We start from the raw sequence: 115,343 nt of genomic DNA, 5'->3' as shown, positions 1-115,343 counted from the left end.
CCTCCGACTTCACCGTCGGCGAGATCATGTGGCTCTTCACCGTCGAAGAGCACCGCGACGGTGACGACCCGTTCGCCCTCCAGGACCGCAACGAGTCGGCCGACGATCCCCTGTCGCTGCCCGAGCCGGCGGGATCGACCGGGTGCGAAGAGGCGCAGACGCTCTGGGCGCTGCGGCGGTCCCTGCTGGCCGTGCGCGTTGGCGAGGAGGACGCCGAAGCCTGGACGTGGCCCCGGATGACCGCGGCCCTGCGGGACGAGTTCGGCTACGTGCCGGCGGAGAGCGGACCCGACGCCTGGCAGGTGCTCGGGGAACACTTCTTCCCGACCGTGCTGGAGCGGTGCGGTTGCCCGGTCGGGGTGCTGGGGCGCCAGTACCGTACGCCGCTGGCGGTGGCGGACACCTCTCCCCTGATGTGGCTGCGACCGGAGGAGGGGCCGTTCGGCTACGACAGCGCCACGCAGGAACTGTGGACCTCGCTGCCGGTCTCCGACACCGAGGTGATCGAGGAGCTGAGCCACCTGCGGCCGCTGCGGGAGGCCGAGCGGGTCGCCGTCCGCAACCTCTACTTCGCGCCCCGGGCCGCGCTCGCTCCGTTCGCAGCCATCTTCGACAACGCCGAGCGCGCCATCGACACCCTGGTCTCCGAACCCGACGAGCACGCGAGATTCGCCTTCTTCCAGGCCCAGTTCGCCAGGTTCCGGGCGCGCTGCACGGTGATCGTCGAGCATCTGGCGGCACACGTGGCCGCGGTGACCGGCTGCCCGGCCGACGCGGACGCGGCGGCAACGGTGCTGCGCAGCCTGTGGGCGGACGAGAACGTGGCGGCGACGCCGTGGGAGGCCGATGACGGCAGGCCCCCCGAGGTGACCTGGGCGCCACCACCCAGCGGTGGCGCGTTCGCCGCGCTGCTGGGCCTCGTCGGCACCGGCCTGCTCGGCGAACTGCACGACGGCGCGGGCAAGTTGCTCTGGAGGGAGACCCGCGGCCCGGCCACCGCATTCGGTACTGTGCGCGACCATTACAACGCTCCAGTGCCCACCGTGTTGCCGGCGATGGACCTGGCGCTGAGCCCGGCCCAGTCGCGCCTGGTCGGCGTGCGCAACGGCTTCGCCGTCAGGGAGGGCGACGCCGAGCCGCTCGGTGGCGCGAGTCCCTTCACCGTGTGCTGGAGCGGTGTGCTTCTGGTGGACGAGGCCGGGGAGTACCACTTCCATGCCGGCGCGCCCACCGAGGGCGACACCGCACCGGACTTCGCCCGCGCCCGCGAGCACCGCTGGCGGGTCACGCTGGGGCGCGGCCAGAAGACCTGGATCATGCTGGATCACAACTGGACCTCCGACGACGCGCCGGCGGCCGCGTCACGGGGCGTGCGGCTGCGCCGGGGCGCCTACCGGATCACGATCGAGTACGCCCAGTCCGATCCGGCCTTCGAGCGGGCCGAGGAGGTCTGTCCGGAGCACACCGGATTCCAGCTGAAGTACCGCGGCCCGGACAGCGACGGTGTGCTGACGGAGATCGGCTTCGACCGGCTGTTCCGGGACGCCAAGAACGGCACCCTGGGCGACGGCCTCGTGGGCTCCGAGGGCCGGTACGCCTCGGGCGAGGCCGCCGCGCAGTACCTGGAACGGCGCTACGGCGCCACCCTGCGCGACATCCGCCGCACCTACCAGCGGGCGGTGAAGGCGGCGCTGCTCGCCCGCCGGTTCGCGCTCTCGGCGACGATCGTGCCCGGCCACCGGCAGTCCGAACTGGGCCATCTGGTCACGCATCCGCAATCCTTCGCCGGCACGTCCTACCCCAGGACCGGGCCTTCGGCGTTCGGTGTGCACCACGCCTGGTTCGACTTCGACCTCCTGCCGGTGTCCGACCCCTGCCCACCGCAACCGGTGAGGGATCAGCGCACCGCGCCGAGTCCGCGCCGTCAGGCGGCACTCTTCGACTGGTGGGAACGGCTCTTCGACTACTGCCTGCTGCGGGCGGAGACCGAGTCCGCCCGGGAGCGGCCGGCCTGGCTGCTCTTCGCCGACGTGCTCGAACAGCAGCCCGACGACCCGGCGCAGCTGCTGCGACATCTGGGCGTCGATCTGGCGCACTCGCCACTGCTGCACACCTACTTCGCGACGCCTCCGTATGCACTCGACGCCGACGACCTCACCGATGAGCGGTGGGCGCTGCGGGTCTGGCAGGGCGAGAAATGGCTGACCCGGCTGCGCCGCCACTTCGCGTGCCGGTGGATCGGCGATGCCGTTCCGTGGAAGTGGGCCGCCGACGACCCCGGGGCGCAACCCGACTCGGGCAACGCGAACCTCACCCGGTTCGTACGGGACGGCTGTTTCGAGAACGGCGAGCCGCTGCGCTACGAGGACCTGCGCGGACTCAACGACGGTCTGCGGGAGCGGGCGAGGACGGCCCTGCTCGCGTACCTGTGCGGGATGGACCGGGTACCGCTGCCATGGGCGCCGGGCACCTTCGCGACCGCGCCGCAGGATCTCTCCGATCTCCTGGTCCAGGATGTCGAGGCGGGCGTCTGCCGGCGGATGAGCCGGATCGAGGAGGCCATCCGGGCCGTGCAGGCATTCGTCCAGCGGGCCCGGCTCGGGCTCGAACCCACACTGACGCCGGGGCCGGAGTTCGTCCGGCTGTGGGAGCGGCGGCTCGCCACCTACCGGGTGTGGGAGGCATGCCGGCGCCGCGAGGTCTACGGGGAGAACTGGATCGAGTGGGACGAGCTGGGCAGCGCCCGGGAGTCGGAGGCGTTCGCGTTCCTGGAGTCCGAGCTGCGCCGGTCGACGCTGACCGTGCCGGTACCCGGTGGACTGGAATGGTGGCCGGGGCAGCGGCCGCCGGAGCACCCGTCGCTGACCCTGCTCCAGGCCCGCGAACCGTCCGGAATCCAGCTGCTGCAACCGGCCCCGGAGGGTCTGGGGTTGCTGGGTACACCCGAGCGGGCCGCCCGTAACTCCTGGCTCGCGCCGGTGCTCGGCCTCACCCCCGCTCCCCCGGCGGATGACCGCCCCCGCCTTGAGCACGACCCGCGCGATCGCCGGGAGGAAGCCGAGGAGGACCCCTCCGGACTTCCGCTGTGGCTGGCCGCAGCGGTCCGCCTGGGCACCCGGTTCGTCCGGGTCGCCGCCGCCGGGCTCCCGCCCGCCGGTACGGAGTTCGATGCCCGGCACGAGGACACCGTCTGCTGCGCGCAGTGCGGCGAGGAACGGCACCACGTCGACGAGTACTACTTCTGGCTCGCCGATTCCGCGTTGTACTCGGCACAGGTCCAGCAGGCGGACGTCGGCGCTCAGCCGGACCAGGCGTACCGCGACACCTCCGACTGGCACCGGCCGGAGAAGCTGCCCGCCCTGCTGGACTGGGACGCACGACCCGTGGTGCAGCTGTGCTGGAGCCGGGTGCGGCACGGCGAGTTCGACCCGCCGCGCCGGTCGAGCCAGGGCATCGCGGTCACCGGAGACACGGCCACCCTGAAGTTCTCCGGGCGCACGGCGGATTCCCTGCGCTTCGAGGTGGTGGGCGCGATCACGCCGGTGATCGGCCATGCCGACCCGACGCCGCCGGGGTTCCGCTACGACCTGGCCGAGGACCACGCCGTACCGCTTCCGTTGGTGGTCGAGACGCCGGACCCGGCGCCGGGCTTCCCCGGCGGGCTCGCCGCCTACCCCTACTTCGTCCACGTCGCCCCGGGGGCTCCCCTGCTGCCGCCCTCGCCGTTCAGCGTGGCGATGACCGTGGCGGGCGCGCTGCGCACCCACTGCCGGTACGAGTCCGCGCTGAAGTGGTACGAGCTGGCGTACCGGCCCCAGGCCCGCGACAACACCTGGACCTCCTGCGCCACGGACGACCAGCGACGCCGACGACGGCAGGACGTGCCGTGCTGCCCGAGTTCGCCCGTCCGCGAGGACCGGGCCAGGAACCGGGCGGTGCTGCTGGCCCACCTGGAGACCATGGTGCAGTGGGCCGATGCCCACGCCTGCCGCAACACCGTGGAGGGCGCACAGCAAGCGGGCGTGCTCCTCGCCGCCGTCCAGCGGATCTTGGGCGAGCGCCCCACCCAAGTGCGGGCCCGGGACCATGTCGGCGAGACCATGACGGTCAACGGCCTCGTCGCCCGTCCCGCGCCGCTGAACCCGCGGCTGACCGCCCTGTACGACGACACCGCGGACCGTATCGCCCTCAATCACCAATGTCTCAACCGCTACCGGCTTCCCCAGCGCGGTGCCTTCGGTGAGAGCGGGCTGCGGGAAGGGTGGCAGGAGACCGTCGAGCCGTGCGCCGGTGACTGCGCGGAGGACTGCAAGTGCGGCGGCAGCCCGTACCGGTTCACCTTCCTGGTGGCCAAGGCCAACGAACTCTGCGCGGAGGTACGCCAACTGGGTGCGGCGCTGCTCGCGGCGTACGAGAAGGGCGATGCCGAAGCCCTGGCCGCGCTGCGCAACAACCACGAGCGGCAACTGCTGGAGCTGGCCCTGGACATCAGGAAGAACCAGTGGCGGGAGGCCGACTGGCAGGTGCAAGCGCTGGACAAGACCAAGGAGGGCGCGCTCGCCCGGCTGCGGTACTACCAGGAGCTGATCGCCGGTGGGCTCAACACCGGCGAGACCGGCTACGAGGCGCTGACCGGCGTCTCGATCGCGTCCCGGATCGCCGGCAACGTGCTGGAGGGCGTCGCGCAGGGAATCGGGATCAGCCCGGACATGTGGATCGGCATCGCGGGCATCGCAGGCACCCCGCTGGAGTTCAACCAGCTTCCGGTCGGCAACAAACTCGCGTCCGGATTCTCCACCGCGGCGCGGATCATGATGGCGATCGCCGACAACGCCAACACCGGCGCGGGTCTGAGCCTCACCGAGGGCGGCTGGGCTCGCAGAGAACGGGAATGGCACCATCAGGTCGAGGTCATCGGCATCGAGATCGAGCAGATCGAGCGGCAGATCCTGGCCGCCCACCGGCGACGTGACGTTGCGCTGCGCGAGCTGAACAACCACCAGCAGCAGATCGACAACAGCGCCGAGGTCTCCGACTTCCTGCGGGACAAGTTCACCGGCACGCAGCTGTACCTGCATCTGCAACGAGAGACCGCCGCGCTCTATCGCGGCCTGTACGAAGTGGCGATGCACACGGGCCGCCGGGCCCAACGCGCCTTCAACTACGAACGCGGCCACACCGCCCGTGCCTTCCTGCCCGAGGCCGGATGGGACGGCCTGCACGAGGGGCTGCTGGCGGGCGAACGACTGCAGTTGGCGCTGCGGCAGATGGAAGGGGCCTACCTCGACGCCAACTGCCGCGAGTACGAGCTGACCAGGCACATCTCGATGCGCCAGGAGTTCCCGCTCGCCTTCCTGCATCTGCAACACGCCGGCTGGGCCGAGATCGACATCCCCGAGTGGCTCTTCGACCTCGATCACCCAGGGCACTACCTGCGCCGCATCAAGAGCGTGACGGTGACGATCCCCTGCGTGGTGGGCCCCTACACCGGCGTACACGCCCGGTTGACCCTGCTCGGCAGCAGCACCCGCGTCGATCCCGCGCTCTTGGAACCACCGGCCGGTTGCTGCTCGGGCCCCGAGTCCGACGGCTACCAGACCGGCAGTGACGACCGGCGGGTGGTGCGCGCCTACGGGGCGACCGAGGCGATCGCCACCTCCAGCGGCCAGAACGACGCGGGCCTCTTCGAGCTGCGCTTCGCCGACGAGCGCTATCTGCCCTTCGAGTTCGCCGGAGCCGTGAGCCGCTGGCGGATCGAGCTTCCTCAGGAGAACAACCGGTTCGACTTCGACACGCTCGGGGATGTCGTCCTGCACCTCAACTACACGGCCAGGGAAGGCGGCGCCGTACTGCGCAGGGCCGCCGGCACCGCCGCACGGCGACACCTGCCGGGCGCGGGACTGCAGTTGTTCGACGTGCGGCACGACTTCCCCGACGACTGGCACCGTCTGACCACCGCCACGGGCCCGAGGCGGTTGCCGCTGCGCTTGACCCGCGCGCACTTCCCGTACCTGCCCCGTGATCAGGACCTGCGGGTCAACCGGCTCGGATTGTTCGTCGAGACCGCGGGCTGCGATGGCATCGGCCACGTCACCGTGCGGTTCAGGACTGGCCTCGGCCCCGACGAGGACGACGGGTGCGGCGGGCACGACATCACCTGTGTGGCCAGTGCCGAATACCCGGGTCTGTTCCACGGGGAGCTGAGCCTGCCGTTGGCGCCGCTGCGTCGCGCCCGAGACCACGAGCTGGGTGGCTTCATCTTCCCCACCGATGTCGGCCCGGTCACCCGGATGTACATCCTGTGCGGCTACGAACTGGTCCCGTGACCCGCTTCGTGGGGTGTCGGGTGGGACCGCCGACGCGGGAAGCGGAGGCGCGTAGGCGGCCGAACGCCTCGGCGGGGAAGTCCCCGCCGAGGCTCCGAACCGCCCACGTGCGGCAAGCGCGACCGTCCCTGCAGGGGGCCTTGGGCCGACAATGCACCGGACGCTCAGCCAGGGGTCTTCGCGGTGGTCAGTTGGCGATGCCGACCGGGTGGACCTGGATCTTCTCGTCGTAGGGACCGGCCAGCTTCAGCGCGTCCGCGGGCCACTTCAGGGAGACGCTGTGGGTCTCGTTCGGCGGCGTCACGATGATGTTGGTCGGGTGCGCGAGGCTGTTGCCACTGAAGTCGACCTTGTACGAGATGCTGAAAGTGGCGGTGTCACCGGGCTTCAGGTCGGTGATGCGGGGCTGCTCACCGCCGCGGTGGACAGGGGCGGAGGTACCGTCGATGTCCTTCAGGTCGACGCCCGCGAAGCCCGTCGCCGAGCAGGTCCTCGCGCCCTTGTTGGTCATCCGAACGGTGACGTCGCCCGTCTTCTGGTCGGGCGAGCTGTCCACCGCCACCATGGTCAGCTCGTTGGTGCGGCAGAACTTGCTCTTCGCCCCGCCCTTCGCCGCACCGTTCCCGGAGCCGGCACGAGACGAGGCGGCGCCGCCGGAACCGGCGCGGGAGGAAGAGCCGTCGCCGGAGCCCGACTTCGCATTGCCCTGGGCATCGGCGCCCTGCACTCCGGTAGAGGAACCCGCGCCACTGGGCTCGGCGGCCGCGCCCGTGCCCGACTGGCCCCCGGGCTTGGCGGCGGCGGCATCCGCACCGGAGCAGGCGGTCAGGGATAACGCGGCGGCTGCGGTCAGGGCCGCGGCGGCACCACGCAGAGTGCGGCGACGAGCAGTGCGGGCAGTGGTGCTGGAGCTCATTTCGGATCCCCCCGGGGAAGTCTGTGTCAGTCTCTGCTCTGTACGACACCCACCTTGATCGGGCCCACTATCGCCAGGCTGCCACCCCGCTAACGCCCGGCTAATGCGGGTGCGAGTGGGACAACACCGGTGTCGTGACGGCCGACCGCGCTTCCGAAGGCACCTGGCGAGCCCTGTCCTGGGCGTCTGCCCATCGGGCCCGCTGATGATCAGCCGCGGGACGGCGGGCTGGTCGACGCTACCGGCTGATCAGCGGCAGCACGGGGAAGGTGTGGCTCTGCCAGATCAGCCGGGAGGGCTCTTCCGGGTAGGCGGTGACAGCCGGCCGAGTGTCGAAGAGCTGAACGAGGCGTTGACCGGCGTCGTACGCGGGCCAGCCGGGGTCACCGTGCGCGGCGAACGAAGACCATGCGGCGCGCATCCGGGCGGACAGGGCCGCTGCCTCCGGGGAGGGCGTTTCGCCGATCAGCGCGGCAGGCTGGCCACGGTCCAGGTTGCCGAAGACGAGTGGTACGTCGAGACCGTGGCAGGCGCCGAAAGCGCCGCCCATGCCCGGGGCCGGCCAGGCCAGTTCGTAGACATGAGCACGGCCGCCGCCAGCCGTCTGGGCCTCGGCGAGGTGAAGCGACGGCATGCGGAACAGCCAGTCGGAATGGACCGTTTCATACAGCTCGTCCGGGCCCGCCGCCGGGAAGGCGTCGCGGTAGCGGCGTGCGCCGTCCGGGCCGGGTGCGAAAACCTGGAGGGCGTTCACCGCCTGCTCCTCGCTCACCTCACCCAGCAGACCGTTGATGGCACTGAACAGACGCTGCTCGTCGCGGGTGTGACCGACGAGGAGTTCGACATCGCGGCCGGTACCGTCGGCCAGGGCCTGCCACGGTGTGACGGCCAGGGCCTCGCCGTCGACGACGGGCGAGAAGGGGATCGTTCTGTGCGCGGGCCGGCCCCAGCGTTGCGCCCACTGGTCCATCTTGGCGCCGACCGCGTCACCGGCGGCCGACAGCTGGCGTGGGGCAACACTGGACAGGTCGGCCACCGTGGGTCGCAGCCCCAGCTCGGCGGCGCAGGCGGCAGCGACGTCCGCGGCGAGCTCTGGCGAGAAGAACGTGCCCTGCACACTCTGCGCGACGGCCCGGCGAAAGAGCCCGGCCGCACGGTCCATCGCCAGCAGCGCGGCAACCGATCCCCCACCCGCCGACTGGCCGAAGACCGCGACCCGCTCAGGGTCTCCGCCGAAGGCCCGGATGTTGTCGCGCACCCACTCGAGAGCGGCGACCTGGTCGAGTAGCCCCCGGTTGGCAGGAGCCCCCTCGATCTGCGCGAAGCCCTCAATTCCCACACGGTAGTTGAACGTCACCACGACGACGCCACCGTCCCGCGCGAGCCGACCACCGTCGTACTCGGGAAGGCCGGACATGCCGATCACGTAGGCACCGCCCTGGATCCACACCATCACCGGCAGCCCCGCGTCCGGGTCGGGTTCGGGCGACCAGACGTTGACCGACAGCCAGTCGTCGCCCGCCGCGTCCTGCGACAGCGCGTCCATGCCGAAATGCCCGCCCTGCGGGGGTGGCGGGCCGTACGAGAGGGCCTCCCGCACCCCGCTCCAGCCCCGCACCGGTCGCGGCGCGGCGAAGCGCAACTCGCCGACCGGGGGCTCGGCGAACGGGATACCGCGGAAGACCGCCACACCCGCCTCCCGGCTGCCACGCAGCCTTCCGGCCGTCGCGCGGACTTCGGGCCGGGATCCGGATGGCTTGGACTCGGCAGCGGTCATCACAACTTCCCCTCGGGCAGGAGGAGAGGGCTCGCGGGCCCCGGACCCTGCGGATCATCCACCGCGGTGGGATGCCGCACCAGCGATTTACGGATGACTCGGACTGCCGGAGCCGGACGTCCGCCGTCTTGATCATCTGCCTGGTCACTGGCGTCTTTGAATCGGCAGGCCCCGAAGCCGCGTCGTCTGCCGGTGGGGGGCGGCCGGGACAGGCGGCGGGACATGAGAGTGATCACCGCCAATGGGATGTGCTTCGGTGTGGGAGCTCGCGCACGGGTCGTGGTGGGCGTGTGGGCGTGTGAGGCAGCTCACGGCCACGGGCTGCATAGCGGGATGTGGGTCAGTGCCTTTGTAGGGGTGTAGGCGAGTAATCGAGACGAGGGACGGCGTTGATGGGGCAGTTGCGGGCCGATGCGTTCGACCGGTTCGTTGCGGATCGTTGGTCGGCACTGCTTCACCTGGCGCATCTGCTCACCGGTGGAGATCGGCATCGGGCCGAGGATCTGCTGCAGGAGGCGCTGGTCAAGCTGTGGTTTGCGTGGCCGAGAGTGGCCGAGCAGGCGCCGGAGGCGTATGTGCGTCGGGTGCTGGCACGTGCGGCGGCTCGCTCGGCGCGACGTCGCTGGTGGGGCGAGCGTCCGGTGGAACGGTTGCCGGAGCTTCCCGAGGCCGGCGATGTGGCCGCTGCCGTGGAGGATCGGACTCGGTTGGAGGCGGCGCTGGCATTGCTGCCGGTGCGGCAGCGCGCCGCGGTCGTGCTGCGCTACTACCAGGACCTGTCCGAGGTGCAGGTTGCCGAGGCGCTGGGGTGTCCGGTGGGCACCGTCCGGTCCCTCACGTCACGGGGCGTGACGCGGTTGCGGCAGCTCCTTGGCGACGCCATCGAGCCGGTGAAGTGAAGGGAGACATCATGGAAGACTTCGAACACGAACTCGCGCGGATGATGCGCGAGACCCAGGCAGACACCCCCTTTGAGGATCAGCACCGGCAGCGGCTGCACGCCGGAGTCCGTGCCCGTCGGCGTGCTCGGACGGTATGGATGGCCACCGGCTCGGCGCTGACGATCGCCGGGCTCGGCGTCGGGCTGGAAGTCCTGCCGAGCGCTTCCGCTCAAAACGGGCCCACCATTCCTCATCACCAGCCAACCTCCACGGCCAAGCCGGTCCCCAATCCGCCCCGCAGCTGCACGACCGTGCCGGTCCCGTTTCCGACCCACTCGTCAACGACCGTGCCGGTCCCCATCCCCACCCGCAAGTGCACGACTGCGCCAGCCCCGATCCCGACCCACGCCTCAACGACCAAGTAGCGCTGGCCAAGGTTGGGGCCATGGCGGTTGAGGAACGGACGGTGACGGCAGGAGTACCGGGACCAAAGCGCGGGGACCCCGGAGCGGCGGGCATCGACCCGCTGACGGAACAGAACAGCCTGACGCCGAACTGACAGTGCGCGCCCGGGATGGCGGAGATGGAGCAGGAGTGCCGTAAGTACGCTTCGAAACTCACCGCCTACCTGCACGGCTCCGTTCGGCAGCGGCACCGGGTCGAGGAGCACCTCATCACCCCAGAGGAGCACCTCACCACCCCATGCGAGCGCTCGCCGCACTGCTGCTGACGTTTCGAGCCGACCACCACCGACCGCCCGGCGCCCGCCCGGCGACCGGCAGATTGACCTCCAGAATCTCCACATCAGCAACGCCGCTGCTGCCACGGTGCCTATAGGCCCCGCCGCAATCGCGCAGGGCGCCGTTTAGTACCAAAGACGTGCCCAGCGCCACGAGTTCCATGACTTCACGTCAGTCCTGGCCTGCGCCCAGAAAGCTGCTCCTGGCCATCGATGACAGCTGCCTGCAACTGGAATGTTGAGACGCATCCAGATCGACACAGGTAATCGGTGATCAACCCGCGCCAACAACCACACTCACCCCAACTGTTACCCATTTGCCTTGCGTGACAGATTGCTTCAGAAACTGAATGACCACGCCTCGGCGAACCTCATCAACGGCTGCTGCGACACCGAGATGGCGCCAACTCGACGAGCAAGGGCAGTCAAGAAGCACTGCAAATGCCTATCAACTTGCGAGATTAAGGACGATTTGAAAAAGTGCCTACCGTATTCGTAAGGGTCTTCAAAACGCCCGGTCTTCGCAAAAAGATACTCTTCACGCTTGGAATCTTGCTTCTCTATCGGTTGGGGCAGAGCGTTCCGGCCCCCGGGGTGAATTACCGGAACGTTGCGCAGTGCGTCAAGGCGGTCGGCGGCAACGACGGCCTCTTCAGCCTGATCAACATGTTCAGCGGTGGTGCGCTGACGCAGCTCACCGTCTTCGCCCTGGGGATCATGCCGTACATCACGGCGAGCATCATTCTTCAGCTGCTGACGGTGGTCGTTCCGCGTCTGGAGGCCCTGAAGAAGGAGGGCCAAGCGGGCACCGCGAAGATCACCCAGTACACCCGGTATCTGACGCTGGGTCTGGCGGTACTCCAGGGCGCTGCTCTGGTGGCCAAGGCTCAGAGCGGTGGGCTCTTCCCCAACTGCCAGGTCCGCACCCAGATCATCCCGGACACCTCGGTCTTCCGGACCTGCGTCATGGTCATCACCATCACCGCCGGCACCGCCGTGGTGATGTGGCTCGGAGAGCTCATCACCGACCGCGGCATCGGCAACGGCATGTCGATCCTGATGTTCACCTCCCTCGCCGCCGGCTTCCCGGCCAACCTGTGGGGCATCAAGAAGTCGGGCAAAATCCTGAGCGGCTGGGGCGAGTTCGCCATCGTGATCGCGGTCGGCCTCTGCATGGTTTGCCTGGTGGTCTTCGTCGAGCAGGCGCAGCGCCGGATCCCGGTCCAGTACGCGAAACGAATGATCGGCCGCCGTTCCTACGGTGGCACTTCGACCTACATCCCCCTGAAGGTGAACCAGGCGGGTGTAGTTCCCGTCATCTTCGCCTCGTCACTTCTCACCATCCCCAGTTTGATCGATCTCGGCGGTAGCTCGGCGTCCGGATGGTCCCGGTGGATCGCTACCAATCTCGCCAGAGGTGACCAACCGATCTATTTGACGCTCTACTTCCTGCTGATCGTTTTCTTCGCATTCTTCTACGTCGCCATCTCCTTCACCCCCAAAGAAATTGCCGACAACATGAAGAAGCATGGCGGGTTCATCCCCGGAATCCGGGCTGGCCGACCCACGGCTGACTACCTGGGCTACGTACTCAATCGGATCACCTGGCCGGGAGCTCTCTACCTGGGGCTGATCGCCCTGGTGCCCACAGAGGCGCTGGTGTTGTTCAACGGCAGCAACTTCCCGTTCGGCGGCACGAGCATCCTCATCATCGTGAGCGTCGGATTGGACACCGTGAAACAGATCGAGAGCCAGCTCCAGCAGCACAATTACGAAGGGTTCCTGCGCTGACGCGAAATCCGCCATTCGATCTACCAGCGCTGTCGACCGAGCCGCTCGCTCGATGCGATCGCGAGCCAGCGGGATGCCCTGGGCCTCGGACAGCACGTGCAGTTTGCTGCCCTTCTTGCCACGATCGACCAGGTTCGGCCCTGTCAGTGTGCCCCCCTTTTTCGACGTGAGCGGGGACGGCGGTGTCCTTGGTGAGGGCGGACGCCGCCAGCAGGTCGGCCTGGGTGACGATCGCGGTGCGGTAATGCTCGTCACTCAGAGTGGAGTTGACGCCGTCACGGTAGAGGCCGCCACCGAGATTGAGCCGCTACCACGTGCGTTCGGCCCGCCTCAAGGCGGAAGCGCAGCCTGCAGACGACCGCCGGATGACCGCGCCTGCGTCCCGGCGGACCGCGTGGACGACGACCGCGTGTGGCTCGCCTCAGCTTCCGCTTCCGCCGACGCCGCCCGTGGCGTTGCCGCCGCCGGGCGTTGTGCCGCTGGTCTGGCCGCTCGTGGCATCACCCGAAGTAGCCGTGCCACCGGCCTGACCGCTCGTAGCGTCACCAGAGGTCGCCGTACCATCAGCCTGACCACCCGTGGCATCACCGGAGGTCGCCGTACCACCAGCCTGACCACCCGTGGCATCACCCGAAGTCGCCGTACCACCAGCCTGACCACCCGTGGCATCACCCGAAGTCGCCGTACCACCAGCCTGACCGGTCATGGCATCGCCTGAGGTGCCTCCGGAGCCACCGACAACGCCGCCGCTCGTGCCGGAGCCAACTCCACCGCCGCCGGCAGTGGGGGCCCCGGTCATGCTGGTACCGGTCGTGGTATCGCCGGTGGTGGCACCAGTCGTGGCGGCGCCCGTGGTTCGATCGCCTGGCAGCGTGCAGTTCGACGGGAAAGCGACGAGCTTTCCGGTCTGCTTGTCGACGTAGAACGTCGAGCAGCGCACATCCGGTGCCAGGTTCGACGATTGCGCCGTAGCCTTCGTGGGCGCCGTAGCCTTCGTGGGCGCTGCGTCAGTGGCCACCGCGTTGATCGCGCCCACCGTTCCGGTGAGCGTCACGGCCAGGAAAGACACACCGACCACCTGGGAAACGCGCTTCCGGATGTTCGTCGTCATGGTGCCTGCTCTTGGATGGATGCGCTCTGGTACCCCCTCCAGCGTGGCAGGTCGAGCGTGACGGCAGCGTTGATCCGGCGTGACCCGCGCGTGACGCCGACCAGCGCCAGGCCATCGACTTCTACTACCGCGAGGACCTGGAGGCGTACCAGGCATCCGGCCACCTCGACCGCCTCGACCTCGCCTTCTCGCGCGATCAGCGCAACAAGATCTGCGTCCAGGACCGCATGCTCGAACACGCCGCCCCCGCCTGTGGCAGTGGCTGCAGCACGGCGCCCACTTCTACGTCTGCGGCGACGCCTCCCGCATGACCAAAGACGTCGACCAGGCCCTCAAGGCAGCGCCACCACCCACGGCGGCATGAGCCCCGACGAAGCCGCCGCCTACGTCAGGCGCCTGTCCGCCGACAAACGCTACGTCCGCGACGTCTACTCACAGTGCTTGCGCCTCGCGGACCGTCCCCCTGCCGCCGCAGCCGAAGGGCAAGCGCCGGCTCCGCGCGGACCTGCCGAAGATTCGCGGCCGGTGCTGCTCAACTCATACATCGGTCCGGACAGCCACCTGGCCTGCGCTCCGACTCGCTCACGCCCACGTCTCGTGGGTGCGAACCTTCCTTCCATGCCGAAGGCCGCGCCCCGGTGCGGTGCGCGGCCCTCGGACGTGATGCGGGGAGGATCAGGCAGCGGCGAGGGAGACCTCGGTCGACTTCATCAGCGCGACGACGGAGGTCCCGGCGGCCGGGCCCAGTGCCTCGACGGCGTCCTTGGTGATCGCCGCGGTCAACTCGCCCCCCTCGACGGAGACCTTGACCGAGCCCATGGCGCCACCGGTCGAGACGTCGGTGACGGTGCCCGCCAGCTGGTTGCGGATGGAGATGCCCTCGACGGGGCCGGTCGCAAGGGCAACCTCGGTGGACTTCACCAGCACCTTGACGGCGGATCCCTCGGCCAACCCCAGGCCCTTGACGGCGTCGGTGGTGATCGCGGCCGTGATGTCCTGGCCGCCGGCCAAGCGCACCTTCACCGAGGCCATGGCCTCACCAGCAGTGACCGCGGTAACGGTGCCAGGGATCTGGTTACGGATGGACAGGCTCATCGAAAACACGCCTCACGAAGTCGGAATCAAAACAGGAAGCACGTCAGCACTTCAGCACTTCTGTGACCTGGGTCATAGCCGACAGTACCGGATGGAAAAACACCCCCAGAACGCTCCGGTCGCATTCGCCAGCCAAATGGCCGCAGCCTCCTGGCGTATTCCAGGAAGGGCCCAAGCCTCCGGATCCCGAGGACAGCGCACTCTCCTGAGCTGGACTTTTCTCCCAGCCGGCTGCCCTGTCCCCCTGTCGTGAACTCAGGTCGGGCGAATTGCAGATGAGGGGCGGTCAGCGTTTTGGTGATAGCAAATGCAGCACCGACCCCACGGCTCGTACCGAATGTGCGTGGAATGCGGACAGCCGGACTTGGGATACGGATAGCCGATCTGGAGAACACCCCGCCATGCGCTCCCTTCACCCCGCCCCACTACGCCGGGCCGCCGCCCGCTTCCTCGGCGGCACCGTTCCCGCCCCCGCCCTGGCCGCCTGCGGCGCCCTCCACCCACTGCTCAGCCGTCTACGGGACGCCCCGTAGCGCCCCGGCAGGCAATGTTTGCCCATGAAGGAACACCCGCCGCGGAGCGGCCGTGCCACCGCGATGCGCGCTCTCGGCGGACGGGCCGGAAGTCCTCGCACTGGACGTACTTGGGCTTTCGGTCGGTGTGGCGCAGGGGGTACCTCCCTGCTCGAGCCGAGCCGAGAGCTTGGGGGCGCGTGCCGGGCGTCGTCGCGACGAGGCGAACGTGCCTGGCGGGGCACCCCAGCCAGCCGCGTCACCAACCTCTCCGAACAACACACCTAGCGCGTGGCGAGCCGCTCCAGCAGGGCGGCGCTCCGTGCCAGCAACGCCCGCTCCTCATCCGTGAGTTCGGCCTCGATGGCCTGCGCGAGCCAACCGGCCCGGCGACCGCGCTCCGCTTCGAGCGCGGCCCGGCCCGCGTCCGACAGTTCGACCAGCGACTTGCGGCCGTCCGTGGGGTGCGCCCGGCGCGTGATCAGGTTCTGTTCCATGAGCAGCCCCACCGACCGGGCCATCGACTGGGGGCGTACGCGCTGATCGGCGGCGAGGTCGCTGGTGGTCATGGCGCCGTTGCGGTCGAGTGCACCGAGCACCGCGGCCTGGCCCAGCGGGATGCGGTCCTCATCTTTGACGCGTCGGGTGAGCTTGCCCATCGCGGTGCGCAGTTCGACGGCGATGGCGGCGGCTTCCGGGGTGGGCATAGGGCACTTTACCCCGTTGGCCAGCAAAGCTGTGCACCTGACCTGCACAGCAATGCTGCACAGCAAAACTGAGCAGGCAAACTGCGCAGCATTGCTGTATGGTTTTGCTTGTCGGGCTCAGCGCCAGCGTTGTCGCAGCCGGGGCCACGGCAACACGACAACGGGAAGGAACTCCCATGTCCACAAAGGCAGTCGGGACCGTCGACGCCACCATCGAGACCGTCACCGCCCGCCGGATCATCGACAGCCGGGGCAACCCCACGGTCGAGGTCGACGTCATCCTGGCGGACGGGTCCCTGGGGCGCGCGGCTGTCCCCTCCGGCGCCTCCACCGGTGCCCGGGAGGCCGTGGAACTGCGCGACGGCGACTCCGCGCGCTGGCACGGCAAGGGCGTCGACCGCGCGGTGGCCCACGTCAACGGGGAGATCGCGGCGTCCGTGCGCGGCCGGGACGCGGCGGACCAGGCGGGTCTCGACGCCGCGCTGGTCGCCCTCGACGGCACCGCCACGAAGTCCCGGCTCGGCGCCAACGCGATCCTCGGCGTCTCCCTCGCCGCCGCCAAGGCCGCCGCGGCGGCCCACCGCCAGCCCCTCTACCGCTACCTCGGCGGCGCCGACGCCCACCTCCTGCCGCTGCCGATGATGAACATCGTCAACGGCGGCGCCCACGCCGACAATCCGCTGGACTTCCAGGAGTTCATGATCGCCCCCGTGGGCGCGGAGACCTTCGCCGAAGCCGTCCGCATGGGCAGCGAGATCTTCCACACCCTGCGGCGCGACCTGCTGGCCGCCGGGCACTCCACGGGCGTCGGCGACGAGGGCGGCTTCGCGCCCGCGCTGCGTACCGCCGAGGAGGCGCTCGACTTCGTGATGACCGCCATCGAGCGCACCGGCTACCGCCCCGGCACGGACATCGGCCTGGTCATGGACCCGGCGTCGTCGGAGTTCTTCCGCGACGGGGTGTACGACTATGCGGGCGAAGGGGTGCGCCGCACACCCTCCGAGCACGCCGACTACCTGGCCAAGCTCATCGACGCCTACCCGGTCGTCTCCATCGAGGACCCGATGGCGGAGAACGACCTGGACGGCTGGCGCGAGCTGACCGTCCGCGTCGGCGACCGCTGCCAGCTCACCGGCGACGACGTGTTCTGCACCAACGAGACGCTGCTGCGCGAGGGCATCCGCACCGGCGTCGGCAACTCGGTCCTGGTCAAGGTCAATCAGATCGGGACCCTGACCGAGGCGCTGGCCGCGGTGGCCACGGCCCACCAGGCGGGCTGGACGGCTGTCATGTCGCACCGCTCGGGCGAGACGGAGGACACCACCATCGCGGATCTGGCGGTGGCCACCGGCTGCGGTCAGATCAAGACCGGCTCGCTCTCCCGCTCCGACCGCACGGCGAAGTACAACCAACTGATCCGGATCGAAGAGGAGTTGGGCGACTCGGCGCGCTACGCGGGCCGCTCCGCACTGCGTCGGGCGTGAACGGCAGGCAGAGGTAGAGGCCACGCGGGCCCCGGACGCGACCGGGGCCCGCTCGCCTGCCGGGGAGACGCGTCCTCCTGACTGTTCACCCCATGTGACCTGCGGCTTCCCGGGCCGAGGTGTCGTTCACCGGCGCGGACCTGGCCCGCGGTGTGATCCACGACTTCACCACGGACGGCCGCCTACGCGCCGTCGTCACAGGGCGGACGTTGCCTGACGCGGAACTGGCGGCCGCCAAACCCCCGCCGGTCGGACCCGCGTCAGCCTTCCAGCAGGGACTGGGCAACGTAGCTGCCCGGTCGGATTCCGCCGGGCACCGCGCGATCAGCCGCCGGCGCCGGAGGCCGTTCGGCATGACGCATCAGATCGATCGTGTGCCCGTCGCAACGGTGCGGGCAGGAACCCGCAAGTACGAGCCCAAAGCGCTGCCATATGTAACATCTGCCAGTCCGATCTGTGTGATTCACCGGTGGCTGCGGTTTCTCGCTTGCTGTTACATTCCGCGTCTGCGAGCCGGTTCGAGCACGGCTCGTACGGGTTCCACCTCCCACGTCGAAGGTCCCCCAGCCGTCCTCGGACCCGTGACGGCCGCTACCCGAATCGGCCGGTTCTTCTCCTGCACGGCTTTCGTCCGCGCTGCCATGCCCCCTGCGCAGCGCTGCAATCAGAGAGGGAGGGTCCGATGACGACCACATTCCTGCCACGCCTGGTGGCCGGCAAGGCACTGGTGATAGGCGCCGTGCTGGCCCTGGCTGTGCCCGGGGTCGCGTACGCCAACACCGTGAGCGTGACCGTGAAGACCCCCGGCGCCACCACCGGCCCGGCCAACACGTTCTCCGAGATCTCCACCCACGCGGACTGCGGCAGCGGTCTCGTCTCCGGTGGTGGCATCGACCAGGCCATCGGCACCGGTACGTCGTCCAACGGCAACCACGTGAACGGCACCGAGCCCAGCTCCGACGGCTCCACCGAGTACACCGGCTCGACCGGTGTCGTGGGCACCGACAACACCCACTGGCTCGGCATCGGCGGCAGCGGCGGCGCGGTGAACGGTTCGTTCTCCTCCACCCCGTACGCGGTGTGCTTCAGCAGCAACCTGATCAACCACACCCAGACCGTCATGAACAAGGCCGCCGGGCCGACCACCGCGTCGACGCCCCTCGCCGTCACGGCGACCTGCCCGGCCAACACCGTTCTGCTCGGCGGCGGCGCCCGGACCACCCCCGCCGACGTCGGCAGCCTCAAGCCGATCGCGAGCTTCCCCACCTTCAACAACTCCGCGCACGACTTCGGCCTGAAGGCCGCGGCCGACGGTGAGACCAACCCCGACTCCTGGACGGCGGTGGGCTTCAACGGCGGCGGTGGCGGCACCACCAACACCACGTACGCGTACGCGATCTGCAGCGGCAACGGCATCAACGTCAGCGGCGTCACCGTGAAGGTCCACTACAGCGAGGTGAGCGGCCCGACCTCGGCCACCGCGGGCCAGACCGTGACCGTGGGCTGCGGTGCCGACGGCAAGCTGGTCAGCGGCGGCGCGGCCATCAGCGGCGGCAGCGTCACGACCACCGACTTCACCGCGCCGGGCTCGGGCGGCGACCACCTCAACGGCAGCTTCCCCAGCGACAGCAGTGGCAATCCGGTCGGCGACGGGACCACCACGGCCGCGTACTGGACCGCCTACACCCACACCGGCGGAGCCAGCTCCCCCAACACCTACTCGGACGTCTGGGCGCTCTGCGCCAACGACGGCGTCTGAGCCACCGGTTGAACCCGAACCGCAGGCGGGCCCGGCCCGCCTGCGGAGCGCCCGTACCCCCACCTTGGCTGCCCACAGGGCCGGAGAAACAGTGTCAACACCCATGAGCGACCGCAGCCCGACCTCCCGTCGGACCAACTTCAGATCCAAGATGATGTCGGTGGCCGGCGCCACCGGCCTCGTCGCCGCCGCGATCGTGCCCCTCACCGCGGCTGACGCCGGCGCGGCGGGCGCGACCGAGCCCTGTGGCACCGGCGGCGTCTTCACCACGGCGCCGCAGCCCACCTGCACCTACAACTCCGTGGGCACGGACACCTTCACCGTCCCGGACGGCGTGACCGCGGTCGACGTCGACCTGTTCGGCGGCGAGGGCGGCAGCGCGGCGGGCTATATCGACCCGCACCCGGCGACCGCCGGCGCCCCCGGCGGCCTCGGCGGCGAGACCCGCGCCACCTTGCCGGTGACCCCGGGCCAGACCCTCCAGCTGACCACCGGCGCGGCCGGCATCCCCGGGTCGTCCCGGCACGGTGAGTTCGCCCGTCCCGGCGGCACCGGCCACGGGGGCGGCGGTGGCGGCGCGCACGGAGGCGGCGGTTCGGGCGGCGGCGGCTCGGACGTGCGGGTCGGCGCCTTCGGCAGCTCCGACCGCGTCCTGGTAGCCGGCGGCGGCGGTGGCGCGGGCAACGGCGGCCCCAAGTTGCGGGGCGGCGCCGGCGGCGGTCCGGTCGGCCAGGACGGCGGCCAGAGCAACGGACCGCTGGGCTCCGGCCTGGCCGGCGGCGGCGCCACCCAGACCGCGGCCGGTCACGGCAACCCCAACACCCTGAACGGCGGCCCCGGCACCCCGGGCATCGACCTCGACCCGATCACCAGCGAGCCCAACCCCGGCAGCGGCGGCACCGGCGGCAACGGCGGTGCGGGCGGCCCCGGCGGCGGTGGCGGTGGCGGCTGGCACGGCGGTGGCGGCGGCTCCGGCGGTGGGAACCCGGGCTACTTCCCGGGCGCGGGCGGTGGCGGCGGCAGCAGCCACGCGGAGCCGTCGGCGACCAACGTCTCGCTCCTCCAGGGCGTTCACCACGGCAACGGCAAGGCGATCGTCAGGTTCCAGTACGGGACGTCGGTCGCGCTCAGCACGGACACCGCCCGCCCGCTCTTCGGCCACGCCATCACCGTGACCGCCACCGTGGCCTCGGCCAACCCGGGCGCGGGCGCCCCGACCGGGTCGGTCACCTTCTCGGACGGGACGACCACGCTGGCGACCGTACCGCTGAACAACGGCCGGGCGACGTTCACCACCAGCAAGTTCCAGCCGGGCGACCACCCCATCACCGCCGTCTACAGCGGCGACCCGGTGTTCACGGCGAGCGCCACGGACGCGCCCACCGACGCCACCGTCGGCTTCAGCCAGCCGTGCATCACGGACCATGACGGCCCGCTGACCGTCGCCGCCGGCCAGTCGCTGTGCATCGCATCCGGCGGTACGCAGAACGGCCCGGTGGAGGTGCAGCCCGGCGGAGCGCTGGCGATCTCGGGTGCGGAGATCAACGGCCCGGTGACCTCGGACGGCGCCCTCGCCGTCGCCATCTGTCACTCGACCCTCGACGCGCCGGTAACCCTCACGGACACCAGCGGCTTCGTACTGCTGGGCGACGGTGAGGGGACGGACTGCGCGGGCAACGCCTTCAAGGCCTCACTGACCCTGGACCGCAACACCGGCGGACTTGAGGTTTCGTCCAACACGATGTCGGCGCCGGTGAGGATCAACGACAACAGTGGCAGCGGCCTGCTGCCTGAGGACCTCGTCCCGGGGCTCGAGGGCAACCAGGTCGGGGCACCGCTGCGCTGCGCGGGCAACGCACCCGCCCTGCAGCAGTCGGGCAACACCGTGACCGGGCCGCGCTTCGGCCAGTGCAAGTGAGCTGAGCCTCCGGGCGCGTGTGGTCGGCGATCGGCCAGCCCAGCAGGCGCCGGAGTACACATCGATGCCACGATCAAGGCGCCCGCCCGAGCTGCCGGGCGAGGACCTTCGCACGCTGCTAGCCTCCCGCCACGCACCACACCCGGGGGGATCATGGACGAGGGCCAGGCAACCCTCATCGTCGGCATCATGGCCGCCGCGAGCGCCGTTCTCGCCTTCATCGGTGGCAAGATGGGCGCCAGGATCGGCGCCGACGCACTCCGAAAACAGGTCGCAGACCAAGCCCAGCACGAATACGCCCACTGGGTCCGCCAAGAACGCCGACAGATCTTCGGCGAGACCATCCGCGCCTACAGCCAGTTCGCGCAAACACTCACCAAACTCAGGATCGCCATCCGCGACGACGAGCCCACCGACGAGCTGATCGAGGCGGCAGTAGAAGAGCGAGCCCTGCTGCACATCAGCTGCTACAACACCCGTCTGCTCGGCCCCGCATCAGTGCATGAAGCCGCGGTCCAACTGGCTTCGGCCGCGGAAGTGGGCGTTGAAGAGCACAAGCTGGTGGCATTCCACGCAGTGCACGGGAACGCGACCCAGCTCAGCGACGCCCGCCGCCGTTTGGCAGCCGCACGAAGTGACATGGGCGACAGACTCACGTCGTTCACCCGGGCCAGCCGGGAAGTCCTGCTCGAGCCCCCTACCAACGCACCGACAGCTCCGAGCTGACGCCCCGAGCAGCAACCAGGAATAGGGATCACGGACGGGGGAAAGGCGGCCCTCTACGCCAAAGCACTGGCCATACAGGCCGCTCTCACGTTCACCGATGAATGAAACCATCGCAGGTACCGAGCATCCGTAACTCACCTCCATGTCACGGAATTTTCTCGGGCAGGCGAGGAACGGTACGTTCCCTCCCTTATGGTGACGCTGACTCGATACTTACTGAGAGTGAGGAGCAACATCCATGGCGGTCTCGAGCGGATTGCATGTCAGCCCGGAATTTCCCGCGATGCTCCAGCGGATCGACGCGCTCGGCGGGGCGCTCGAGGCGAACGCGGACGCGGCCGAGGAGCTCGGCAGACTCACCGAGGGCATCGCGGGGGCGTTACTGGGTGCTGGTGTCGTGGCGGCCGCACTGCCGCAGAGCCTCGGCGGCTACGAGTTCTCCCCACGCCAATTGATAGAGACAGTCGAGCGGGTCAGCTACCACGATTCCTCGGCCGGTTGGACGATGATGGCGCTGCAGTTGATGACCGGCACCACTGCGGCCTATGTCGATGCCGTTGCGGCAGCCGACTTGTTCCCGGATGTCGCGGGTGGGGACCACGCATTGTTGGCCGGGCACGGCACCCGCCCCGGCCGGGCCGTCCCGGTGGAGGGTGGCTATCTGGTGAGCGGTAGTTGGCAGTTCGCCTCCGGTATGGCACACGCCACCCATATCCACAGTGCGATCCAGGTCGAGGGCACCGGGGAGCTGCGGGTGCTGGCGATGCCGAAGTCGCAGGTGGAACTCGTCGACAACTGGGATGTGCTCGGGCTGCGGGCGACGCACAGTATCGATTACCACTGCTCCGATGTGCTTGTCCCGGCGACGCACACGTATCTCGCCACAACGACGGACCCGGCCAGTGGCGGCGCGATCTACCGCCTCGGATTGGTCAACATGTCCGCAATTGGACACACCGGTTGGGCGTTCGGTGTCGGGCGGCGCCTGCTCGATGAGCTGAAGTCGGTGGCCGCGGCCAAATCCGGCACACGTAACGCCGCCGTCGACACCGCGCAGTTCCACGCGGAGTACGCGACCGCCGAAGCCAAGCTTCGCTCGGCACGGGCGTGGGCGATGGAGGTATGGCGAGGTATCGAAGAGACCTTGGATGCCGGCGAGTTGCTGAGTACCGAGCAGGACACTCTGCTCAGGCTGGCGCTCAACCACGCGACGTGGACCGTGCAGGACGTGGGTCAGACGGTGCACCGATGGGCGGGGACGGCGGCGATCCGACGCGGGCCGATCGACCGCTTTCTGCGTGATCTCGGCACAGGTACCCAGCACATCACCTCAAGCCCCACGGTCCTGCAGAACTGCGGGAAGTGGCTCAGTGGCGCACAACCCCAAGCGCACTGGGAATTCCTCGACTTGACGCAGTGACGGCCAGGTCGGCGAGTGCGCGCCGCCCCAAAGCGAGCCCGAAGATCCGGCGTTCGCCCGGCTCGCGGATTTCATGGTGAAGCGCGACCTCGCCGCCTGTGGGGGCTCTCAAACAGGGCGCACTCGCGCCGGATCAGGCGGTGATCGAGTGCCGGCGCCCAGTCGCGTTCACCGATGAGCGGCCAGCACCGCCGCGAGGCCCTCTCGCAGGTCCTTGACGAAATACTCGGGAACCTCCAGCGACGGGAAGTGTCCCCCGCTTTCGGGCGACCCCCATCGGACGATCTTTCGGTACCGCTCCTGTGCCCAGGGGCGCGGACACTTCTCGACGTCGCGGGGGTACATGGTGATTGCTGACGGGACGTCGACCCGAAGTTCGGGATCGAGCGCGTTGTGGCTCTCGTAGTAAATGCGGGCCGACGATGCGCCGGTCCGCGTCAGCCAATACAGGGTGACGTCGTCAAGAACGCGGTCTTTGGAAATCGTCTCGAAGGGGCTGTCCTCCGTGTCCGACCACTCGGCGAACTTGTCGAGGATCCAGGCAAGAAGCCCGACCGGTGAGTCGACGAGCGAGTAGCCGATGGTCTGCGGTCGGGTCGCCTGCTGCTTCGCGTACGCCGCGCGGTGGCGCCAGAAATCGCGGGTTTCCTCGGTCCACTTGCGCTCGACCGGCGTCAGCCCGTCCGTTGTCAACCCGGGCGGCCCCTCCGCGAACGTTGTGTGGATGCCGAGAACGTGCGCCGGGAACCTGCCGCCGAGAACCGTGGTGATATTGCCTCCCCAGTCACCACCGTGGGCTGCGAACTTGCCGTAGCCGAGCCTGCCCATCAGTTCCACCCATGCGGCCGCGATCTTTTCGGTTCCCCACCCGGTGGTGGCCGGCTTGTCGCTGTAACCAAAGCCAGGTAGCGACGGGACCACGACGTGGAACGCCGGCGCGTCTGCGTCTTCCGGATCTGCCAGCTCGTCCACTACATCGATGAACCGAACAATGCTGTCCGGCCAGCCGTGCGTCAAGAGCAGAGGAGTGGCGTCTGCGCGCACGGACCGGCGGTGCAGGAAGTGGATTCCCAGATCATCAATGGTCGTGCGGAACTGGCCGATCCGGTTGAGCCGCTCTTCGAACGACCGCCAGTTGTACCCGGTGCGCCAGTAGTTCACGAGATCGACGAGGTCGGCGAGCGGAACGCCCTGTTCCCATCGGCGAGGGTCGGGGGCGGCGCGATAGACCGTCTCGACCTCCGGTAGCCGCGCCGCGGCCAGTCGCGCGCGCAGATCGTCGAGGTCGGCGTCAGTTGCGTGGGCTTCAAATGCTTGCACGTCGCTGGTTGGACGGGGCATGAGACCTCCTGGCCATCATGGAACCGGCTATGACCTATCGGGAACCGTCTAAGGCGGTTCTAGCAGTCCTCCGAGCCGCGCTGCAACCAGCTAAGGTGGTTCCATGCGTGCTCGCTTCCCTGACTTCCGCCTCGGTAACGTGCTGGCGACCAGCTTCACGGGGACTCTGTCGGAGCGTCATGGCAACCCCGTGGAACGCATCCCCACGCCGGGCCGACTCGTCGACTGGCTGGCGGTGAACGGCCTCGCCGTGGACTCCTGCACCACCGCCCAGCTCGACCTCGCCCGGGAACTGAGGGAGTCGATTCACGCCGCCGCGACAGCGGCCGCTATCCAGGACGCTCTCCCCGCGTCTGCTGTCCAGGTCATCAATGACTGCAGCGCTCAGGGTCGGGCCGCGGCGATCCTGACGCCGGAGGGCAAGCGGCGATGGCGGCTCGGCTCGGCTTCCTGCGTGGAAGATGCCCTCAGCGTGATCGCCGCCGACGCGATCAGCATCATCGCAGGCGAACGAGACGGAGAATTGGCCTTGTGCGCATCACCAACCTGCCGAGCCGCCTTCTTCGACACCAGCCGAAGCCGCACTCGCAAGTGGTGTGACATGAACACCTGCGGGAATCGCCAGAAGAAGGCGCGCTTCCATGCCAATCAGCGCAAAAACCCCAGATCAGCGGAGTGATCGTTAACTCGGTGCATCCAAGTGGGCCCCAGCCCTCCGACACATCTGCGACACATCTGGCGGGGCGTTGGGTTCACCCCAGCGGCACCGACTCACTCACATGCGATGAGCCCCTTTCCTGCAGGGCCCTGGAAAGGCTCATCAGAGGGTGAGTTCGGGTCGATGGTGGTCCAGCCACAGGGCCAGGTCGACGATGCGTTCGAGGCGGAGGCGGTGGCCCCACTCCAGATGGTCGGGCGGGGTGTCGAGGCAGGGCTTGATGCGGGGCTCGTCGGCCAGGGCACGGACCTGCTCGGTGGACAGGGCCTCGCGGGCCAGGTTCTGCAGGCCGCGGTTGTAGTCGGGGTGGTGGGTGGCCGGATAGTGGTTCTTGGGGCGCCACAGGACCGACCCCGGCGCCAGGCCCCTACCGGCGGCGCGCAGCAGGCTCTTCTCCCGGCCGTCGAAGCTCTTCAGTGCCCAGGGCGTGGCGAAGGCGTACTCGACGAGGCGGTGGTCGCAGTAGGGGACGCGGACCTCCAGCCCCTGGGCCATGCTCAACCGGTCCTTGCGGTGCAGGAGTTGGCGCAGCCAGCGGGTCAGGGACAGGTGCTGCATCTCGCGTTGCCGGTGCTCGGCGGGGGTTTCGTCGTCCCGACGCGGTACGGCGGCCAGCGCGCTGCGGTAGGTGTCCTGACGGAACTCCCCCATGCGCAGGTCGAGCTCCGGGTTGAGCGGCATCGCGGCCTCGTCACCGGTGACGAGCAGCCACGGGAAGGTGGCCGCGGCCAGCGCCTTCGGGGTGTGGAACCAGGGGTAGCCGCCGAACACCTCGTCCGCCGCCTCGCCGGAGAGGGCCACGGTGGAGTGCCTGCGGATCTCGCCGAACAGCAGATACAGCGAGGTGTCCATGTCACCGACACCGATCGGCGAGTCCCGCGCCACGACGACCGCCTTGCGGTGCTCGGGGGCGAGCAGGGCACGCGGGTCGAGGACGACCGTGCTGTGATCGGTGCCGATGTGGGCGCCGGCCTCGGTGGCGTAGGGGGTGTCGTGGCCGGTGCGCAGTACGTCGCCGGTGAACCGCTCGGCCTGGTCGCTGTAGTCGACGGCGTAGGAGCGGATGCGGGCGGCCGGGCCTTCGCGCAGCCGGAGTTCGTCGGCGAGCAGTGCGGTCAGGACGGTGGAGTCGATGCCGCCGGAGAGCAGGCTGCACAGCGGGACGTCGGCCTCCAGTTGGCTGCGGGCGGCCGTACCGACCAGGTCGCGGACCCGTTCGACGGCCGTGTCCTGGTCGTCGTCGTGGACTTCGGCCTCCAGTTGCCAGTAGCGGCGTTCGCGGATGCCGTCCCGGTCCAGGACGAGCAGGCCGCCGGGCGTCACCTCACGTACGCCGGACCACACCGTCGGCCCGGTGTTGAACAGCAGGCTGTACGCCTCCCGCAGCCCGTCCGCGTCCACTCGGGGCCGTATCTCCGGGTGGGCGAACAGGGCCTTCGGCTCCGAGGCGAAGGCCACGCCACCGTCGACGGCCGCCCAGAACAGCGGTTTCACGCCGAGCCGGTCGCGGACCAGCAGCAGCCGCTGCGCACGGTCGTCCCAGACGGCGAGGGCGAACATCCCCTCCACGTGCTCGGCGAGGTCCTCGCCCCACTCGGCGTAGGCACGCAGTACCACCTCGGTGTCGCTGCGCGTGTGGAAGAGGTGTCCCCGGCCACGGAGTTCGGCCCGCAGCTCGTGATGGTTGTAGACCTCGCCGCTGTAGCTGAGCACGGTGGTCGGCCGGTCGGGCCGGTCGGTCATCGGCTGCGCACCGCCGGCCAGGTCGATGACGGCCAGGCGACGATGGCCGATCGCGGCGTGCTCGCCGAGCCAGACGCCGCCGTCGTCGGGTCCGCGCGGGGTGAGGGTGGCGGTCATGGCCTCGATGACCGGGGACTGGGTGCGGGCGTCGTGGTGGAAGGACGCCCAGCCGGTGATTCCGCACATGGGGGTGGCTCCTGGGTCAGGGACGGGCAGTGGGCGCCGCGTCGGCGGTCTTCTCGGGCACGGAGGTGGTCCGCCGAGTGGGCAGGGCGAGCAGGGGTACGGCGAGACAGGCGGCGGTGGCGGCCAGCGCGAGCCCAGCCCGTACGCCCTCGTCGGGCCCGGTCAGGCCCCAGACGGCGGTGGCCAGGGCGGGGCCGAGGGTGAAGCCGAGACTGCGGGCGAGCTGCATCGTGGACCCGACGGTCGCGGTCCGGCCCGGTGGGGCGGCGCCCATGACCAGGGCCTGGGTGGGGCCGCCGTTCAGGCCCATGCCGACGCCGGCCAGCGCCAGCCGCCAGGCCACGTCCAGCGGTGACCAGCCGTCGCCCAGCGGCACCAGCAGGAGCAGGCCGGCGGCGGTGACGGCGGCACCTGCGGCCGCGACCGGCCGGGCGCCGCACCTGTCGGCGAGGCGTCCACCGAGCTGCCCGGCCAGGCCCATGCCGAGCGGGAAGGCGAGGACGGTCAGCCCGGTCGTGGTGGCGCTGACGCCGTTGTCGCGCTGGAGATGCAGGGCGATCAGACAGTGCACGGCGGCGAATCCGACCGCGAGTGCCAGCACCGCGCCATGGGCCCGGAACAGCCCCGTCGCCCTCATGACACCGGTCAACGGCCGGCCGCCCGGACCGCGGAGCCACCACCAGAGCGTCGGGACCGCCGCGAGGGCGAGCACCAGCCACACCGGGTGGTCCGTTGCCAGGGTCAGCGCCAGCAGCAGGACCGCCACGCCCGAGGCCACCAGCAGTGCGTCCGCCGTCGACCGCCGGTCGGGACGGCGCAGCCCGCCGTCCCTCGGCATGGCCCGCCAGGCCACGGCCAGGGCGAGCACGCAGAAGGGGATCTTGAGCAGGAAGACCGAACGCCAGCCCAGGTGGTCGAGCACCAGCCCGCCCAGGGCCGGTCCGGTCACCGCGCCCAGCGGGCCCAGGGTGGCGGGCACGCTCATCGCCCGGCCGCGCAGCTCCGGTCGTACGGAGCGGATCGCGAGGACCGGCATCAGTACGAACAGCGCCGCCCCGAACGCACCCTGCATCAGCCGGGCGGCGATCAGCCAGGCCATCCAGGGCGCGGCGGCGGCCAGGACGCTGCACAGGCCGAAGCCGCAGGTCGCGACCAGCACGGCAGGACGCAGCCCCACACCGTCGAGCCACCGACCGACGGGCAGCAGCAGGGCCACGACGGGCAGTTGATAGCCCAGCACCGCCCACTGGGCCAGCGCGGTGGGCACGTGCAGACCATCGGCGAGGTCCGCCAGGGCCACGTTCACGATGTTCATGTCGAGCATCGCCACGAACGCCAGCACGCCCGCCACGGCGACCAGCGACCAGCGGTCCGCACCGTCGGACATGGGACCGGGCCGTTCCGGACCGGGACCGTGTGCCACTCTTCCCCCTCACCGTCGCGGTGGGCTGCCGGACGGCAACCGCACCTCATGAGTCGAGGAAGATCCGGGGCGAGTTCCCGGCCCATCCAGAAAGCGACCAGTGGACTTGCCTTCCACTCGTCTTCCGCTTGTCTTCCGCTCCGACCAGCAGGGGTAGCCGGTCCCGCGAGCGGAGTCCGGGCCCACGAACGGAGTCCGGACCCAGCGAGCGCAGTCCGGGCCGGCCCCCGTCCTCAGCCCCGAAACCGGCGCCCGCCCCAGCCGTGGAACTCCGTACTCCGCTCGGCCGACTCCTGAGGTGAGGGTGGCGGCCTGAACACCCCCGCCAGCGGATCCGTACACCACCGAAAGCCCCCCATGAAAACCCAGGAGTCCTCCATGGCCCAGAAGCAGTACGACGTCACCGGCATGAGCTGCGAGCACTGCGTCGCGAGCATCACGGAAGAGATCTCCGAGGTACCGGGGGTCAGCGAGGTCGTGGTCGACCTCGCCGCGAACACCGTCACGGTCCACGGCACGGACCTCGACGACGAGCGGCTGCGCGCTGCGGTCGTCGAGGCCGGTTACACCGTCGCCGCGCCGGCCGCCGCCTGAACCCGAAACCGCGAGCCGGGCGGGACGCACTGGCCGCCCTGCCCGGCTGCGTTCATCCGCCGGTGGCCGTCTCCACCGCCGCAGCCGTCTCCGTGCCGGCGGGCACCCGGTGATCGAAAGCGTTCAGCGGATCCCAGGGAACACTACGGAGTTGTTCAGCCCTGATGAGGCTTCCTGAAGTCGGTAGCTGCGGCGAGCGACCGTTGCGGTATCACTGCGCCGCCCCTTCACAGTGCACGCCGAGTTTGCTCAGGTCGGTCCATTCGTGGGTGCCGGACCCGTTGACGATGACCAGGCGGTCGAGGCGGTGTCCGCCGTTCTCCTTGCAGAGGTTCCGGCGCGCCTGGGCGTAGCTCTTGTGCCGTAGGACCCTCTCCAGGTCGGCTGTGCCGGCGTTGAAGTACCCCAGACCCACGGACGGCTCCAGGTTGATCTGAAGGACCCGGTCAAAGCCGGGCGGAGCCTCCTCGGGCCCCCGTTTCCCCTGCTTCGCCTTCCCCTTCTTGTTCTCCCCGTTGAGCTGTCTGGCGCCTTCGGCCATCCGTGGCCACAGCTTGCCCCAGGCTTCTATGGTCTTGACCTGCACGGCACGCCTGATCTCCTGGCCGCCTTGGTTGCTGATGAAGATGTAGTCGGTCTTGTACGTCTTGCCGTCTTCGGCCTTGTAGCCCCCGTCGAACCACACGCGCGCCTTCGGGTCGGTCTTCAGCAGGTACGCGACCTGCTGCAGTACACGGACACCACCGACCTTGTCGGTGGTGGAGAGGCTCTCGGCCAGGTCCTCGGGGTTCGCCAGGCGTCCGGAGGCAGCGATCACCATCAACAGGGGAAGCAGACCCCGGTCGTTGACGGCACGCAGGGCTTCGACCGCCTTCTCGTTCGTCTCCGTGTCGGTGCTGGCGGCGTCCTTCGTCATCAGGTCCAGTAGATTCGCGACGAGGGGCTTCAGCGGGGTGGCGACGTACACGTCATCCGGCTTCAGATTCCGTGCGTGCAGATGTTGGGCCACCTTGGGGTCGGGCCCGTACACGGCAGCTGAGTACACCCACGTGTAGTCGGTGTGCCGCACGGTCCTCCCCGTCCCAGTCGCCGCGTTGGGACGCGTGCCGCTGACCTCTTTGGACGCGTGGGGGGCCAGTGTGCCCAGCGGGTGGGCCCGGTCCGGGATGCCCGGGAAGCTCACATGGAGAGTTGCCTCCCCCGGCTCGTCCCCTTCGTTCCTGACCGTGAAGGAGTAGGAACACGGTTTGGTCGTGCACAGGTAGGGGTCGTTGCTGGTGACCGTGAAGTTCGGGCCCTGGGACGATGCTTCCTTGGCGGACGATGAGGGTGGAACGGCTGCGGCGGCTGCTTCGGCGGCGGACGTGCGGACGGCGGCCGCTTCCTTGTCCGTGGCGGGTTTCGGCTTCGCAGTGAGGTACGGGTTGTGGTAGTCGCCGTCGTCGACCGGCACCACCCGGTGGTCAGTGGCCTGGGCCGGGGTGTTTGCGGAGGTGCGCCAGGCGGCCGTCTCGATCGGTCTGGCGTCGGCGGGGTTGATCCCGACGGCGACGACCGTATAGGGAGCATCGGATGTGAGGACGACCGTTCGGCCCTGCGCGGTGTAGGACGTCGCTCTGCGCCCCTCAGGGCTCCCTGCGTCCTCCTGGACCACGGAGGGATCGGAGGTGACCTGGCGTACCACGGAGGCCAGCGACTTCGGCGTCAGGGAGCCCGCGTTCACGCCGAAGCTGTTGAGCATGTAGTAGCCGTCGCGCTTCTCCGGCGCTACCCAGCGGCCGCTGCTGGTCAGGTCCCTCCCGTAGTGCGGGCTCTGCTGCGCCCAGAAGTGGTCGTCGCCCTTGAGATAGAGCTGGTCGCCGGACCACGCCATGGCGGCCCTGCCGGTCACGGGTGCATCGAGGGTCCCCGTCGCCTTCCCCTTTGAGGTGACGGTCATCTCGGCACGGGTCGCGGGCTCGCCGCGGCCCGGTGCATAGACCGCCGACAGGTGCACACCCGGCAGCTTGTCCAGCGTGCGGGCAGCCGATGCGCCCCGGGCCGCCGCGGCGGCCGGTGATCCTCCACCCGACCCGTCCGAGCCTCCGTCCGCCTCGCCGGAACCCTCGGAACCGCCCGGCCAGAACACACCGGCCAGCACAACCGCCAGCGCGACGACCGCAGCGGCCAGCGACAAGAGCACCTTCCTGCGGCTGCCCGTGAACGTCTGCCCGGCAGGCCCGTGCGGCGGTACGGCGGGCGGACGGGGTGGCAGCGGAGGGACAGCCGGAGGAGCGGGCCACGGCGGCTGCGCCGGAGCCGGCGGGACGACAGACGGGGGCTGCTGCCCCTCCTGCGGTGCCGGCTTCCCGGACTCGTCCCCCGGCTGGTGATCGCCCACGCTGCCCCCTCGACCGTTTCCGCCAGTTGCTCGGTCTGATGACCTTACGACATCGGCGTGAGCCCCCGTAGTGCTGAACTCAGCTTGTTTTCAAGGGACTTGGGGACGCCCCGGGCGGCTCGGATCGAATCCCGAGCGACTCGGATCGAGTCCCGGGCGGCTCGCATGGATTCCCGGGCGGCTCGGATCAGGAAAGGCGAAGATCGATCCAAGGAATGGTTTCCCCGGGCAGCAGGTATCGCTCGATCTCGGCGAAGCCGTGCTTGTATGCGAACCGCAGGCCGTCCTCGTTGGAGGACAGGACCACCGTTTCGATCACCTTGGCGCCCAACTCCCGTGCGCGGTCGAGCCCGCGAGCGTAGAGATCCTCGCCGAACCCCTGCCCACGGTGCGGAGCGAGCACACGGGCGATCACCGTGGCCGTCAGCGTGTCGTCCGACGGAGGACGCACCGTGCTGCAGCCCACGAGTACGTCACCGAGGTAGGCCACCTCCAGGTGATGGCGCTGTGCGCGCTCGCGTACCTCGTCCATGGACAGGAGATGGGTGGGGATGATGGTGTTGTGGACGTGCTGCCAGTCCCTGAGCGCGACGTCGTCGTCCGGCTGCTGGATGCGAAGATCAGACATCGCAGCAGAAGACCCGAGTACACCTCGGACGTCAACTCCATTTTGCGGCGCCACCGGGAGGCAAACGGCCACCAAGGTGCACGCAGCCAATGAACGCGCTTCCAGAGCTGTCCCGTAACCGGCTGCTCGGCGCCTGGCATGATCAGTGCGTGACAAGCGAATCTGTGCAGTCCGGCCGTACGAGGTACGTCCTGTTCGATGTCGACGGCACGTTGGTCGACGCGGTGGGCAACCAGCGCCGGGTGTGGCGGGCGTGGGCGGAGCGCTACGAGCTGGACCCCGACGAGGTCTACCAGGTGGCTCTGCGGACCAGGCCCATGGAAACCTTCGCTCAGGTCGCCGCGGCCCACGATCCGCACGGTTGCCTGGCCGCGCTGCACGAGCTGGAGGACGAGGACGTCCGGTCCGGCGTCTACGCGGCCTTCGACGGTGCGGCAGAGGTGCTGCGCGGCCTGCCGTCGGGCTCCTGGGCTCTGGTGACCTCGAACTACGAACACCGGGTGCGCGGCCGTTTCCTGCGGACGGGCTTGCCGATGCCGGGCCTGATCGTGGACGCAGCCGCCGTTGAAGAGGGCAAGCCCTCGCCTGTTCCCTATCTGCGGGCGGCCGCGCGCCTGGGTGCCGAGCCGGGGGACTGTCTGGTCGTCGAAGATGCCCCGTCCGGAGTGCGGTCCGGGCTGCGTGCCGGTATGACGGTGTGGGGCGTGAACGCTGCTGCCCCGGTGGAGGGCGTGCACCGCCACTTCCAGAGCCTGCGCGAAGCAGTCCCGCACATCCTGGCCTTCGCGTCCGGATCCTCCGGCAATGCCGTGGCCTGAGCCCGTCCGCCGGCACCAGGCATGACTGTGGAGACGCCCCCGGTGCTGTTGAGCTCTTTGAACTACGAGGGAGCAGGGAGCACCAACAGCGCCTATAGGTAACGGCATTGAACAACGCCAGCCGCCGTCAGCAGATCGGCGCGCGCAGCCGAGGCCGAGCAGGGCTTCATGTTCGGGCACGATCTTCGCCGACGGCGCCCGATGGCTGCGGGCGCGCTCCTGACCGTGGCCGGGTCCGGCACACGGTGTGCCGGACCGGGCCGCCGTTCAGAAGTCCCAGCTCTGGCTCCGCGCGCCGTTGCAGCTCCAGCTGACTGGCAAAAAGGGCCCACTATTCGTCCACGACGCTCTCGGAGGCCGCGGGCGGGCGCACGTTCCCGAGCCTTGGCGTCACGCTGGCCTATGTCGAGGCGTGCCAGGGTGACTGCGGTGAATGGGAAGCCCGATGGCACGCGGTCGCCGCCGAGCTCGCCGCGGGCGCACCCTGCGACGAGCCCGGGGAGAGCAGCCCGCAGAGCGCACCTGCGGCTCTGGGACGTCAGCGATCCGCGCAGCCCCCGGAAGCTGCCGTCCCCGTTCCGGTCCGACACGCTGACCTACGGCGGGTTCAGCCCCGACAACCGGAGCCTGGCCGCCGTCCACCGAACGGACAGGACGGTCTGGCTGATCGACGTCAGCGACATGCGTCGCCCGGCGAAGGTGAGGCAGCTACCGACGTCCGGGGCCTGGCTGTACACGCTGGCCTTCTCCGCGGACGGCCGCCGGCTGGCCGTCGGCGCGGCGGACGGCAAGGCCCTGCTGTGGGATGTCCGCGGTCCAGCCGCTCCCGTCGTCCTGACCGGCCACTCGAACCCGGTACCGGCCGCGGCGTTCAGCCCGGACGGCCACACCCTGGCCACCGGCGGCAACGACTTCACGATCCGCCTGTGGGACACCGATCTGGACACGGTCGCCACCCTCATCTGCGACAGCGCGCACCCCCGGATCACCAGGGCCGAATGGGCACGGTACTTCCCGGCAGTCGACTTCAACCCGCCCTGCCCGGCTACCTGACATCCATGGCCAGGCAGCACCCCACGTCGCCGCAGCCTCCGCCGGCTCAAGCCGTGACCGTCAGACCGCGCCCTAGTTCGGCTGGCCGATCGGCCGGACGACCAGCGTGTTCACGTCCACGCCGGGTGGCTGGGAGATCGCCCACACGACGGTGTCCACCAGTTGCTCGGCGGAGATCATCGGGCCCGCCGCGTCGGCGCCGCCGGGGCGGGCGTCCCAGAACGGCGTCAGCACCCGGCCCGGCGCGATCAGCGTCGTGCCGACCCCGTACCCGGTCGTCAGCATGCGGACGTTCTCCGCCAGCCCGGTCACCGCGAATTTCGTCATCGAGTAGAGGTTGCCGGGCGTGTTCTTGAACCCCGCGACACTCCCGATCAGCACGATGCGGCCCTGCGACGCCTTCAGTGCCGGGAGCGCCGCCCGCACCAGCAGTGCGGGACCCAGGACGTTGGTGAGCACCATGCCCCGCCACTCCTCGGGGTCGCCGGTCTCGACGGTGCCGTTGGTCGCGTACCCGGCGTTGGCGATCGCGTAGTCCAGTCGCCCGAACACGCGCACGGTCTCCTCGACCGCCGACGACACCTGCACCCAGTCCGCCGCGTCCCCCTCGAATGTCAGCAGCCGGTCGCCCGCGCCCGCCTCCGCCGCGGCCTCGGCCAGCACGGCCAGCTTCTTCGCGCTGCGCCCGGTCGCCGCGACCCGGTGGCCGAGCCCCAGCAGGCGGCGCACGGTCTCCGCCCCGATCCCGCTCGACCCTCCGGTGATGAAAGCGACGGGCGCTTCGGTGCTCTCGATGGACACGTTCCCGTTGGACATGGTCTCCCCGTGTGCTGGTGCGCCGCGCGCGGAAGTGCGGCGCCGTCGCTGCCCGACGCTAGATCGTCCCGGCCCGCGCGTCCACGTCATTGCCGATCACGGACACCGGAGGCGTCTTCCAGCGCTCCCCCAGCAGGAAGTTGAATGCCTGGAGCGAGCGGTGGGAACAGGCGACGACGCACGACGGGAGCCAGGACGCAACAGAGTGACGCAGCCGGGCGACGCCGAGCGCGCCGTGGCCGGGCCTGCCTTGTGGACGGCTATCCGGTGATGCTCGGGCTCCCGGTTTCGATGTGCCCGGTGAAGCGCCGCGACCAGTCGGCATCGGTGTTGAGGGTGACCGTGAAGTCGTACCACCCGTCCGCGCGGGAGACGGCGTTGAAGTAGTCCTCCGCTTCGGCGCCTCCGGCGACCTGATAGGTCCAGGGACCGTCGGAGCGGTAGTGGTGGGAGGTGACGGTGAAGGTGACGGGCTGGGCAGCGGAGTTGGTCATACGGAACCAGATGGCGGGCCTGCCGGTGTCAGGGGCTGCTGCGTAGCGGCTGTGCACCTCGGCGGTCCTACCCGCGGTCGTGGCGTTCCCGGCGAACCGGCGCAGGAAGCGGTTGGGGCCGATCAGGGACAGGTCGTACTTGCCGTCGCCGTAGCCGGCACCGATGTTGAAGTAGTCGGTGGCGGTGCCGCCCGCGTCGACGGTGTACTGCCACGGGACACGGCTGCGGTAGGCGTTCGGGTGGACCGAGAAGTGCACCGCGTTCTTCGCCGCTGTGCCTTCGTTGGCCATCTTGATCCAGGCCAGGATCTGGCCGCTGGTGCCGAATTCGAGCCGGTCGAGGTATCCGTCCGGCTGGTAGGGCAGGGCCCTCGCCGGCTTGGTGCCGGGCTCCTGAGCCGGCAGCGCGTTGGTCGTCGGGGTCGGGTTCGGCAGCGGGCCGCAGGTCGTCTGGCCGATGACCTTGGCGGTGCCGGGGAGCGAGGGCAGGCCGTACACCGGAGAGCCGAAGTCGAAGACGCCGGTGAGGTCGCCGGTCACCTTGCGGCGCCAGGCGCTGATGTGGGGGCCGGCCGCGGGCTTGCCGAGGGCCGCGGTCCACTTCTCCAGAAAGCGGAGTACGGAGGTGTGGTCGAACACCTCGGAGCTCACCCAGCCACCGCGGGTCCACGGGGATATCACGATCATGGGGACACGGAAGCCGAGCCCGTACGGCACACCGTTCAGGAATTCGCCGCCGGTTCCCGCGGGCGGGGCCGGCGGCGGGACGTGGTCGAAGAAGCCGTCGTTCTCGTCGTAGTTGAGGAACAGCACGGTGCTGTCGAAGACGGCCGGGTCGGCGGCGAGCGCCCGGATCACCAGGTCCACGAAGTGCGCTCCGTCGCCCGGCGGGGCATAGGGGTGCTCGGAGAATGCCTCATTGGCCACCACCCAGGAGACCTGCGGCAGCGTCCCGCCCGTGACGTCCGCTTTGATCGCGGCGGCGATGTCGTCCGGGGTCGAACCGGTGACGCAGGGCACCGATGTCATGCCGCGGTCGTGCAGCGGGTCGCCGGACTTGGCGTCCACGAACTTCTTGAAATACGCCAGTCCGTTGTCGCCGAAGTTGTCGTTCGCGTTCTGGTAGACCTTCCAGCTCACTCCCGCGCTCTGCAGCGCCTCCGCGTAGGTCTCCCAGGTCAGGCCGGACTCCTCGCCGCCGTCGTAGCTGGTCGAGTCGACCTTGCCGCTCCACAGGTACGTGCGGTTCGGACCCGTCGCGCTCAGCGTCGAGCAGAAGTAGGAGTCGCAGATGGTGTAGTTGTCGGCGAGGGCATAGTGGAACGGGATGTCGTTACGGTCGAGGTAGCCCATCGTGCGGACGTTGCCGACACCCGACACCCACCTGTCCAGCTGCCCCTTGTTCCATGCGGCGTGCTGCGAGGTCCAGCCGTGCGGGAGGTCTCCGTTGCACTGGGCGAGGGTCTCCGGGTCCGCGCCGCCGGCCGGAGGCGTGGCGCTCAGCTTCCACGGGTACTGCCGACCGGTGCCGTTGACCTGGTTGAACACGGAGTAGCCGCCGGGCAGCGTGATACCACTGCGGTCGGAGAATCCGCGTACGCCCTTGAGCGTGCCGAAGTAGTGATCGAAGCTGCGGTTCTCCTGCATCAGCACGACGACGTGCTTCACATCGGCGATCGTGCCCGTCGCGGCGGATGCCGCATACGTCCGCGTACTGGCCTGCGCGGCCGTCACTCCGACCGCTCCGGCTGCAGCGCCGGCCGACAGTGCCACGAAATTCCGACGACTTATCCCCGCCACGCGCTCGCTCCTCATCAGTCCGATGCGGCCTGTCACTCGGCCGACGAGAAGAGTGCCGGGGATCGGCGAGGTTCAACAGACAGTCGACGACGACAGTGGATGAATCGGGGATGAACGGAGGCCCGTCGCCGGCCGTGGGCCAACTCCCTCCTCCGCATGGCCCCGAAGCGCAATCGTGCTCGACGCCTGCCGCAGCCGAGGATCACCGGCGCATCACCCACTGATCCCGTCCTCGGCGAGTACGCGTGCGAGGTTGCGCTCGGCGAGGGCGGTGATGGTGACGAAGGGATTCACGCCGATCGAGCCGGGGATCAGCGAGCCGTCCATGACGTAGAGCCCCCGGTAGCCGGGAAGCCGACCGTAGGCGTCGGTGGCCCGGCCCACGACGCAGCCGCCTAGGGGGTGGTAGGTGAAGTCGTCGGCGAAGGGCCGGTTGCCGCCGAACAGGTCGTAGCGGTAGATCGTGGTGTTCGCCTGGTTGATGCGGTCGAAGAGGGACTTGGCGGCGTCGACGGACGGCTGATTCTGGTCGTGGGTCCACCGGAGCTTCACCGCGTCGGTCGCCCGGTCGTAGGCGAAGCTGCCGCGCTCGGGGTTCCGGGTGATGGCCAGGTAGAGGCTGATCCAGTGTTCCAGGCCCATCGGCAGCGGGGCGATCTCGGCGAACACGGGCGTGGTCGGGTTCGCGGTGTCGTCGATGGCCATGACGGGAATCGTGGACTGACACTCGCCGGTGGTGTCCCATAAATGGTTCGCGCGCGCGGTCATGACGTTGCCGTTGGTGCCCCAGCCCAGGCCCACCTCGGCGGAGAGGTCGGGGAGCGCACCCGTCTCCCGGGCGCGCAGCAGGAGTTCCGTGGTGCCGAGGCTGCCCGCGCCGAGGAAGAGGTGACGGCAGCCGATCTCCCGAGTGGCGATGACCCGGCCCGTCTCGTCGGTCCGGTCCACGATGAGGACGTAGCCGCCGTCCGGTTCCCGCCGGATCTCGCGGACGTGGTGGAGGGTCTCGATGGTGACCTGGCCGGTGCCGAGGGCGGCAGCCAGGTAAGTGCGGTCCAGGGTCCGCTTGCCGTGGTTGTTGCCGTAGATCACCTCACCGGCAAGCGCCGACTTGGTGACCTCCCCCGCTTCTTCGCGCCGCATGTACGAGAAGTCGTAGACGCCCGGCACGAAGGTCGTGCGCAGGCCGGCACGGTGGGCGTGGGTACGGGAGACCCGGGCGAACCGGTACCACTTGGTGCTCTCGAACCAGTCCGGGGCGACGGTGTTGACGCCCAGCATCCGGTGGGCGAGCGGGAAGTACCGGTCATACATCTCGGCCGCGTCGACCTGCGGAAGTACCGTGGAGAAGTACGCGCGGGACGGGGTGACGGCCATACCGCCGTTGACCAGCGATCCGCCGCCGACGCCGCGTCCGACGTACACGGACATGGCGTCGAAGCGGACCCGGTCGAGGACCCCGGGGTACGGGGTGATGTCGCGGTTGACGACGTCCAGCCACAGGAATGTCGCAAGCGGTGCCTCTGTCCGGGTCCGGAACCACATGGACCGGCGGTCGGGGACACGCATCGGGCAGAACACCTTGCCGTCCTCGGCGGGCTGCTTCCACAGGCGGCCCCTCTCCAGGACGAGGGTCCGCACCCCCGCCTCCCCCAGCCGGAGTGCGGCCACGGCCGCGCCGTAGCCGGAGCCGACGACAACGGCCGGAGCGTAGTCCTCGGCGCTCCCGGTCGCCGCCCCGGCCGACGTCAGGCCGATCCGAGTCAGTCCGAGCACGGCCGCGGCCTCCAAGGCAGCAATCCCGATGAACTGACGGTGCGTCAGATTCGAAGTCATGTGCGCATCATGTGCGGAGCATTCCCCTCCGCCTAGAGTCCTCGCACACCTTTCTCGACGCGGTCGGCTGCGAAGGCGACATGCCCCGCCGGTGCAGGGAGGGTGCGCGGGCCGCCGCTCGTCGCCGGGGAAGACCTGCCCGGCGTTGCCCCGTGCGGCGTGGGGCATCGTCGCCGATCGCTTCAGCCGGTGTCGCGGTCGGTGGAGTCCGGCCGTCGCTTGTGTCCGGCCGTGGTGGCGATGTCCTTCATGAATGTCTGGTAGGCAGCTGCCCGCTCTCGCGCCGATACGGAAAGGACGCGCGTGGTGGCACGGTGGGCGTCGGCTTCCTTCTGCCAGGTCATACGAGCCCGTAGCCGTGCCTGATGCTCGTCGTCCCAGTCGCGGAGAGCCGACGGTGTGGGGCTCTGGTAGCCGTGGGCGGCGTACAGGTACACCGCGAGGTACAGGCACACGAAGAAGACGGTCGTCAGGATCTGGCCGACGTCGTGCAGCAGAACCCCGGCGACCAGGACCGCACCGAACACGAAGCCCGCCTTCTGCAGGCTTCCTCGGATACTCGTGAGGTCGGCCGGGAGCCACTTGCGCGGGTACCGGAGGGGAGGTTGATAGGCCGCACCCAGCCGTACGGCTCTCGGCAACCGGGCAACGTAGGCCGACAGGGCCAGCCAGGGCAGGTGCCAGGAAATGGTTCCGGCCAGGGACGGCCAGGTCCAGCCCCACACGAGCCAGGCCGCCGGGACCATCACCACGCCCCAGGCCCCCAGCCACAGCGTCACGCGGACGGCTGCCCCCCACCGGGCGGCGGGTGAGCACCGAGCGGCCTCGTAGGCGGCCCACTGACGCTCATGCTCGGCATCGGCTGCCGCAAGCGCGCGGGCTTCCTCCGCACGTGTCGCCAGTTCGGCCTGCCGTTTCGCGTCGTCCGCCGCCTGCTGCGCCAGCCGCTCCGCATCGAGCGCGGCGTACGCGGCGAAGTCGGTGCGCACGAGCCGTCCGATGGGCGAGTCCGGATCGCCGCCCTGCTCACACAAGCGGTCGTACCATGCGACCCTTCCGGCGGCGGGCGGCGTCACGCGCCCGTAGGCGGTGCGGATCCATTCCTCGGTACGGGGATCTGGGAGGAGCGTGGCCAGTAGTACACCGCGGGCGTCGCCGTCGGCCCACTCCCGGGCCGGGCCCGGCAGGTGGAGCGACCCGGCCGCCTGCCGCCATGACTCCCAGGCGTCGTCCCATGCCTCCTGCCTCCCGCGCAGGCCGCGCAGTTCGGTGAAGGCGCCCAGCGCATCGAGCAACCCGCCCGCACAGAGGTCCCGGTAGACGCCCGCCGCCGGACCGTCCGTGTCCAGGCGGCCCTGCAAGCACGCCGTGGTCAGCGATTCCATCGTCACACGAGTGCCCTTCCAGACCGCCTCCCCGTCCGGGTCGAGCCAGCACAGCAGGCGCAGGACCTTCAGATCGGGCGTCACCTCCGGGTTCGTCAGCCAGCGGTCGATCAGAGCGCGCCGGCCTTCGACGTCCTCGGTGAAGGGGTCGTCGAACTGCTGCAGCCACGCCAGCAGGTCGCGGCGGCCGTCGGTGGGCTCGGACGGTGTGCCCGTGCGGTCGAAGAACTGCTGCCGGGCGGTTGTCCAGTGCGCGCGGATCGTGGCCGCCAGATCCCGCGGTGTCGAGTGCGGTGCGCCGGCCAGGGCGAGCGGCTTCCTCCTCCGCGTGGCCGACGACAGTTCGGTGACGGACGGCGCGACCCCGGCATGGCGGGTGAAGGCGTCGACGAAGGACACGTCGTCGAGCAGGGTCCTGCCCTTGACCGCTTCCAGCCGCTGATGTCTCCAGTTGCGGGGAGCTTCCGCCACCACTCCCAGCAACAGCCCTTCGGCGAAGAGCGCAGCCCCCGACATGCCCTCCCACGGTGAATTGCCGCTCGCCAGTTCCGGCGAGACGTCCTTGACGTCCAGGACGTACCTGTTGCGGACGATGCCCGAGCCGGGGCGCAGTGCGCACTCGATGTGCTCGATGTCCACGCCGCGTGTCCTGTCGTGCTGGGCACGGGGGAAGCCCATGGCCTGGCAGCCGCCGAGGGGGGAGTCGTCCGTCAGCCTCGCCCAGCGCACCGGGGACAACCGTGCGGCGGTCTCCGGCCGGACGAGGTCCTCGGCGGAGACGAGCAGGGCGGCATCGCACGTCTCCTGTCCCCTCCACACCACCCGGGTGCGGTGGCTGCCCGTTCCGCCCACCACCGTCACCCGTGCTTCGGGCTCGTCCTTGACGACATGGGCCGCGGTGAGGAGCAGTCGCGGGGTCAGCAGATAGCCACTGCCCCTGCTGCCGGTGATCTGCACGGCGGCGACGCGGTCGTGCTCGGGGCCCACCGGCCGGCCGGCGCGTAAGGTGCCGCTCACCGCGTGCCGGCACCGGCGAGACCGGACACGTCACCCTCATCGTCGGCGGCGATGAGCACGGGCTCTCCGTCGGCCTGGACGGGCTCAAGGGTGAGCGACACGCGGTGCGTGCGCGTCCGGCTCATGCCGGCGTCGGTCTCCCCGGAGACGACGAACGCGCGTATGCCGCCCCGCGCACGGGCGTCCTTCCGCAGCTCGACGGTGAACTCCAGCGCGATCGGTCCCACCTTGAAGGTGATGTCGCTCCCGACACCCTGAGCGGCGGCGCTCATCAACTCGTCGCGCACCGCCTGAACCGCCTCGGCGAGTTCCATGTCCCCGGCCCCCAACACATCCCCCTCGTACTGTCGTTCGCCTCGAAAGTCTGCTGACTCAGAGTAAAGCAAGGGCAACGGCTGGGCGGCAGGGCGAGGCGCGGGCGTCCGCCACATCGTCGGACACCGCCTGGACGATTGCGTCCGACGTCTGGGCCGGCCGCGGCCATGGCGGCTTGACCCTCACGTGGCGTCATGCCGCATTGTCGGTGGCGTGGAGGAACACCTGACGGTGGGACGCGTGGCCGCGCTGGCCGGCGTGAGCGTTCGCACACTGCACCACTACGACGAGATCGGCCTCGTGCAGCCATCCGCACGGACCTCGGCCGGATACCGGGCCTACGCGGCGGACGACGTGGAGCGACTGCGGGAGGTGCTCGCCTACCGGCGGCTGGGCTTCGGGTTGCGTGAGATCGCGGATCTGGTCGACGACCCGACCACCGACGCGGTCGCGCACCTGCACCGGCTGCGCGGCCTGCTGCTGGACCAGCGCGACCGCGCCGCCGCCATGGTGGCGGCGATAGACAGCGAACTGGAGGCACGGGCGATGGGGCACAGGACGACACCGGAGGAACAACTGACGGTGTTCGGCGCGCAGTTGTACGAAGCCATCGGGTCCGCTTACCCGGCGACGCGACGCACCGAGCCGCGGATCGCCGCGAGGGTCTGGGATGCGCTCGGGGACGCACACACGGTACTGAACGTGGGCGCCGGCACCGGCTCCTACGAACCTCCGGACCGCGACGTGACCGCGGTGGAACCGTCGGCGGTCATGCGGGCGCAGCGTCCGGCGAGCGCGGCGCCGTGTGTGGCCGCCGCCGCGGAGAGCCTGCCGTTCGAGGACCAGTCCTTCGACGCCGCGATGGCCTTCAGCACCGTGCACCACTGGCAGGACCCGATCGCCGGGCTGCGCGAGATGCGGCGAGTGGCCCGGCGCGTGGTGGTGTTCACGCACGACGCCAGTGACACCGGCTGGCGTCACCGGTTCTGGCTCACCCGCGACTACCTGCCCGAGGTCGCCCGCCTGGTCGCCGGCCGGCCCTCGGTGGACCAGCTGGCCGGCGCGATCGGGGCCCGCCTGGAACCGGTGCTCATCCCGTGGGACTGCGCCGACGGCTTCCTCGAGGCCTACTGGCGCCGGCCGGAGGCTTACCTGGACGACCATGTGCGCCGCGCGGTATCGGTATGGACCAGAGTCGGGCCGGAGGCCGAGCAGCGGGCGGTAAACGGGCTCCGCGACGACCTTTCCTCAGGCCGGTGGGCCGAGCGCAACCGCGACCTCGTCGATCTCGACGCGGCAGAGCTCGGCCTCCGCCTGCTCGTGGCCTGAACTGTCCCGTTCCGGTTGGTGCCGCAGCGAGAGCCGGTCATCGCGTTCCCACCGGCCTGGGACGTCGTCGTGACACTGACAGCGAGCCGGCCGAAGGTCTTCTCCTCCGACCCCAGGGTCGGCTTCTTCGCCCAACGTGAGCACCACGCTGACGCGTTGGACGAGGAGCAGCTGCGATCGCGGAGATCAGCCGATCGCGGTCCTGGTCCGTGGCTTCGGTCGCATGCGTGCTGTCGGGGTGGGCGGCCGTCCCCGCCGGCGGCTTCGGGCGCGCCCTCGCCCCCCTGTGCGTGACGGTTCACGGCGTATCGAGGGAAGGTCCCGCATGGGTGGAGCGCCGCCCGGACACCGCTGTCGTCGCAGCGGACAAAACCCCGGCCGGCGCCACCGCCCCGAACGCCTGGGCCACCGCGTCCCGCACGGCGGTCTCCGTCGGAACCGGCCTGCCCTGCTCCGCGGCCATCGCCGTCAGCGACACCATCGCCACCTCGGGCAGCCCGCACGCCGTGAACCGTGTGAACTCGTCCAGGTCCGATGCGATGTTGAGCGCGAATCCGTGGCTCGTCACCTTGTTCCGGATGCGCATACCGATCGACGCGAGCTTGTCATGGCGCGGCGTCCACACACCGACCAGGCTCTGCGCGCCCGGTGGCGTCTCGCGCCGCACGGTCTCGAAGCCGAGCGAGTCCAGTGCGCGGATCAACCCGTTTTCCACCCAGCGCACGACATCACCGGGGCCGCGCTCCCCCAGGTGCATCACCAGATAGCCGATGAGCTGTCCAGGACCGTGATAGGTCGCCTGCCCGCCCCTGTCGACCTCGACCAGCGGGATCGGGGAATCGGCACGTGGCAGTTCGTCCGGAGGCGTTCGGGAGCCGTAGGTGATGACCGGGGGATGTGTCAGCAGGACCAGCCGGTCACGGATCTCGCTCGCGCGCCGCAGCTCGACCCACCCCTTCATCGCCTCGGTCGCCTCGGTGTACGGCACCTCACCCAGGTCGATGCGCTCGAGCGTCTGCTCGTTCACCTCGCGCCTCCCCAACTCCCCGTGGTCATCGGCGTCGTTCGCGCCCGACGCCGACTCTAAGGAACACATCAGCCAGACCGGCCACCACCTGCCCAATTTCGACCTGGCCCGCCTGGCTGATGCCGCTCCTTTCCTTGACGGCGACCGGCAGCGGGTCACTCGCCACCAAACACCGCTCCTACTCGCTCCCTTGACCGGCACCGCTGGATGGCTCAGTCGTCGATCGCCCCGTAGGCAGCCGTCCAGAAGTCGACGAGGGCCGGCAGCTCGAGCCCCTCCGCCCGCTGGATCATGAGGATCGTCGTCATGTCCTCGGCAGGGTCGTTGCACCAGGCGGTGCCGTATTTGCCGTACCAGCCGTAGCTCCCGACCGAGGGCCCGAGGTTTGTTCGCCGGGTGCGGACCTCCATCCCAAAGCCCCAGCCGAAGTCCGCGAAGTGCTCCAGCGGCCAGAACCACCGGGAGGCCGCCTTCTGCGTCGGTGTCAGGTGGTCGCTGGTCATCAACGTCACCGACGGCCGAGAGAGGACCCGCTCGCCGCGGTGGGTACCACCGGCAAGCAGGGCCGAGGCGAAGGCGAGGCAATCATCGGCGGTCGAGACGAGTCCGCTGGCAGGCGCCTTGAACGTTGGCGGTCGCCTCCGGAGCCCGTCGGGGCTGTCTTCGACGAGCTCGCCGGTGGCGTCGTCGTGCACGTACGCGGTCGCCAGCCGGCCGGCGCTCTCATCGCCCAGGCCGAGGGTGGTGTCCTTCATCCCGAGCGGCTCACAGATCCGCTCGCGCAGCGCATCCTCGAGGGACATGCCCGTGGCGCGAGCGATGAGCACGCCCGTCGCGGTGGGGCCGATGTTGTACATCCAGCGCTCACCAGGCTGGTGGACGAGCGGGAGCGTGCCGAGTCGGCGGAGCCACTCGTCCGGCGACGGATCAGGTTCGCCCGGGCCGCCCCCTCGCTCGAGCGCATTCAGCGCGTCGCAGATCGGGACCGTTCCCGGCTCGGCCATGATCGTGCCGGTGCCGAGGCGGCAGGTGAGCAGATCCCGCAGCGTGATCGGACGTTCCATCGGGACGGTGTCGTCCAGTGGCCCGTTCGGGTCGGCGAGCACGGCCATGTCCGCCAGTTCCGGCAGGAATGCGTCGACCGGGTCGTTGAGGCGGAGCGTGCAATCCTCGACGAGCGTCATCGCGCAGGCGGCAACGACCGACTTCGTCATCGATGCGATACGGCAGATCGAGTCGGCTGTCATCGGCGTCCTCGAGCCCGCGCCCTCGAAGGCGAGATTGCCGACAGCCTCGATGTGGACCTCGCCATGACGGGCGACGACGGCGACCGCACCCGGGCTGTGGCCGGCGTCGACGCGACGCTCGAGCATGTCTCGTACGCGGGTCAGCCGTTTCGCCGAGAAACCACTCTTGATCACCTTGTCCCCTTACTCATCCATGTTTGTACGTAACCGGCACCTGGTGAACTCAAAACGCCCAGCCCTCACCAATGGAATGTCCCGGCGATTGCTTTATCAATCAGACCGGAAAGGTGATCCGTTACTTCAGTGGCGAATGCAATGTCGAGACGAGTGCGATCGTACTCGAATACGCCGGCGAGACTCTCGTCCTCCATGAACCCAATAGACAACGCCGTTGGAAACAGGCCGGACACGGGGCTGTCGAATTCCAAAATCGGATCAGTGAGAGGAAATCCTGATGGCGTGGGCATCGACCGTTGGACTCCAGCGAGGTCACAGGTTCCCACTGAGAAGTTCTGCAGCGCAAACAGGGCACTCGCCGCAGGAAGGTCAGGAAGGATTTCGATCAGGTCGTTGCGCGGCACGTCTTGGCGGTCGAATGCCTCGATACACCCCTGCCGCAGCGCTGCGATCGGCGTCTCACCTCCGGATGAGCCTCCGATTGACCCAAAGACCGGGACAAGGTTCATAAACAGGCCTACACTCCGGCTGAAAGAACTCGATAGCCGGCCGGACATCGGGGTCCAGACAGGGGCTTCGGGCGACAGCAGATCCTTTGCTTCAAGGGCGGAGCGATAGGCCGCAAGAAACACCATATACAAGGTCAGGCCCTGTTCATCCGCACGAGCCGCCAGCGCCCTGCTTTCGTCACTACCCCAGCGAAGCGTGATTCCACCGAGATCCACGTTGTGAGGACGTGAATGCGCGACGGCGGCGGTGTCCAGAGCTTTCGGATACCGCGAGCGAATGGTGAGGGCAACCTCCTTTGCCCGCTCGATTCTGTAGGTCGACTGACGTTGGGCAAATTCTCCCTGCTGGAGAGGTTCGGGCGCGGCTCCGGGGTCATTGTATGCCTGACATAGATCGTCCCACAGAACTCCAAGCGAGTATCCGTCGACGACAGCGTGGTGCCACGAAAGGACGAGAATGTGCGTGTTTTCGCGGCCGAGTACGAGCTCAGCACGGGCCAGGGGGCCACCCACGAGGTCAAAGCCTTCGGCTCGATGCCGGCCGACAGCCTCGATCATCGTCTGTTCATCTATGGTGGCGCCACGAATGGCTAATTCACTCGTACGCTCAGTTACTTTCTGGCACCACTGATCACCCCGCTCGCTGAAGGTTGTGCGGAGAGCGTCATGCCTGTCCTGCAGCTTGCGCCATGCGGTGCGCAATCTCGCCGCATCCACTAGCCCCTTGAGCACGAAGAGTTGATGGATTCCTGCGCATCGGCTGTGGGGGTGGGCACTCGCCACCTCAAGGATTTCTTCCTGAAACGCGATGGTCGGGAGCAGCACGTTCTGGTCGAACTCGCCGCCCTGCGCCAAGACTTCCAACAATTGATGCCCTTCTTGCGAAGAGAGTTCGTTGAGAAGATCCTGAACATCTTCGTCGGAATCGCGGTCAATATCGCGGGCATCCTGCGGTCCGGTCACGATTCTCCTCCTGGTCAGGACGAGGAGTCGACATCGGATGACGAGATCATCGAGTCCACCTTTGCTGCGAGGCCGCGAATCGTCGAATTCTCAAAGAAGTCGACGATCGCCAGCCGCACGCCAAACTCCTCAAGAATTCCGCCGACGATTTGTGTGACCTGCAGGGAGTTGCCTCCGAACTCGAAGAATCCGACATCAGGGTCGGGGTTACGTATACCGAGGACGGGTCCGATCAGCTTTTCGGCAAGCCGGCGCTCGGTGGCTGACAAGACATACTCAGGCTCACCGAAGTTGCCGGCTTCCTGGCTGACGAGGGTTTCCTCCAGAGCCGATCGGTCGACCTTTCCGTTCGGCGTGAGAGGCACATCGGGAACAAGAACGAACTTACGCGGAACTGAGTACTCAGGAAGTCGGCTCACGGCTTCCTGTCGCAATGCCGCCGCATCTGGCGCCGTCCCTTCTGCGACCGGGACGATGAAGGCGACCAGGCTCTTACCGAGAGCGGGGTGGTCGAGGAACTCCACTCGCACCCGTTCGACGCCGTTCATGACGCTCAGGACTTGTTCGATTTCGGACAGCTCAACACGAAACCCGTTGACCTGGACTTGGCGATCGTTTCGACCGTAAAAGTCGAGATTCCCGTCCGGGCGCCACCGTACAAGATCACCCGTCTTGTATATGCGTTCGCCAACGGCAGGTACGGAGCAAAAACTGCGGGCAGTAAGAGACGGGTCTCCGAGATAGCCGTCAGCGAGGCTGGGGCCCGCGATGCACAGTTCGCCGATTGCTGCTGGTGGCAGCAGTTGGCCGTGCGTATCCAGGATGTGGGCGCGCAGGCCAGGTATGGGCCGTCCGATGGGCGGCGAGGTGAACCATTGGCCTTCGCAACGCATCAGGGTGACTCCGACAGCCGTCTCGGTCGGACCGTAGCCGTTCCAGAACTCCCGGCCGTTTCGTGTCCACTCCTCGACGAGGGAGCCGGGAAATGATTCCCCTCCGACTGAGACGAGGCGCAGGTCGGGATAGTCTCCCCCGAGCCGCGGCATGAGGGCAGGAGGCAGCTCCGCGACCGAAACTTGTTCGTGCCGAATAAAGTCAGCCAGGAGTTCAGGATCTCGTCGCTGTTCAGCGGTGGCGATACAGATCACGGCGCCGGCGTAAAGACTCGCGAGAACCTCGAACACTGAGACGTCGAAGCTCGGCCGGGCGAAGGCCAGGACCCGGTCGTCTGGCAGCATGTTGAAGGCGGTGACAAACTCGTGGCAGAAGTGCAAGACCGCGCGCTGACTGACGACCACCCCCTTCGGTGCTCCTGTGCTGCCAGAGGTGAAAATGACGTATGCGGTGTCATCGGGTGTGGGCAGCGACTGCGGAGCCCAGCCCGCGCCTGCACGCGGAGCATGTTCTTCTGCTCGGGGGTCAATGATCGGGATGGCATCACCGACCAGCTCGCGAGCTTGCTCACGGCGCGCGCCCGTGCCGATCAACAGGACAGCGGCGTTGGTCCTCTCAACGATCGAGGAGAGGCGCGCCGCCGGCGCCTCGATATCAAGCGGAACGTAGGCGGCACCCACCATGGACGTCGCGAGTACCGCACTCACGGCGACCGGACTTTGACTACTCAGGAGCAGCACACGTGCACCCGGGCCCACGTCGTGTGCCACCAGGGCGTCGGCGATCGCTCGCGCGTCTGTCAGGACCTCTTCGTAGGTGTAGCTGCGACCGCCGTAGCGGACTGCCTCGCTGCCCGGCCTACTCGCGGCGTGCTTGTACACCGCCTCGAGGACTGTCTCGCCGGCGGCGGTGGTCGAGCTTCCGCCGCTTGCGAGGTGGGCCAGCGCATCGCTCTGACGGTCGGTCACGATGCTGAGCCGGCCGAGAGGCGTTCCGTCCTCCCGGGCCGCAGAGCGGAGCAGTTCACGAAGCGACTCGACGAAGTTCTCCACGCTCGCTCGGTCAAACAGATCATCGCGGAAGGACGCAATGAGGTCCAAGCCACCATGGCGTTCTCGAACAACGAAGGACACATCTACATCTGTAGCGCTCGGGTGCACCTCTCCCAAGGTCATCTGACATCCGTCAAGATCGATACCGGGAACGGCCACCCTGCTGTTCTCGAATCCGTACTGGAGCTTGATGACGGGGTTACGCCCTGGCTCACTGGGGTTCATGGCACTTGCGATCTGTGCGAACGGAAGGTCGCCATGTTCAACAGCGCGAGAGACACAATTGCTCACGGTCGAGAGAAACGCTGGCACATCCAGCGCAAGATCGATGCTGATCGAGACGGGGAGAACATTCGAGAAGGGACCGATCACATCGTTGAACTGCTCCCCCGGCCGAGTATCGTGGGTCCAGCCAATGGTGACGTCGTCTTGCTGGTTCCAGCGGGATACCAGTAGCGCGAGCAGCCCGAAGACAACGGTCGACACGTCGGCACCCGCCGAACGCCCGAGTTCGGCGAGTGCCGACGTAACGCCGCTGCCGGCCACTTCAGCGTTTATCTGGATCGGGGTCGGACTGCGGCGCCGACCATCGTTGTCTCGTCGAGGATGGTCCGTCGGCAGTGACACGCCGCTGTGGTGGGTCGTCGACCACCACTGCCTGAGCTCATCACCGCGCCGGCTGAGCATCTCGTACTGCCAGTAGCTGAAGTCCGAGTAGGAGAGTTCAAGATCTGTCTCCGCCCTCGTCGACTGATAGGCAGCTTCTACCTCGCGCATAAAAATGGGGACGGAGGGGACGTCCCAGGCAGCTTGGTGCACTGTCCAAACAAGTAGATGCTCGCCTTGCGAGCAGTGCACAAGTGTCGCGCGTGCAAGGACCCGGTTCTCCAACGACAGAGGGTTTGCGGCTTCAGTTCGCAGTAGCTCGCTCAGTGCCCTGTCCGGTGTCGAGCCGGTGGCGTCGACAACGCGCACCTCGAGATCGGCGGCCGGCTCGGTTTCATTCCAACCGTGCGGCGCAGAGAGCGCGGACTGCCTCCTGACCGTTGCCCGTAGCGCAGCCACCAGCCTGTCGTCGTCGACTCGTCCGTACAGGCCGAACCGGTAAATAAGGTTGTGCTCGGACGGATCGCGTCCGGCCTGCTCCAAGAACCACATCTGTTCTTGCTGTGCAGACCATCGCAGCTGTCCAGGAGGGGCAGCCGTAACTGGTGGTACCTCGGAGGCCTTGCCGCGGAGTTGCATAGCGAGGAGCTTCCGCTTTTCAGGGGACAAATTGGCCAGTTTGTCGGACAGATTCGACAACCTACTCCTCCTGAATGCGATTGGCTGGAGAATCTCTTTGACCTCAAGAGGGTGCGTTTCGACGGACCGGCGATGACGGTCGGATGCACGGCCGGGCTCAGTGCCGCTACGGGCGATCCGTGGGGTGATCTTGCGGTGGCGCAGCCGGTGACGGTGACTTAGGGCCGCCGAAGTCGCGCAGCCGTTGCCGGCGTGGAACTCGCTGGGTTCGGCACCCCGCGGCCCGTACCGGGAGCGGATCCATGGGACGGCTCAGACCGGGGGTCTCATGCTGTTGCTGTCATCGGCGTTGGCCGCGGAGACGGCCAGGGCCAGCGGTAGGCCGCGGTGGGACAAGAAGTGGACCTACGAGCCTGGCTTGCCCCGATCAACCGGATTGGGACCGCGCCTCGTCCTCCCTTTTCGCCCGCATGATCGCGGCATCGGCCACGGCCCGAGACCAGTCGACCTGAACCTGTGTGTCCAGCTCGTCGAGTACCCCGCCATGCAGCCGGGGCCACATGCCGGCATCGGTCCACTGCCCAAAGCGGCGTTGTGCGACCTGAAAGGCCACCCCGAACGACGATGGCAAGTCCCGCCAAGCACAACCGCTGGTCACGACATACACAATCGCGGTGAACACCGCCCGATCCTCGGCTGGAGCCGTCCCCCCTGCCTGCGGACGATCCCGGGACCGTGGAATCATCGGCTCCACCAGCATCCATAACTCATCCGGCACTAACCGCTGAGATAACCGATCCATCTCCCCGTCCTGCCACCCCACGTGACCAGCTGAGGCGCCCTCAAACCGCCATTTGGTGGCGATGACGGCTATTTCGACCCGGGAACCCACTCCGAACTTGAGCATGATTCGCGCAACGTGCTCTCTCGCCGTCCTTTCGGAGATTCCCAGCTCCATGCCGATGCTGCAATTGGTCTTGCCAGTAGCGACCAGATGGAGAACCTCCAGCTCCCGCGCGCTCAAAGAGGATATCCCGCGGTGAAGCTCAACGATCTCGCCACTCGGTTCGACATCACGTGCCGTGGCAGTTCGATACATTCTTTCCCCTCCCGGTATGGATAAGCGCCGACCACTTCTCACATCGTGGCCAATCCCGTCCGTAATTACTGCAACCTACTGTCACGGGGCTTCGAATCCGGCCGGGGAGGGAGCCTCGCTGGCCGCACCGCTGATTGCGGAGTGTGACTACCGAGCCGATCGCGCCGTGGCCGCTGGCGGGCGCACAGTCGTCCCGGCCGACTGCGACCTCGTCACCACCTGACCGGCCGTAATACGTGATCCTCTGCACGCAGATCGGGCACTGCAGACGAGGGCAACACCCGCATCATCAAGCGCAACAGGCGATGCATCTTCGGTTACCGCGACCGCGCCGACCCACACCTACGGTCACTCTTCGCAACAACGGGGCGCTCCCGACCCGAGGTGCTCCCCCACTAAATTCGAAGACCCGTGATGACAACCGCGCCACCGGAGCCACGATCGAGGGCTCCTTCCGAGGATTCTCCCACCGCCGCGACAGCTGGGGGCTCGAAGGCCTCATTCAGAGTTTCCTTGGCTCACGGAATCTACTCTCTTGGCGATTCACCGACTTGACGTTGATCGACTCTACGAAGTCATATGCCCTTGGGCAACCCGTCTATGTCCATCAGGATGACGGATGGCAAAATTTCAGTCATGGCTCGGCGGGCACCATGGTGCAGTTTATGGAGCTCGAAGTACGAGGTGATCGGTGCCGCAGGACACCACCGCGGCAGGGGCATGGCCCTCCGCTCCCGCTGGTCATGGATGTGCCATGCATGCATTGGCTTGAGCCGGCGTCCGCGTAGTTGGCCACCGACTATGCACTTGCTGGAGCAACAATGGCTTGACGGTGGAGTGTGATCACGCCGCTACGACAGCGAAGGTCTGGCTGAATCGGACCCAGGGGGTTTTTGTCAACTTGTGGTGCTAAAGGAAGAGTTGGGGCCCACCAATCCGCCGGGCCGGTTTTCTTCAGGTCGTGACTCCAGTCGGTGACCTAGCGTCAGGTAGTGAACCAGGGTGCCTTTCGGGGGCGGTTGTGACGGGCAGTGAAAAGGTGGCGTGGGGGGAAGTCGGGTGAGATATCGCCGAAGGCGGAGAGGGATCTCTGCGCGTGTCCGGGTGAGGTGAAGGGTCACATGACCCGTTCGCGTTACCGGGTCGGCTGATGGCTTTTCTCGAGCCGGTCGCTCCCCTCGTAGCGCAGAGATGCCTGCTGTGGGGAATCTTGACGGTAGAGATACGTATAGATGCCTCGGCGTGGGCGGGCCCTCCGGCCATCAGCCCACATGTCGGGCACGATGCCTGAGGGGCGCTCGACGGCCTGTCCGGCCCACCGAACGCCCACCGCGAGGCCGCACCGAGCTGACCGAACGCCACACCACCTGGCGCACCGTCACCGGCGCCGACCCCATAACAGCGGCTACCTCAAACCGGCACACCAGCACCACCGGCATACCTCAACTCGCCTACCCCGTGGATCAGGCGACATCGACGGCACTGGCACCCTGGCGGAAGTCCCGCGCGGTGCACGATCCGGGCAAGACGGTGCTGAATATCGCGTTCGCGATCATGCTCGGCGACTGTCTCACCGAGGTCGCCATACAGCCGGCCGAGCCCGGCGTGTACGGGCGGCCGGTGGCCTCAGACCCGATGGTCTCCCGGCTCATCGCCACCCTCGCCGCCGGCGGGAACCGTGCGCTGACCGCAATCCGCAAGGCCGGCGCTCAGGTCCACGAACACGTCCGGCAACTGGCCGATGACACGGGCGCCGCACGCCGGCGGGCAGGTGACCTGGGACCTGGACGGCCTCCATCGCTCCGCGCCGACCGATGCGGGCATTGAGTCAAGTACGGAGCCCGAGGCGCTGGTCGAGCCGGCCGCGCAGACGAGCAGAAGCTCCGCGGAGAGCCCCGAGTTGTAGAACTTCTGCTGCCGCAAGTTCCGTCCGTCCTGCCAGCGCAAGCACGGCGGCGTAGGGTCGTGCCCCCTCGGCGAGCTTTGCCGCCACGGCATCACGGACGGCCCGCAGCACTGTGTGGTCCGCGCGGGGATGCTCCGCCAGCAGGCGAAGGAGCCTGTTGTCGTTCCAGGCACTGTCCTGCGCCGTGCTCAGCTCCAACAGCGTGCCGGGCGCCGTGGCGGGGTTGGCGGCCAACGCATGCCAGACGAAGGGGTACGGACAACGCGCGAGTTGATGCAGGACGGCGCTGTTGCGCTCGGCGCGCGCCAGTTCGAGGTAGTCGGCAGGCGTATGCACGGACATGGCCCCTCAGGATCGTCGGGGCGATCATCCTGCCATCAGGGCTTGGTCATCTAGGGTGTGTCCGATGGGTCGGGCTGCCGAGTGAGACGCAGTGCCAGTTGAATCTGGCAGGACGACGGTCGGTGCTGCCACGGCGTCGGCGATTGGCCCACTGGTCCGGTACGGCCTCATCCGTGCTCAGTCCGCGTTTGAAAGATCACCCCGCGCCACACGAGCCAGAACGACTCGGCTCTTCCGGAATCCCGCGACCCATCGGACAGTCTCCAGATCACCTGTTCGGCCCCTCCCGGTGGCGGCTCGGCGCGGGATGGCAAAAGCATGGAGGCGAACGCGGCAATGCCGGAGGCACTTGCCGGCGCGCACCCATCATCGGTGGCCATGCCATGCACGGAGGATCGCCCATGCCCATCACCCCCGTACGATCCGTACCCCCCGCAGACTCCCCGCAAGTGATCGTGCACTCGGCCAGCGGGCTGTACATCACGCCGAACGGTCATAACCACAATCCCGATGAGGTCCGGCTGTGGCGGGGAGGACTGAGAACCGGCAATAAGCAGGACATGTGGGAGTTTCTGGCCGCAGACGAACAAGGGCTGTGGCGGATCAAGAACGGACAGGACGACCTGTACCTGACGGTCAGGGAGAAGCACCCGAAAGCGGTCGTCTACCAGGATCACTGGAGCGACGGCAGCCAAGGACAGCTCTGGCGGTTGATCCAAGGCGACCCAGCTCAGGCCGATGTGCTCATCGCTTCGGCGCTGGACGAGCGGCTGGTGATCTCGCCGGTCGAGAGCTGCCAGTTGGCGGAGACCACCTTGGAGGTCGACCAGGTCGGACCGTACACGGACCAGTTCTGGCGCTGGCGGAGCCCCCGCGGCTGACGTCGGTCACGGGCCATGGCAACTCCGGCCGGAAGCTACCCGCTTCACCGATTTGATGCGGCCTGCCCAGGACGCGCTGAGGCGCCATCCCTTCCCCTGCAGGGGTGAGGATGGCGCCTTTGACCGGTGCGCCGCACGGTCTGTTCGTCGTCGGCAGCCTCCAAGGCCCGCTGGGAAGTGTCCGACGAACGATGCTGAGCGGGCTGGCCGCGTCGTCCAGGGAGCTCTTCCAACGTCCGCCTAGTCCCACGTTCTTCGGCAAGTGTGGCTCCAGCCGAGCCCATTCCTGATCCGACAGATCGCCCCGCCCCACGCCGGCCGAACGATGCGAACGCTGGCATGGTCACACGACCCATCGGACAGTGCCCAGGCGCAGGTGCCTCTGATCCCAGCCGGTTCGACGATCGCTCACGGGACACGCCTTGGCCACTTGACGGCGCCCTGTGTAATCGTCGAGCAAGCCGAAGGCGTGAATGCCCGCGGGGCGGCTGGGATTGCGTGAGGCTGTCAGGTGGTTAGGAGGTCTCCCATACAAGATCCAGGGAGTTTGATGGTGCGGGGGCCGGGGTGACCGGTGCCAGTGGTGTGGCCGTCGCGAAGTAGTGCGCTCCGGTCTCGTGGTTGTCGAGGTGGAGGTAGAAGCCACTACGGGAGTGGAATTCGTACGCCGTGGGGTCCGGCTCGGGAGGCGTCAACACACCTGCGGCGAGCCGCTCATAGGCAGCGATGACGTCGAACGGAAATGTCGCCGGGTCCTGGCTCACATAGGTGTCGCCGCCCTCGTCCATGCGCCAGCCGTCAGGCGCGCTCGCCCCCGGCGGCTGGTAGATGGGGCGGGAGAGGCGTTCGAAGCGATACAGGTGAGGCCCGAATTCGACCCAGGCGGGAGGAAAGCGCGGGACAACCCGTTCGTTCCACCAGCGCTCGACCTCGGCGTCGAGTTCCGGATCGGAGTACAGCATCCGATGTCCGGCGGCGACGGCCGGCGACTCGGCAAGCACGGGGAACGCTTCACGGAGCGCCACAACGGATGGATGGTCGGAGGCGTCGATCCACTCCAGCAGCGAGTGGATGACCTGGGACTGAGTCATCCCGGCGAGCAGCCTGGCCGGGTGCCACAGTCGCTTGAAGTACTGGTTCTCACCCAGGATGCGGGCCAGGAACATGAAGCGCTGCATCGCGAAGTTCTCGGCGAGGGTGGCACTGCGGCTGGCGAGCACGTACTCGAAGTCGTCCGACTCCCCGCGCACGGTGACGAAGCCGTGGAGCTCCCGCTTTTCGCTGTAGTCCGTGTTGGGCAGCAGGAGCAGCGGATACACGGCGATGCGGGGCACCTTCTCAGCGATGCGATCGTAACCGTCGAGGAATGACTCGACGGTTTCACCGGGGGCGCCCCAGATCAACTCGACGAAGGACTCCATGCCCTCGGCGGCCAGCCATTCGGCGAGGTCCTGCCACTGGTTGAGCTTCATGTTGCGCCGCCGCATGTCGGTGAGCGCCTCGTCGGAAAGGGTCTGCAGGGCAAGCGTGAAGGAACTCTTGAAGCCGTACTGCTTCAGGGTGCGCACGATGCGGTGGAAGCGCTGGGACTTGTTCTTGGCCCAGTTGGCCTCGAGTGAGGTGGGAAACCCATATTTCTCGTGGATCTTCAGTAAGTCCTCGGTGAACTCCTCGTCGGCTTCGAGCATCCCGAAGTTCGCATCGCACAAGAACACCGTGGGGACCTGATGGTATCCGAACAGGTCCAGTTCAGCGGCCAGCCGATCCCGGGAGAAGGAGCGCACCCGCTGGCCGGTCGCCCCACCCCAGTAGCAGAAGGAACAGCGGTATGGGCAGCCGCGATTGGTTTCCATCAGGGCGAACTCGTATGGGAATTTGCCCTTCTGGTCGAGCAGGGGTATCGCTCCGGTGAGGAACGGCGACGGTATGATGTCGAGGTCATCGATCCTGGGTCGGTCGGCCGTGGTGGAGAAATCCTGGCCGGAAGTGCGGAATGAGATTCCGGATACGGCCCCGAGAGCGGGGGCGCGCCGATCGGCGAGGATGGCAGCGATCAGTTCGCGGAACGTCAGCTCACCCTCGCCGTTCACCACGATGTCCACGTCAGGGCATTCCCGGAACACCTTCTGGGCCTGGTGGCTCACGTGATTTCCGCCGAAGACGGTGAATCCATCGGGTTTCAACTGCTTGTGCACGTCCGCCAGAAGGGAGAAGTTCCGATAGTTCCAGCCCACCACGGAGAACGCCAGCACGTCCGGGACTTCCTCGCTGAAGATGGCTCGCGTCATCTGGTTCACGGGCCATCCACCGCGCATGTTGTGTATGCGTACGTCGACTTCACGGCTTATGTCGGGATCGGCATCGAGCACTGCTTTGAGATAGCCGGCCGCGAGGGGCATCGAATCGACGGGAAGGTCCCAGGCGCTCTGCTGCACCAAGGCAATCTTGAGCATGTGCAGTTGCCTCCATAGCTGAAGTCCATGAGATGTTCCGCGGTCAGCCGCCGGCCACTCAGGTGACCTCTGTGTTTGCACTGCGCGCGAAGTCGTACAAGGCCACGCTGCCGGTGTGCGGGATCACCCGGTCCGCGAGTTCGCGCCGCGCCCGGGCCAACACATCCGGGCCGGATAGCGGGCAGCGATGTCGGGGGCCACGCTCAAGCGCAAGATGCGGACCGCTTCGGCGCGGGGGCGCTGCTACCGGAACTCTGCCGCTCAGGCATTCTTCGTGGCGCGCAGGCACCGACACGCCACCGGCAGATCGATCGTCTGGTCGCCAGACAGACCCAGTTCGTCGCGTACGTACGCGGTCACCTGCTCGTCCACGACGCTACGGGCATCGACCGGCAACGCAATCGCGCTGGCGTCGGTGCCCAGGAGCCCGACAAGCTCTCCCGCGGTGACCGGCATCGACCAGGTCATGCGCATTTCGGTAAGTACGGAGAACAGCGAGCCGGTCGGCGGATCCATGGCCTTCCTGGTCGGCGCCGCATCGGACCTCGCCGGCTCTCCAGTAACGGCGCCGGCACGCAGTGCACGGGTGAAGCTGTCGAGTTCGGCCACCCAGGGAACGGAGAGGTCCCGGTGGTTCCACGCCACACCGAACGTCCCACGGTTGCGGAGCACTCGCGCGATCTCCGCGACAGCCCGTTGCGGATCCATCCAGTGCCAGGCCATGGAGATCAGCACCGCGTCAGCCTGCCCGTCGGGCAACGGAATCTGCTCGCCGGTTCCGGACAGGACCCTCGCCTCGGGGCAATTGCGGCCGAGGGTCTCCCGCATCCGTGGGTCGGGTTCAACGGCGACAACGTGGGCTACGCGATCGACCAGGCTTCGGGTCAGCGCGCCAGTGCCGGCAGCGAGGTCGACCACCGTCTCGCAGCCGTCCGGGACGAGCCAGTCCACAGCCGCCTTGGGCAGGCCAGGTCGAAAACGGTCGTAGCGATCGACGATCTCGCCGAACGACAATCCTCTGGTCGCGTGTTCAAGAGGCACGTTTCACTCCTCATTCCAGACGCGCAGCATTCTCGGCGGTCTTGTGACATCAACCTCACGTCGACGGCCGAGGCCGGCCATCTCAGCGAGGTCCATCAGGTAGGGCACGGCGTCCGCTGCCCCCTCTCCGATTTCCTCACTCGCTTTTCGACATGCGTCGAGGACCACCATCACCTTTCCTTGGGGCGCGCAGAGCAGCAGCGGCACATCACTACCATTGGACCGTTTCGCCGCCTTGTCATCCCAGAAGCCAATTTGCTTGTTCAGTATCATCTAGGGCGACAGGGAACGGTCTCGGCGGCCCGCTCAATGCCCAAGAGTTGGCCGATAACACCAGATCAATACTCCACGTTGCGGCGTTGTCCTGCCTATTGGCTCTTCAGCCACGGGGAACTCGCCGCGGTCAGTCGACCGACCCAACTCTTACTGATCACCTCAAGAATGAGCGCATGTCACTTATTAATGGGAAACTCAAGTGGGTCCGGCCGGCTGGGGTGCGTCGCTGCAGGTCAGTGCCCCGCAGGAGGGAACGCCAGGAGTTTCGAGGCAATAACTGCCGGGCCGGTATCTTCAATTGCGGTCACAACTCCGAGCCCGATCGGGCAAGGCTGTCCTACACTGAGGCGAACTGCCGGCGGCTGACCGATCTGAAGGCACGTCCGCCCCGAACCAGCTGTTCCGTAGCAACCCCAACACCCCACACTTCGACGACGGTGAGCGCACAGTCTTTTGAGCGGCGCGGGGAGCAGGGTGCCGCCGTCGCGGTGCCGGACGCCGCGTTCCAGTATTCCGATCCCGAACACGCGTCAGCGGTGTCGAAGACCGTGACCGGCCGAGGCGGCTGGTCGCCATGCCAGTGCGGGACCACACCTTCGAGGACGCCCGAAACTCCCTCGGTACGCGCGGCGTGGGCCCGGACCATCGGCCGGTGCCGAACTGGGCGTCAGCCGGCGAAAGCGGAAAGGGAGAGATGAAGTGAAAGCTTTGGTCCTCGCCGGAGGTTCCGGAACCCGGCTACGGCCGATCACGCACACGTCGGCCAAGCAACTGGTGCCGGTGGCGAACAAACCCGTCCTCTTCTACGGCCTGGAGGCGATCGCCGAGGCCGGGATCACCGACGTCGGCATCGTGGTGGGTGACACCGCGCAGGAGATCCAGCGCGCCGTCGGAGACGGATCGGCCTTCGGCCTGGACGTCACCTACCTGCCCCAGGCAGCTCCGCTCGGCCTGGCGCACGCGGTGCTGATCGCCCACGAGTACCTGGGCGACGAGGACTTCGTCATGTACCTCGGGGACAACTTCCTGATCGGCGGCATCTCGGAGCTGGTCGAGCGGTTCCGCAGGGAGCGCCCCGCGGCCCAGATCATGCTGACCAAGGTCACCGATCCACGTGCGTTCGGCGTCGCGGAGCTGGACACCGAGGGGCGGCTGATCGGCCTCGAGGAGAAGCCCGCGGAGCCCAAGAGCGATCTGGCGCTGGTCGGGGTCTTCCTGTTCACCGCCGCGGTGCACCCGATCGTGGCGGAGCTGACCCCGTCGGACCGGGGCGAGCTGGAGATCAGCCAGGCCATCTCCGGGCTGATCGACGCCGGCCATCCGGTGGCGACGACGATCACCGAGGGCTACTGGAAGGACACCGGCAACGTCGCCGACATGCTAGAGGTGAACCGACTCGTCCTGGAGGCGATGGAGCCCGACCTCGCTGGTGTGGTGCGTGACTCGGAGGTGATCGGCCGGGTGACGGTGGCGCCCGGCGCCGTGGTGCACAATTCGCGCATCGTGGGTCCGGCCGTCGTCGGACCCCGCAGCGTGGTGAAGGACTCCTACCTGGGGCCGTTCACCTCGGTTGCCGAGGACTGCCAGATCATCGACAGCGAACTGGAGTACTCCGTCGTCCTGCGCGGGGCCGCCATCCGCGGAGTGCGGCGCATCGAGGCATCCCTCATCGGCCACGAGGTGGAGGTGACCCCGGCGCCGCGGACGCCACGGGCACATCGTCTGGTCCTCGGCGATCACAGCAAGGTGCAGATATGCGCGTACTCGTAACCGGCGGCGCCGGCTTCATCGGATCGGCCTACGTGCGCGAGCTGCTCTCCGGTGCCTACTCGGCCTGGCAGAGCGCCGAGGTGACCGTACTCGACCTGCTCACGTACGCGGGCAACCTCGCGAACCTGGCGCCGGTGGACGGGCGGTTCACCTTCGTGCACGGCGACATCGGCGATCGCGCTCTGCTGGAGCGGGTGGTGCCAGGGCACGACGTGGTGGTGAGCTTCGCGGCCGAATCCCATGTGGACCGCTCGATCGCGGGAGCCGCCGACTTCGTGCGTACCAACGTGCTCGGTGTGCAGAGGCTCTTCGACGCCTGTCTGGACGCCGGGGTCGGACGCGTCGTGCACGTCTCCACCGACGAAGTCTACGGCTCCATCGGCTCGGGATCCTGGGACGAGACCGCGCCCCTGGCCCCCAACTCGCCGTACGCCGCGTCGAAGGCCAGCAGCGACCTGCTCGCGCGCGCCTATCACGTCACCCACGGGTTGCCCGTGGTCATCACCCGGTGCGGCAACAACTACGGCCCCTACCAACACCCGGAGAAGGTCATACCTCGGTTCGTGACCCGGCTGCTCACCGGGGGCACGGTGCCGCTCTACGGGGACGGCGGGAACGTGCGGGACTGGATCCACGTCACCGACCACTGCTGGGGCATCCAGGTCGCCGCCGAGCGGGGATCGGCCGGCGAGGTGTACCACGTCGCCGGTACCCACGAGCTGACCAACGTCGAGCTCACGGATCGGCTCCTGGCCGCCTGCGGGGCGGGCTGGGACAAGGTGGAGAAGGTGCCGGACCGCCCCGGTCACGATCGACGGTATTCCCTGACCGACGGGAAACTGCGGGCACTTGGCTATGCGCCCCGGGTCTCGTTCGAGGAAGGGCTGGCCGAGACCGTCCGTTGGTACGCCGAGAATGTCACGTGGTGGCAGAAGACCGGTCCGTGCTGAGTATCCCGCCACTGCCGGGCAAGTGGACAGTTCACGCTCTTACGCAACAGCACTATAGTTGCTTCTGTGACGGAAACTGAAAATGAGATCAATGCGGATCTGATTGCAGAGTTACTCCGCGAACAGCACCCCGACCTGGCCGACTTGCCGCTGACGTTCGGTGCTCGTGGCTGGGACAACCAGTTGTGGAGGCTTGGTGACGAGCTCGCGGTCCGGCTGCCCTGGGCCACTGAGGACGCAGACGAGCTGCTCCTGAAGGAGCACACCTTCCTGCCTGCCCTGGCGCCGCGTCTTCCCTTGAAGGTGCCTGTTCCGCAGCGTCTGGGGCAGCCTTCCGGGCGGTTCCCGCGCCATTGGATAGTTACCACCTGGGTCGCCGGTGAACCTGCTGACCGCGCCCCTGCGACTCGCGGAGTCGAGGCAGCCGACACCTTGGCGGCTTTCCTGACAGCCCTGCATCAGCCCGCGCCCGACGACGCGCCTCGTGGCCGGAACCGAGGTGGTCCGCTGGCTGACGCCGACGAAGGCTTTGCGCATTTCCTGAAGGAGACGATAAACCTCGGGTTGATTTCCAACCCGGATGCCGTTCGCGAGGTCTGGAATGACGCGCTGGCTGCGCCTGACTGGACAGGTCCGTTGGTGTGGCTGCACGGAGACTTGCATCCGGCCAACATTCTGACAAAAGACGGCAACTTCTGCGGCGTGGTCGACTTTGGCGACTTGTGCGCGGGAGACCCGGCCTGTGACCTGGCCGCCGGCTGGCTGCTTCTGCCGGATGGGGCAATCGACCGATTCCACCAGAGCTACTCGCCGGCCGCTGACGCCGCGACCCTGCGCCGCGCTCGCGGCTGGGCACTGCTCAAAGCACTCGCATGCCTACTCATTGGCGACAACGGAGTCCATGGCCGCCCGGGCGGAAAGGCCACTTGGGGACCGCCGGCGGACGCAGCCCTGCAACGCCTCACCGCGACTCGCCCCTGAGGGTTCCTCACACGACGTGTTGAGCCGTCTCCCTTCGGGTGGGGGGGCCGGCTAGCCGGGTGTGAGTAACTGGAACAACGCAGGGCGCTCAAGGACGGACTAAAACTGGCCGGAGTCCGGTCGGCCGAGGACGACCGGACTCCAAGCACCACGTGATCCGCGAGGCCACCGGCATCCCCCGGGCCGTCACACTGTCGGGCGGCAACCATCACCCGGCTCAACCCCTGCTGGAAGCCGTCCCGCCGATCCGTGGCAGGTGCGCCCAACCACGCCGCTGCCCAGCCCAGTTGTACGCAGACCGCGGCTATGACCATGACTGCCGGCGCCGCCTGCTCGTGCACGAAGCCTTCCTGGGACTTGCATGCGCACTCATCTGCCGGCGCCGCCTGCGACCCACGTGGCGTCAGGAACTCTAAGAGGCCGCATCTCCCGTTGGCCTTGATCCAGCCGACCCGTCGACTCGCGGGTCCCAGACCCGCCCCCGTCAGGCCAGGCTGTCCCGCCACGCCTGGTGCAGCTCGGCGAAGCGGCCACGCCCGGCTACGAGTTCGGCAGGAGTGCCGTCCTCGACGATACGGCCGTCGGCCATCACCAACACCCGGTCGGCGATCTCCACCGTGGACAGACGGTGCGCGATGACCACCGCCGTACGCCCGTGCAGCACGGTCCGCATGGCGTGCTGCACGGCCCGCTCGCCGGGGATGTCGAGCGAGCTCGTCGCCTCGTCCAGGATCAGCACGCCGGGGTCGGCCAGCAGGGCGCGCGCGAGGCTGACCAACTGGCGCTGGCCCGCCGAGATCCGGCCGCCCCGTTTGCGTACGTCGGTGTCGTACCCGGCCGGCAGTGCCGTGATGAAGTCGTGTGCGCCGATCGCCTTCGCGGCGTGCTCGATCTCTTCCCGGGTGGCGTCCGGCCGGCCGATCGCGATGTTCTCCGCGACCGTGCCGGAGAACAGAAACGCCTCCTGGGTGACCATGACCACGCCACGGCGCAGATCCGCGCCGGACAGCTCACGCAGGTCGACGCCGTCGAGGAGGACCCGACCGCTGGTGGGGTCGTAGAAGCGGGCCAGCAGCTTGGCGAGGGTGGACTTCCCCGCGCCAGTGGGGCCGACGACGGCCACCGTGCGGCCCGCCGCGAGCGTCAGGCTGAAGCGCGGCAGAACCTCGCCGCCAGTGCGGTAGGCGAAACGTACGGAGTCGAGGACCAACGCGCGGCCGGGGCCCGCGCCACGTGGCCGGGGCAGGGGGACGGGCGCCTCCGCCTCGGGGACCCCAGGGCGCTGGGCGAGCAGTCCAGCGACCTTCTCCAGGGAGGCGGCCGCCGCCTGGTAGGTGTTGAGCAACATCCCTAGCCGGTCGATGGGGTCGTACAGCCGCCGCAGATACAGCGCCGCCCCGACCAACCCCCCCAGTGCCAGGGCGTCGGTGGCCACCCGGTAGGCGCTCCACAGCATCAGCACGGCCACCGCGGTGTTGGCGACCAGACGGGAGGAGGCCACATAGCGTGCCATCTCCAAGGTCGCGTCACCGCTGACACGTTCGTGCCGCTTGTTGAGCGCGGCGAACGCCTCGTCGTTGGCCGGTTCGCGGCGGAATGCTCGCACCGGGCGGATGCCGTTGAGGGTTTCGGCGAACTTCACGACGACGGCAGCGGTGGCCGTGGACTTTCTGCGGTAGGCACGCATCGAGCGCCGTTGGAGGGAGCGCACGAAGTAGGCGAGCAGTGGGGTGGAGACGAGCGCGGCGGCGCCCAGGCCCCAGTCCAGGTACAGCAGCATCGCCCCGATGTAGACCGTGGACAGGGCTATGGCGATCAGCTCCTGCAGGCCGTTGCCGTTGTTGAGCAGCGCGCGCAGGTTCTCGACGTCGGCGGTGGCCCGGGCGATCAGGCGGCCCGAGGTGTAGCGCTCGTGGAAGTCCAGGCTGAGGGCCTGCGAGTGCCGGAAGATGCGGGTACGCAGCTCCAGCAGCACGTCCTGGCCGAGGCGCCCGGAAAGCTGGATGAAGCCGTACTGCAGGCCACCGGCGGCCGCCGCGCACAGCAGATACGCCGTCGCCACGGCCAGCAGCGGTCCCGTGTCGTGGCGCCGGAGGGCGGGCACGGCGCGGTCGATGGCGAACGCGACCAGCAGCGGACCCGCCTGCACGGCCGCCTGCTGTAACAGGACCAGCAGGGCCGCCACCCACACTGGGCGGGAGTGTGGGCGCAGCAGGGAGCCCAACAGGGTTCGAGAGGCGCCCTTGGGCGCGGGGAGCGCGTCCTGGTCGAAGGGGTCGTCGGGCCCGGAGTTCGGGGCGGCGGTGTCAAGGGGGTTGGCGTCGGTGGAGGCTGGGTCGGTAGCGGCGTCAGCGGCGGCTTCGGTGTCGGCCGGCCCGGTGCCCGTGCCACACCCCTGCGGGCCGTCCCGCCCGTCCGCCTGTCCTGTGGTCGCGCTCGTGGTCATCCGATGCCGTCCCTCTCCTCGCCTCGCGTGCCGGTACGGGCCTCAGGGCCGGCTGTCACGGCCGCGGTGCCGACGGCCGGGGAAGGTGCAGGACCCTCTGGACCGCCCGACATCAGGGCCGCGTACTCGGCGCTGCCCCGCAGCAGTTCGTGATGGGTGCCGACCGCGGCGATCCGCCCCCCGGAGAGCAGGGCCACCCGGTCGGCGAGCAGGACCGTGGACGGGCGGTGCGCCACGATCAGGGCGGTGGTCTGCGCCAGCACGCGTCGCAGCGCCTCTTCGACCATGGCCTCGGTCCGGATGTCCAGCGCGGAGAGGGGATCGTCCAGGATCAGATAGCGCGGCCGTGCGACGACGGCGCGGGCCAGCGCCAGCCGCTGCCGCTGGCCGCCCGACAGGCTCAGCCCCTGCTCGCCGACCTGGGTCCGCAGTCCGTGCGGAAGCGCGGACACGAACTCCTCGGCCTGGGCGACCTCCAGGGCGCGCAGCAGATCGGTGTCCGTGAGCCCCTCCCCGCCCATCAGGATGTTCTCGGCCACCGTCGCGGAGAACAGCGTCGCTTCCTCGAAGGCGACGCTGACCTGCGTCCGCAGCTCCTCCCGTGTCAGCGAGGCGATGTTCCGGCCGTCGAGCAGAATCCGGCCGCCGGTGGGCTCATAGAGCCGCGGGACCAGTGCGGTGAGGGTGGTCTTGCCGCTGCCCGTGACGCCGACCAGGGCCATGGTCTCACCGGGCCGGACCCGCAGATCGACGCCGCGCAGGGTGGCCGGGGCGTCCTGCGATGCGTCCGGGTAGCGGAACTCCACGCCCTCGAAGGCCAGCTCGCCGGGCCTCGTTCCGCCGCCCGCCCCGGGCGCCTTCCCCTCGACCGCCGCGCCGCGTGCCTCGCCCGCGCCGCGCGTCGCCCGGTCCGTTGCCACTCCTGCCTCTGCTGCCGTCGCCGGCGCTCCGGCAGCCGCCTGCGGCGCCCCGGGCACGGCTCTTGCCGCCGTGACCGCCGCCGCTCCTTCCCGCTCCGTGCGCTCGTCCATCACCTCGAAGTAGCGCTCGGTGGCCGTGGCCGCTTCGTTGCTCATCGCCAGCAGGAAGCCGATCGACTCCGTCGGCCAGCGCAGCGTCAGCACCGTGGACAAAAAAGCGACCAGCGTGCCCGGCGAGAGCCCGCCCTCGGCCACCTGCACCGTGCCGAGCACCAGCGCCGCGCCAATGGCGAGCTCCGGGAGCACGGTCATGACCGCCCAGATCGCGGCCATCAGCCGCGCTTTGCGCAGCTCGCTCGTACGCACCTGCCGGGCCAGCGAGGCGAAGGCGCGGGCCTGGCTGCGGTGGCGGCCGAAGCCCTTGACGATCCGTATTCCGAGGACCGACTCCTCCACCACCGTGGTCAGATCGCCCACTTGGTCCTGGGCCCGGCGCGAGGCGACGAGATACCGCGTCTCGAAGACGGAACACAGCACCACCAGCGGCAGCACCGGAGTGAGCAGCACCAGCCCCAGTGTCCAGCGCTGCTCCAGCAGGATCACAAAGCCGATGAGGATGGTCATGCCGTTCACCGCCAGGTACGCCAGCGGGAAGGTCAGGAACATCCGGATCAGGTTGAGGTCGGTCGTGCCTCGGGAGAGCAGCTGGCCCGATGACCAGTGGTCGTGGAAGGACATCGGAAGCCGCTGTACGCGCTGGTACAGGGCGTCGCGCAGCGACGCCTCGACCCCGGCCAGCGGGCGCGCCACCAGCCAGCGCCGCAGCCCGGACAGCCCGGCCTCGGCAACCCCGAGCACCAGCAGGTAGGCGCCGCCCAGCCAGACACCGTCCGGATCGCCCTCCGCGACGGGTCCGTCCACCATCCATTTGAGCACCAGGGGGATGACCAGCCCGGTGCAGGAGGCGAGCAACGCGACGAACACCGAGGTGAACAGCCGCCCACGCACCGGCCGGACGAACGGCCACAGCCTCAACAGGGCCCGGATGGCGGATCGTTGGGACGAGGAGGGCTCGGGAGGCGCCGCCGCGCCGGGCGTATCGATCATCAGTAGCACTCCGTTCCGGCTGCGGCGAGGACGGCGCGGCGCGTCAACACCCTGGCAAGGTGGGCCCGGTACTCGGGCGAGCGGTCCGGGTCCGACGACGTCGGCGAGGTGCCCTCAGTCACCGCCTCGACGGCCCGCCCCACGGCCTCCGCAGTGGCGTCCGCACCGACCAGGGCCGCCTCGGCGGTGGACGCCCGCAGCGGAGTGACGCCCATGTTGGTCAGCGCGATACGCGCCTCGGCGATGCCGGCGCTCTCGCGGCGTACCGCCACGGCCACCCCGACCAGCGTGGGGGCCTGCGCGGAGAGGTGGAACTTCTCATAGCGGAAGCCCCAGCCCCCCTCCCCCAGCTTGGGCACCCGGACCTCGACGAGCAGTTCGTCGGGCTCCAGCGCGGTCGTCAGGTCATCGACGAAGAACTCGGCGGCCGAGATGGTGCGCCGCCCGCGCGGGCCCTCCGCCACCAGCTCGCCGTTCAGCGCCAGTACCACCGGCGGCAGGTCGCCGGCCGGGTCGGCGTGGGTGACGGAGCCACCAAGGGTGCCACGGTGGCGAACGGCGGGGTCGCCGACCGTCTCCGTCGCGGTGGCCAGCAGCGGGGCGTGGCGTTGCACCAGCTCGTCGTGGATGACGTCGTGGTGGGTGGTCATGGCGCCGATGACGAGCGAGTCTCCCTCCTCCTGGACGCCGCGAAGCTGCGGCACCCGGTTGATGTCGACCAGCAACTTCGGAGAGGCACGTCGCAGTCGCAGCATCGGCAGCAGACTCTGACCGCCGGCCAGCACCTTCGCCTCCTCGCCGCTCTGGGCCAGCATACGGACGGCCTGCCCAACGCTCTCCGGGCATGCGTAGTCGAATGCCGCGGGGATCATGCTGCCCTACCTTTCAACTGGGCCTCCGGTCGTGCGGAAGGTCCGGGGGACGCGAACGGGGCGATGACGGTCCTCATCCCTGCTGCTCGTGACGGCTCGGGGTGCAGTGGGGACGCCCGACTGCTTCAGCGCCGGGGCGACGTCGATGTGGTCGCTCCTGGCGTGCGCCCGGCGGAACCGTGCCGTGCCGATCTCGCCCGGGATGGTGGGCTCCATGGTGGTCATGCCCACGCCTCGTCACCACGCGTGGTCGGCTCCTCCGCGGCTCCCTGCCCGGCAGCCGCAGCGAGTACGGCCTTGACGATGTTCTGGTAGCCGGTGCAACGGCAGAGGTTGCCCTTCAGCGCGCGCCGGACCTCCTCGGGGCTGGGATCGGGGTTGTGCCGCAGCAGATCGCGGGCCGCCATGATCATTCCGGGAGTGCAGTAGCCGCACTGCAGGGCATGCTGCTCGTGGAACGTCCGCTGCAGCGGATGCCACTCGCCGTCCCGCGCGAGCCCTTGGATGGTGGTCACCTGACCGCCGTCCGCCTGCACCGCCAGGACCGAGCAGCTCTTGACGCTCACCCCGTCGAGGTCGACGGTGCATGCCCCGCAGTTTCCGGTGTCGCAGCCGGCCGAGGTTCCGGTCAGGCCCAGCCTGTCCCGCAGGTAGTGGACAAGGAGGAGCCTGGGTTCCACCTCGTGCTCGTATGTCGTGCCGTCCACGTGCACCGAGATGCGGTTCATGTGATCTCCCTCGAGGTAGGACGAGTACCGCCGACGAGGTTTGACGTGCACGGAACGACCACTCCCCATTCTCGGAGCGCTACGGCATCGACTCCCGTGGCGGCACCGATGCCGGCCCCGGATTTCCGACTCCCCGTCCCGGCGGCTCCCGCTGCCGACCTCGCCCTGCACGTCAAGGTCACCGCGCCGTGCACATACCCACCGCCGCCGGCCCCGTCACCGCCGGTCCGACCTGTCGCCGTGGGGTCCGGCGCTCGGAGCCCGAAAGATGCCGTCGATCATCAGCATCTGACCGGTCGCGTTGTCGCCGCTGTGGTTCTGCTCCAGGGCGACCGCCGAGAAGCCCCGTTCGCTCAGGAAGTTCAACACCTCGCGGAACGTCGGCGCGTCATGGTGCATGTCGACCAACGACAGTTCGAGTTCGAGCAGTGCGATGCGGTCGAGGACCGGACCCGCACCCTCCAGGACGGACAGTTCGGCGCCCTCCACATCCAGTTTCAGGTACACCCGGCGCCCGTCGCAGCCCAGTTCATCCCAGAGCGAGCGGAGCGATCGCATCGGGACCAGCTCCGTACCGGCCTCGACGTCGTCGGGCCACACCCGGGAGTGCAGCTCAGTCCGCCGGAAGAGGGACGAGCCGAGCGACGTACGCGTTAGGTGCAACAGGACTTCGCCGTCCTCCGGCCCGAGTGCCACGTTGTGGCAGTGCCAGTCGTCGTCCGACCGGGCGGCTTCGGACAGTACGCCGAAAGTCGCGGACGCCGGCTCGAACGAGAATATCTCCCCGCGAAAACCACATTGGCGCGTCCACTTCGCGTACTGGCCGCCATTCGCACCGCCGTCGATGACCACATCGATGTCCTGGAGAAGAATGCGTCGCCTTTCCTGAGAAGTCATCAAGTTCTCGGTGTGCGGGGGGAGATCCTGTACACCGCGTGGTGCTGGACGTATCACGACAGCCTCGCTCTCGGCAGGCGGATTGGTGGGGTTCGGTACTGCCCGTGGGGCTGCCGGGCGGGAAGCCGACCTCGCGGCCGACGGGCCGGGCCACGCTGCGGCGCCTCCTGCCCGCCAGTGATCTGGTCGCCGTTCAACGCTGAGACCGGCGCTCATCGCCCGCTTCCCTGATCGCAGCCCAGACGCGACTCGGCGTCATCGGCATGTCGATGTGTCGGACACCGAGGTGAGCGAGCGCGTCGACGACCGCGTTCTGCACCGCGGGAGTGGAACCGATCGTCCCCGCTTCACCGATTCCCTTGACGCCTAGGAGATTCACGTCCGTGGGGGTCTCGCCGGCTTCCAGTTCGAAGTCAGGCAGATCGGAGGCGGCGACGGCCCCGTAGTCCGCGAGCGTCGCGTTGAGCGGGTTGCCGTCTTCGGCGTAGCGCACTTCCTCGAACAACGCCTGGCCGATCCCTTGCGCGATGCCGCCGTGGCGCTGGCCTTCGGCGAGGACCGGGGCGAGGACCGGTCCCGCGTCGTCCACGGTGACGTGGCGGAGCAGCGAGGTCATCCCCGTCTCGGTGTCGACCTCGACGACCGAGAGGTGCGCACCGAACGGAAACGTCGGCTGATCCGAGTCGAACTCGACGTCGGCGCTGATCTCCATCTCGGCGTGCTCGACCAGCTGGGCCCAGGTCAGGGATCGGCCGGGGCTGCCTGCCGTGTGCCAAGTACCCGTACCGGTGTCGAGAGTGACGTCGGACATACGGGCCTCGAGGAGGTCGGCGGCGTGTCGCCGGGCCTGGTTCCTGACCTCGGAGGCGGCCTTGACGACCGCGGACCCGCCGAGCTGCAGCGACCGGCTCGAGTAGGTGCCGACGGCCTTCGGGATGAGGTCGGTGTCGCCGTGCACAACGGTGATCAGGTCCATCGGGATACCAAGCTCGGCCTCGACCAGCAACGCCCAGGCGGTGTGGTGCCCCTGCCCCTGCGCCGAGCTACCGGTCAGGACCGTGGCCCGTCCCTTGCCGTCCACGATCACCTTGGCGGTCTCACCACCGCCACCGGTCATCTCCACGTAGACGCAGATACCGATGCCGAGCACGTTCACGCACCCGTTGTCCCTGCGGGCGGCCTGCTCGGCCCTGAGCCGGGGGTAGTCGGCGGCACGGAGGACCTTGTCGAGGGCCGCCTCGTACGCACCGGAGTCATAGCGGGCCCCCGTCCTGGTGCGGAACGGGAACGCGTCCGCGGCGATGACGTTGCGGCGGCGGACCTCGGCCGGATCCATGCCGATCTCGGCGGCGAACAGGTCCACCGCTCGCTCGACGGCGGCCGTGGCCTCCGGCCGGCCCGCACCGCGGTACTTGTTGACGGGGGTCGCGTTCGTGACGACGACGCGGAAACCGGTCTGCACGTGCGGGATGTCGTACACACCGGGCGCCATCGTGCAGGTCACGGGGGCGAGGGTGCTGGTGCGCGGGTAGGCACCCGCGTCCTGGACGACGTCGAGGCGGTACGCCGTGATCGTGCCGTCACGAGTGCCGCCGAGCTTGACACGGTTCAGCTGGGCACGGCCCTGAGTCATGGCGACGAGGTTCTCGGCGCGGCTCTCCGCCCACCGCACCGCGGTTCTCGACTTCCACGCGGCCCAGGCGACGACGATGGCGTCCCGGTCGATGCCGATCTTCGCGCCGAAACCACCGCCAACATCAGGGACGATCACCCGGATCGCGTCGGGCGAGATGCCCAGGGACGCGGCCAGGGTGCTCCGGCAGCGCTGGGCGTTCTGGCTGCTGTGCCAGACGGTGAGCCGCGTGCCGTCGAAGGCCGCCGCAGTGGCACGGCACTCCATCGGGACACAGGCCACGCGGTGGTTCACGATCTCTCGCTCGACGACCACGTCCGCATCGGCGAAGACGGCGTCGTCATAGGTATCGCGGTCCCGCTGGTCGGCGACGTTGGTCCCGGCCTCCTCGAACAGGAGGGTGTCGTCGAGCATCGCCTGAGCGTGGCCCACGACGGCGGGGAGCTGCTCGTAGTGCACGTCGACGAGCTCCGCGACATCCTGCCCGTCGTACTGCGCGGCGGTGAGCACGACCGCGACCGGCTCGCCCACGAACCGGACCTTCTCCCCGGCGAGCAGAGGCTCGGCGAAGCACCCGCCGCCGTACTCCGACTGCCGGAAGGGCTGCGGTGCGGGGAGGTCGGTCAAATCCGCGGCCGTGTAGACGGCCACCACGCCAGGGTGGGCTTCCGCCCGGGAGGTGTCGATGCCGGTGATGAGCGCATGCGCGACCGGGGAACGTACAAAGGTCACGTACGCCGCCCCCATGAGCTCGGGTACCCGCAGGTCGTCGACGTAGACGCCGCCCGAGGTGAGCAGCCGCGGGTCCTCCACCCGGTTCACCCGGGTGCCGAATACGCTCATGCGGCGGCGCCCGGGGTCGTGGTGGTGACCAGACAGCGGCACGCCATCGGCGACTCGATGGTCCACTCCCCCGACAGGTCCAGCTCGGCGTGCACATACCCGGCCACCTGCTCGTCCACGGCGCGCCCGGCCTCGGGCGGCAGCGCGAACGCACCGGTGCCGGCGGCGAGGTCGACCACCGTCTCGCAGCCGTCCGGGAGGAGCCGGTCCAGGGCCGCTGTCGGCACGCCAGGCCGACAGCCTTCGTAACGATCGGCTGTCTCGCCGAAGGACAGTAGGCGCGTTGCGCTACCGGCCATGCCCCTCCCTTCTCAGCTCCCACGGCTCTCAGTCGGGACGTGCCGCGTTCTTGTCGACCTTCTCCTTGACCTCGTGCTGCAGGTCGAGACCGGTCATCTCGGCGATGCTCGTCACGTAGAGCACGACATCGGCCAGTTCCTCCCCAAGGGTCCCTTTCCCCTTCCGCCACGCGGTGAAGGCCGCGGACGCCTTTTCCTGGAGCATGCAGAACTCCAGTGGCACGTCGGTGGTGTTGTAGCCCTTCAGTACCTTGTTGTCCCAGACGAGTCGTTGCAGCGAACTTAGGTCCATGCATTTCTCCCAGAGGACGAGCGCGCTCCACTCATTGGAATTCGATCCAATAGTCCCGTTCAGCCGTCGCCGTGCCTAGTTGGCCCTTCGGCCACGGGACATCAGCCGGGTCGCTGAAGTCGTCTCGGCAACGTGCCGGTTGCGGGAGGCGAGGGCCCGACCCCGTCGACCGGGGCGGGCCGGGCCGATCCGCCAATGACGAAGAGTCGGTAGACGTGTGGTCATGCACCCCAGCAGACTGCGGATTGCACGAAAAACGCCCGTCCGTCAAATGCGGCGTACACAATCAGGCGCTCACGAGTCGCCCCGGTAAATGGGCGGGTCTGCAATCCCGCGCGGCCGGACCGCCCTGGCCGTCCGCCGTACACACCTGGGCCCCGAGCGCTCCACGCTCTGCCGCCCACCACCGCCTCACCACGCACACAGCCGACCACGCCCACCCGCCCGCGGGCAGCACCTCCTCATCGAACTCGAAGCGCGTGACGCCTTCGACTTCCGCAACCGAGTCAACCAAGGCCTCCGGAACGCTGTACCAACACTTGCCGGAGCCGACGAGAGGCGTACCCCCCAATTGACTTCGAAGACCCAAATAGGCGCACTTTCGGGAACCATGGGATGACTGACATCAGGGAGCTCCGCAAGGTCGTCGATCGATTCCGTACTCACGAGAGGAAGGCAGCCGCCGCCGTCAATCTCGTGCCGAGCGAGAACAAGCTGTCGCCGCTGGCCCAAATGCCGCTCAGCAGCGACTACTACAACCGATACTTCTTCAACGACGCTTTGGATCCGGGTTTCTGGCAGTTCCGGGGCGGCCAGGAGGTCGCCGAGATCGAGACGGAACTGGCCCGCGGCCACCTGAGCCGGCTCGGTCGCGCTCCGTACGTCAACGAGCGACCCATATCAGGGCTGTCGGCCATGATGATGGCCATGGCGGGCCTCGGCGGGAAGCCGGGCGGAACGGTCGTATCCATCGACGCCGCATCCGGCGGGCATTACGCCACCGCCGACATGGCGCGCCGGCTCGGCTTCGAGTCGGCCACCGTTCCCGTCGTTCGCGGCCGGGTCGACGAGCAACGGCTCGGGCAGGTCCTCCGCGAGCGCGAACCCGAACTGGTCTATCTGGACCTCCAGAACAGCCGCCACGAGCTGGAGGTGTCCCACGTCGCGGGCCTCATCAAGGCGCACTCCCCGCGAACGCTCCTGCACGTCGACTGCAGCCACACGATGGGGCTGATCCTCGGCGCCGCCCTGGGCAACCCGCTCGACGCCGGCGCCGACACCATGGGCGGCTCCACGCACAAGAGCTTTCCTGGGCCGCACAAGGGAGTGCTGTTCACCCGGAGCCCCGAGCTCCACCAGCGGCTGAAGGACGCGCAGTTCACGATGCTCAGCAGTCACCACTTCGCCGAGACGCTCGCACTGGGGCTCGCCGCCGCGGAGTTCCGCCACTTCGGTCAGGCCTACGCGGAACAGGTGATCGCAAACGCGCGGCTCTTCAGCAAGCTGCTCGCAGCGGACGGGTTCGACGTCGCCGCGGACGAGAACGGCCACGCTACAAGCACCCACCAGGTCTGGGTGAAGATCGGGGACGCGGAACAGACCGACCGCTTCTCCGAGTCCCTCTACGACCACGGGATCCGGGTCAACGTCCAGGTGGACCTCCCCGGCCTGCCCGGCCCGGTGCTCCGCCTGGGGGTCAACGAGCTCACCTTCATGGGGGGACGAGAGGCCGCCGTCCATTCGCTGGCCGAGGAGTTCGGCAACGCGCGGGCCGGCGTCCGCCGCGACGGCGGCGGCTACCGGCGAGTCCGCGAACAGTGCGGCCCTCCCTTCTATTTCGTCGAGTTCTCCTGACTGGATGGTGCTCGCAGAGCAATGACCGACCAACCAATCGTCGTCGTCGACGCAGGTGCGTACTCCCTGTCCGAGACCTCCATCGCCGGCGCCGGCCAGCGCCTCGCCGAGATCGCCCAAGCCCTCAGCGAGCGGTACACGGTGCGAGTGATCACACGATCTGCCGCCGATACCGTCGACCTCGGTGCGGCGGAGGAGGTGGCGCTGGGCGAGGAGGCGGCACGGGCCATCGCGGCGGCCGACGCCGTCATGTTCTTCGACACCCCGGACCGGGGCCGGATCGAGCTCGCCGTCGCCCACCGCAAGCTGATCATCGGCGAATGCCGGGCGCCCATCGAGCACATGAGCTTTCCGTCGGTGCTCGCCTGTGCCGACCCGACGGGCGAGCACCAGCGATTCCTTGGCACCTACCGACGCCTGCTGCAGGTGACGCACCACTTCCTCTGCCGCTCCCAGGTCGAGCGGGCGGCGCTCCTGTCGACGCTGTGCGCGTTCGGCCGGACAACGCCCGACGACATCGCGCGGTCCTCGACTCTGGACCATCTGATCAGCACCGTGCCGGTCGGGTTCAGCCGGCGCGGTCTGGAGTCGGCGGACGCCACGGAGCCGGTCCACATGGCCGACTTCCTGTGGACCGGCGGCATCTGGGCCTTCTTCGAGCCGCTCATGTTGGTGGAGGCCATGGCGATACTCCGTGACCGTGACGTGGACGCCAGCGCCGCCTTTCTGCACGCGGCGCCGAGCGAGGACACCCGATCCACCATCGCCGAGGTCCGCGGGGCGATCGACGACCTCCATCTCGGCGACCGCGTCCATCTGCACACGGAGCCTCTCGCACTGTCCGAACGCGACCAGTACGTGAAGGCCGCCCAGGCGTACGTATGCATCGCAAGACCGGGCGCCGAGAACGAGACCGGCACACGGTTGCGCCTGCGCGACACCTTGTTGCACGGCATACCCACGATCATCGACCCCCACGGGATCTCCGGCGACCTGGTCGCTCGCGAGAACCTGGGAGTCGTCCTGCACGAGCCCAGTGCCAAGAGCCTGGCCGACGCGCTGCAGCAGGTGAAGTCCGGCGCGGTGGGCAGACCCACACGGCGAATGGAGCGGCTCTACGAGAACAGCATGGCCGCCTTCATGACCTGGCTGGACAAGGAATTGCGCGGTGAGTGAGTTGGAATCCCACCCGAATGTCGACAAGCGAACGGGGAGCCACGTTATGGAGTACCGGGACCTCAGCGTTTCACCCATCGTCAGCGCACAGGCCAACTCCACCCCGCTGGGCGGCTGCACGCTCAGCGACGGCGTCATCATGGCAATGGGGAACGCCGCACGGTCCCACGTCGACATGGACCAGTTCTGGCGGGCGGCGGGCAGTTTCCTCGCCGAGGTCACCGGCAGCGAGGACGCATGCCCGGTCATCGGGGCGGCCGCCGGCATGGCGATCGCGGTGGCCGCCTGTGTCGCGGGGACGGACACCGTACGCGTCCAGCGTCTGCCCGACCCCGGTGACCGGCCCAACGAGATCGTTCTGCAGAAGGGCCACTCCATCAGCTACGGGGGTGCGCCCATCACACAGATGATCGCGCTGGGCGGTGGCCGGGCCGTCGAGGTGGGTGCCGTGAACGAGACACTGCGTAGCCACGTCGCCGGCGCCGTCACTCGGAGGACCGCGGCACTGGTGTACGTCACCTCCCGCACCCATGCGGTCCACCGCAAGGGAGTCCCGCTCGACGAGCTGGTCGCCATCGGCCGCGAGCACGGTGTTCCCGTGATCGTGGACGCCGCGGGCGAAGGGGATCTGCGGCGCTGGGTGGCGAGCGGGGCCGACCTGGTGATCTACAGCGGGCCCAAGATGCTGGGCGCGCCCACCTCCGGGTTCATCTGCGGGCGCAGCGAGCTGGTCGCGGCATGCCGGGCGCAGTACTCCGGCATCGCCCGGCCCATGAAGGTCGGCAAGGAGAACCTGCTGGGGCTGCTCCAGGCCGTCCGCGAGTACACAGCCGTCCCGGAGGAACAGCGTGCCGCGGAGCAACTCGAGCGGATGACCAAGCTTGCGGCCCGGCTGGACAGACTCCCCGGGATCTCCGCCCGCACCGCCCAAGATGACTCGGGGCGCACGATCCACCGCGTCCTGCTGACGGTCGACCCCGCCGCTGCCGGGCGGAGCGCCGCCACCCTCGCCGCGGAGATGACGGCAGGCACTCCGTCCATCTATCTCCGGGACTTCAAGCTGCACCTTGGCCAACTCGAGGTCGACCCGCGGGCGCTCAGCGCCGACGGCGAGGAATCGGTCGTGCGGCGGCTGGAGGAACTGCTGTTGGACCGCGGTGGCGCACGGACCGACATGGAGGCCGCACGATGACACGGATCACGCTGATAGGTGCGGGGTTCCTGGGCAACGCACTGGCCGTGGGCGCGGCGCGCCGTGGCTGGAGCGCCACCGTGATCAGTCGTTCCGACCCCTTCGCCACCCGGGACGCGGATCCCGGGCCGGGCGAGATCCGTGTGCTCTCCGGCGAGGGCGCCGACTGTCTGCCGCAGACCCTGGACCAGAGCGTGGACGCGATCGTCATCGCCGCTGGCGGCCGGTTTCCGTTGCCCTCGAAGTCGGCACCCGCGGCCGACGCCATCGGGACGCTCTCGCTGGTGATCGAGCTCTGCGAGACGGTTCGCTCGCTCAGCCCCAGCACAAGGATCGTCTTCCTGTCGTCCGCCGGTGCCGTGTACTCGCCCGCCGACGAGCTGAAGCGCGAGTCGGACCCCGGGGAACCCACCTCTCCCTATGGGATGTCGCGACGGATGGGCGAAGAGTACATGGAGTACTACCGAAGAGTGCACGGCTTATCCACCCATTCTCTGCGCTGCGTGAATGTGTACGGCCGTCTCCTGCCGCAGTCGCGAGGGCAAGGTGTGGTGTCGGCGGCATTCTGGAGTGCCCTGACCAGGAGTCCTTTCACGCTCCACGGCGACGGGCGGCAGACCAGAGACTTCATCCACGTCGACGATTTCGTTACGGCGACGCTCGACCTTCTCGCATCCGGCCGAGACTTCCCCGGAACGGTCAACGTCGGCACCGGCACGGGCAGAGCCATCGTCGATGTGCTCGACGCGGTCAGCACTGCCACGGGTTGCCCGATCGTGACCACTCCGGGTCCCGACGCGCACACCGACACCGGCAACCTCGCAGTCGATCTGTCGGTGCTCCGGACCCTCATCGATTTCGAACCGCGCAGCCTCGATGCCGGCATCGATCTGATGGCCCGCGAAATCGCGGCCGACGGCGCCCTCCAAACTCTGTGACATTTCGTCGCACTCCATCGACGTGACCGGAGGAGAGCTGCTTCATGTCAACCAAGGTGAGTCGTTCCGGTGGATTCCTGGCATCGTCCATGACCTTGAGCACCGCGGAGACCCCGGACTCCGACGCCTTCCTCGAGAAGCGATCGGCGTCCTCCACCTTCGGCGTCGAACACGTTCCGTTGACCGCGCTGCCCGACTGGCGGATCGACGACCGCCTCCGGCACGCGTCCGGCCGGTTCTTCTCGGTGGAGGGACTGTCGATACGCACGGACTTCGGGCCGACTCCGCAATGGTGTCAGCCGATCATCGTGCAACCGGAGATCGGAATCCTCGGAATTCTCGTCAAACGCATCAACGGCGTCCACCACTTCCTGATGCAGGCGAAGATGGAGCCGGGGAACAGCAATCTGGTTCAGTACGCCGCGACTGTGCAGGCGACTCCCAGCAACTACCAGCGCGTCCACGGCGGCCGGCCCACCCCGTACCTGGAGTACTTCCAGGAGCACGCCGGACGACGCATCGTCTTCGACCAACTCCTTTCGGAGCACGCGTCCTGGTACCTGCACAAGCGGAACCGCAACATGATCGTCGAGATTCCCGAGGACGAGGACATCCCGGTGGCCGACGACTTCGCGTGGTTGACGCTCGGGCAACTGCGGCACCAGCTCGAACAAGGCAACCGCGTCAACATGAACGCGCGCACGGTGCTGTCCGGCATCTCGTACGCCGCGGAGGACGACCCGGACTCCTACGGCGACATCCGGGACGCGTTTCGCCGCCAAACGGTCGAGTCGCACGGCGCAGGTCGCTCGAACGCCGACGTGATGGCCGCGATGACCTGGCTCATCGACCAGAAGTCGAAGTTCAGCCTGGACGTCAGGCGGATCAGCCTGCGCGACATGGACGAGTGGGTGTGCGGCAAGGACAGCATCCGCCACCGCGAGGGGCGCTACTTCCAGATCATCGGGCTGTCGGTCGCGGCGACGAGCCGGGAGGTCGGCACGTGGTGGCAACCGATGCTCGAGCCGACCGGCGGCAACGTCGTGGCCCTGATCTGCCAGCGCCGGTCGGGAGTGCTTCACTTCCTCGTCCAGGCCATGATCCAGCCCGGCCTCACGGACCGGATGGAGCTCGCCGCAACGGTGCAACTGACTCCAGGAAGCTACCGGGGTCCGCAGGAGTTCCCACCGCTCGCGGAGTACCTCGACGCACCGGAGTCCTGGATCCGCCTGAAGACCGTGCAGTCGGAGGACGGTGGGCGGTTCTCCCGCGCGGACACGACACACGTCGTCATCAACGTCCCGGACGGACACCCGGTCGACGCACCCGACAACTACCGGTGGATGCCCCTGGGCCTGCTCAACCGCCTGATCCAGTCCGGCTACTACGTCAACGTCGAGGCTCGCAGCCTCCTCGCCTGCCTGCTCTGACCCGCACCCCACCGAAAGGAGAACCGCCCGTGTCTTCCTCGACCATCGACTGTGCTCCGTACCGGGAAGAACTACTCGACCTCGCCTCAACGCTGCCGAAAGTGCCGCGGGCCGACCTGTACGCGTTCTTCGAGGACGCGATGCGGTTGGCGAAGCGCCTGCCGCAGGAGCTGCGCGACGGTCTGGACGAGTTCAACGCCAACGGCAACCGGGACGGGTACCTGCTCCTGCGAGGTCTTCCCGTCGAGCCGGACGACGAGCTGCCGGCCACTCCTACGTCGAGCCCGCCGCCGGAGGACCGCCGACTGCTGAACATGGAGGCCATGCTCTGCGTCGTCGGCGGCAGGCTGGGGCTGCTCACCGCCTACGACCAGGGCTACGGGAACCGCCGCTCCATCACGGTCCTCCACGAGCTGTACCCGACACCCGAGGCGCACCACCTGTCGGGGGGAACCTCCAAGACCCAGCTCGAGTTCCACACGGACCTCTCCCACCACGCTCACCAGCCGAACTACATCCTCCTCTCCTGTTCGCGTGGCGACCACGAAGGCAAGGCCGCAACCCTCGTCGGCTCGATCCGCAAGGCGCTGCCGCTCCTCAGCGACGAGGTGCGGAACCACCTGTTCGACCGGGTGTTCACGCGGCGGTTCGACGCCGCGGACCCGGAAGCCACGGCCCACGTCAGGCCGTTGTACGGCGACAAGGACGACCCGTACGTCAGCTTCAACCGGTCGTTCCTCACCGCCGAGACCCCACAGGACATCGCCGCCCTCGACGCGCTGTCAGCGGCCCTGACAGAGGTCACCGAGGCGGTTCTGCTGACCCGGGGCGACCTGCTGATCATCGACAACTTCCGGATCGCCCACGGGCGGGCCCCGTTCGCCGCGCGCTGGGACGGCAAGGACCGCTGGCTGCACCGGGCGTACGTCCGCACCGATCGCAACGGCCAGCTGTCGGGCGGCGAACGGGCGGGCGACATCGTCCCCTTCACCGCCCGCCGCTGACCCCTTTGAGACCATGGAACTACTGCTGATCGGCATGTCGCGGTTCGCACAGCGGCGTGTACTGCCGGCCGCCGCGGCCATCCCCGAGATCGAGACGATCAACGTCGTCAGCTCGCACGCCGACGCCGAAGCACTCGGGCGCGTGGCGAAGCTCGGCACGGTGTACACCGACTGGAACGAGGCGCTGACCAACGCCCGCCCCAGCCTGGTCTATGTCTCGTTGGTCAACAGCGACCACACGCGGGTGGTTCGCTGCGCACTCGAACACGGGCACCACGTGGTGGTCGACAAGCCGGCCCTGCCGGCCCCGGACACAGCCGAGGAGATGGTGTCGCTGGCCCGGTCGTCATCGCTCGTCATCGCGGAGGCCACCGCCTACTCGTTCCACCCGGTGTTCGCGGCGGTCGAATCGGTCCTCGCGGACCTCGACGCGGAGGTCACCAAGGCGCTGGCCGTGTTCACTCCCCCCGTTCCAGCCACCGACTGGCGGTACGACCGGGCCAAGGGCGGCGGGGCCTTGCTGGACACCGGTCCCTACGCGGTGTCCCTGGGCCGGGTGCTGTGGGGCGTCGAACCTGAGCGGATCGACGTCATCGTGGGCGATCGCACCGCCGACGGGCTCGAGACGTCGTACAGCATGCTCGCGGGCTACCCCGGCGGCCGGACCGTCGTCGGCCAGTTCGGTTTCACGACCCCCTACCAGAACCTGGTCCGGCTGATGGGGAAGGGGGTCACGATCGAGGTCGAGCGGCCCTTCTCCGCACTGCCGGGGGCGGCCGTCGACCTGCGGGTCCAGGCCGGGGACCAGAGGTACGTGCACAGCGTGGAGCCCGCCGACAGCATGCGGCTGTTCCTGTGCGAAGTCCTCGCGGCGGCGGAGAAGGGTTCACAGGACTTCGCTGGCTCCCTGCTCAGCGATGCCCGGGGACTCGCCCGTCTCACGCGAGCGGCATCGGCCTCCTAGCCCGGATTCTCTCGCCGGCCAGAACATCGGCATGACTGACGTCAACATGACTAGAGGGGCGTTAATGATCATCTGTGGTATCAAGTTGACGCACGACGGTGCGGTTGCGGTCATTGAGGATGGTCGTCTCCGATTCAGCATTGAGGCGGAGAAGATAGCCAACGGCGCCCGCTACAGCACGCTGGGAAACCTGCGGCGGGTGCTCGACATCCTTGCCCTCGAGGGAATGTCACCGAGCGATGTCGACCAGTTCGTGATCGATGGCTGGTACACGACCGGCGCGAGCGGCAATCACGCCATCACGCTCCAGAGCGGTGACCTGCCGGTGGAGCTCGCCGTTGCGCCCTACTTGGAGGGCTCCGACGATGAAGGGCCACTACTGCGGCACCATTTCGACGGCGACGGCTTCGACGGTGGCTTTGGCTATGCCAGCTTCAACCACGTGACCAACCACCTTCTCGGCGCCTACAGTTCGAGCCCCTGCGCCGCACGCGGCGAGGACGCCCTCGCCCTGGTGTGGGACGGAGGCATCGAGCCGCGGCTTTACGAAGTGCGGGCCGCCACCCGCGAGGTGACGTTGGTCTCCGTTCTGCTGCCCATTACCGGAAACAGCTTCGCGAACTTCAGCGGACAGTTCAGTCCGTACGCGGCCGACCTCAGCGGTCTGACGAAGGATGAGGTGCTCCGTCATCGTCTGTCGATCGCGGGGAAGGCGATGGCGTACGCCGCGCTGGGCAAAGCAGAGCCGAACGCCTTCCCCGTCCTCGATGACCTCATCGCTGGTTTCCCCAGCGCCCAGATGGAGAACGCCCGGATCATGGGGGCGAAGGTCGCTTCGAATCGGGACGAGTTGATGCCGGGCATGTCCGATGCGGACATCATCGCCACGTTTCAGGAATACCTGGGCAAGCGTCTGCTGGACCGGCTCGCCGCGGTCGTAAAACGCAGGTTCCCCAACCAGCGCCCCAACCTGGTACTCGGCGGCGGCTGCGCGCTCAATATCAAGTGGAACACGTTGATGCGCGCGAGTGGGCTCTTCCGGTCCGTGTTCGCACCGCCGTTCCCGAACGACGCCGGAGCCGCCATCGGCACGGCGGTATGCGAGTCGTTCCACCGTGGGAACCTCGCGCTGGAATGGGACGTCTACAGCGGGCCCTCGCTGGTTGCCGGCCCGGTCCCCGACGGGTGGCAGGCTCGGCCCTGCGACGAAGTGCAGCTGGCGCAACTGCTGCACACCGAGGGCGAACCGGTGGTCGTCCTGTCCGGCCGTGCCGAGCTGGGCCCGCGCGCCTTGGGTAATCGAAGCATCCTGGCCCCTGCCGTCGATCCCGGGATGAAGGCACGGCTCAACGCGATCAAGAATCGGGCGGACTACCGGCCGGTTGCTCCGATCTGCCTGGAAGCCCGCGCACCCGAGGTGTTCACCCCCGGCACCCCGGACCCCTACATGCTGTTCGAGCACCGTATGCGGCCTGGATGGGCCGAGCGCGTCCCGGCAGTCGTCCACCTGGACGGTACCGCCAGGCTGCAGACCATCGACGAGCACAGCCGCTCGGCCACCTCCCGCATTCTTGCCGCGTACGAGGAAATCAGCGGCGTGCCCGTGCTGTGCAACACCAGTGCGAACTTCGAGGGACGAGGCTTCTTTCCCGACGTGGCATCAGCCGCCCGATGGGGAGGGACGCGCCACATCTGGTCGGAAGGCACGCTGTACACCAATTCGGTGGCCAACTGACGGACGCGGAGACACTGGGTCATTTGTTGATGCGAGGCCGACCTGCGCATTCGGGGCCTCGCCGCTCCAGGAGACGAATTCCCTTGACCGTCCCGATCAACCACGCAGTGAACAGTCAGAGGCATGCACCGGAACGAGCCCGCGGAAGGTGACAGCGTGCAACAGTTGCAAGCCGACTTCAGCGATCCACGGTGCGCACAGCACGTGGACTTCGCGGAGCGCGACGCCCCGAACCAACTCGTGGACATTCTCGAAGAACGCGGTTTCGCCGTGGTCACGATGGCGGATCCAGGGCCGCCCGACGCCAAACTCGCATCACTGGCCGCGGCACTGCGACTTGGAAATCCCTACATCCCGGCCCTCTACCGCTACGCGGAGACGAAGGACTACTCCGCGGCCTACAGCGACATCCGCAGCGACACCCAGGACCGACACCCCGGCTTCAGCACCACGGCAGGTCAAGCCTGGCACGTAGACGGTCTCCTCGACGGCATCGGCGACATCAGGACCACCATCCTTTACTGCGTTCGCGCCGCCCACCGGGGTGGTGAGACCCTCCTCTTCAACTCGCTGGCCGCGTTCGCCGAACTCCGCGAAACGGACCCGGCCGCGGCGGAAGCACTCCTGTCTCCCCAAGCACTCAAGCGCCGCTCCACTCTTCCCTCCATCGACGTGAGCAGCACAGGACCAGTTTTCGCAGTGGACGAAGCGGGTAATCTCCTCGCCCGCTACACGGACAACGACACCTGCACGTGGAACTTTTCAGTCGGCCCACCTGGCGGCCTGCACAGAGCACTGGCCTTCCTCCGCGCGGCATCCGACAACCCGCGATACCGACTGGCAGTAAGCCTGACCCCCGGCGAAGCCCTGATCTTCCGCAACGACCGCCTCTCCCACGGCCGGCATCCCTACGAGGACAAACCAAACGCCCGCCGCCACCTGGTCAGAGCGCTGTATGCCAAGGTCCCCACCTGCCGGCCCAAGGAGCTTGGCGCGGAATTCCCAACATCGAACACTGAACTCTAGGATTCCATCAGCACTCCCCTTGGAGTTCCCTTTTTCCGCTGCACAGGGACGTCTTCGCATCCTGGCGTGTGCGCCGGCTCAGTCTCGTCAGCACAGGGCCCCGGCCGTACATGGCGGCGGCCGGGTCCCTCGGGCTCCCGTCCCGGGAACAGGCCGTCAGCGCAAGGCGGGTGCCCCGAGCACCCGCAGCTCTCATCGCCGCACGGGCGTTATTGAGGCTCCGCCATCCTGATTTCTCCTGGTCAGCGGCGCTCGGGTGACGTCCTATCGTCATCGTGGACGTGCTGACGTGGACTGTCGGTCTGCGAACGCGCCTGGCCGAGCGAGCTGCACGGCACCATCGAGCCGGATGGGCAAAGGTTCGGCTTGCGCTCCTCGCTGTCGATTGGCCGAGTGCCCTATTGCACCCTGTGGGTATCGGCGCCTTCAACCAGTGGCGGGGATTGCGAGTCAGGCACATTCATAGGGCGGTCGGGAAGCCGGGTGGCTATGACAACAGCGACCACGAAGACCGCGAGCAGGGCATGGAAGACGGCGGGCAGCCCACTTGAATCGGCGAGCCATCCGAACATGGGGGAGCACAGGCCGCCGACCGCCATGGCCAGTCCCAGGGTCAGCCCACTGGCCGTCCCCGGACGATTGGGCAAGTAGTCCTGACCAAGGGTCACTTGCGCGGTGAACGGCAGGAACATCGCCACGCCGAACACTCCTGCGCTCAGCACCAGAACCGGGAACGCCGGAGCCCAGGCGATACCCAACAGGGCCGGAAGCGCCACGAGATAGCCGACCCGCACCGAGGCCATCCGGCCGTACCGGTCACCCACCCAGCCACCGAGCAACGTACCGACAGCACCGGCCGCGGTGTACGTACTGAGAACGGCGGCGCCCCCCGCCGCAGACGCGCCCAGATCACGCTGCGCGTGAAGCGACACCATCGACGTGACCGTGACGAACGGAATGGACCATCCGACGATGAGGGCCACCAGACGGGCAAAGGACCGCCAGTCATCCGCCCGTCCCTCACCACCTGCCCCTGCCTTGGCCGATGCGCCGCCGACCAGCGGAGCCGCCGCCGTGTGGCCCCGCGATCGCATCCAGGGCCCCTTGAGGGCCCACAGGATGATCATGACCAGAGCAGGGATCGCCAGCAGATAGCTTCCGGCGAATCCCGCTGCCCCGATCACAAGGGTGACCAGCGTTGGAGCGACGGCGCCGCCGATGGTTCCGCCGACGGAGAAAATGCTCATGGCCTTCTGTGAGGATCCGCCCGCTGCACGGGCCTGACTGGTCGCGGGCGGGTGGTACGCCGCAATGCCGATCCCTGCCAGCGCAACACACAACCAGGTGACCAGGTAGTTCCCGGACAGCCCTGCCGCCATCACGCCGAAGGCCGCGGTTCCGAAGCCGGTCGGCACCAGCCAGGGCCGTGGCTTGCTGTCGGAGAGCGCGCCGAACAGTGGCTGGAACAGGCTGGATATGCCACTCGCTGCGAACGCCAGGCCGGAGACCGCCGCGTAGCTGTAGTGCCGCTGGGACATCAGGAACGGCAGCATCGCGGGGATCGCGCCCTGATAGAGGTCATTGACCATGTGCGTCCCGGCCAGGAAGCCGAGTTGACCTTTTTTCATGTGGAAACGTCCGCTCTCTTTCTGCGCGATGTGAGCCAAGGACCTCAGCTACTCAGGTCCTCAGAGGAGTCACCTTAACGAGCACCTCCGGGACGAGTAAAACCCTTATGCGGCAGGCGGGTTGGACCACCTGCCCGTACCGCCGGCATCGAACTGGCAGCACACTCCGGCCGTCCATTGCGACGATGCCCTCGAGCCAGAGCCAGGCACAGGACGCCGTGACCGTGGCCTTCGCGCTCTCCAGCAACCTCGCGAGGTGGCGCTCTCCCTTTCGCCCGGCCTCAGCGCCAGGCCAAGTAGACTCAACGCAACCCAGTCATCAGACAAGCTGAGAGGTGAATGCGGTATGCCGCTCGGCGCTCTCCGCCCAAGCCCTCTGGTCGAACAGGCCACCCAGCACCTGCGCGACCAGATCACTGGAGGGCAGTGGCCGGTCGGGACCAAGCTCCCTGCCGAAACCGCCCTGGCCAAGACCCTCGGCGTGGGCCGCTCCACCGTGCGCGAAGCCCTGCGCGCCTTGGCCGGAGCCGGCCTGCTGCAGGCGCGCCAAGGTGCCGGCGTCTTCGTCATCGCCGACGAGCCCGAGAAGGACTGGGCCACCCGGCTGCGTCAGGCCGCGGTCACCGACATCTACGAGGTCCGCATGCTCGTCGAGGTGCAAGCCGCGCGCCTGGCCGCACAGCGCCGCACCGAAGCCGATCTCACCGCCATGCAGACGGCCCTGGACACCCGCCGAGCCGCCGCGGACGGCGATGACGCGGCCTTCGTCGACGCGGACATCGCCCTGCATGCGGCGGTCGTCGCCGGAGCCCACAACCCCGTCCTCACCGACCTGTTCGTCGAATTCGTCCCCGCGCTGCGACAGGGGCTGATCGATCTGCTGGACATCCTCGACCTACGGGCCCACGAGCCGAATCACGGTGACGTAGCCCATGACGCTCTGGTGCGGGCCATCGAGCGCCGTGACGCCGATGGCGCCGGCAGCACACTCCAGGCTGAGCTGGAGCAGACCCTCGCACGCCTCCACCGCCTCTGAATGTCACTCACCACGGCGCTGTCGCACAACAGCGGTCGATCTCCGATGCACAGCCCGGGCATCCTCGTCGTCGCGATGCTCGTGCTCGCCGCGGGGACATACGGCTTCCGGCTCGCGGGCTCGCTGTTGCGCTCCCGCCTGACCTTCCCACCGCGCACCGAACGGTTGATGGAGACGTCCGCGATCGTGCTGCTGGCCGCACTGGTGGCCACGACCGCACTCACGGAAGGGCACGGGGCGGCCGGGATTGCCCGGCCGGTCGGGGTCGCGGTGGCGGGTGTGCTCGCCTGGCGCAATGTGCCGTTCCTGGCCGTGGTGCTGGCCGCCGCCGCGGCCACCGCGGTGCTGCGCCTGGTCGGGGTCGAGTGAGCGGTACGACTACCCGTCCTCGGCACGTGGCTCGGCGAGGACCTTCTGCGCCTCGTACTTGACCAGGCTCATTGCGGTTGCCGGACCTACGGGCGCTTGTCCGACCCGGCTGCCGGCCGGATTCGCTGGTTGACGCACCTGGCAGCATGGCCGTCATGCCTGCTTACGTGATTTCTGAGGTTGAGGTACTGGACGAGCAACTCGCTGACGCCTACCGGACATTGGCGGAGGCTTCCATCCATCGCTACGGCGGTCGCTATATCGTCCGCGGTGCTTTGCCCGAAGCCGTGGAGGGTACCTGGCCCTCTTCTCAGCGGGTGGTCGTCGTTGAGTTCCCGGATACGGATCGGGTCAAGGAATGGTACGCGTCTTCCGAGTACGCGGAGGCGCTTGAGGTCCGGAAGTCAGCCCTGGAACGGCGGCTCCTTCTCGTCGAGGGGGTATCTGAGTAGCGGTCACTGTCGTCCGGTGTCGAACGCGCATCGAACTTGATCAGTGTGTTCGCAGTTCAACGGACACGAATCCGGCCTTCGTCTGATCCTTTGCATCGCCACGAGGCACAGGAACAGCACGAAGGCCTTGGTCGTGAGTCTGGTACGTCAGGGCGTCCTGCGGGAAGCGTTCACGGAAGTGTCGTGCTTCCGGACGGAGTTAACGGAGTGATACGCGTGCCTCACCGCGCGGGCGACGCACTGTTCGAGCCGTGCGACGCGCTGTTGTGCATGGACGGACCGGTTCGGACGCCAGTCGATCTCGCGCTCGCGCTGGAACATCTCTGTGGCCACGGGGCCTCGCCAGGTCGAGTCGGAGGCCGACGGGCGCGCGGTTGCAGAATGCCGTGATCAGGCAGGTCACGGCATTCTGCACCACACATCAGTCGGCGCGGCCCGTCGCAGCCACCGTCACGCCCAGGCCGATCATCGCGAAGCCGCCCGCCCCGCCGATCATCGACAGGCGTCGGTCCGAGCGGGCGAACCAGGCACGGGCCGCTGAGGCACCCAGGCCCCACAGCGTGTCCGTGATCAGGCCGATCGTGACCGGGACCAGGCCCAACAGCATCATCTGAGCAGGGACATGGCCCGCAGAGTGATCAACGAACTGTGGCAGCACGGCCGCGAAGAAGACAATGCCCTTCGGGTTGGTGACGCCCACGAAGATCCCGTCCAGGATCGTGCGTAGATCGCCATGCCGCTCACCCGCCGGGGCCGCCATGTCCGCCGCGCGCATGTGCTTGCGGCGTCGGAACGCCTGAATGCCCAGGTACACGAGGTACGCCGCGCCGGCCAGCTTCACGCCCATGAACACTGCCGCCGAGCTCTCCACCAGCGCGCCGAGGCCCCAGGCCACAGCGATCACCAGGACGTAAGAACCGACCAAGTTGCCGGCGACCGTCGCAAGCGCCGTGCGCCGACCGTGGGCGAGAGCTCTACCGATCACGAACAGCACACTCGGCCCCGGAATGACGATCACCAACAGCGACATCGCCGCGAACGCGAGAATGCTCTCCAAGGACACCACGTGTCCGTCACCTCCTGAACTGCGCACCTAGGGGCCATACAAACAGACGTCGCACCGTCCCCTCCAGGCTCATCCACATGCCGATATCAGCGGTTGGTGACGAAGGGCACACCGCCTGGCTGACCAGCGCAGAACCGAGGTCTTCCGTCCCGGCACCAACCGCCTTGAGGTCCTTGCTGGGTGCGTACGTGGTCAGGCGCGCCCACACCGGCTATTTCCGCAAGTGCGTCGATCAGGTCCCGATCGCTCCTGTCCGAACACTTACTGGTTCGGATTCCATGTGGATCGGAGTCTGTACGCATGTCTGCCGGACCTCGTGCGACCGCCGTGGTCGAGATCGACGGCACCCTCACACCATCGTCGTCGGGCCTTGAACTCCTGCAAACCCTGAACCGGCAAGGCGCATGCCAGGCAGCCGACGTGCACGCGTTGCCCCCGCTCGTGGAGCGGAGTCGGCCGGCACCGGGGACGTCAACGCGCGCACTATCACCGAGACCGACTCCGGGTTCGCCGCCGTACTCGCCGGGCTGTCCACGGCACGTGTCGGATCGCCGCGGCAGTGAACACATGGTGGCTCCCGGTGTTCGAGTGCCGCGGGATATTCGCCAGTGCGAGCTTTCAACACGTTCAACATCTAGGCGGTCGAACCCTCTTGCACACAGGCTCACTACGGGGGCGTACTGGAAGCACCCCTCGACGAGGAGTTCGTCGCCGGGAACTTTGACGCGATGCATGTGCGGCAAAGTGGTGGTGTGCGCTTCACGGACTTGAGAGCACTCGCATTCTCAGCGCGGAAGAGGCACGGTGCGCATGTTTCTACTGCGCGCACGAGGCGGGTGCCTGCCTTCAGTGAGCCGATGTACGGCCCTGGGCTGTTCCTCTATGAAAGAGACCCGCGATGTCCACTATTACAGCAAAGCAATCGGACCAGCTATTGCTGGACTCTCATATCAGCCCTGAGGCGATAAGGCACCTTCCAGCAGGCGAAGTCCCACCGCTGGCCGCGCGGATACGAGCCTTCTTGGTGGAGAAGGTATGCGCAACCGGTGGGCATTTGGGACCGAACCTGGGTGTGGTGGAGCTGAGTATCGCACTGCACCGGGTGTTCGACTCTCCACGGGACACAGTGTTGTTTGACATCGGTCATCAGGGCTATGTCCACAAGCTCCTGACTGGCCGGGCCAGGGGGTTCGACCACTTGCGGCAGGCGGGTGGTCTGTCCGGCTACCTTTCCCAGGCCGAGTCGCCACACGATGTGATCGAGAACTCTCACGCCTCCACAGTGCTGTCCTACACCGACGGCCTGACCAAGGCCCGTCATCTGGCGGGTGAGAGCGACCGCGCGGTAGTCGCCGTCGTCGGCGACGGTGCGTTGACGGGCGGAATGTGCTGGGAGGCGCTCAACAACCTCGGCGCCGCGCCGGAACGCCCGGTCGTCATCGTCCTCAACGACAATGTGCGCTCCTACGCCCCCACGATCGGGGCCCTTGCCGCGTACCTCCAGCAGCTGCGGGAAGCGGGCCCCGACAGCATCGACTGGCTCATTGATGCCGAAGAGGGGAACAACAAGCCACACACAGGTCGTGGTCCTGACTCGGACGACCATGCGGACCACCTGGGTAGGGGCGGCTGCCACGGCGCCGATGACGCCATGCCGCCCCCTTCACTTCCGGCGGCCCGGAATCTGTTCCGACTGCTCGGCTTCGCCTATCTCGGCCCGGTCGACGGCCACGACGTGCCCTCGTTGGAAGAGGCCCTGTCAATGGCGCGGAGGCTGCGCCGTCCGGTGGTAGTGCACGCGGTGACAGTCAAGGGCCGTGGCTACGCCCCGGCTGAGGGCGATGCGGCGGACTGCATGCACGCGGTCGGTGCCCTGGACCCCGCCACCGGCCGGCCGCCTGAAGCCGGTGCCGCGCCGTCGTGGACGAGTGTGTTCGCCGACGAGCTGTGTGCGCTGGGCGAACGGCACGAGGACTTGGTGGCCATCACGGCGGCGATGCCCGGTCCAACTGGTCTGGACCGGTTCGGCGCACGATTCCCTCGCCGCTTCTTCGACGTCGGAATTGCCGAGCAGCATGCGGTGACATCTGCTGCGGGCCTGGCACTGGGCGGATTTCACCCGGTCGTCGCGGTCTATGCCACGTTCCTCGGGCGGGCCTTCGACCAGATGCTGATGGACGTGGCGCTGCATCGGCTGCCGGTGACATTCATCCTGGACCGGGCGGGGGTGACGGGGCCTGATGGGCCGTCGCATCACGGAATGTGGGACCTGACGCTGCTTGGCGCGGTGCCGGGCATGCGGGTGGGGGTCCCCCGGGATGCCGTCCGGCTGCGGGAACTCCTGGGTGAAGCCGTCGCTCACTCTGGTGGGCCGACCGCGCTGCGGTTCCCCAAGGCCTCCGTTTCCACGGACATCCCGGCCCTGGAGCGCCACGGCCCCTTGGAGGTCCTCCACCGGTCCACAGCACGGGATGTGCTGCTGGTGGCGGTGGGCCCGCTGGCGGGTCCGGCGATGGAGGCCGCCCGCTACCTGCAGGAGCAGGGCATCGGGGTAACCGTGGCGGACCCGCGCTGGGTACTGCCCGTACCGCCCGCACTCATGGAGCTCTCCGTGCGCCACCGACTGGTGGTGACGGTGGAGGACAACACCCGGTCCGGGGGTGTGGGCACAGCCGTGGCGCGTGCGGTGGCCGATGCCGGATCCCGGGTACCGGTGCGGGTGCTCGGATTGCCGGGACGTTTCCTCCCCCACGGCACCCGCGCCGGCATCCTGGCCGCCGCCGGCCTCACCGCGCAGGGCATCGCCTACTCCGTACTGCGTGCCCGCGCCGAACGCCCCCACAACGAAGTGGGGCAGTGATGGCTGCCCAGCCGGTTCTTCCACACCTGTCCGGCATCTCCGCCCGGCCCCCGCAGCGCCAGGACGGCACCCTGACAACGGCCGGGACGCCTACCCGGGCCAGTGGGGATGGTGAAGTGCGGGCGGTGGTGGTCCTGGGATCGACCGGCTCGGTGGGGTCACAGGCACTCGATGTCATCACCGCGCATCCGAACCGTTTCCGGGCGGTCGGCCTGGCTGCGGGTGGCGGCCGTCCTGGTGTGCTGGCCCGTCAAGCCCTGCGCACCGGGGCCAAGGTAGTGGCGGTCACCGATCCCGGCGCTGTCGGGGACGTCACCGCCGCTCTTGCCGCACTGGCGCGGGAGACCGGCAGGCCCCGCCGCCCGCTGCCCATGGTGCTGGCCGGCTCGAAAGGGCTGACGGTGGTCGCCTCTTGGTCATGCGACGTCCTGCTCAACGCCCTCCCCGGTGCTACGGGTCTGCCAGCCACGTTGACCGCGTTGGAGACCGGGCGGTGTGTGGCGCTGGCGAACAAGGAATCCCTGGTCACCGGGGGCGAGTTGATCCGGCGGGTGGCGGGGCCGGGGCAGATCGTGCCGGTGGACTCCGAACACAGCGCGATCATGCGGTGCCTGCCCGACTGGGCCTACGCCTGCCCCGTACCCGGCCTCCAGGGCCTGGTCCTGACCTGCAGCGGCGGCCCCTTCCGCAACCACACCCCCGCCCAATTGCGAGCCGTCACTCCGGCGCAGGCCCTTGCACATCCGACCTGGCGGATGGGCCCCATCGTCACCGTGAACTCAGCGACTCTGGTCAACAAGGGGCTGGAGATCATCGAGGCTCAGATGCTGTTCGGCGTCGGCTACGACCGCGTCACGGCCGTCATCCACCCGCAGTCCGCCGTCCATTCGATGGCCGAGTACGCCGACGGTTCCACCCTCGCCCAGGCGGCCCCGCCGAACATGCGCCTGCCCATCGCCACCGCCCTGGCCTGGCCCCACCGGCCACCGCCCGCCGTCATCCAGCCCCTGGACTGGGGCAGGGCGCATACCTGGGCCTTCGAGCCCGTCGACGAGGTGCGGTTCCCCGCCATCGCCCTGGCCCGCCATGCGGGCTGCCTCGGCGGCACCGCCCCGGCCGTGTTCAACGCCGCCAACGAAGAGGCCGTCACCGCGTTCCTCAACGGCATCGTCCCCTTCCCCGCCATCACTCAGGCCATCGAACACGCCCTCGACCGGCACATCCCGGTCCCCGACCACGAGCTCACCCTCGACGCCATCCGCGCTGCCGACACCTGGGCCCGCCGGCGCACCCGTGAGCACCTCCACCACCCCACTCCCCACCCCGCGCACCAGGCTCAGGAGGTCTGACATGCCCGCCATCGATCTCGGCCTCCCCGCCTCGGCCCCCACTACTCCGGTGCGCCGCCGTACCCGGCGAATCCATGTCGGCGATGTCCCCGTCGGCGGTGGCGCGCCGGTCTCTGTCCAGACCATGACCACCACCAGCACTGCCGACGTGGATGCCACGTTGCAGCAGATCGCCGAGATCACTGCCGCGGGATGTGACATCGTCCGCGTCGCCGTGCCCTCCGCCGACGACGCCGAAGCCCTGCCCGGCATCGTCGCGAAGTCGAAGCTCCCGGTGATCGCGGACATCCACTTCCAGCCCCGTTACGTCTTCGCCGCGATCGACGCCGGCTGCGCGGCAGTACGGGTCAATCCCGGCAACATCAAGCGGTTCGACGACAAGGTCAAGGAGATCGCCGCCGCGGCGGCCGCGGCCGGCGTGCCGATCCGCGTCGGGGTCAACGCCGGCTCCCTGGACCCTCGTCTGCTGGCCAAGTACGGCGGTGCCACGCCGCAGGCGCTGGCGGAGTCCGCTCTGTGGGAATGCTCGCTGTTCGAGGAGCACGGCTTCACCGATATCAAGATCGCGGTCAAGCACCACGACCCGCTTACGATGATCGCCGCGAACCGTCTCCTCGCCGAACGCTGTGACTACCCCCTGCACCTCGGCGTTACCGAGGCCGGCCCCGTCTTCCAGGGCGCCGTCAAATCCGCCGTCGCCTTCGGGATCCTCCTGGGCGAGGGGATCGGCGACACCATTCGTGTTTCCCTCTCCGCACCCCCCGTCGAGCAGGTCAAGGCCGGCAACCACATCCTCCAGTCCCTGGGACTGCGGCCGCGCAGGCTGGAGATTGTCTCCTGCCCCGGTTGCGGCCGCCTCCAAGTCGACATCCATCGCCTCGCCGCCCAAGTGGAGGCCGCCTTCGACGGCTTCCCCCACCCGCTGCGGGTCGCGGTGATGGGCTGCGTCGTCAACGGGCCCGGCGAATCCCGCGAAGCGGACCTCGGCGTGTCCTGCGGCAACGGAAAAGGCCAGATCTTCGTGCGCGGGCAGGTCGTCAAGACCGTTCCGGAACACCAGGTGGTCGACGTACTGATCGCGGAAGCCCTGCGCCTGACGGAAGACACCCACACCGCACCGGAAGGCGAGGGCTCGTGACGGCGTCATCCCTGACCACCCCATCCATCGACCTGACCTCCGTACCCGCTCAAGTCGACGGAGTGCTGCGCGAGTTCCTCGACTCCAAGACCCGAATCGCCGAGCAAACGCGCATGCCCACCGAACTCCCCCGCGCCTTGCAGGGGTTCCTGGAAGCGGGCGGGAAGCGACTGCGCCCCATGCTGTGTGTGATCGGCTTCCACACGGCCGGCGACCACGGTGGGCTCACGCCCATCCTGCGGACGGCTGCGGCGCTGGAGATGTTCCACGCGTTCTGTCTGATCCACGACGACATCATGGACCGCTCGCCGACTCGCCGTGGACGGCCCACCGTCCACCACGCTCTCGCCGCCCGCCACTCTGGCAGCACTGGCCACGACGCGGCATGGTGCGGCACCAGTGGCGCGATCCTGGCAGGCGACATGGCCCTGGCTTGGTCCGTCGAACTCCTGCACAGTGCGGGCCACCCGCCCACCCGACTCAGCTCCGCTGAGCGCGTGATCGATGCGATGCGCGAAGAGGTCATCTACGGCCAGTACCTGGACCTCACGGCTTCCCTGGGGCCCATGGACGACATGGCCGCGGCCCTACGCGTGATCCGATACAAGACCGCGAAGTACACCATTGATCGCCCCCTGCACACCGGGGCCGTTCTCGCGGGCGCCGAAGCCGCCCTCCTCCAGGCGCTGACCTCCTTCGCGCTGCCGCTGGGGGAAGCCTTCCAGCTCCGCGACGACCTCCTGGGCGTCTACGGCAACCCGAATCGGACCGGCAAACCCGTCCTGGACGACCTGCGTGAAGGCAAGCACACCGTCCTGCTCGCTCTGGCTGACCAGCGCGCGACCCCCGCCCAACGACAGCACCTGCACCAACTGGTGGGCGATCCGGGTCTGACCGAGGGCGGTGCGGCAACCATCCGGGATGTCTTCGAAGCCACCGGGGCCCGCGCCGCCGTGGAGAACATGATCACCGCCCGCTACGGACAAGCCCTCACCGCACTGAGGAACATCCCCTGCCCACCCGCCGCGTCCGCTGCCTTGCGGCATGTCGCGGCCCTCGCCACGGAGCGTGCGTCATGAAGCGCCGACGCGTCCTGCTGGCGGCTCCACGCGGATGCTGCGCCGGCGTGGACCGCGCCGTCGCCACCGTGGAAGGGGCCCTCGAACTGTACGGGGCACCGGTGTACGTACGTCATGAAATCGTCCACAACCAGTACGTCATCAAGGTCCTGGAGGAAAAGGGCGCGGTCTTCGTCGAGGAGACCGCCGACGTACCCGAGGGCAGTGTGGTGATCTTCTCCGCTCACGGGGTCGCCCCCACCGTCCATCAGGATGCCGCCAGGAGGCATCTCACCGTCATCGACGCCACCTGCCCCCTGGTCACCAAAGTCCACAAAGAGGCCATCCGTTTCGCCCACGAGGGCTACGACATCCTCCTCATCGGCCACGAAGGCCACGAAGAAGTCATCGGCACCAGCGGCGAAGCACCCGACCACATCCATGTCGTCGACGGGCCGGACGATGTGCACAACCTCAAGGTGCGGAACCCGGACGAGGTTGTCTGGCTCTCCCAGACCACATTGTCGGTCGACGAGACCATGAAAACCGTCGACGCACTCAAGGAGAAATTCCCCCGGCTCATCTCCCCGCCCAGTGAGGACATCTGCTACGCCACTCAGAACCGCCAGCTCGCCGTCAAACAGATCGCCGCCATGGCAGAGCTGGTCATCGTCGTGGGCTCCGCCAACTCGTCCAACTCCGTGCGCCTCGTCGAAGTCGCGCGGGATGCCGGCGCTCCCAGCGCCCACCTCGTCGACCACTCCGAACAGATCGACGCGGCCTGGCTCGACGGCGTCACCACGGTGGGTGTCACCTCCGGAGCTTCGGTACCCGAGCCCCTCGTCGACGCGGTCTTGCAACGACTCGCTTCCTGTGGATACGACGATGTCGAGACCGTCACCGTTACCGAAGAACGCCAGCAATTCGCCCTGCCCCGGGAACTGACCGCACCTCGGAGCCCGAGCACTGCAATCCCCCTGCCCGATGCGCACCAGGGCGAAAACGGGCACACCTCCATCCGCCCGGGGCAGCCTCGCAGTACCTGGTATGGACGACGACTCGCCGGAAGCCCGTCGGAACTCCGGGGCAACGGATACAACCACCGACTTGGTCGAGCGACTCAAACCAATGAACGTTCCTAACGATTTCGGAGGCGACGTGAAGAGGGAGTCTCATCCGAATACGCCCGAGACCAAGACCAAACCGTTCTCCACGAAGGCGAAACGGTGTCCTCATGCGATGTACGCATCGATGCGTCAGACGGCCCCGGCGCATTTGATCACAACCCCGCAGGGCTCAGATGCGGTTCTCATCGTCGGCTACGACGAAGCCGTTGCTGCGCTCACAGGCATGAGGTCCAGCCGTGTCGGCCACCAAGAGAACGGAACAGCGGTGGGTTGGGGCACCACCACCGGGCAGGTGAGGAGCATGGTTGAACGCCATATGCTCAACAGCGACCCTCCTGAACACACACGGCTTCGGCGACTGGTGTCTTCGGCATTCAGCGCGCGGCAGGTGACCGGCATGCGACGCAAGATGGAAAGCGTCGCCGACCGCCTCGTGGACCAGATTGCCGCCAAAGGCCGGGCCGATCTGATCGCCGACTTCTCCGCCCCCTTCGCCGTCACCGTCATCAGCGATCTCGTCGGGCTGGATCCGGCATGCCGCAAGGAATTCTTCCGCTGGATGGACCACTGCGCCACTCCGGATCCAGAGGAACGGCCTCAGGTCGGCCACGCACTGGAGAAGATCCATGGCTTCCTGTGCGAACTGGTCGCGTTCAAACGCGCTACCCCGGCAAACGATCTCATCAGCCACCTCATCGCCGCATGTGACGAACAGGGGCAACTCACCGACGCGGAGATCGTCGCAACGGCCTTCCTCATCCTGCTCACGGGGTATGAGGCTCCCATGCATCTCATCGGGAACGGAGTGCTCTCCCTGCTCGACCACCCCGACCAGATGGTGAAGGTCCGTCGTGATCACACTCTCGTCGCGGCGCTCGTCGAGGAGACCCTGCGGTTCGAGGGCCCCGTGGAGACCGCGCCGACGCTGTACGCCACCGAGGAGACGCGCATCGGGGACATGACCATAGCTCCCGGACAGGCGGTCCTCGTTTCCCTGGCAGCAGCAAACCGCGACCCCAGGAAGTTCTCGAACGCCGAAGCATTCGAGATTCAGCGAGATGCCACTGGTCACTTGACCTTTGGTCGTGGAATTCACTACTGCCTGGGGGCGCACTATTCCCGACTGTTCGGCGAGGTTGGCTTCAGGGCGCTGTTCAGGCGTACCCATGAGATCCGAGGGGATTTCAGCGGGAGCGACCTCCACTGGAGGAATGGAGTCATAATCCGCGGGCTGCGCTCCCTTCCGGTGAAAGTGCAGTGAGGGTGCACCGCAACGGTCTCACCAACTTCCACCGCGCCCGCCCCGCCACTAGATGAAAGTCGGCATCGCGCAACGGGTTGACTTCTCCGCAAGGTTCACGAACCACCGGTCGGGATTCGAGGAGTTGATGAGGTGTCAACGCTGAAAGGTCAAGGAAAGGAAGACGGGGATTTGTTCGACGGAATGCACGAGATCAATCAGCCCGAACTGCACCTCCCCTTCCCCGCCGCACACAATCGTCACGCCCGCCGGCTGGGTCCCTACCTTACGCAGTGGGTCACCGAGCTCGGCCTCATAAAGGAACCGGAAGCAGTCGTGCGGTTTGCCGCTGTCCGCTACGACGAACTGCTGGCCGCCGTGTACCCGTTGGCGAACTCGGTAGACTTGGAGCTGATCGCCGAACTCATCATCTGGATGTACCTCTTCGACGACCAATTCGATGTCGACCGCCTCGGGCGCGACCCCGTACGCGCCAAGGCCATCGCTGCCGAGGTGGCCGCCGTGGCACACGGCGACGGTGTACCACAGGGCTCCGGGCCATTGCTGGTCGCACTAGAGTCGATCAGGCATCACATCCTCTCCGTCCGGGGACCGCTGTGGCCGCAGATAGCCGACAACCTCACGGTCTTCGCCACCGCCGTGGCGCGCGAGGTGCACCAGCGCGCCCTGGGCCACCTTCCATCACTTACGGAGTACACGGAGCAGCGCCTGGAGACCTTCGCCTGGGGAGCGGTGGTTGACCTGGTAGAGCTCGAACAAGGCGGTGGCTTTATTCCTGACCGTGTTCGCGCCGCACCCGAGTACCGCGCACTGGTGCGCACAGCGGGGCTGGTCATGTGTGTGATGAATGACCTGATCAGCCTGGACAAAGAAATCGCCGGCAAGGAAAAACACAACCTGGTTTTGCTCATGGCACAGAACGCGAACCAGGGCCTGCGGCAGGCGGTCACCTCCGCCGAGAGGCTCTTCGCGCATCTCGTGGCGGAATACCTCCGCCACGCGGCCAGTCTGTCCGGAATGTACCAGCGGCTCGGTGTAGCCCCGGCAGACCGCGCGGTGGTGGACGGGTTCAGATCCGGCCTCGAGTTCATGATGCGGGGTGAGCTCGACTGGTCCCTTGCCACCCTCCGGTACCGCCTGGCTACCCAGGCCGCTGGCCCTGGGTATGAGACACGCACCCACTGAAGGAGAAAGGCCGAGCAATGGAATCCTCTAACCGGCCCACCAAGCTGGCCGGCAAGCAACGGCGGGTCATCGTCGTGGGCGCCGGAATCGCCGGATTGGCCGCTGCCTTCCGACTGCAGGAAGCGGGCTTTTCAGTAACCGTGCTCGAACGCGATCAGCACGTGGGAGGGCGGATGCGCACCCTGACCCACGCCGGCTACCAGCTGGACTTGGGTGCGATGTGGCTGTCGTACAACTACCGTGAGATGGTCGGCCTGCTGGCCGACGCCGGGCTTCAAAAGGAGATGCGTGCCAGCAGCGACGTCGTAGGCATCGTGCGCGCCGGCAAGGTCCACCAGTTCCGCTGCCACCGCCGGACCGATCTCCTGCGCACTGGCCTGCTCAGCTGGCGCGCCAAGTTCGCCGCGCTCAACCTCCTCAAAGACGCCCACCGAGTCGCCGGTTCGATCCGCTTCGACGACATGTCGGGAGGCGCGGCCTTCGATGACCGGAACGTGGAGGACTACTGTTCGCAAAGGCTCAGCGAGGAGGTGACCGACTACCTGATTCGCCCACTGTGCTCAGCCTTCTACTACGCCCCCGCAAACGAATTGTCGGTCATGGGCGCGTTCATCGCCGCCCAAGTGCTGATTGGCAAGCGGTGCTTCAACTTCGACGGCGGCATCGATGTCCTACCGCGACGGCTGGCGGAGCGGGTGCCTGTCCGGTTGGGCACCCAGGTGACCTGTGTGGAAGAGGCACCCGGCGGAGTGCGCGTCAGTTGGCAAGAGGGAACCGCGCCCCCTCAGGTGGAAGAGGCTGAGGCGTGCGTGGTCGCCGTACCCGCACCACAGGTCCCCGGCATCGTTCCTGGCCTGTCGGACACGCAGCGCGCGTACCTGTCCCAGCAACACTACGCACCCGACCTCGGAGTCCACTTCGGACTCGACAGCCCTCCGCCGGTCGACTACCTCGCAGCGTTCTGCCCACCCCGCGAGAACCCCGACCTCAATTACGTCACGATCGACCACATCCGCGCGCCCGGCCGAGTACCCGCCGGCAAGGGCCTGGTCTCACTTCGCTTCCACCCCCACTGGAGTCATCTGCACCGGGACAGCAAAGAACAAGAGGTCACGGCCGCGGCTCTCGACGTGCTCGGAAAGTCCATCCCCGATCTGGCCGAACACATCACCGCCCACCAGACCACCAGCCTGGTGCACTACCACCCGTTGGCCGGCCTCGTCCGCCCAGCAGGCGGCTACCAAGAACTACAGCAGTTCATCCGTAGCCTCGCCCCGCAAGCCCGCATCCAACTGGCCGGAGACTACTTCTCGTTCAGCACGACGAACTCCGCGCTGGCTTCTGGCGAACGCGCCGCTGAGCGCGTCGGGGCAGCGCTCCAGCCAAGCTCCGTCGCACGAAAGAACATCGCGAGCTGACCGGCGGACATGCTGTTCGACCGCGCCGTGCCATCCCTCAAGGATGAGGGATGGCATCCTCGCAATGGGGGGTCTTCGCCTGACGACATGAGGGTCTCCGCCTGACGGCCCGCGCCCCACTGCCGTCGCCGCCGGCGGGCCGCGACCCCGCCTACCGCCAGTCGAGCCGCCCGTCGACCACACGCGGCGCGTCGTCGCCCCCGAAGCCCCTCCCCTCCCACAGGGCATTGGCGACCTTGGTCAGGTAGGCGGCGAACGTCTCCTCCCCCGGGTTCGGAAACGCGGCCTCGGCGTAGTTCCCGAGCAACCCGTGCCCCTGACCAGGGGTGCAGTCGACGAAGCTGCCGTAGAAGCCATCCGGGTCGATCGTGGTGATCGGCAGGTACCGCTGCCCGGGCTCGTCGTCCAGGCGCTCGCTCGCGACCGGGCCCTCGAACCACGTGCCCAGGTTCTCCAGGGGGCCGATCCCCTCGCCGTCGGGCAGGAAGTACCCGGTCGGCTCGGGGGCATCGTGGGATGTGGGCCAGTCGAAATCCGAGGCTGGTCCGGTCCCATTGCGCACCAGGTAGAAGGCACGCACATCGGCCGGGACCGTCAAGTCGAGATCCTGCTCCAGCGAGCGGAGCTCGCCCTCCGTCGCGGGCGCGGGCAACCGCTGGGAGGTACGAGGTGCATGCTCCTTCAACCACGTCTCGATCCGCGCCCAGGCGGCGAGGGTCTGTTCCGCCCGTATCTGATCATCGGTCATGGCTGGGACCTTAGCCGTGGGGTATGACATTGGCCGCTGGCCGCTGGCCGCTGGCCGCTGGCCGCTGGCCGCTGGCCGCTGGCCGCTGACAAGCCCACATCCGGACCACCCATAGACCACGGCCCAATACACGCGCCCTAGTAGGCGGCGGGCAGCACATGGTCGCCGGCCCTGTCCGTGCTCAGGCACAGCGAGCAGACCACCGCGTCGTGGGTGTGGCAGGCGGCCAGGTCCGGGCGCTCGAAGTCCTGCCGGCAGACATGGCAGGTGGAGATGGTCGCGCTGGGGTTGCCGTCCGCGTCCAGCAGCGGTTCGTCGATTCCGTCGTCGGCGCGCCGCAGGTAGTAACGGCCCTTGGTGGCCAGCGCCATCAGCGGCGTGAGGACGAAGGCGATCAGGGCCGCCGCGACCGGCGAGTACGGCTGGAGGAAGTCGCCCAGGGCATGGAAGTACATCGCGATCGACAGCCCGGAGGCGGCTGCGAAGGCCACGACCCCCACGGGGTTGACGGCATACAGCATGCCCCGGCGGAACTCGGGGGCGTGCGGGGAAAGCTTCAGCAGGTACTTGTTGACGATGATGTCGGTGGCGACGGTGACGACCCAGGAGATGGCGCAGTTGGAGTAGAAGCCCAGGATGGCGTTGAGGAAGCTGAACATGTCCGCCTCCATCAGGACCAGGGCGAACGCCAGGTTGGCCAGGACGAAGACCATCCGGCCGGGGTAGCGCTTGGTGACTCGGGTGAAGGAGTTGGTCCACGCCAGCGAACCGGAGTAGGCGTTCGTCACGTTGATCTTGATCTGGCTGATCACGACGAGGACCACGGCCAGCGGGACCACCAGCCACGAGGGCAGCATCGCGGCGAAGGCGCCGGTGAACTGCTGGATGGGCTCGGTGGCCGCGGCCGGCCCGACCTTCGCGAGGACGTAGACGGCGAGGAAGAGGCCGATGGCCTGCTTCAGCGCTCCCAGCACCACCCACCCGGGGCCGGCCATCACCACGGCCGTCCACCAACTGCGCTTGTTCGCCTCGGTCTTGGGCGGCATGAAGCGCAGGTAGTCGATCTGCTCACCGATCTGCGCGATCAGGGACAGGCAGACGCCCGCGCCCAGCAGCACCGATGCGGTGTTGACGCCGCTGCGACCGTCGGAGCCCGCGTACGACACGAAGCGTTGCACCGTTGCCGGGTCGGTGACGACCAGATAGAGCAGCGGGCCCGCCATCAACAGCAGCCAGACCGGGGTCGTCCAGACCTGGAGCTTGCTGAGCGCCTTCATCCCGTAGATGACCAGCGGGATCACCATGAAGGTGGAGACCAGGTAGCCCAGCCACAGCGGCAGCCCGAGACCCAGCTTCAGTCCCTGCGCCATGATCGAGCCTTCGAGCGCGAAGAAGATGAAGGTGAAGCTGGCGAAGATGACGCTGGTGAGCACCGAGCCGTAGTACCCGAAGCCGGAGCCACGGGTGATCAGATCCAGGTCGATGTTGTACCGCGCCCCGTAGTAGGCGAGCGGAAATCCGGTGACGAAGATGACCACGGCCGCGACGAGGATCGCGGCCAGCGCGTTCCCGGTGCCGTGGGTGAGGCCGATCCCCGCACCTATGGAGAAGTCGGCCATATAGGCGATGCCGCCCAGCGCGGTGGTCGCCACCACCATCGGGGTCCAACGGCGGTAACTGCGCGGCGCGAACCGGAGGGTGTAGTCCTCCAGGGTCTCCGATACCGCCTGCCCGCGGGCGGGCTCCGCCGCGACAGCCGGTTTCGCGTCAGCCTGGGTCATGCCGCGCCCTCCTGGGGTGCCGTGGGAACTGCGACGTGCTGCGTCGCTCACGGCCGGACGTTAGGAAGCGCGTGTTACCGCGGCGTACTTCCCGGGTGAACCGGCTGTTTCCGAATGCCCGGCGGTCGCCGGCCACACGGGTTCTGTCGCCGGCCACACGGGTTCTTCCGCCAGGCCCGTACGGGTTCTTCTGCCAGGCTCGTTACGAAGTCACCGAAGCGCCGTAGATCGAGAGGGCTGCGATCCCGACCACGCAAGCAACTATCACCCAGTAGCCGAAGCCCCTCGCACCCCTTCTTTTCCCCTTTCGCGCGGCGGGGTTGGCCGCCTGACGAGGAGCCGCCGGTCTGGATGCGGCCGGCGTGGGACCAGAGGCCGTTTCGGCGAGCAGGCGGCGGCAGGTCGCCGCCAGCTGGGCGGTTTCGGCGGAGAGCGACACCACAGCTTCTGATCGCGCCGGCGCGGTGGTGCCACCGTCGAGGATGCGTCCGGCACGGATGAGGATCTCGTCCCTGCCTCCAGCCGGCGCGAGACTGATCCAGCGCTGTACATGCTCGCCCCGGATGACCACTCCCCCAGACCGCTCGCGGTAGACGGTGTGTTCCCGCCAGAGCGTCTGCGCCAAAGCCTGTGCGGTTTCTCGCAGTTTGACGCTCACAATCTCCCCCTACGCCACTTACCGAATCGAACAAGCATCGCACTGTAGCGGTAGGTCACGGCTCTGGGCCATTCCATCGGAAGCCGTCCGGGCAACGGGACAAAGGTGAGACGACCGTGAGGGGAGGAGGCCATAACCAGGGTCACGGTGGGGCTGCCGCCGTCGGGCCGCGACGACAGCAGCCCTGCCCGCTGGTTTCAGCCCTTGCGGGGGTGGAAACCGCCGCCGGCGTCGCCGTGGGCCGTGCAGTCCATGTCGCGGTAGCGGTCGACGAAGGTACCGGTGAGGCCGGTGAACGCGTCATACGACTGGTCCAGGGGCAGGTCCTTGCTCACCCTGAACCGCAGCTGCACATGGACGGACTCGCGGGGCTTCAGCGTCTTCGGGCCGGGGACGGTGCCGCGGGCCCGTCCATCGGCCTGGCGCAGCGTCTTCCAGGCTCGCTGCGAGGTGTCCCAGTACTGCAGATCGCCGTACGGGCTCAGGTCGCGCTCGCCCTCGTTGTAGACGTAACTGCCCAGCTTGGCGCTGAGCTCGAACGACTTCAGCTCCTTCGCCGAGGCGTTGGTGAGCGTGGCGGTGTAGGTCGTCCAGTGAGCGCCGAGAGTAATCGACTTGGGTATACCGAACGAGCGGCCCACGAAGGTGTTGTTGTGGTACTGCCCGTAGGCGGTGTCGAGGTCGTAGCACGTCGGGATTTCCGCGGCAGGGGCCGCCTGGGAGGCGGGCGCGGCGGCCACCGCCACGGGGAGCAGGGCGGCCGTCGCGGCCGAGACCGACAGGGCGCGGCGCAGTTTCATGAAGATCTCTTTCCCGGTTCTTCGGACCCTTGGAGCCTTTGTCTCCAGCGTCATTGAGCTCAAAGGCCATGAATCCTTGGGTGATCAGGTTCTTGGAGAAATGGTTGGGCTTACGCGGTGATGTCCGTGGCGCCCGGACCGGCCGCGCCCTTCCGGCGGCGCACGCCGATGACCGCACCCGCGCCGACCACCATCGCGGCTCCACCGCCGAGAGCGATCGCCGGGAGCGCGGAAGAGGAGCCGGTCGCGGCGAGGTGGGCACCACCCTGCGGGCTGAGGCCACCGGTGGAATCGGAACCACCCGTACCGCCGCCGGACGCGGCGCTCTGGCCGGGCTCGGCCGTGCCACCCGGTTTGCCCGGCTCACTCGGCTTTGCGGTCGGGGGCTGTGTCGGCTTCGCGCCCGCGGGGAGGATGGTGAAGTCGTACCAGGCTTCCTTGGCCGAACCACAGGAACCGTCGCGGTTGCGGTAGTCGCCGGCGGCGAGCGCGTACCCGGCGCCGGGCTTGGCGTTCTTGACCACGCGGGTGCGCAGTTGGAGCGTGATGGTGCTGCGCGGACCGACGGCAAAGGAGCCGAACAGGTCGTCGGGCTCCGCGTCATGGAAGGTCTTCCACCGCCCCGTCTTGGCGTCGCGGTACTCGGTCTCCAGCTCCCAGTACGGCCGGTCGACATCTTCGGCGGAGGACACGAGCAGGAAGGGCTGGACCTCCCCCAGGGGCTTGCCGGTGGTGTTGGTGAGCGTCATGGAGAAGGGGGTCCAGGCGCCGCCCGCAGTCAGCCGGCGCGGCAGCCCGTGGACGGCGACGTGCAACTGCTCGGACTCGAACGCGCAGGACTGACCCGCACCATCGGAACCACCGGCGTCCTTGCCTCCACCGGTGGCACCACCCGCGCCGGTGTTGCTCTCAGTGGTCCCTTCGGCGGTCCCGGCAACTTTCGGCGGCTTCCCTGGGGCGGGACGAGCGGCCCCGTCGCGGACCTGGGAGGCCGAGGCACCGGCAGCGGCTTCGCCCGGGCGCCGCGCCTCGTCCGGGTTCCCCGTTCCGCCGCCGCTCGTCGCGGAACCCGCCGTCCGGTCCGCCGGTGTTGCGGCATCCGGTAAGTCGGGAGAGGCGGGCGTGCGGGGGCCGGCCTCGGAGACCGGATCCATTGCGAACGCGGCGGCGGGCGCGGCCAGTACGGCCGCGGGCGCTAACACGAGAGCCGCTGCGGCGGCCGTCAGGGTGCGCTGAATCTTCATCCAGGAGACCTTTCGGATTCCAAGTGCCGCCTGGGCGACACTGGTTGACGTTCGTCATGGTCAGGCTGTGCGTGACGCGCGGCGTGCCTGAGTGCGCCTGCAGACAGGCACAACTGCGCAGATGCGCACACCTGCGCCTCTTGTAGGAGCACTCGCACGACGAAAAGGTTCCACGCTTAAGTCACCGCAGTGGCGCATAAGGTGGGAGGTGTCCTGGGATTTCCGTTAGGGTCGATCTTCAAAGATCACCGAGTCGTGGATCACGTGAGTCGATACGTCGCCATGAACTCACGACCGGAGAACTCGGGAATTCCTCGGGATCGCTCACCATCCCCACTTGGTCGCACGCCCTACGAAGGGCCGGGTTCGCCCATCTGCCGAGGGTTTTCGCCATGCCACCAATTTGAGAGTGCCGAGCGGTTCGAGGGTCTGGCATCCTTCGAAGATCACGCACGATCACATGCTGGGGGCATCATGGTGAATGACGCTGAGCTGCGGCACCTGCGCCGCTGTGTGGAGCTGGCGACCGAGGCCCTGGAGTCGGGCGACGAGCCGTTCGGCTCCGTGCTCGTGTCCGCGGACGGGACCGTCGTTGCCGAGGACCACAACCGTGTGGCTTCAGGCGACCGGACCCGCCATCCGGAGTTCGAACTGGCGCGCTGGGCCGCGGCGAACATGTCCCCCGAGGAACGAGCGGCGGCGACCGTCTTCACCTCCGGTGAGCACTGCCCGATGTGCGCTGCCGCGCATGGCTGGGTCGGGCTGGGTCGCATCGTGTATGTAAGTTCTTCCGAGCAACTAACCTACTGGCTCGCCGAGTTGGGGATTCCCGCACCTCCCGTTCGGCCCCTGCCGATCCAGGCGATCGTCCCTGACCTCGTAGTGGAGGGCCCGATTCCCGGCCTCGCGGAGCAGGTACGCGACCTGCACCGCCGCTTTCACAGCGCACCCTGAGCGCAACGGCACGCTCCGGTCCCAGAAAGAGCTCCACGAGCGTCATCGAGCACGCCGGCGGCATCGCCGCGTGACCCGGCCGGGTTGGCTCTTGAAGTGGAGCAAGCGGCAGCTCATCGACGGCATCCGATGGCGGGTGCGGGTCGGCGCGCCGTGGCGGGACGTGCCCACGTGCTACGGCTCCTGGCAGGCGGTCTACACGCTGTTGCGGCGCTGGCAGCGCGACGAAGTCTGGACGTGCATCCTGGCCGCGTTGCAGGCCAGGGCCGTTGCGGCGGGGCTGGTCGACTGGCAGGTCAGTGTGGATTCCACCATCATGCGCGCGCATCAGCACGCCGCCTCCCGAGCGTGCTGACCAGGTCACCAGCATAGGCGCGGCAGCCGTGTCGGCCGACCGGCCGCCTTCGCCCCGATCGACCACCGCGGCCGGCATGCCGTGGACTGCGGCATCAACCGCCTCAAACGCCACCGGGCGTCAGCCACCCGGTCCGGCAAGCTCGCCGTCCGCTACCTGGCCGCTGTCCACATGTCCGCCATCCGCCATCCGCCATCAACGAATGGCTCCATCTACTACGAAGCACGGCCTAGTTCGCCGGTGTGGGCGGCGCGGTCAGGTCGTCCTCAACGGAGACCAACTCGGCGATCTTGGTGGCAATATCTGCCATCGAATCATCCGCCGTGTTCAACCCGTTTCGGGAGGCAAGCAAGGGGCTGACGTTCCGAAGTTCGTCGTAGGTCGTCTCGTGCACGACAGGAATCAGCAGGTCACGTGCAAGGAGCTCCGAGAGCTCCTTGTCAGAGACGCCCCGGCTGTCGACGCGTCGCAGTAGCGCAGGGGTGACCAGGACGAGACCCGTACGCGACCTCGCCAGGCCTCTGTCGATTTCCCGCATGAACGGTTCGCCGAGCACAATGTCCTTCTCGCTGAACCAGACCGACACGCCCTCTGCTTCCAGCAGGTCGTGCAACTCCGTAGCAGCACCGCGCCGGTCATCCCACGCGTGGCAGAGGAAGACGTCGCAACGGTCTGGCTTTTGACGCGCGCGCAATTCGGCGGTGCGGCGAACGGGAGTCAGCGCCCGCACCTCGGCAGGCGTGTAAGTCACGGAGGAGGTACTCGGTGACCAAGGCGGCCGCGTTCTGCCGCTAATGGACCCGCCGCCACTGCTCGCGCCGCCTCCGCTACGGCTCCGCGACGTGTAGTCCGTCTGCGGGTAGGAGGGCCGGGGCGATGAGTACCCGTAGCGTCGGCTGCTGCACGCCGGGCACGCCGCAGCTGCGCTGGCGGTCCGATGACCCCGGACCGGGGCCGTACAAAGACTCATAAATACACGGTAGTCCTATGACTGCGGCTCGGTTGCGTCATCGCGAGGGAAAGACCGCCGAGTACAGTCCGGCCCCTTAGCAATCCGGCGGCACCCCTCTCAGAGCGCCTAGGAGTTGCGCTTGGGCCAGATCGGACCCTGGTCGGCCCAGATGACGCCCTTGTTGCGGCACAGGCAGAAGGAGCGGCTGATCGGGCCGGTGTAGACCTGCCGGCCGTAGCCGTTGGGGCCCTAGCCTCGATCTTTCGTGACGGATCGTCAGTCCAACTGGCGGGCCGTTTCGGCTTGTTGGGGTGATCGTGGACATGGTGGCGGCCCGGCTGTCGCGTCGGGTCGGCGCCGGGTTCCACGATTCCGGTCGGGTGGTGCTGCTCGTGGGGGCGGGAACGTACTGGTCAGCCTGGGTTCGGTGTCGAGTTCGGCCACCCAGGCTCCGTCGCGGACCTCACCGTCCGGTTCGACGGCCGGCGTCCAGGCGGAGGCGGGCACCTTGAAGACGGCCTGATGGATGGCATTGGTGATGGTCATGCCGACCGAGTACGACAGCCAGCGTCCGCGCGCGGACAGCCAGTTGACGAACTCGTAGGTGCCGCCGCCGGAGTGGGTGCGGATCAGCGTCGAGCGTCCGCGCCGGTACTTCTTCGGCATCTGGGCCAGGGCGAATTGGGCTGTGGCGATGTGGTCGGCGGCCGTTTTCGAGCCCGCGCTGCCCGGTCGAAGCAGGGCGGCGACCGGTTCCCCGGACCCGCTGCAGCCGTGGTCGACGTACGCCATCAGCGGATGGTGCCCGAACGTCTTCTTCCAGGTCGCCGCCGCGTCCTGCTTCTCGGAGTGGGCCAGCACGAGCACCCCGTCGATGTCCACGATCACCTCTCCGCCGGCGTCCGGTGCCGCTTGCCCGGCCAGCTTCCAGACGTGTCCGCGGACATGGGCCTGTGCGGCGCGGATCGCTGCAAGAGCCTTCGGCCCAGCCGAGGCGAGGGCATCGATGAGGCGGGAGACGGTGGGATCGGAAGCCACCGGACCGAACACGGCCGGCTCGGCCCGCGGCATGCCCACGTTGGCCAGACAGTCCCCGCCGAGCGCGACCGTCAGGGCCACATCCAGCAGGATCTTCCCCGGATCGTGCACTGCCCGCGACTTGCATCACGGCGCCAGAGCCGCCGACATCGCCTGGTCCAGCCCGGTTTTACGGGCCGTCTCCACCAGCCGAACGCCTCCCGCCTGCAGACCACCGCCCGGCCACCGCCTCGACGTGGACACGCGGGTAGGACCCGATACGCCTCTTCACCTGGAAATCGCCGCCGGCGGTGGCAGGAACAAGGATCTTGACGATCCTCATTCTCGCTGGTCAGAGGCGCTATTCGTTTGTCCGACCACCTGTCGGACACCAAGAGAGCGCGAGGCTTAGCCGACGTAGTCGTCTTGCAAGCTGGCGCTGATCCGCTCCCCAGCTGGAGGCAGGGTCGGCACGACCCCGGAGCTGGTCCCCGTGAAGTCGGTTTCCAAGGCGATGAAGTCCCCGTCGGCGATGATCCGCTTGAGGGTCAGCATCCGGTCGGGGACGGCAGCCGCGTACTCCTGGATGTGGCCCACGAAGCGCATCCCGACCATTGAAGGCGAGCTGGTAGGCCCTGACGGTGTAGGCGACATCGTCGGTGTACAGCGCCCCGAACCGGTCGAAGTCCTGGTCGTTGTAGGCGTTCACCCACTCGTGAGCAAGCTTGTCTGCGTCCGTGTGGACCTTGTTGCTGGTCATGACAGCCGGCCTTTCTGTGCCTTGCGAAGTCGTACAGAGAGAGGTTGGCAGCAGGTATAGGACAAAAACTGTCCTATACCTGCTGCCATCATTAGGTGTGTTGTGCATGCTGAACGGCGCGAGGGAGGCATCACCTGTGACCCCAGAGGACGTCGCGGAGTCCGCTACAGGGCTGCCGGAGGCGACGGAAGGCGAGCCCGGCCCCGGGATGACCCTGTTCAAGGTCGGGGGCAAGATCTTCGCCGTACTGACGGAGGCCAACGACTCCCGGCCCGAGCAGGTGACCCTCAAGTGTGATCCCGACCTCGCCCTGCACCTGCGCGAGCAGTATCCGGCGGTAGGGCCCAGCTACTACGCGCGCCTGCCGCACTGGAACACCGTGGCGCTGGACGGCACCGTGCCCGCTGACGAACTCGCCGACATGATCGAACACTCCTGGGAATGCGTCGTGGCCGGCCTGCCTCGCACCACCCGCGACCGACTGCAAAGGCTCCGCCAGGGCCAGCCATGACCTTCCCGCCTGGTGGGTCGTCCTGCGGTTCAGGCGTATTTGCCCATGTCGCTGGCTTGGAAGGCGGCTTTGTCGTTGATGCCGATGACATAGCCGTCCGGGTCGCGGAAGTAGAACATGCGCTGACCGGTGCGGTCGGTCTCGGTGTCCTTGACGATCTCGGCATGCTGGGTGATCCGGTCGTGGACGGCGTCGAAGTCGTCCACGACCAGGTAGAACATGCCGGCGAAGCCGATGGGTGCGTCCGCGAGGACGGACAGCCAGTTCTTCAAGTCGGCGTTGCTGTAGAGCATCGCAGCAAACTCCCCCTTGTAGAGGATCATGTGGATGTCGTCGCCGGGCCGGGCGGTGCTGGAGTCCACATCGAATCCCAGCTGCTTGTAAAACGCGATGCTGGCGGCAGTGCCCTTAACGCTCAGACAAGGCGCGAACGGCCTGACAACCATCTCCTCAGGCGAAGCTCGGGGCGCTGCCACCTTTGTCTGCCACCAGGCGCCACGCCGCACCTCAGGGGCCGCCGGAGGAGGCGTGTGCGAGCCAGCCTCAACCGATTGAGCCTGGGCCGCATACGCTTCTTCACCTGGGATGTGCTTCTTCCCTCGCAACTGACAGGACCTTCGACAAGCTCTATCGTTGCAGGTCAGGGGCACTTCTCGCGTTTTCAGTCACGTCCCGGACGCCAGCCCACGTGAAAGCCCGAGGCTAGACCAGGCGGGCCTGAATCGCCGACGGAGGCCGAGGCCCGGCCGGCGCCACGATCTCGGCAGGGGTCCGCACCCATACACGCTCGCCAGAGCCGGTGACCGTCAGCCCCATGTCGCTGTGAGCCGGACGATCCAGCTCGGTCCACTCACCCCAAGCCGATTCGACTTCACCCCACAGGCTCCGCTCACCGAACTCGGTCACGGTTCCGTCCCCGTCCGCGACAGCACCCGATCCCCGCCCGTCGTTCACCCAGACGCGGAGGTCTCCACCCTCCCGCCCTTCAACAAGCGTCACACCAGGCAGGCGAGCGCCGGCATACAACGTGAATCCGGGCGTGATCGTCTCCCCTGGTTGTACCTCGGTGCGTCGTGAACGCGCCGAGGAGGTATCGGGATCAACGCCTTGGGCCGCGCGGTGCGATCGCATCGGCATGTAGGTGGCCGTCCCGGCGAACGGGCCCGATGCCGTCCCGTCGTCAGCAGCGACGAGCCGGACCAGGGCGCCACACCAGAAGTCGCCCACCCTCGGGGCCACCAGCACGCCGCCCGGTCGCAATTGCTCGATCAGTTCGTACGGAACATGCCGCAGAGCGCAGGTCGCAATGATCCGGTCGTACGGTGCGCCGGCCGGATGTCCGTGCTCACCGTCCGCCACCACCAGCGTGGGCGCGTGGCCCCGGCGGGAAAGGTTCGCCTTGGCCATCGCCGACAGGGTCGCGTCGATTTCCACGCTGGTCACGTTCTCGTCGCCACAGCGGCCGCACAGAAGGTCGACCACCTGGCCAGTCGCGGTGCCGATCTCCAAGGTCCTGGCACCCTTGTGCACATCCAGCAGGCCGAGCATGCGCGCCACCATGGACGGCATGCTGTTGGACGAAGTAGCGACGCCAGGGCCGCCTTCGCGACCGTCGTCAAGCTGAGTGACCACCGGCTCATCGCTGTAGATGAGGTCCCATCGGTCGGCGTCGCTCGTGATGGGTTCGCATCGCTGCGGACCCTGACGCCAGATCTCCTCGGGGATGAATTCGTGGCGAGGCGTGCGTTCCCATACGGCGCGCCATCCGGGGGTCAACAGGCCGCGCTCGTCCAGTTGTCGGACGAGCGCGGTGTGCCCCTGTCGGGGGTTCGTCATCGGTCATGCCACCTTGGGGCGGTCGCCGTCGGGGGACGGCGGTGTGGGCGGCGGTGTCCACGGCTTGTCCGACGGGGCTCCGCCATGCTTGCCGTCATCTGCCCTACATACGTACACCCTCATCTCCTCCTTGGTACGTGGAGTTGCTGTCTACCCGGTCGGTTCTGCGGCTGGACGCCTGAGACCGGTCACTCCTCTTCCGCTGCCGGCTGCTCGACGGTGAACCCGCGGATGGGCGGGGTGTCCTCGCCTCCGATGGCGAGTTCGGCAACTCGCATGGCTGCGACTGTGTCGGCGTACTCTGGGCGGGTCCACTCCATCGCGGTGTCCCTTCGTCGCGAAACTCGCAGGCTAGCCTTTGGGCTTGGGGATCGGCACGATCGGCCCGCGGTCGTCCGAATGCCGGCGGTTCGCACTCAACGCCACCGGATCGCCGTCCGGTGGTCTGCGGCCCCCAGATCCGGGTCGACGCTGTGGCCAACCTCTTCGATGCCCCAGGAAGCTGAGCTTCGTGTCGCCCACTGCCCCGGCGGCGCTCTCCAGCCGGTGGCACGTCAGGGGTGCGCAGGCATGAGAAAAACCCCGCTCGTGTCACGGGGGGGGTGGGCAACGAACGGGGTTTGCCTGGGGACTACTTGGCCGCGGCCGCAGACATTGCACGGCCAGGCCGTCTGGGAGACGCACTGCCCATTGTCGTCGTACTCATAGATGACGCTCTGCTGCCCCGGGCAGCCGGGGGTCTCGGGGCATGGGACGGCGCTGTCTTCCTGGTGAACCGTAGAGGTATTTCCTCCGATCGGTTTCGGAGGGCTCGTACTTGGACCAGCACTTGGTGCACGTCCAGTACCAGTGTTCGTACCCCTTACCCGTAGCTGTTGTGTCCTTCCACAGGGGGTTACGGCACTTCGGGCACTGTGGTGGGTGATCCATTACGGGCCCTTCAGCGGAGGTGTTCACCGGCACCTGGCTAGTCTGCTGTGGCCCGCGAACACCGGATGGGGACGACGTGTGCACCCCATTCGAACGAGTGACGCGCTCTGGAGACCCGCCCCGCCCGGCCGGACTCCCAGTAGGGCCGGAGTGGGGGTTGTGGCGGTCACCCAAGCCTGGAGACCACTCTGGGTCCGAGTGACCGATTCTCGTACCCCACTTCGTCCCCCCTTGAGACAACGGCGAGTGGGACCGACGGGTTGTCAGGCCCTCCGCCAGGAACGCGCCCCGGCGGCGTCCGGCGGCGTCCGCCGGGATCCAATGGGGCCGTCGCCAGTACGCGAACGATCCCCCGTTCAGGCAGATCAGCTACGTGGTAATGCCCTTTGTGCCTGTAGGAGAGGCTGCTTGTGCCCGTAGGAGAGGCTGCAGCGGACCCATTGGGGCTGCCGATTAGGTCCGCGCGCTGCAGGCCCGTTCGCTTCGCACGCTGGCGCTTGTGGCTAAGGGGGAATGGTGAACTTGATCTGGCGCCTGCGCAGGTAGCGACGGTTGCGGCGGGACGAGTACTCCTTGTCGCCGCCGAGATGATCGGGCCGGGTGCGCGGGTGTCCGCCGCCCGGCCGGCCGACGCGGATGCGTTCCATGACCGGGATGAGCTGTGGGGCGTCGCCCTGCTGGCCCGGCGTGATCAGCAGGGCCAGCGGGCGGCGTCCGCCCTCACCGACGAGATGGATCTTGCAGGTCAGGCCGCCCCGGGAGCCTCCGCGTCCCTCGTCGGGGTGGTGCTGACGGGGCGGGCGTCTTCCCCAGCACCCGTGGCACTCTTTTGCGGGCCTCGGCGGCGTGCTGATGGGCCCGGCAGGAGGTCGGGTCCACGCTCACCATCGACCAGCCGATACGGCCTTCCGCGTCGGCGTCGGCCAGGACGGACCCGAAGATCTTGTCCCACGTACCGTCCGCCGACCAGCCTCTGTGCCGCTCGTGCATGGCCCTCCACGGACCGAAACGCGCAGGCAGATCCCACCATGGCACCTCAGTTCAGTGCGCAGCCGATAGAGGATCCCGTTGACAATCCTGCGGTGACTAGCCCAACGGCCACTACGCTGCCCGGACTTCGGCAGATGTGGATTCAGTCGGACCCACTCCGTGTTCGTCAGATCTCCCCGCCCCACGGCCATGCCAACGACAGAGGCCACGGCGCTCACAAGATCCGCTGGACAGTCCTTAGGGAGCCCCGAAAAACCCGTTGGCGGACCACGGCGGCCACTGCTACTTTTCCGGAGGCCGTGCGAGAGAACGAGGAGGTGGTACCCGTGAACGCAGTATCGACATGGGTGCTCCCCTCCGGGGTCACGGTCGGGCGATAGGTCGTCGTCCGGGAGCGCCGTTCAAGAGCACTCCCGAAAGGCACGACCATGCACTTCACTTCCGAACAGCGCCTCGACGACGGCGTCCTCGAGCGCGAATTCACCCTCGGCGAGATCCCCGGCACCCTGTGGACGCCTGCATCCACCACACCGGCCCCGCTGATCCTGATGGCCCACAACAACGGCCTGCCCAAGGCACAACCCCGGCTGGTGGCCCGCGCCCGGCACTCCGCCGCGCACGGCTACGCGGTGGCCACCATCGACGCCGCAGGGTGCGGCGACCGGCCCCGTTCCGCCGCCGACGAGCAGGCCCGCGCCGACCTCCGCCGGGCGATGCAGGCCGGCGAGCCGGTCGACGAGATCTTCGAGTCCTTCATCGGACCGCTGGTCGAAAACGCGGTCCCGGAATGGCAGACCACCCTGGACACCCTTCTTTCGCTGCCCGAGATCGGCGGCCCGGTCGGGTACTCGGGGTGGATGGCCCTCGGTATCCGCCTTGCGGTGGTCGAGCCACGCATCGCGGCCGCCGGTTTCTTCGCCGGGGGTTACGTGCCCCGTGCCCAGCGCGGGGAGGCCCGGCAGGTCACCGTTCCGCTGCTGGTCCTGCTGCAGTGGGACGACGAGGGGAACCCCCGGCAGCGGGCCCTGGACCTGTTCGACGCCTTCGGCACCAAGGAGAAGACACTGCACGCCAACCTGGGCGGGCACACCGGCACCCCCTGGTTCGAGGTGGAGGACGGGGACCGGTTCTTCGGCCGACACCTGAAGTAGGGCAGGGCCGTCAGGCCGGCAGCAGACGCTAGGCGGTGTCGGCCAGGCTGCCGCCATCGAGGACGGGTTCCGACCCTCCTCGATGGCGGTGGCCGACAGTTCAAGCCGCACCCGGACTCCCCCGTGGAAGCGCCCACCGTCGCACCTCAGCAGTGACTGCTCGCCGATGCCGAGAGCAGCGCGAGCCAAGTCCGATCCTGGCTACGCCGCGCGCCGAGTCCGGTCCTGGCCACTCCGCGGGCCAAGTCCGATCCTGGCCACGCCGCAGGCCAAGTACGACCCTGGCTAGGGCAGATGAACCAGGCCGCCCGTTCCAAAGCAGCCGAGGAAGGCGGCGCCGCCCTGGTCGTCGAGGTGCACACGCCCCATCAGCAGCCGGTCGCAAACAGTACGAGCTATGGCCTCCCTCCCGGATCGATGCTGTTGAGGCACTGGCCGGAGTACGGCTACGGCCTCTCACCCGCCGCACGGAGCAAGGTCGCTGAGACCGTGGGCCTGGTCGACTGAACGCCCTGACACGAAGACCGATCCGGGCCGGAGCCGAACGACGGATCCCGGCCGGAGCCGAACGACAGTTTTGCCGGCGCAGTTCATGCACCCCAGAGCCTGGCTCTGGCAAGGGGCCGCGCGTACCGATACCGGGAGGCAATGGGCTGTTGCCAGACGATCGCTGGTGCCTGCCTTGGCCATTGAGCACGAGGCCCGGCAGGGCCGAGCACTTCGGCAGGCGAGCCGATCGGACACGGGCCTGGCTGGGATGGCCTTCCGGCATCGGCTTCACCTCAGGGCCACGGTTCCCCCGAGCGGCCCTGATGATCATGATTGGTAGCCTGCCGGGATGACTACGACGTTCGACGAAGCCGTCCGCGCCCGGCTGCAAGCCCCCAACATCTGGTACGTCGGCACCGTGTTCGCCGACGGAGCGCCGCAGGTCAGCCCGATGTGGGTGGACCTGGAGGGAGAGGGGGAGTTGATGTTCAACACCTCGGTGGGCCGGGTGAAGGAGGAGAACCTGCGTCGCGACCCCCGTGTCTACCTCTCCCACGCAGACGCGGCCGATCCGTTCGACCGAGTGCAGATCAGTGGCGAAGTGTCCCGCTTCATCGAGGGCGACGAGGCGCACGACCGAATGGACCAGCTGGCCCGCAAGTACTTGGGCAGCGAGCGCTTCGAGTGGCTCATGCCGGGGGAACAGCGGGTCGCGGTGATCGTGCGCCCGGTCAAGGTCCGGCACATCGTCGGGGTGGAACGTTTTCGACCCGGCGGCCCCCGCCCCGCTGCCTGATCGTCATCGTCGGCACTGCATTTCGCCGGTAGAAGGAAGGCCAGCCACTGGCAGCAACCACCTTGCTCCACCCTGCTCGCCAGATCGAGCGATGGTGGTCGGGGGGGGGGGGGGGGGGGGGGGGGGGTTGGCGCCCACAAACGCACCCCCGCCCTCTGCGAGCGCCGAAGGAGGCAACAACTGGCCCCATCCCCAGCCCCGAGGATCTCCGCCCCAC

The 115,343-nt window shown here is 68.1% G+C and carries 88 protein-coding genes and 8 pseudogenes (1 of these 96 running past the window's edge); 49 read left to right on the top strand and 47 right to left on the bottom strand.

What is annotated here, in order from left to right; all coding sequences use genetic code 11:
- Positions 1–6,326: the 3' portion of a Tc toxin subunit A-related protein gene (locus AC0680_RS18965; protein ID WP_478629948.1), read on the top strand. It extends 3,514 nt beyond the left edge of the window; the window shows 6,326 of its 9,840 coding nt (coding positions 3,515–9,840); its start codon lies off the left edge, out of view; the stop codon is at positions 6,324–6,326.
- A 187-nt stretch (positions 6,327–6,513) separates the two neighbouring features.
- Here the strand turns inward: AC0680_RS18965 and AC0680_RS18960 are convergent, their stop codons facing one another.
- Both AC0680_RS18960 and AC0680_RS18955 read right to left on the bottom strand, forming a co-directional pair.
- Entirely contained in the window at positions 6,514–7,242 is a 729-nt protein-coding gene (locus AC0680_RS18960; RefSeq protein ID WP_478629946.1) for a DUF4232 domain-containing protein, read from the bottom strand.
- A 238-nt stretch (positions 7,243–7,480) separates the two neighbouring features.
- Positions 7,481–9,019: a carboxylesterase/lipase family protein gene (locus tag AC0680_RS18955; protein ID WP_478629944.1), complete on the bottom strand. Its 1,539-nt coding sequence runs from the start codon at positions 9,017–9,019 to the stop codon at positions 7,481–7,483.
- 392 nt (positions 9,020–9,411) lie between these two features.
- On the opposite strand from AC0680_RS18955, the gene AC0680_RS18950 reads away from it, so the two are divergent.
- The 4 genes from AC0680_RS18950 (at position 9,412) to secY (ending at position 12,430) form a co-directional block, all read left to right on the top strand.
- Positions 9,412–9,918 (top strand): SigE family RNA polymerase sigma factor, encoded by a 507-nt coding sequence (locus AC0680_RS18950; protein WP_478629941.1) that lies wholly within the window; start codon positions 9,412–9,414, stop codon positions 9,916–9,918.
- An 11-nt stretch (positions 9,919–9,929) separates the two neighbouring features.
- Positions 9,930–10,325 carry a cellulase gene (locus AC0680_RS18945; protein WP_478629939.1) on the top strand — a complete coding sequence of 132 codons (396 nt, stop codon included), beginning with the start codon at positions 9,930–9,932 and terminating at the stop codon, positions 10,323–10,325.
- A gap of 149 nt (positions 10,326–10,474) precedes the next feature.
- Positions 10,475–10,630, top strand: coding sequence for a hypothetical protein (locus AC0680_RS18940; protein ID WP_478629937.1), 156 nt, complete (start codon positions 10,475–10,477; stop codon positions 10,628–10,630).
- 489 nt (positions 10,631–11,119) lie between these two features.
- On the top strand, positions 11,120–12,430 hold the full coding sequence (secY, locus tag AC0680_RS18935) for a preprotein translocase subunit SecY (RefSeq protein WP_478629934.1): 1,311 nt from the start codon (positions 11,120–11,122) through the stop codon (positions 12,428–12,430).
- Between the two features lie 63 nt (positions 12,431–12,493).
- On the opposite strand, the pseudogene AC0680_RS18930 reads toward secY, so the two are convergent.
- Together AC0680_RS18930 and AC0680_RS18925 are read right to left on the bottom strand one after the other, a co-directional pair.
- Positions 12,494–12,601, bottom strand: a pseudogene (locus tag AC0680_RS18930) (IS5/IS1182 family transposase); the annotation flags it as partial.
- Positions 12,602–12,851: 250 nt separating this feature from the next.
- Entirely contained in the window at positions 12,852–13,541 is a 690-nt protein-coding gene (locus AC0680_RS18925) for a hypothetical protein (RefSeq protein WP_478629931.1), read from the bottom strand.
- 98 nt (positions 13,542–13,639) lie between these two features.
- On the opposite strand from AC0680_RS18925, the pseudogene AC0680_RS18920 reads away from it, so the two are divergent.
- Positions 13,640–13,973: pseudogene (locus AC0680_RS18920) on the top strand (hypothetical protein); the annotation flags it as partial.
- A 243-nt stretch (positions 13,974–14,216) separates the two neighbouring features.
- Here AC0680_RS18920 and AC0680_RS18915 read toward each other — a convergent pair.
- Positions 14,217–14,636: a TOBE domain-containing protein gene (locus tag AC0680_RS18915; RefSeq protein ID WP_478629928.1), complete on the bottom strand. Its 420-nt coding sequence runs from the start codon at positions 14,634–14,636 to the stop codon at positions 14,217–14,219.
- A gap of 401 nt (positions 14,637–15,037) precedes the next feature.
- Here AC0680_RS18915 and AC0680_RS18910 point away from each other — a divergent pair, with 401 nt between their 5' ends.
- The gene (locus tag AC0680_RS18910; RefSeq protein ID WP_478629926.1) at positions 15,038–15,169 is read left to right on the top strand and encodes a hypothetical protein; all 132 of its coding nucleotides are present in this window, start codon (positions 15,038–15,040) and stop codon (positions 15,167–15,169) included.
- 263 nt (positions 15,170–15,432) lie between these two features.
- Here AC0680_RS18910 and AC0680_RS18905 read toward each other — a convergent pair whose 3' ends face one another.
- Positions 15,433–15,855, bottom strand: coding sequence for a MarR family winged helix-turn-helix transcriptional regulator (locus AC0680_RS18905; protein ID WP_329395209.1), 423 nt, complete (start codon positions 15,853–15,855; stop codon positions 15,433–15,435).
- A gap of 176 nt (positions 15,856–16,031) precedes the next feature.
- On the opposite strand from AC0680_RS18905, the gene eno reads away from it, so the two are divergent.
- The 5 genes from eno to AC0680_RS18880 all read left to right on the top strand — a co-directional run bounded on the left by eno (position 16,032) and on the right by AC0680_RS18880 (position 23,162).
- The gene (eno, locus tag AC0680_RS18900) at positions 16,032–17,339 is read left to right on the top strand and encodes a phosphopyruvate hydratase (protein ID WP_478629924.1); all 1,308 of its coding nucleotides are present in this window, start codon (positions 16,032–16,034) and stop codon (positions 17,337–17,339) included.
- Between the two features lie 682 nt (positions 17,340–18,021).
- Entirely contained in the window at positions 18,022–19,098 is a 1,077-nt protein-coding gene (locus tag AC0680_RS18895; RefSeq protein ID WP_478629921.1) for a hypothetical protein, read from the top strand.
- A 103-nt stretch (positions 19,099–19,201) separates the two neighbouring features.
- A complete protein-coding gene (locus AC0680_RS18890) occupies positions 19,202–21,016 on the top strand; it encodes an Ig-like domain-containing protein (RefSeq protein ID WP_478629919.1) in 1,815 nt (604 codons plus the stop codon).
- A 153-nt stretch (positions 21,017–21,169) separates the two neighbouring features.
- Entirely contained in the window at positions 21,170–21,742 is a 573-nt protein-coding gene (locus AC0680_RS18885; protein WP_478629916.1) for a hypothetical protein, read from the top strand.
- A 238-nt stretch (positions 21,743–21,980) separates the two neighbouring features.
- Positions 21,981–23,162, top strand: a complete 1,182-nt coding sequence (locus AC0680_RS18880; RefSeq protein WP_478629914.1) for an acyl-CoA dehydrogenase family protein — start codon at positions 21,981–21,983, stop codon at positions 23,160–23,162.
- Between the two features lie 168 nt (positions 23,163–23,330).
- Here AC0680_RS18880 and AC0680_RS18875 read toward each other — a convergent pair whose 3' ends face one another.
- Positions 23,331–24,503: an epoxide hydrolase family protein gene (locus AC0680_RS18875; RefSeq protein ID WP_478629911.1), complete on the bottom strand. Its 1,173-nt coding sequence runs from the start codon at positions 24,501–24,503 to the stop codon at positions 23,331–23,333.
- 103 nt (positions 24,504–24,606) lie between these two features.
- Here AC0680_RS18875 and AC0680_RS18870 point away from each other — a divergent pair, with 103 nt between their 5' ends.
- The gene (locus AC0680_RS18870) at positions 24,607–25,182 is read left to right on the top strand and encodes a CGNR zinc finger domain-containing protein (protein WP_478629908.1); all 576 of its coding nucleotides are present in this window, start codon (positions 24,607–24,609) and stop codon (positions 25,180–25,182) included.
- Between the two features lie 141 nt (positions 25,183–25,323).
- Here the strand turns inward: AC0680_RS18870 and asnB are convergent, their stop codons facing one another.
- Complete coding sequence (gene asnB, locus AC0680_RS18865) at positions 25,324–27,150, bottom strand: asparagine synthase (glutamine-hydrolyzing) (protein WP_478629905.1); 1,827 nt, start codon at positions 27,148–27,150, stop codon at positions 25,324–25,326.
- Between the two features lie 16 nt (positions 27,151–27,166).
- The gene (locus AC0680_RS18860; protein WP_478629903.1) at positions 27,167–28,537 is read right to left on the bottom strand and encodes an MFS transporter; all 1,371 of its coding nucleotides are present in this window, start codon (positions 28,535–28,537) and stop codon (positions 27,167–27,169) included.
- Positions 28,538–28,951: 414 nt separating this feature from the next.
- Between AC0680_RS18860 and AC0680_RS18855 the strand changes: the two genes are divergently transcribed.
- Entirely contained in the window at positions 28,952–29,167 is a 216-nt protein-coding gene (locus AC0680_RS18855; RefSeq protein ID WP_478629900.1) for a heavy-metal-associated domain-containing protein, read from the top strand.
- Positions 29,168–29,378: 211 nt separating this feature from the next.
- Here the strand turns inward: AC0680_RS18855 and AC0680_RS18850 are convergent, their stop codons facing one another.
- Both AC0680_RS18850 and AC0680_RS18845 read right to left on the bottom strand, forming a co-directional pair.
- On the bottom strand, positions 29,379–31,343 hold the full coding sequence (locus AC0680_RS18850; protein ID WP_478629898.1) for a hypothetical protein: 1,965 nt from the start codon (positions 31,341–31,343) through the stop codon (positions 29,379–29,381).
- A gap of 391 nt (positions 31,344–31,734) precedes the next feature.
- On the bottom strand, positions 31,735–32,175 hold the full coding sequence (locus AC0680_RS18845; RefSeq protein ID WP_478629896.1) for a GNAT family N-acetyltransferase: 441 nt from the start codon (positions 32,173–32,175) through the stop codon (positions 31,735–31,737).
- 149 nt (positions 32,176–32,324) lie between these two features.
- Between AC0680_RS18845 and AC0680_RS18840 the strand changes: the two genes are divergently transcribed.
- Together AC0680_RS18840 and AC0680_RS18835 are read left to right on the top strand one after the other, a co-directional pair.
- Positions 32,325–32,993: an HAD family hydrolase gene (locus AC0680_RS18840; protein ID WP_478629895.1), complete on the top strand. Its 669-nt coding sequence runs from the start codon at positions 32,325–32,327 to the stop codon at positions 32,991–32,993.
- 429 nt (positions 32,994–33,422) lie between these two features.
- Complete coding sequence (locus AC0680_RS18835; protein ID WP_478629893.1) at positions 33,423–34,046, top strand: WD40 repeat domain-containing protein; 624 nt, start codon at positions 33,423–33,425, stop codon at positions 34,044–34,046.
- A 72-nt stretch (positions 34,047–34,118) separates the two neighbouring features.
- On the opposite strand, the gene AC0680_RS18830 is transcribed toward AC0680_RS18835, so the two are convergent.
- The 5 genes from AC0680_RS18830 to AC0680_RS18810 form a co-directional block, all read right to left on the bottom strand.
- Positions 34,119–34,862, bottom strand: coding sequence for an SDR family oxidoreductase (locus AC0680_RS18830; protein WP_478629892.1), 744 nt, complete (start codon positions 34,860–34,862; stop codon positions 34,119–34,121).
- 260 nt (positions 34,863–35,122) lie between these two features.
- Positions 35,123–37,171, bottom strand: coding sequence for a phosphocholine-specific phospholipase C (locus AC0680_RS18825; protein WP_478629890.1), 2,049 nt, complete (start codon positions 37,169–37,171; stop codon positions 35,123–35,125).
- A gap of 198 nt (positions 37,172–37,369) precedes the next feature.
- Entirely contained in the window at positions 37,370–38,992 is a 1,623-nt protein-coding gene (locus tag AC0680_RS18820) for a GMC oxidoreductase (RefSeq protein WP_478629888.1), read from the bottom strand.
- A gap of 182 nt (positions 38,993–39,174) precedes the next feature.
- Positions 39,175–41,394 carry a S1 family peptidase gene (locus AC0680_RS18815; RefSeq protein ID WP_478629887.1) on the bottom strand — a complete coding sequence of 740 codons (2,220 nt, stop codon included), beginning with the start codon at positions 41,392–41,394 and terminating at the stop codon, positions 39,175–39,177.
- On the bottom strand, positions 41,391–41,708 hold the full coding sequence (locus AC0680_RS18810) for a trypco2 family protein (RefSeq protein ID WP_478629884.1): 318 nt from the start codon (positions 41,706–41,708) through the stop codon (positions 41,391–41,393). Before AC0680_RS18810 ends, AC0680_RS18815 begins: the two co-directional genes overlap by 4 nt.
- A 214-nt stretch (positions 41,709–41,922) precedes the next feature.
- Between AC0680_RS18810 and AC0680_RS18805 the strand changes: the two genes are divergently transcribed.
- A complete protein-coding gene (locus AC0680_RS18805; protein WP_478629882.1) occupies positions 41,923–43,038 on the top strand; it encodes a MerR family transcriptional regulator in 1,116 nt (371 codons plus the stop codon).
- Positions 43,039–43,336: 298 nt separating this feature from the next.
- Here the strand turns inward: AC0680_RS18805 and lipB are convergent, their stop codons facing one another.
- The 5 genes from lipB to AC0680_RS18780 form a co-directional block, all read right to left on the bottom strand.
- Positions 43,337–44,065 carry a lipoyl(octanoyl) transferase LipB gene (gene lipB, locus AC0680_RS18800; protein ID WP_478629879.1) on the bottom strand — a complete coding sequence of 243 codons (729 nt, stop codon included), beginning with the start codon at positions 44,063–44,065 and terminating at the stop codon, positions 43,337–43,339.
- A gap of 212 nt (positions 44,066–44,277) precedes the next feature.
- Entirely contained in the window at positions 44,278–45,486 is a 1,209-nt protein-coding gene (locus AC0680_RS18795) for a serine hydrolase domain-containing protein (RefSeq protein WP_478629877.1), read from the bottom strand.
- 65 nt (positions 45,487–45,551) lie between these two features.
- Entirely contained in the window at positions 45,552–46,961 is a 1,410-nt protein-coding gene (locus tag AC0680_RS18790) for a condensation domain-containing protein (RefSeq protein WP_478629875.1), read from the bottom strand.
- A gap of 14 nt (positions 46,962–46,975) precedes the next feature.
- Positions 46,976–50,152 carry a non-ribosomal peptide synthetase gene (locus tag AC0680_RS18785; RefSeq protein ID WP_478630119.1) on the bottom strand — a complete coding sequence of 1,059 codons (3,177 nt, stop codon included), beginning with the start codon at positions 50,150–50,152 and terminating at the stop codon, positions 46,976–46,978.
- Positions 50,153–50,579: 427 nt separating this feature from the next.
- On the bottom strand, positions 50,580–51,251 hold the full coding sequence (locus AC0680_RS18780; protein ID WP_478629873.1) for a transposase: 672 nt from the start codon (positions 51,249–51,251) through the stop codon (positions 50,580–50,582).
- Positions 51,252–52,709: 1,458 nt separating this feature from the next.
- On the opposite strand from AC0680_RS18780, the pseudogene AC0680_RS18775 reads away from it, so the two are divergent.
- Positions 52,710–53,046 (top strand): annotated as a pseudogene (locus AC0680_RS18775) (IS1380 family transposase); the annotation flags it as partial.
- Between the two features lie 33 nt (positions 53,047–53,079).
- Here the strand turns inward: AC0680_RS18775 and AC0680_RS18770 are convergent.
- Positions 53,080–53,499, bottom strand: a complete 420-nt coding sequence (locus AC0680_RS18770) for a hypothetical protein (protein ID WP_478629870.1) — start codon at positions 53,497–53,499, stop codon at positions 53,080–53,082.
- 449 nt (positions 53,500–53,948) lie between these two features.
- Between AC0680_RS18770 and AC0680_RS18765 the strand changes: the two genes are divergently transcribed.
- Positions 53,949–54,380 carry an RICIN domain-containing protein gene (locus tag AC0680_RS18765; RefSeq protein WP_478630137.1) on the top strand — a complete coding sequence of 144 codons (432 nt, stop codon included), beginning with the start codon at positions 53,949–53,951 and terminating at the stop codon, positions 54,378–54,380.
- A gap of 515 nt (positions 54,381–54,895) precedes the next feature.
- Here AC0680_RS18765 and AC0680_RS18760 read toward each other — a convergent pair.
- The 3 genes from AC0680_RS18760 to AC0680_RS18750 all read right to left on the bottom strand — a co-directional run bounded on the left by AC0680_RS18760 (position 54,896) and on the right by AC0680_RS18750 (position 58,147).
- Entirely contained in the window at positions 54,896–56,833 is a 1,938-nt protein-coding gene (locus AC0680_RS18760; RefSeq protein ID WP_478629868.1) for a KedN5 family methylcobalamin-dependent radical SAM C-methyltransferase, read from the bottom strand.
- Between the two features lie 261 nt (positions 56,834–57,094).
- Entirely contained in the window at positions 57,095–57,874 is a 780-nt protein-coding gene (locus tag AC0680_RS18755) for a class I SAM-dependent methyltransferase (protein WP_478629867.1), read from the bottom strand.
- A 3-nt stretch (positions 57,875–57,877) separates the two neighbouring features.
- A complete protein-coding gene (locus AC0680_RS18750; protein ID WP_478629864.1) occupies positions 57,878–58,147 on the bottom strand; it encodes a hypothetical protein in 270 nt (89 codons plus the stop codon).
- 702 nt (positions 58,148–58,849) lie between these two features.
- On the opposite strand from AC0680_RS18750, the gene AC0680_RS18745 reads away from it, so the two are divergent.
- From AC0680_RS18745 to AC0680_RS18730, 4 genes and pseudogenes are all read left to right on the top strand, one after another.
- On the top strand, positions 58,850–59,920 hold the full coding sequence (locus AC0680_RS18745; protein ID WP_478629862.1) for a glucose-1-phosphate thymidylyltransferase: 1,071 nt from the start codon (positions 58,850–58,852) through the stop codon (positions 59,918–59,920).
- Positions 59,905–60,870: a dTDP-glucose 4,6-dehydratase gene (rfbB, locus tag AC0680_RS18740; RefSeq protein WP_478629859.1), complete on the top strand. Its 966-nt coding sequence runs from the start codon at positions 59,905–59,907 to the stop codon at positions 60,868–60,870. Before AC0680_RS18745 ends, rfbB begins: the two co-directional genes overlap by 16 nt.
- 66 nt (positions 60,871–60,936) lie before the next feature.
- Positions 60,937–61,851, top strand: a complete 915-nt coding sequence (locus AC0680_RS18735; protein ID WP_478629856.1) for an aminoglycoside phosphotransferase family protein — start codon at positions 60,937–60,939, stop codon at positions 61,849–61,851.
- A gap of 101 nt (positions 61,852–61,952) precedes the next feature.
- A pseudogene (locus tag AC0680_RS18730) lies at positions 61,953–62,267 on the top strand (IS5/IS1182 family transposase); the annotation flags it as partial.
- A 68-nt stretch (positions 62,268–62,335) separates the two neighbouring features.
- Here AC0680_RS18730 and AC0680_RS18725 read toward each other — a convergent pair.
- From AC0680_RS18725 to AC0680_RS18690, 8 genes are all read right to left on the bottom strand, one after another.
- A complete protein-coding gene (locus AC0680_RS18725; protein WP_478629854.1) occupies positions 62,336–64,297 on the bottom strand; it encodes an ABC transporter ATP-binding protein in 1,962 nt (653 codons plus the stop codon).
- On the bottom strand, positions 64,294–66,324 hold the full coding sequence (locus AC0680_RS18720) for an ABC transporter ATP-binding protein (protein ID WP_478629851.1): 2,031 nt from the start codon (positions 66,322–66,324) through the stop codon (positions 64,294–64,296). Before AC0680_RS18720 ends, AC0680_RS18725 begins: the two co-directional genes overlap by 4 nt.
- Positions 66,324–67,196, bottom strand: coding sequence for an FAD binding domain-containing protein (locus AC0680_RS18715; RefSeq protein ID WP_478629848.1), 873 nt, complete (start codon positions 67,194–67,196; stop codon positions 66,324–66,326). Before AC0680_RS18715 ends, AC0680_RS18720 begins: the two co-directional genes overlap by 1 nt.
- 221 nt (positions 67,197–67,417) lie before the next feature.
- The gene (locus AC0680_RS18710; RefSeq protein WP_478629845.1) at positions 67,418–67,924 is read right to left on the bottom strand and encodes a (2Fe-2S)-binding protein; all 507 of its coding nucleotides are present in this window, start codon (positions 67,922–67,924) and stop codon (positions 67,418–67,420) included.
- Positions 67,925–68,140: 216 nt separating this feature from the next.
- Positions 68,141–68,776 carry an FkbM family methyltransferase gene (locus tag AC0680_RS18705; protein ID WP_478629843.1) on the bottom strand — a complete coding sequence of 212 codons (636 nt, stop codon included), beginning with the start codon at positions 68,774–68,776 and terminating at the stop codon, positions 68,141–68,143.
- A gap of 238 nt (positions 68,777–69,014) precedes the next feature.
- A complete protein-coding gene (locus AC0680_RS18700) occupies positions 69,015–71,297 on the bottom strand; it encodes a xanthine dehydrogenase family protein molybdopterin-binding subunit (RefSeq protein ID WP_478629840.1) in 2,283 nt (760 codons plus the stop codon).
- Positions 71,294–71,524, bottom strand: coding sequence for a hypothetical protein (locus AC0680_RS18695; protein ID WP_478629838.1), 231 nt, complete (start codon positions 71,522–71,524; stop codon positions 71,294–71,296). Before AC0680_RS18695 ends, AC0680_RS18700 begins: the two co-directional genes overlap by 4 nt.
- A gap of 100 nt (positions 71,525–71,624) precedes the next feature.
- A complete protein-coding gene (locus tag AC0680_RS18690; RefSeq protein WP_478629835.1) occupies positions 71,625–71,888 on the bottom strand; it encodes a nucleoside triphosphate pyrophosphohydrolase family protein in 264 nt (87 codons plus the stop codon).
- A gap of 615 nt (positions 71,889–72,503) precedes the next feature.
- Between AC0680_RS18690 and AC0680_RS18685 the strand changes: the two genes are divergently transcribed.
- From AC0680_RS18685 to AC0680_RS18645, 9 genes are all read left to right on the top strand, one after another.
- On the top strand, positions 72,504–73,742 hold the full coding sequence (locus AC0680_RS18685) for a PLP-dependent aminotransferase family protein (protein WP_478629833.1): 1,239 nt from the start codon (positions 72,504–72,506) through the stop codon (positions 73,740–73,742).
- Between the two features lie 21 nt (positions 73,743–73,763).
- The gene (locus tag AC0680_RS18680; RefSeq protein WP_478629831.1) at positions 73,764–74,918 is read left to right on the top strand and encodes a glycosyltransferase family protein; all 1,155 of its coding nucleotides are present in this window, start codon (positions 73,764–73,766) and stop codon (positions 74,916–74,918) included.
- 46 nt (positions 74,919–74,964) lie between these two features.
- Positions 74,965–76,110 (top strand): PLP-dependent aminotransferase family protein, encoded by a 1,146-nt coding sequence (locus AC0680_RS18675; protein ID WP_478629828.1) that lies wholly within the window; start codon positions 74,965–74,967, stop codon positions 76,108–76,110.
- Positions 76,107–77,048 carry an NAD-dependent epimerase/dehydratase family protein gene (locus tag AC0680_RS18670; RefSeq protein ID WP_478629825.1) on the top strand — a complete coding sequence of 314 codons (942 nt, stop codon included), beginning with the start codon at positions 76,107–76,109 and terminating at the stop codon, positions 77,046–77,048. The genes AC0680_RS18675 and AC0680_RS18670 overlap by 4 nt, the downstream gene beginning before the upstream one ends.
- A gap of 44 nt (positions 77,049–77,092) precedes the next feature.
- Positions 77,093–78,478 (top strand): NDP-hexose 2,3-dehydratase family protein, encoded by a 1,386-nt coding sequence (locus tag AC0680_RS18665; RefSeq protein WP_478629822.1) that lies wholly within the window; start codon positions 77,093–77,095, stop codon positions 78,476–78,478.
- Positions 78,479–78,507: 29 nt separating this feature from the next.
- The gene (gene cs1, locus AC0680_RS18660; protein ID WP_478629820.1) at positions 78,508–79,482 is read left to right on the top strand and encodes a clavaminate synthase Cs1; all 975 of its coding nucleotides are present in this window, start codon (positions 78,508–78,510) and stop codon (positions 79,480–79,482) included.
- Positions 79,483–79,495: 13 nt separating this feature from the next.
- Positions 79,496–80,446: a Gfo/Idh/MocA family protein gene (locus AC0680_RS18655; protein WP_478629817.1), complete on the top strand. Its 951-nt coding sequence runs from the start codon at positions 79,496–79,498 to the stop codon at positions 80,444–80,446.
- Positions 80,447–80,477: 31 nt separating this feature from the next.
- Entirely contained in the window at positions 80,478–82,181 is a 1,704-nt protein-coding gene (locus AC0680_RS18650; RefSeq protein ID WP_478629814.1) for a carbamoyltransferase N-terminal domain-containing protein, read from the top strand.
- A 123-nt stretch (positions 82,182–82,304) separates the two neighbouring features.
- A complete protein-coding gene (locus AC0680_RS18645; protein WP_478629811.1) occupies positions 82,305–83,207 on the top strand; it encodes a TauD/TfdA family dioxygenase in 903 nt (300 codons plus the stop codon).
- A gap of 398 nt (positions 83,208–83,605) precedes the next feature.
- Here AC0680_RS18645 and AC0680_RS18640 read toward each other — a convergent pair whose 3' ends face one another.
- On the bottom strand, positions 83,606–84,874 hold the full coding sequence (locus tag AC0680_RS18640; RefSeq protein ID WP_478629808.1) for an MFS transporter: 1,269 nt from the start codon (positions 84,872–84,874) through the stop codon (positions 83,606–83,608).
- Between the two features lie 307 nt (positions 84,875–85,181).
- Between AC0680_RS18640 and AC0680_RS18635 the strand changes: the two genes are divergently transcribed.
- The 3 genes from AC0680_RS18635 to AC0680_RS18625 all read left to right on the top strand — a co-directional run bounded on the left by AC0680_RS18635 (position 85,182) and on the right by AC0680_RS18625 (position 86,692).
- Positions 85,182–85,871 (top strand): FadR/GntR family transcriptional regulator, encoded by a 690-nt coding sequence (locus AC0680_RS18635; RefSeq protein ID WP_478629806.1) that lies wholly within the window; start codon positions 85,182–85,184, stop codon positions 85,869–85,871.
- Positions 85,872–86,240 (top strand): AzlD domain-containing protein, encoded by a 369-nt coding sequence (locus tag AC0680_RS18630; RefSeq protein ID WP_478629805.1) that lies wholly within the window; start codon positions 85,872–85,874, stop codon positions 86,238–86,240.
- Between the two features lie 155 nt (positions 86,241–86,395).
- Positions 86,396–86,692 (top strand): DUF1330 domain-containing protein, encoded by a 297-nt coding sequence (locus AC0680_RS18625; RefSeq protein WP_478629802.1) that lies wholly within the window; start codon positions 86,396–86,398, stop codon positions 86,690–86,692.
- A gap of 421 nt (positions 86,693–87,113) precedes the next feature.
- Here the strand turns inward: AC0680_RS18625 and AC0680_RS18620 are convergent, their stop codons facing one another.
- The gene (locus tag AC0680_RS18620; RefSeq protein ID WP_478630118.1) at positions 87,114–87,722 is read right to left on the bottom strand and encodes a LysE family translocator; all 609 of its coding nucleotides are present in this window, start codon (positions 87,720–87,722) and stop codon (positions 87,114–87,116) included.
- A gap of 934 nt (positions 87,723–88,656) precedes the next feature.
- Here AC0680_RS18620 and dxs point away from each other — a divergent pair.
- From dxs to AC0680_RS18580, 8 genes and pseudogenes are all read left to right on the top strand, one after another.
- A complete protein-coding gene (dxs, locus tag AC0680_RS18615) occupies positions 88,657–90,618 on the top strand; it encodes a 1-deoxy-D-xylulose-5-phosphate synthase (protein WP_478629800.1) in 1,962 nt (653 codons plus the stop codon).
- A 116-nt stretch (positions 90,619–90,734) separates the two neighbouring features.
- A complete protein-coding gene (gene dxr / locus AC0680_RS18610) occupies positions 90,735–91,967 on the top strand; it encodes a 1-deoxy-D-xylulose-5-phosphate reductoisomerase (protein WP_478629798.1) in 1,233 nt (410 codons plus the stop codon).
- A gap of 1 nt (position 91,968) precedes the next feature.
- A complete protein-coding gene (gene ispG / locus AC0680_RS18605; protein ID WP_478629795.1) occupies positions 91,969–93,105 on the top strand; it encodes a flavodoxin-dependent (E)-4-hydroxy-3-methylbut-2-enyl-diphosphate synthase in 1,137 nt (378 codons plus the stop codon).
- Positions 93,102–94,184, top strand: coding sequence for a polyprenyl synthetase family protein (locus AC0680_RS18600; RefSeq protein ID WP_478629793.1), 1,083 nt, complete (start codon positions 93,102–93,104; stop codon positions 94,182–94,184). Before ispG ends, AC0680_RS18600 begins: the two co-directional genes overlap by 4 nt.
- Positions 94,181–95,107: pseudogene (locus tag AC0680_RS18595) on the top strand (4-hydroxy-3-methylbut-2-enyl diphosphate reductase); the annotation flags it as partial. The gene AC0680_RS18600 and the pseudogene AC0680_RS18595, both read left to right, overlap by 4 nt.
- Positions 95,108–95,210: 103 nt before the next feature.
- Complete coding sequence (locus AC0680_RS18590) at positions 95,211–96,551, top strand: cytochrome P450 family protein (RefSeq protein ID WP_478629791.1); 1,341 nt, start codon at positions 95,211–95,213, stop codon at positions 96,549–96,551.
- A 132-nt stretch (positions 96,552–96,683) separates the two neighbouring features.
- Entirely contained in the window at positions 96,684–97,736 is a 1,053-nt protein-coding gene (locus AC0680_RS18585; RefSeq protein WP_478629789.1) for a terpene synthase family protein, read from the top strand.
- 17 nt (positions 97,737–97,753) lie between these two features.
- On the top strand, positions 97,754–99,154 hold the full coding sequence (locus AC0680_RS18580) for a protoporphyrinogen/coproporphyrinogen oxidase (protein ID WP_478629786.1): 1,401 nt from the start codon (positions 97,754–97,756) through the stop codon (positions 99,152–99,154).
- A 151-nt stretch (positions 99,155–99,305) separates the two neighbouring features.
- Here the strand turns inward: AC0680_RS18580 and AC0680_RS18575 are convergent, their stop codons facing one another.
- The 5 genes from AC0680_RS18575 to AC0680_RS18555 all read right to left on the bottom strand — a co-directional run bounded on the left by AC0680_RS18575 (position 99,306) and on the right by AC0680_RS18555 (position 104,385).
- A complete protein-coding gene (locus tag AC0680_RS18575) occupies positions 99,306–99,902 on the bottom strand; it encodes an SMI1/KNR4 family protein (protein ID WP_478629783.1) in 597 nt (198 codons plus the stop codon).
- Between the two features lie 137 nt (positions 99,903–100,039).
- A complete protein-coding gene (locus AC0680_RS18570) occupies positions 100,040–101,683 on the bottom strand; it encodes a purine-cytosine permease family protein (RefSeq protein ID WP_478629781.1) in 1,644 nt (547 codons plus the stop codon).
- A 202-nt stretch (positions 101,684–101,885) separates the two neighbouring features.
- Positions 101,886–102,341, bottom strand: a complete 456-nt coding sequence (locus AC0680_RS18565) for a hypothetical protein (RefSeq protein ID WP_478629780.1) — start codon at positions 102,339–102,341, stop codon at positions 101,886–101,888.
- Between the two features lie 197 nt (positions 102,342–102,538).
- Positions 102,539–103,141, bottom strand: a complete 603-nt coding sequence (locus AC0680_RS18560; protein WP_478629777.1) for a hypothetical protein — start codon at positions 103,139–103,141, stop codon at positions 102,539–102,541.
- A 110-nt stretch (positions 103,142–103,251) separates the two neighbouring features.
- Positions 103,252–104,385 (bottom strand): LPXTG cell wall anchor domain-containing protein, encoded by a 1,134-nt coding sequence (locus AC0680_RS18555; RefSeq protein WP_478629776.1) that lies wholly within the window; start codon positions 104,383–104,385, stop codon positions 103,252–103,254.
- Positions 104,386–104,859: 474 nt separating this feature from the next.
- Between AC0680_RS18555 and AC0680_RS18550 the strand changes: the two genes are divergently transcribed.
- Together AC0680_RS18550 and AC0680_RS18545 are read left to right on the top strand one after the other, a co-directional pair.
- Complete coding sequence (locus AC0680_RS18550) at positions 104,860–105,339, top strand: nucleoside deaminase (protein WP_478629773.1); 480 nt, start codon at positions 104,860–104,862, stop codon at positions 105,337–105,339.
- Between the two features lie 91 nt (positions 105,340–105,430).
- Positions 105,431–105,694, top strand: a complete 264-nt coding sequence (locus AC0680_RS18545; RefSeq protein WP_478629770.1) for a transposase — start codon at positions 105,431–105,433, stop codon at positions 105,692–105,694.
- 229 nt (positions 105,695–105,923) lie between these two features.
- Here AC0680_RS18545 and AC0680_RS18540 read toward each other — a convergent pair whose 3' ends face one another.
- The 4 genes and pseudogenes from AC0680_RS18540 to AC0680_RS18525 all read right to left on the bottom strand — a co-directional run bounded on the left by AC0680_RS18540 (position 105,924) and on the right by AC0680_RS18525 (position 108,269).
- Positions 105,924–106,445, bottom strand: a complete 522-nt coding sequence (locus AC0680_RS18540; protein ID WP_478629767.1) for a toll/interleukin-1 receptor domain-containing protein — start codon at positions 106,443–106,445, stop codon at positions 105,924–105,926.
- A 327-nt stretch (positions 106,446–106,772) separates the two neighbouring features.
- Positions 106,773–106,895: pseudogene (locus AC0680_RS18535) on the bottom strand (VOC family protein); the annotation flags it as partial.
- 183 nt (positions 106,896–107,078) lie between these two features.
- Positions 107,079–107,955: pseudogene (locus tag AC0680_RS18530) on the bottom strand (transposase); the annotation flags it as partial.
- A 116-nt stretch (positions 107,956–108,071) separates the two neighbouring features.
- Positions 108,072–108,269 (bottom strand): hypothetical protein, encoded by a 198-nt coding sequence (locus tag AC0680_RS18525; protein WP_478629765.1) that lies wholly within the window; start codon positions 108,267–108,269, stop codon positions 108,072–108,074.
- 290 nt (positions 108,270–108,559) lie between these two features.
- Here AC0680_RS18525 and AC0680_RS18520 point away from each other — a divergent pair, with 290 nt between their 5' ends.
- The gene (locus AC0680_RS18520) at positions 108,560–108,934 is read left to right on the top strand and encodes an MmcQ/YjbR family DNA-binding protein (RefSeq protein ID WP_478629762.1); all 375 of its coding nucleotides are present in this window, start codon (positions 108,560–108,562) and stop codon (positions 108,932–108,934) included.
- A 29-nt stretch (positions 108,935–108,963) separates the two neighbouring features.
- On the opposite strand, the gene AC0680_RS18515 is transcribed toward AC0680_RS18520, so the two are convergent.
- The 3 genes and pseudogenes from AC0680_RS18515 to AC0680_RS18505 form a co-directional block, all read right to left on the bottom strand.
- Positions 108,964–109,380, bottom strand: coding sequence for a VOC family protein (locus AC0680_RS18515; protein WP_478629761.1), 417 nt, complete (start codon positions 109,378–109,380; stop codon positions 108,964–108,966).
- Between the two features lie 256 nt (positions 109,381–109,636).
- On the bottom strand, positions 109,637–110,770 hold the full coding sequence (locus tag AC0680_RS18510; RefSeq protein ID WP_478629759.1) for a methyltransferase domain-containing protein: 1,134 nt from the start codon (positions 110,768–110,770) through the stop codon (positions 109,637–109,639).
- 1,439 nt (positions 110,771–112,209) lie between these two features.
- Positions 112,210–112,875 (bottom strand): annotated as a pseudogene (locus tag AC0680_RS18505) (IS5 family transposase); the annotation flags it as partial.
- A gap of 243 nt (positions 112,876–113,118) precedes the next feature.
- Here AC0680_RS18505 and AC0680_RS18500 point away from each other — a divergent pair.
- The 3 genes from AC0680_RS18500 (at position 113,119) to AC0680_RS18490 (ending at position 115,126) form a co-directional block, all read left to right on the top strand.
- Positions 113,119–113,841 carry a dienelactone hydrolase family protein gene (locus AC0680_RS18500; RefSeq protein WP_478629756.1) on the top strand — a complete coding sequence of 241 codons (723 nt, stop codon included), beginning with the start codon at positions 113,119–113,121 and terminating at the stop codon, positions 113,839–113,841.
- A gap of 294 nt (positions 113,842–114,135) precedes the next feature.
- Entirely contained in the window at positions 114,136–114,348 is a 213-nt protein-coding gene (locus AC0680_RS18495; RefSeq protein ID WP_478629753.1) for a hypothetical protein, read from the top strand.
- Positions 114,349–114,679: 331 nt separating this feature from the next.
- Positions 114,680–115,126 (top strand): TIGR03618 family F420-dependent PPOX class oxidoreductase, encoded by a 447-nt coding sequence (locus AC0680_RS18490; RefSeq protein ID WP_478629750.1) that lies wholly within the window; start codon positions 114,680–114,682, stop codon positions 115,124–115,126.
- Positions 115,127–115,343: the final 217 nt, after the last annotated feature.

The sequence above is a fragment of the Streptomyces sp. NPDC043738 genome (assembly GCF_056436545.1).
This window is presented reverse-complemented; position numbering and strand designations above follow the sequence as displayed.

What these genes read in the sequence shown, in the direction of transcription:
- AC0680_RS18785 (WP_478630119.1), bottom strand. Translation starts at nt 50,152, where the DNA reads ATGCAACTCCGCGGCAAGGCCTCCGAGGTACCACCAGTTACGGCTGCC.
- AC0680_RS18760 (WP_478629868.1), bottom strand. Translation starts at nt 56,833, where the DNA reads ATGCTCAAGATTGCCTTGGTGCAGCAGAGCGCCTGGGACCTTCCCGTC.
- AC0680_RS18620 (WP_478630118.1), bottom strand. Translation starts at nt 87,722, where the DNA reads ATGTCGCTGTTGGTGATCGTCATTCCGGGGCCGAGTGTGCTGTTCGTG.
- AC0680_RS18685 (WP_478629833.1), top strand. Translation starts at nt 72,504, where the DNA reads ATGACTGACATCAGGGAGCTCCGCAAGGTCGTCGATCGATTCCGTACT.
- AC0680_RS18490 (WP_478629750.1), top strand. Translation starts at nt 114,680, where the DNA reads ATGACTACGACGTTCGACGAAGCCGTCCGCGCCCGGCTGCAAGCCCCC.
- AC0680_RS18510 (WP_478629759.1), bottom strand. Translation starts at nt 110,770, where the DNA reads ATGACGAACCCCCGACAGGGGCACACCGCGCTCGTCCGACAACTGGAC.
- AC0680_RS18770 (WP_478629870.1), bottom strand. Translation starts at nt 53,499, where the DNA reads ATGTCCGTGCATACGCCTGCCGACTACCTCGAACTGGCGCGCGCCGAG.
- AC0680_RS18870 (WP_478629908.1), top strand. Translation starts at nt 24,607, where the DNA reads ATGCGTGCTCGCTTCCCTGACTTCCGCCTCGGTAACGTGCTGGCGACC.
- AC0680_RS18710 (WP_478629845.1), bottom strand. Translation starts at nt 67,924, where the DNA reads ATGAACCGCATCTCGGTGCACGTGGACGGCACGACATACGAGCACGAG.
- AC0680_RS18725 (WP_478629854.1), bottom strand. Translation starts at nt 64,297, where the DNA reads ATGACCACGAGCGCGACCACAGGACAGGCGGACGGGCGGGACGGCCCG.
- AC0680_RS18590 (WP_478629791.1), top strand. Translation starts at nt 95,211, where the DNA reads ATGGACGACGACTCGCCGGAAGCCCGTCGGAACTCCGGGGCAACGGAT.
- AC0680_RS18910 (WP_478629926.1), top strand. Translation starts at nt 15,038, where the DNA reads ATGCGCTCCCTTCACCCCGCCCCACTACGCCGGGCCGCCGCCCGCTTC.
- dxs (WP_478629800.1), top strand. Translation starts at nt 88,657, where the DNA reads ATGTCCACTATTACAGCAAAGCAATCGGACCAGCTATTGCTGGACTCT.
- AC0680_RS18885 (WP_478629916.1), top strand. Translation starts at nt 21,170, where the DNA reads ATGGACGAGGGCCAGGCAACCCTCATCGTCGGCATCATGGCCGCCGCG.
- AC0680_RS18720 (WP_478629851.1), bottom strand. Translation starts at nt 66,324, where the DNA reads ATGATCGATACGCCCGGCGCGGCGGCGCCTCCCGAGCCCTCCTCGTCC.
- asnB (WP_478629905.1), bottom strand. Translation starts at nt 27,150, where the DNA reads ATGTGCGGAATCACCGGCTGGGCGTCCTTCCACCACGACGCCCGCACC.
- rfbB (WP_478629859.1), top strand. Translation starts at nt 59,905, where the DNA reads ATGCGCGTACTCGTAACCGGCGGCGCCGGCTTCATCGGATCGGCCTAC.
- AC0680_RS18675 (WP_478629828.1), top strand. Translation starts at nt 74,965, where the DNA reads ATGGAGTACCGGGACCTCAGCGTTTCACCCATCGTCAGCGCACAGGCC.
- AC0680_RS18940 (WP_478629937.1), top strand. Translation starts at nt 10,475, where the DNA reads ATGGCGGAGATGGAGCAGGAGTGCCGTAAGTACGCTTCGAAACTCACC.
- AC0680_RS18830 (WP_478629892.1), bottom strand. Translation starts at nt 34,862, where the DNA reads ATGTCCAACGGGAACGTGTCCATCGAGAGCACCGAAGCGCCCGTCGCT.
- AC0680_RS18680 (WP_478629831.1), top strand. Translation starts at nt 73,764, where the DNA reads ATGACCGACCAACCAATCGTCGTCGTCGACGCAGGTGCGTACTCCCTG.
- AC0680_RS18500 (WP_478629756.1), top strand. Translation starts at nt 113,119, where the DNA reads ATGCACTTCACTTCCGAACAGCGCCTCGACGACGGCGTCCTCGAGCGC.
- AC0680_RS18945 (WP_478629939.1), top strand. Translation starts at nt 9,930, where the DNA reads ATGGAAGACTTCGAACACGAACTCGCGCGGATGATGCGCGAGACCCAG.
- AC0680_RS18715 (WP_478629848.1), bottom strand. Translation starts at nt 67,196, where the DNA reads ATGATCCCCGCGGCATTCGACTACGCATGCCCGGAGAGCGTTGGGCAG.
- AC0680_RS18495 (WP_478629753.1), top strand. Translation starts at nt 114,136, where the DNA reads ATGAACCAGGCCGCCCGTTCCAAAGCAGCCGAGGAAGGCGGCGCCGCC.
- AC0680_RS18925 (WP_478629931.1), bottom strand. Translation starts at nt 13,541, where the DNA reads ATGACGACGAACATCCGGAAGCGCGTTTCCCAGGTGGTCGGTGTGTCT.
- AC0680_RS18625 (WP_478629802.1), top strand. Translation starts at nt 86,396, where the DNA reads ATGCCTGCTTACGTGATTTCTGAGGTTGAGGTACTGGACGAGCAACTC.
- AC0680_RS18895 (WP_478629921.1), top strand. Translation starts at nt 18,022, where the DNA reads ATGACGACCACATTCCTGCCACGCCTGGTGGCCGGCAAGGCACTGGTG.
- AC0680_RS18515 (WP_478629761.1), bottom strand. Translation starts at nt 109,380, where the DNA reads ATGGTTGTCAGGCCGTTCGCGCCTTGTCTGAGCGTTAAGGGCACTGCC.
- AC0680_RS18570 (WP_478629781.1), bottom strand. Translation starts at nt 101,683, where the DNA reads ATGACCCAGGCTGACGCGAAACCGGCTGTCGCGGCGGAGCCCGCCCGC.
- AC0680_RS18630 (WP_478629805.1), top strand. Translation starts at nt 85,872, where the DNA reads ATGTCACTCACCACGGCGCTGTCGCACAACAGCGGTCGATCTCCGATG.
- AC0680_RS18560 (WP_478629777.1), bottom strand. Translation starts at nt 103,141, where the DNA reads ATGAAACTGCGCCGCGCCCTGTCGGTCTCGGCCGCGACGGCCGCCCTG.
- AC0680_RS18645 (WP_478629811.1), top strand. Translation starts at nt 82,305, where the DNA reads ATGCACCGGAACGAGCCCGCGGAAGGTGACAGCGTGCAACAGTTGCAA.
- AC0680_RS18950 (WP_478629941.1), top strand. Translation starts at nt 9,412, where the DNA reads ATGGGGCAGTTGCGGGCCGATGCGTTCGACCGGTTCGTTGCGGATCGT.
- AC0680_RS18670 (WP_478629825.1), top strand. Translation starts at nt 76,107, where the DNA reads ATGACACGGATCACGCTGATAGGTGCGGGGTTCCTGGGCAACGCACTG.
- AC0680_RS18555 (WP_478629776.1), bottom strand. Translation starts at nt 104,385, where the DNA reads ATGAAGATTCAGCGCACCCTGACGGCCGCCGCAGCGGCTCTCGTGTTA.
- AC0680_RS18905 (WP_329395209.1), bottom strand. Translation starts at nt 15,855, where the DNA reads ATGCCCACCCCGGAAGCCGCCGCCATCGCCGTCGAACTGCGCACCGCG.
- AC0680_RS18635 (WP_478629806.1), top strand. Translation starts at nt 85,182, where the DNA reads ATGCCGCTCGGCGCTCTCCGCCCAAGCCCTCTGGTCGAACAGGCCACC.
- AC0680_RS18955 (WP_478629944.1), bottom strand. Translation starts at nt 9,019, where the DNA reads ATGACCGCTGCCGAGTCCAAGCCATCCGGATCCCGGCCCGAAGTCCGC.
- AC0680_RS18875 (WP_478629911.1), bottom strand. Translation starts at nt 24,503, where the DNA reads ATGCCCCGTCCAACCAGCGACGTGCAAGCATTTGAAGCCCACGCAACT.
- AC0680_RS18860 (WP_478629903.1), bottom strand. Translation starts at nt 28,537, where the DNA reads ATGTCCGACGGTGCGGACCGCTGGTCGCTGGTCGCCGTGGCGGGCGTG.
- AC0680_RS18825 (WP_478629890.1), bottom strand. Translation starts at nt 37,171, where the DNA reads ATGAGGAGCGAGCGCGTGGCGGGGATAAGTCGTCGGAATTTCGTGGCA.
- AC0680_RS18525 (WP_478629765.1), bottom strand. Translation starts at nt 108,269, where the DNA reads ATGCGCTTCGTGGGCCACATCCAGGAGTACGCGGCTGCCGTCCCCGAC.
- AC0680_RS18690 (WP_478629835.1), bottom strand. Translation starts at nt 71,888, where the DNA reads ATGGACCTAAGTTCGCTGCAACGACTCGTCTGGGACAACAAGGTACTG.
- AC0680_RS18845 (WP_478629896.1), bottom strand. Translation starts at nt 32,175, where the DNA reads ATGTCTGATCTTCGCATCCAGCAGCCGGACGACGACGTCGCGCTCAGG.
- AC0680_RS18960 (WP_478629946.1), bottom strand. Translation starts at nt 7,242, where the DNA reads ATGAGCTCCAGCACCACTGCCCGCACTGCTCGTCGCCGCACTCTGCGT.
- ispG (WP_478629795.1), top strand. Translation starts at nt 91,969, where the DNA reads ATGCCCGCCATCGATCTCGGCCTCCCCGCCTCGGCCCCCACTACTCCG.
- AC0680_RS18550 (WP_478629773.1), top strand. Translation starts at nt 104,860, where the DNA reads ATGGTGAATGACGCTGAGCTGCGGCACCTGCGCCGCTGTGTGGAGCTG.
- AC0680_RS18880 (WP_478629914.1), top strand. Translation starts at nt 21,981, where the DNA reads ATGGCGGTCTCGAGCGGATTGCATGTCAGCCCGGAATTTCCCGCGATG.
- AC0680_RS18750 (WP_478629864.1), bottom strand. Translation starts at nt 58,147, where the DNA reads ATGATACTGAACAAGCAAATTGGCTTCTGGGATGACAAGGCGGCGAAA.
- AC0680_RS18855 (WP_478629900.1), top strand. Translation starts at nt 28,952, where the DNA reads ATGGCCCAGAAGCAGTACGACGTCACCGGCATGAGCTGCGAGCACTGC.
- AC0680_RS18700 (WP_478629840.1), bottom strand. Translation starts at nt 71,297, where the DNA reads ATGAGCGTATTCGGCACCCGGGTGAACCGGGTGGAGGACCCGCGGCTG.
- AC0680_RS18575 (WP_478629783.1), bottom strand. Translation starts at nt 99,902, where the DNA reads ATGACCGATGATCAGATACGGGCGGAACAGACCCTCGCCGCCTGGGCG.
- AC0680_RS18890 (WP_478629919.1), top strand. Translation starts at nt 19,202, where the DNA reads ATGAGCGACCGCAGCCCGACCTCCCGTCGGACCAACTTCAGATCCAAG.
- AC0680_RS18780 (WP_478629873.1), bottom strand. Translation starts at nt 51,251, where the DNA reads ATGTATCGAACTGCCACGGCACGTGATGTCGAACCGAGTGGCGAGATC.
- AC0680_RS18665 (WP_478629822.1), top strand. Translation starts at nt 77,093, where the DNA reads ATGTCAACCAAGGTGAGTCGTTCCGGTGGATTCCTGGCATCGTCCATG.
- eno (WP_478629924.1), top strand. Translation starts at nt 16,032, where the DNA reads ATGTCCACAAAGGCAGTCGGGACCGTCGACGCCACCATCGAGACCGTC.
- AC0680_RS18650 (WP_478629814.1), top strand. Translation starts at nt 80,478, where the DNA reads ATGACTGACGTCAACATGACTAGAGGGGCGTTAATGATCATCTGTGGT.
- AC0680_RS18820 (WP_478629888.1), bottom strand. Translation starts at nt 38,992, where the DNA reads ATGACTTCGAATCTGACGCACCGTCAGTTCATCGGGATTGCTGCCTTG.
- AC0680_RS18655 (WP_478629817.1), top strand. Translation starts at nt 79,496, where the DNA reads ATGGAACTACTGCTGATCGGCATGTCGCGGTTCGCACAGCGGCGTGTA.
- AC0680_RS18810 (WP_478629884.1), bottom strand. Translation starts at nt 41,708, where the DNA reads ATGGAACTCGCCGAGGCGGTTCAGGCGGTGCGCGACGAGTTGATGAGC.
- AC0680_RS18580 (WP_478629786.1), top strand. Translation starts at nt 97,754, where the DNA reads ATGGAATCCTCTAACCGGCCCACCAAGCTGGCCGGCAAGCAACGGCGG.
- AC0680_RS18915 (WP_478629928.1), bottom strand. Translation starts at nt 14,636, where the DNA reads ATGAGCCTGTCCATCCGTAACCAGATCCCTGGCACCGTTACCGCGGTC.